Origin of the sequence: Mesorhizobium sp. M0077 (genome assembly GCF_040322955.1) — a bacterium.
In the GTDB taxonomy this organism is placed as follows: Bacteria; Pseudomonadota; Alphaproteobacteria; order Rhizobiales; family Rhizobiaceae; genus Mesorhizobium.
Genome location: NZ_JAMYUL010000022.1, coordinates 1 through 81,675, shown reverse-complemented (window position 1 = coordinate 81,675; position 81,675 = coordinate 1). Strand labels below are relative to the sequence as shown.

General features: G+C 63.5%; 69 protein-coding genes and 1 tRNA gene. 41 read left to right on the top strand and 29 right to left on the bottom strand.

All coding sequences use genetic code 11. The features are described 5' to 3' along the window. Positions 1 to 157 precede the first annotated feature (157 nt). Positions 158 to 1,201 (bottom strand): DNA polymerase III subunit delta, encoded by a 1,044-nt coding sequence (holA, locus tag NKJ57_RS28560; RefSeq protein WP_023750940.1) that lies wholly within the window; start codon positions 1,199 to 1,201, stop codon positions 158 to 160. A 507-nt stretch (positions 1,202 to 1,708) separates the two neighbouring features. Between holA and NKJ57_RS28555 the strand changes: the two genes are divergently transcribed. From NKJ57_RS28555 to NKJ57_RS28535, 5 genes are all read left to right on the top strand, one after another. Continuing rightward, a complete protein-coding gene (locus NKJ57_RS28555) occupies positions 1,709 to 2,941 on the top strand; it encodes a 3-methyl-2-oxobutanoate dehydrogenase (2-methylpropanoyl-transferring) subunit alpha (protein ID WP_023710316.1) in 1,233 nt (410 codons plus the stop codon). 2 nt (positions 2,942 to 2,943) lie between these two features. Further along, complete coding sequence (locus tag NKJ57_RS28550) at positions 2,944 to 3,957, top strand: alpha-ketoacid dehydrogenase subunit beta (protein WP_023745906.1); 1,014 nt, start codon at positions 2,944 to 2,946, stop codon at positions 3,955 to 3,957. Positions 3,958 to 3,959: 2 nt separating this feature from the next. Beyond that, the gene (locus NKJ57_RS28545; protein WP_023702532.1) at positions 3,960 to 5,363 is read left to right on the top strand and encodes a dihydrolipoamide acetyltransferase family protein; all 1,404 of its coding nucleotides are present in this window, start codon (positions 3,960 to 3,962) and stop codon (positions 5,361 to 5,363) included. A gap of 235 nt (positions 5,364 to 5,598) precedes the next feature. Then, on the top strand, positions 5,599 to 6,987 hold the full coding sequence (gene lpdA, locus NKJ57_RS28540; protein ID WP_023710314.1) for a dihydrolipoyl dehydrogenase: 1,389 nt from the start codon (positions 5,599 to 5,601) through the stop codon (positions 6,985 to 6,987). Between the two features lie 205 nt (positions 6,988 to 7,192). Then, positions 7,193 to 8,059: a glycosyltransferase gene (locus NKJ57_RS28535; protein WP_023702534.1), complete on the top strand. Its 867-nt coding sequence runs from the start codon at positions 7,193 to 7,195 to the stop codon at positions 8,057 to 8,059. A gap of 161 nt (positions 8,060 to 8,220) precedes the next feature. On the opposite strand, the gene NKJ57_RS28530 is transcribed toward NKJ57_RS28535, so the two are convergent. Then, positions 8,221 to 9,324: a saccharopine dehydrogenase family protein gene (locus tag NKJ57_RS28530; RefSeq protein ID WP_352513603.1), complete on the bottom strand. Its 1,104-nt coding sequence runs from the start codon at positions 9,322 to 9,324 to the stop codon at positions 8,221 to 8,223. 149 nt (positions 9,325 to 9,473) lie between these two features. Here NKJ57_RS28530 and NKJ57_RS28525 point away from each other — a divergent pair, with 149 nt between their 5' ends. Continuing rightward, entirely contained in the window at positions 9,474 to 9,902 is a 429-nt protein-coding gene (locus tag NKJ57_RS28525; RefSeq protein WP_352513602.1) for an Lrp/AsnC family transcriptional regulator, read from the top strand. 178 nt (positions 9,903 to 10,080) lie between these two features. Here the strand turns inward: NKJ57_RS28525 and NKJ57_RS28520 are convergent, their stop codons facing one another. The 5 genes from NKJ57_RS28520 to NKJ57_RS28500 form a co-directional block, all read right to left on the bottom strand. Further along, positions 10,081 to 12,114 carry an aldo/keto reductase gene (locus NKJ57_RS28520; protein WP_352513601.1) on the bottom strand — a complete coding sequence of 678 codons (2,034 nt, stop codon included), beginning with the start codon at positions 12,112 to 12,114 and terminating at the stop codon, positions 10,081 to 10,083. Positions 12,115 to 12,143: 29 nt separating this feature from the next. Continuing rightward, positions 12,144 to 13,223 (bottom strand): ABC transporter ATP-binding protein, encoded by a 1,080-nt coding sequence (locus tag NKJ57_RS28515; RefSeq protein ID WP_023687606.1) that lies wholly within the window; start codon positions 13,221 to 13,223, stop codon positions 12,144 to 12,146. A gap of 12 nt (positions 13,224 to 13,235) precedes the next feature. Beyond that, positions 13,236 to 14,072, bottom strand: a complete 837-nt coding sequence (locus NKJ57_RS28510) for a carbohydrate ABC transporter permease (RefSeq protein WP_023672164.1) — start codon at positions 14,070 to 14,072, stop codon at positions 13,236 to 13,238. After that, entirely contained in the window at positions 14,069 to 14,929 is an 861-nt protein-coding gene (locus tag NKJ57_RS28505; protein ID WP_352513600.1) for a carbohydrate ABC transporter permease, read from the bottom strand. The genes NKJ57_RS28510 and NKJ57_RS28505 overlap by 4 nt, the downstream gene beginning before the upstream one ends. Positions 14,930 to 15,214: 285 nt before the next feature. Further along, a complete protein-coding gene (locus NKJ57_RS28500; protein WP_352513599.1) occupies positions 15,215 to 16,483 on the bottom strand; it encodes an ABC transporter substrate-binding protein in 1,269 nt (422 codons plus the stop codon). Positions 16,484 to 16,589: 106 nt separating this feature from the next. On the opposite strand from NKJ57_RS28500, the gene NKJ57_RS28495 reads away from it, so the two are divergent. Then, the gene (locus NKJ57_RS28495) at positions 16,590 to 17,459 is read left to right on the top strand and encodes a helix-turn-helix domain-containing protein (protein WP_023706782.1); all 870 of its coding nucleotides are present in this window, start codon (positions 16,590 to 16,592) and stop codon (positions 17,457 to 17,459) included. 189 nt (positions 17,460 to 17,648) lie between these two features. Here the strand turns inward: NKJ57_RS28495 and NKJ57_RS28490 are convergent, their stop codons facing one another. Both NKJ57_RS28490 and NKJ57_RS28485 read right to left on the bottom strand, forming a co-directional pair. Beyond that, on the bottom strand, positions 17,649 to 19,037 hold the full coding sequence (locus NKJ57_RS28490) for a HAMP domain-containing sensor histidine kinase (RefSeq protein WP_023708792.1): 1,389 nt from the start codon (positions 19,035 to 19,037) through the stop codon (positions 17,649 to 17,651). 56 nt (positions 19,038 to 19,093) lie between these two features. Continuing rightward, a complete protein-coding gene (locus NKJ57_RS28485) occupies positions 19,094 to 19,765 on the bottom strand; it encodes a winged helix-turn-helix domain-containing protein (protein WP_023742038.1) in 672 nt (223 codons plus the stop codon). Between the two features lie 224 nt (positions 19,766 to 19,989). Here NKJ57_RS28485 and NKJ57_RS28480 point away from each other — a divergent pair, with 224 nt between their 5' ends. Further along, a complete protein-coding gene (locus NKJ57_RS28480) occupies positions 19,990 to 20,991 on the top strand; it encodes a LacI family DNA-binding transcriptional regulator (protein ID WP_352513598.1) in 1,002 nt (333 codons plus the stop codon). A gap of 6 nt (positions 20,992 to 20,997) precedes the next feature. Here NKJ57_RS28480 and ocd read toward each other — a convergent pair whose 3' ends face one another. Then, on the bottom strand, positions 20,998 to 22,059 hold the full coding sequence (ocd, locus tag NKJ57_RS28475; protein WP_352513597.1) for an ornithine cyclodeaminase: 1,062 nt from the start codon (positions 22,057 to 22,059) through the stop codon (positions 20,998 to 21,000). After that, a complete protein-coding gene (rocF, locus tag NKJ57_RS28470) occupies positions 22,056 to 22,991 on the bottom strand; it encodes an arginase (RefSeq protein WP_023692900.1) in 936 nt (311 codons plus the stop codon). The genes ocd and rocF overlap by 4 nt, the downstream gene beginning before the upstream one ends. 146 nt (positions 22,992 to 23,137) lie before the next feature. On the opposite strand from rocF, the gene NKJ57_RS28465 reads away from it, so the two are divergent. From NKJ57_RS28465 to NKJ57_RS28450, 4 genes are all read left to right on the top strand, one after another. After that, positions 23,138 to 23,578: an Lrp/AsnC family transcriptional regulator gene (locus NKJ57_RS28465; protein WP_023685065.1), complete on the top strand. Its 441-nt coding sequence runs from the start codon at positions 23,138 to 23,140 to the stop codon at positions 23,576 to 23,578. Between the two features lie 590 nt (positions 23,579 to 24,168). Then, entirely contained in the window at positions 24,169 to 25,383 is a 1,215-nt protein-coding gene (locus NKJ57_RS28460) for a glycosyltransferase family protein (protein WP_023672150.1), read from the top strand. A gap of 1 nt (position 25,384) precedes the next feature. Then, the gene (locus NKJ57_RS28455; RefSeq protein ID WP_023692899.1) at positions 25,385 to 26,629 is read left to right on the top strand and encodes a glycosyltransferase; all 1,245 of its coding nucleotides are present in this window, start codon (positions 25,385 to 25,387) and stop codon (positions 26,627 to 26,629) included. Continuing rightward, on the top strand, positions 26,626 to 27,774 hold the full coding sequence (locus NKJ57_RS28450; protein ID WP_023692898.1) for a glycosyltransferase family protein: 1,149 nt from the start codon (positions 26,626 to 26,628) through the stop codon (positions 27,772 to 27,774). Before NKJ57_RS28455 ends, NKJ57_RS28450 begins: the two co-directional genes overlap by 4 nt. Here the strand turns inward: NKJ57_RS28450 and NKJ57_RS28445 are convergent. Then, entirely contained in the window at positions 27,752 to 28,423 is a 672-nt protein-coding gene (locus tag NKJ57_RS28445) for a class I SAM-dependent methyltransferase (protein WP_081725482.1), read from the bottom strand. The two genes, NKJ57_RS28450 and NKJ57_RS28445, sit on opposite strands and share 23 nt — an antisense overlap. Positions 28,424 to 28,685: 262 nt before the next feature. Here NKJ57_RS28445 and NKJ57_RS28440 point away from each other — a divergent pair, with 262 nt between their 5' ends. From NKJ57_RS28440 to NKJ57_RS28430, 3 genes are all read left to right on the top strand, one after another. Beyond that, positions 28,686 to 31,400 carry an ABC transporter transmembrane domain-containing protein gene (locus tag NKJ57_RS28440; protein ID WP_023710306.1) on the top strand — a complete coding sequence of 905 codons (2,715 nt, stop codon included), beginning with the start codon at positions 28,686 to 28,688 and terminating at the stop codon, positions 31,398 to 31,400. A gap of 34 nt (positions 31,401 to 31,434) precedes the next feature. Then, positions 31,435 to 31,902, top strand: coding sequence for a cyclic nucleotide-binding domain-containing protein (locus NKJ57_RS28435; protein WP_023672144.1), 468 nt, complete (start codon positions 31,435 to 31,437; stop codon positions 31,900 to 31,902). A gap of 111 nt (positions 31,903 to 32,013) precedes the next feature. Continuing rightward, positions 32,014 to 32,868 carry an MBL fold metallo-hydrolase gene (locus tag NKJ57_RS28430; RefSeq protein WP_352513596.1) on the top strand — a complete coding sequence of 285 codons (855 nt, stop codon included), beginning with the start codon at positions 32,014 to 32,016 and terminating at the stop codon, positions 32,866 to 32,868. A 1-nt stretch (position 32,869) separates the two neighbouring features. Here NKJ57_RS28430 and NKJ57_RS28425 read toward each other — a convergent pair whose 3' ends face one another. Together NKJ57_RS28425 and NKJ57_RS28420 are read right to left on the bottom strand one after the other, a co-directional pair. Beyond that, entirely contained in the window at positions 32,870 to 33,628 is a 759-nt protein-coding gene (locus NKJ57_RS28425; protein ID WP_352513595.1) for a polysaccharide deacetylase family protein, read from the bottom strand. Then, positions 33,625 to 34,713, bottom strand: coding sequence for a glycosyltransferase family 4 protein (locus NKJ57_RS28420; protein WP_352513594.1), 1,089 nt, complete (start codon positions 34,711 to 34,713; stop codon positions 33,625 to 33,627). Before NKJ57_RS28420 ends, NKJ57_RS28425 begins: the two co-directional genes overlap by 4 nt. Before the next feature lie 74 nt (positions 34,714 to 34,787). Between NKJ57_RS28420 and NKJ57_RS28415 the strand changes: the two genes are divergently transcribed. The 7 genes from NKJ57_RS28415 to NKJ57_RS28385 all read left to right on the top strand — a co-directional run bounded on the left by NKJ57_RS28415 (position 34,788) and on the right by NKJ57_RS28385 (position 44,358). Next, a complete protein-coding gene (locus NKJ57_RS28415; protein WP_502902076.1) occupies positions 34,788 to 35,966 on the top strand; it encodes a DUF3095 domain-containing protein in 1,179 nt (392 codons plus the stop codon). Between the two features lie 303 nt (positions 35,967 to 36,269). Beyond that, positions 36,270 to 37,610 carry an adenylate/guanylate cyclase domain-containing protein gene (locus NKJ57_RS28410; RefSeq protein ID WP_023672139.1) on the top strand — a complete coding sequence of 447 codons (1,341 nt, stop codon included), beginning with the start codon at positions 36,270 to 36,272 and terminating at the stop codon, positions 37,608 to 37,610. Positions 37,611 to 37,761: 151 nt separating this feature from the next. Then, the gene (locus NKJ57_RS28405; protein ID WP_023672138.1) at positions 37,762 to 39,657 is read left to right on the top strand and encodes an ABC transporter ATP-binding protein; all 1,896 of its coding nucleotides are present in this window, start codon (positions 37,762 to 37,764) and stop codon (positions 39,655 to 39,657) included. Then, the gene (locus tag NKJ57_RS28400; protein ID WP_352513593.1) at positions 39,654 to 41,552 is read left to right on the top strand and encodes an ABC transporter substrate-binding protein; all 1,899 of its coding nucleotides are present in this window, start codon (positions 39,654 to 39,656) and stop codon (positions 41,550 to 41,552) included. Before NKJ57_RS28405 ends, NKJ57_RS28400 begins: the two co-directional genes overlap by 4 nt. Positions 41,553 to 41,554: 2 nt before the next feature. Next, entirely contained in the window at positions 41,555 to 42,553 is a 999-nt protein-coding gene (locus NKJ57_RS28395) for an ABC transporter permease (protein WP_023672136.1), read from the top strand. After that, positions 42,550 to 43,731, top strand: coding sequence for an ABC transporter permease (locus NKJ57_RS28390; protein WP_031198639.1), 1,182 nt, complete (start codon positions 42,550 to 42,552; stop codon positions 43,729 to 43,731). Before NKJ57_RS28395 ends, NKJ57_RS28390 begins: the two co-directional genes overlap by 4 nt. Positions 43,732 to 43,878: 147 nt before the next feature. Next, on the top strand, positions 43,879 to 44,358 hold the full coding sequence (locus NKJ57_RS28385; RefSeq protein WP_023672134.1) for a class I SAM-dependent methyltransferase: 480 nt from the start codon (positions 43,879 to 43,881) through the stop codon (positions 44,356 to 44,358). 15 nt (positions 44,359 to 44,373) lie between these two features. On the opposite strand, the gene NKJ57_RS28380 is transcribed toward NKJ57_RS28385, so the two are convergent. After that, positions 44,374 to 45,789, bottom strand: a complete 1,416-nt coding sequence (locus NKJ57_RS28380; RefSeq protein WP_023685078.1) for an adenylate/guanylate cyclase domain-containing protein — start codon at positions 45,787 to 45,789, stop codon at positions 44,374 to 44,376. A gap of 301 nt (positions 45,790 to 46,090) precedes the next feature. Here NKJ57_RS28380 and NKJ57_RS28375 point away from each other — a divergent pair, with 301 nt between their 5' ends. From NKJ57_RS28375 to NKJ57_RS28365, 3 genes are all read left to right on the top strand, one after another. After that, complete coding sequence (locus NKJ57_RS28375) at positions 46,091 to 46,912, top strand: hypothetical protein (RefSeq protein ID WP_352513592.1); 822 nt, start codon at positions 46,091 to 46,093, stop codon at positions 46,910 to 46,912. Positions 46,913 to 47,048: 136 nt separating this feature from the next. Then, positions 47,049 to 47,567 (top strand): GNAT family N-acetyltransferase, encoded by a 519-nt coding sequence (locus tag NKJ57_RS28370; protein WP_352513591.1) that lies wholly within the window; start codon positions 47,049 to 47,051, stop codon positions 47,565 to 47,567. A gap of 29 nt (positions 47,568 to 47,596) precedes the next feature. Continuing rightward, the gene (locus tag NKJ57_RS28365) at positions 47,597 to 48,940 is read left to right on the top strand and encodes a hypothetical protein (protein WP_352513590.1); all 1,344 of its coding nucleotides are present in this window, start codon (positions 47,597 to 47,599) and stop codon (positions 48,938 to 48,940) included. 20 nt (positions 48,941 to 48,960) lie between these two features. Here the strand turns inward: NKJ57_RS28365 and NKJ57_RS28360 are convergent, their stop codons facing one another. Further along, entirely contained in the window at positions 48,961 to 50,724 is a 1,764-nt protein-coding gene (locus tag NKJ57_RS28360; protein WP_352513589.1) for an adenylate/guanylate cyclase domain-containing protein, read from the bottom strand. A 290-nt stretch (positions 50,725 to 51,014) separates the two neighbouring features. On the opposite strand from NKJ57_RS28360, the gene NKJ57_RS28355 reads away from it, so the two are divergent. Together NKJ57_RS28355 and NKJ57_RS28350 are read left to right on the top strand one after the other, a co-directional pair. Further along, entirely contained in the window at positions 51,015 to 54,299 is a 3,285-nt protein-coding gene (locus NKJ57_RS28355) for an adenylate/guanylate cyclase domain-containing protein (protein WP_023672128.1), read from the top strand. Between the two features lie 19 nt (positions 54,300 to 54,318). Next, the gene (locus NKJ57_RS28350; protein ID WP_352513604.1) at positions 54,319 to 54,999 is read left to right on the top strand and encodes a redoxin domain-containing protein; all 681 of its coding nucleotides are present in this window, start codon (positions 54,319 to 54,321) and stop codon (positions 54,997 to 54,999) included. Between the two features lie 20 nt (positions 55,000 to 55,019). On the opposite strand, the gene NKJ57_RS28345 is transcribed toward NKJ57_RS28350, so the two are convergent. Together NKJ57_RS28345 and NKJ57_RS28340 are read right to left on the bottom strand one after the other, a co-directional pair. Then, positions 55,020 to 57,242 (bottom strand): SAM-dependent methyltransferase, encoded by a 2,223-nt coding sequence (locus NKJ57_RS28345; protein ID WP_352513588.1) that lies wholly within the window; start codon positions 57,240 to 57,242, stop codon positions 55,020 to 55,022. Positions 57,243 to 57,370: 128 nt separating this feature from the next. After that, a tRNA-Gly gene (locus NKJ57_RS28340) sits at positions 57,371 to 57,445 on the bottom strand. 218 nt (positions 57,446 to 57,663) lie between these two features. Here NKJ57_RS28340 and NKJ57_RS28335 point away from each other — a divergent pair. The 4 genes from NKJ57_RS28335 to NKJ57_RS28320 all read left to right on the top strand — a co-directional run bounded on the left by NKJ57_RS28335 (position 57,664) and on the right by NKJ57_RS28320 (position 60,305). Further along, the gene (locus NKJ57_RS28335) at positions 57,664 to 58,161 is read left to right on the top strand and encodes a prolyl-tRNA synthetase associated domain-containing protein (protein WP_352513587.1); all 498 of its coding nucleotides are present in this window, start codon (positions 57,664 to 57,666) and stop codon (positions 58,159 to 58,161) included. An 80-nt stretch (positions 58,162 to 58,241) separates the two neighbouring features. Then, positions 58,242 to 59,249, top strand: a complete 1,008-nt coding sequence (trxA, locus tag NKJ57_RS28330) for a thioredoxin (protein WP_352513586.1) — start codon at positions 58,242 to 58,244, stop codon at positions 59,247 to 59,249. 111 nt (positions 59,250 to 59,360) lie between these two features. Next, entirely contained in the window at positions 59,361 to 60,032 is a 672-nt protein-coding gene (locus tag NKJ57_RS28325; protein ID WP_023685086.1) for an LON peptidase substrate-binding domain-containing protein, read from the top strand. A gap of 30 nt (positions 60,033 to 60,062) precedes the next feature. After that, positions 60,063 to 60,305 carry a Trm112 family protein gene (locus tag NKJ57_RS28320; protein ID WP_023672122.1) on the top strand — a complete coding sequence of 81 codons (243 nt, stop codon included), beginning with the start codon at positions 60,063 to 60,065 and terminating at the stop codon, positions 60,303 to 60,305. A gap of 237 nt (positions 60,306 to 60,542) precedes the next feature. Here NKJ57_RS28320 and NKJ57_RS28315 read toward each other — a convergent pair whose 3' ends face one another. The 3 genes from NKJ57_RS28315 to NKJ57_RS28305 are packed head-to-tail and all read right to left on the bottom strand — an operon-like array spanning position 60,543 to position 66,284. Further along, on the bottom strand, positions 60,543 to 63,815 hold the full coding sequence (locus NKJ57_RS28315; protein ID WP_352513585.1) for an error-prone DNA polymerase: 3,273 nt from the start codon (positions 63,813 to 63,815) through the stop codon (positions 60,543 to 60,545). Beyond that, positions 63,812 to 65,290, bottom strand: coding sequence for a DUF6504 family protein (locus tag NKJ57_RS28310; RefSeq protein ID WP_352513584.1), 1,479 nt, complete (start codon positions 65,288 to 65,290; stop codon positions 63,812 to 63,814). The genes NKJ57_RS28315 and NKJ57_RS28310 overlap by 4 nt, the downstream gene beginning before the upstream one ends. Further along, entirely contained in the window at positions 65,232 to 66,284 is a 1,053-nt protein-coding gene (locus tag NKJ57_RS28305) for an ImuA family protein (protein WP_352513583.1), read from the bottom strand. Before NKJ57_RS28305 ends, NKJ57_RS28310 begins: the two co-directional genes overlap by 59 nt. A gap of 228 nt (positions 66,285 to 66,512) precedes the next feature. Here NKJ57_RS28305 and NKJ57_RS28300 point away from each other — a divergent pair, with 228 nt between their 5' ends. After that, entirely contained in the window at positions 66,513 to 66,935 is a 423-nt protein-coding gene (locus NKJ57_RS28300; RefSeq protein ID WP_023699282.1) for a metallopeptidase family protein, read from the top strand. A 275-nt stretch (positions 66,936 to 67,210) separates the two neighbouring features. Here NKJ57_RS28300 and NKJ57_RS28295 read toward each other — a convergent pair whose 3' ends face one another. Next, on the bottom strand, positions 67,211 to 67,417 hold the full coding sequence (locus NKJ57_RS28295) for a DUF1737 domain-containing protein (RefSeq protein WP_023673921.1): 207 nt from the start codon (positions 67,415 to 67,417) through the stop codon (positions 67,211 to 67,213). A gap of 39 nt (positions 67,418 to 67,456) precedes the next feature. After that, the gene (locus tag NKJ57_RS28290; RefSeq protein ID WP_023816096.1) at positions 67,457 to 68,338 is read right to left on the bottom strand and encodes an HpcH/HpaI aldolase/citrate lyase family protein; all 882 of its coding nucleotides are present in this window, start codon (positions 68,336 to 68,338) and stop codon (positions 67,457 to 67,459) included. Positions 68,339 to 68,950: 612 nt separating this feature from the next. On the opposite strand from NKJ57_RS28290, the gene NKJ57_RS28285 reads away from it, so the two are divergent. From NKJ57_RS28285 to NKJ57_RS28270, 4 genes are read left to right on the top strand one after another with little or no spacing between them, the layout of a single operon-like run. Beyond that, the gene (locus NKJ57_RS28285) at positions 68,951 to 70,477 is read left to right on the top strand and encodes a DUF4153 domain-containing protein (protein ID WP_023816095.1); all 1,527 of its coding nucleotides are present in this window, start codon (positions 68,951 to 68,953) and stop codon (positions 70,475 to 70,477) included. A gap of 4 nt (positions 70,478 to 70,481) precedes the next feature. Further along, positions 70,482 to 71,177: a response regulator transcription factor gene (locus tag NKJ57_RS28280; protein ID WP_023683813.1), complete on the top strand. Its 696-nt coding sequence runs from the start codon at positions 70,482 to 70,484 to the stop codon at positions 71,175 to 71,177. After that, entirely contained in the window at positions 71,165 to 72,760 is a 1,596-nt protein-coding gene (locus NKJ57_RS28275) for a sensor histidine kinase (RefSeq protein ID WP_023683814.1), read from the top strand. Before NKJ57_RS28280 ends, NKJ57_RS28275 begins: the two co-directional genes overlap by 13 nt. Positions 72,761 to 72,789: 29 nt before the next feature. Then, positions 72,790 to 73,956 (top strand): NAD(P)/FAD-dependent oxidoreductase, encoded by a 1,167-nt coding sequence (locus tag NKJ57_RS28270; RefSeq protein ID WP_023706810.1) that lies wholly within the window; start codon positions 72,790 to 72,792, stop codon positions 73,954 to 73,956. Positions 73,957 to 74,165: 209 nt separating this feature from the next. Here NKJ57_RS28270 and NKJ57_RS28265 read toward each other — a convergent pair whose 3' ends face one another. Together NKJ57_RS28265 and NKJ57_RS28260 are read right to left on the bottom strand one after the other, a co-directional pair. Beyond that, positions 74,166 to 74,897, bottom strand: coding sequence for a DUF72 domain-containing protein (locus NKJ57_RS28265; RefSeq protein WP_023816094.1), 732 nt, complete (start codon positions 74,895 to 74,897; stop codon positions 74,166 to 74,168). Between the two features lie 144 nt (positions 74,898 to 75,041). Continuing rightward, positions 75,042 to 75,467 carry a GNAT family N-acetyltransferase gene (locus NKJ57_RS28260; protein WP_023687647.1) on the bottom strand — a complete coding sequence of 142 codons (426 nt, stop codon included), beginning with the start codon at positions 75,465 to 75,467 and terminating at the stop codon, positions 75,042 to 75,044. A 167-nt stretch (positions 75,468 to 75,634) separates the two neighbouring features. Here NKJ57_RS28260 and leuD point away from each other — a divergent pair, with 167 nt between their 5' ends. The 5 genes from leuD to leuB all read left to right on the top strand — a co-directional run bounded on the left by leuD (position 75,635) and on the right by leuB (position 79,534). Continuing rightward, complete coding sequence (leuD, locus tag NKJ57_RS28255) at positions 75,635 to 76,240, top strand: 3-isopropylmalate dehydratase small subunit (RefSeq protein ID WP_023694556.1); 606 nt, start codon at positions 75,635 to 75,637, stop codon at positions 76,238 to 76,240. 64 nt (positions 76,241 to 76,304) lie between these two features. Next, the gene (locus tag NKJ57_RS28250; RefSeq protein ID WP_023694555.1) at positions 76,305 to 77,228 is read left to right on the top strand and encodes an Ivy family c-type lysozyme inhibitor; all 924 of its coding nucleotides are present in this window, start codon (positions 76,305 to 76,307) and stop codon (positions 77,226 to 77,228) included. Positions 77,229 to 77,534: 306 nt separating this feature from the next. Beyond that, positions 77,535 to 77,918, top strand: a complete 384-nt coding sequence (locus NKJ57_RS28245; protein WP_023683820.1) for a RidA family protein — start codon at positions 77,535 to 77,537, stop codon at positions 77,916 to 77,918. 13 nt (positions 77,919 to 77,931) lie between these two features. Continuing rightward, entirely contained in the window at positions 77,932 to 78,282 is a 351-nt protein-coding gene (locus NKJ57_RS28240; RefSeq protein WP_023740123.1) for a VOC family protein, read from the top strand. A gap of 148 nt (positions 78,283 to 78,430) precedes the next feature. Beyond that, on the top strand, positions 78,431 to 79,534 hold the full coding sequence (gene leuB / locus NKJ57_RS28235) for a 3-isopropylmalate dehydrogenase (protein ID WP_352513769.1): 1,104 nt from the start codon (positions 78,431 to 78,433) through the stop codon (positions 79,532 to 79,534). Positions 79,535 to 79,542: 8 nt separating this feature from the next. Here the strand turns inward: leuB and NKJ57_RS28230 are convergent, their stop codons facing one another. From NKJ57_RS28230 to NKJ57_RS28215, 4 genes are all read right to left on the bottom strand, one after another. Next, positions 79,543 to 79,941 carry a MarR family winged helix-turn-helix transcriptional regulator gene (locus NKJ57_RS28230; RefSeq protein WP_245259985.1) on the bottom strand — a complete coding sequence of 133 codons (399 nt, stop codon included), beginning with the start codon at positions 79,939 to 79,941 and terminating at the stop codon, positions 79,543 to 79,545. A 49-nt stretch (positions 79,942 to 79,990) separates the two neighbouring features. Then, positions 79,991 to 80,419 carry an SRPBCC family protein gene (locus NKJ57_RS28225; RefSeq protein WP_023694553.1) on the bottom strand — a complete coding sequence of 143 codons (429 nt, stop codon included), beginning with the start codon at positions 80,417 to 80,419 and terminating at the stop codon, positions 79,991 to 79,993. Positions 80,420 to 80,612: 193 nt separating this feature from the next. Continuing rightward, positions 80,613 to 81,335 carry a DUF805 domain-containing protein gene (locus NKJ57_RS28220; protein ID WP_352513768.1) on the bottom strand — a complete coding sequence of 241 codons (723 nt, stop codon included), beginning with the start codon at positions 81,333 to 81,335 and terminating at the stop codon, positions 80,613 to 80,615. Positions 81,336 to 81,417: 82 nt separating this feature from the next. Further along, on the bottom strand, positions 81,418 to 81,675 hold a 258-nt coding region (locus NKJ57_RS28215), incomplete at its 5' end, for a hypothetical protein (RefSeq protein ID WP_352513767.1).

The following is an 81,675-nucleotide window of genomic DNA, read 5'->3' as shown; positions in this document are numbered from 1 at the left end:
TGGTCATGGTGGCGTTCCTTCCAGGGAATCGGTGACGTTGAACATCACCAGCCTGCCATGACCGCCCTCTCTCAGCGAATTTGCAGAACTCTCAGCACACTACCCGCCGCGACCCCCTCTGTCGCCTTTGGCGACATCTCCCCCTCAAGGGGGGAGATCACCGCTGCGCCAGCCTCGCGCTCTCCACCGCAATGCCGAGCAGCGCCTGCCGCGCCAGCGCTTCCGACAAATCCGGCCTGCGCCTGGTCTGCAGCACGGCCGATTGCAGCCGGTTCAGCGCGCGGCTGAGCGCCTCGACGTTCCAGCGCTCCAGCGCCTTCTCCACCAGCTTGCGCCGCGAGAAAAACACCGGCGGACGGGCGCCGGCCACTGCCGAGGCGGCGTTGCGGCCGGCGGTGTCCATCTGGCCGCGCATGACCTGAAGCTGCTGCAGCTGCCGCATCGCCGAGGACAGTACCAGGAAAGGATGGCCGCCGGACAGGCAGTGGCGGGTGAAGGCGGTGTCGAAGTCACCGATCCTGCCCTCCAGCACAGCATCGACCGCGTCGTCGAAGGAGGCGCCGGAGACGTCGCCGGACATCGCCCTTACGTCGTCGAGGCTGATGTCCTTCTGGCCGTGGGCATAAAGCACCAGTTTTTCGATCTCACCGCGTGAGGCCAGCCGGTCGCCGCCGAGATTGCGGCGCAGCGCCTGGCGTGCGTCGAGCGCCATCGACATGCCGGCCTTGCGCAACTCGTCGTCGATGACGCTGTCGATGTCGCGCGCTTCATCGGCATAGCATGGCAGCGCCATGGCGTTGTCGGCCGCCTCGACCACGGCGCGCAGCCCGACGCCTTTTTTCAGGTCGCCGGCCTCGATGAGAATGATCGCGTCGCGCGCGGGCTCCGCGGTCAGCGCCTTGACGTCCTCCGCCAGCGGCTTCTGGCCGCTGGCGTTGCGCACCCACAGAAGCCGCCGGTCGGAGAACATCGGCACGGTCCGGGCTTCGTCCAGCAGCCGGCCCTGGTCGCGATCGACCTCCGCGCCATCGAGCCGGACGACTGAGAACGGATCGTCGAGCGACAGGCCGGTTTTCGCGGCAAAGGCTTTGGCCCGCTCGGCGACCAAGCCGCGGTCGGGTCCGTAAAGCAGGACGATCGATATGCGCGCGTCCGGCTTCGCCAGCCACGAATCGACTTCGTATCCTTTTTTCTGCGCCATTAGCGGTGGTTAGCATGGGGAGAGGGCGGAGTGAACGTTCTCCAGAGAGTTCGAGACCCTATTGCCTTCCTCTCCCTCCGGAGGGGGGAGAGGTGGCTCGGCGAAGCCGAGACGGAGTGGGGGAGCCACGTGGCAATCGCCGCGAACGGACAAAGGAAGGGCACTATTTCAAGCATTGCCTAGCGCCCAAGGGTCGACCCCCACTCCGTCGAGCTTCGCTCGACACCTCTCCCCCGATCACGGGGAGAGGAAAGCGCGAGTTCGCCGACCTTGGTGCTTTATCTCTCCCGGATGCCGTGAAGTGACTATCTACCGGAAATCCTGCAAAACTTTGCGCCTAATTGCGCGCTGCTCCCCAACATCGACAAGAAATTTCGCAGACATATCTGCATCTTGGGGTCGCCTGCCGGCCGTGACGCCGGATGGGTTGCGGCGCCCCATGAATTGGCGCTGTGCCGGGCGCGCGGATGTGCAAATATCGACGCAGCAAATGGGAGGACCATGGTCATGACCGATGCTGGGATGTTGCGGTTTCATGTGCCGGAGCCGGAAGTGCGGCCGGGCGGAACGCCCGACTTCTCCAACGTGCCGATCCCCAAGGCCGGCTCGGTGCCGCGACCGGACATCGATGTCGATCCGCGCACCATCCGCGACATGGCGTTTTCGATCATCCGCGTGCTCAACCGCACCGGTGAGGCGGTCGGGCCGTGGGCCGGGCTGCTCACCGACGAGGAGCTGCTCGAGGGGTTGCGCCACATGATGACGCTGCGCAGCTTCGATGCGCGCATGCAGATGGCGCAGCGCCAGGGCAAGACCTCGTTCTACATGCAGCATCTGGGCGAAGAGGCGGTGAGCTGCGCTTTCCGCAAGGCGCTGGCGCCAGGCGACATGAATTTCCCGACCTATCGGCAAGCCGGCCTGCTCATCGCCGACGGCTATCCGATGGTCACGATGATGAACCAGATTTATTCCAACGAGGCCGATCCGCTCAAAGGGCGGCAATTGCCGATCATGTATTCGTCGAAGGAGCATGGCTTCTTCTCGATCTCCGGCAATCTGGCGACGCAATACATCCAGGCGGTCGGCTGGGCGATGGCTTCCGCTATCAGCAACGATTCGAAAATCGCGGCGGCGTGGATCGGCGACGGCTCGACGGCCGAATCCGATTTCCATTCCGCACTGGTGTTCGCCTCGACGTACAAGGCGCCGGTCATCCTCAACGTCGTCAACAACCAGTGGGCGATCTCGACGTTTCAAGGCATTGCGCGTGGCGGCTCCGGCACCTTTGCCGCGCGCGGCCTCGGCTTCGGCATTCCGGCGCTGCGCGTCGACGGCAATGATTATCTCGCCGTGCATGCCGTGGCCAAATGGGCGGCGGAGCGGGCGCGGCAGAATCTCGGGCCGACGCTGATCGAACATGTCACCTACCGTGCCGGCGCGCATTCGAGCTCGGACGATCCGTCGGCCTATCGGCCGAAGACGGAATCCGACGCCTGGCCGCTCGGCGATCCGGTGATGCGGCTGAAGAACCATCTGATCCAACGCGGCGTCTGGTCGGACGAGCGTCACGCCCAGGCCGAAGCGGAAATCCTCGAGACGGTGATCGCGGCGCAGAAGGAAGCTGAAGGCCACGGCACGCTGCATGCCGGCGGCAAGCCGTCGACGCGCGAGATGTTCGAGGGCGTGTTTGCCGAGATGCCGCCGCATCTCAGGCGCCAGCGCCAGCAGGCGGGAGTCTGACCATGCCGAGACGGACCATGATCGAGGCGATCCGCGACGCCATGGACGTGTCGATGGCGCGCGACGAACGCGTCATCGTCTATGGCGAGGATGTCGGCTTCTTCGGGGGTGTCTTCCGCTGCACGGCAGGCCTGCAAGCGAAGTACGGCAAGAGCCGCTGCTTCGATGCGCCGATCAACGAATCCGGTATTGTCGGCTCGGCCATCGGCATGGCCGCCTACGGGCTGAAGCCATGCGTGGAAATTCAGTTTGCCGACTACATGTACCCGGCGTACGACCAGCTGACGCAGGAAGCAGCACGCCTGCGCTACCGCTCGAACGGCGATTTCACCTGCCCGATCGTTGTCCGCATGCCGACCGGCGGCGGCATCTTTGGCGGCCAGACGCACAGCCAGAGCCCGGAAGCGCTGTTCACCCATGTGTCGGGGCTGAAGACGGTGGTGCCGTCCAATCCGCACGACGCCAAGGGACTGCTGATCGCGGCGATCGAGGATCCCGATCCGGTGATTTTTCTGGAGCCGAAGCGGCTCTATAACGGACCGTTCGATGGCCATCACGACCGACCGGTGACGCCATGGTCGAAGCATGAACTGGGCGAGGTCGCCGACGGCCATTACACGGTGCCGCTCGGCACGGCGGCGATCCGCCGGGCGGGCTCGGCCGTCACCGTGCTCGCCTACGGCACCATGGTCTATGTCGCGCAGGCGGCTGTGGAAGAAACCGGCATCGATGCCGAGATCATCGATTTGCGGACCCTGCTGCCGCTCGATCTCGACGCGATAGTCGCTTCGGTGAAGAAGACCGGACGCTGCGTCGTCGTGCACGAGGCGACACTGACCTCCGGCTTCGGCGCCGAGCTGTCGGCGCTGGTGCAGGAAAATTGTTTCTACCATCTGGAAGCGCCGGTGGCGCGCGTCACCGGTTGGGACACGCCCTACCCGCATGCGCAGGAATGGGACTATTTCCCGGGGCCGGCCCGTGTCGGCCGCGCGCTTCTCGAAACCATGGGAGCCTAGGGATGGGCGAACACATCATCAAGCTGCCGGATGTCGGCGAAGGCGTCGCCGAGGCCGAACTTGTGGAGTGGCACGTCAAGGTCGGCGACCTCGTGCGCGAGGACTCGGTGCTTGCCGCCGTGATGACCGACAAGGCGACGGTGGAAATACCTTCGCCGGTCGATGGCGAGATCCTGTGGCTGGGCGCGGAGATCGGCGACACGGTGGCGATCGGCTCGCCGATCGTGCGGCTGAAAGTGGCGGGGGAGGGCAATGTCGGCGAAGGCTCGAAATTGTCAGAGGTCACGGCGGCACCGACCCCCACCCCTGCCGGGGCGAGCCACGGGTCTCGCCCGTCCTCCGGACCCCCACAAGAGGGAGGCGTTTCGGCCACGAAATCCGACGCCAAGTCGCCACCACCTGCACCAGCAGCCAAAAGCGCACGGGCAGCTGAGACTGAATCCCCCTCCCCCTTGTGGGGAGGGGCCAGGGGTGGGGGTACTGCGCCGACATCTAAAGGTGCGGCACCCACCGGCGCGCCGCGCCCGGAGGGCGAAAAGCCCCTGGCGTCGCCCGCCATCCGGCTCAGGGCGAAGGAGGCGGGGATCGATCTGCGCCAGGTGTCGGGTACCGGCCCTGCCGGCCGCATCAGCCACGAAGATATCGAGGCATTCCTGGCACGCGGACCGCAGGTAGCGAAGGCGTCGGGTCTGGCGCGCAATGACAGCGTCGAGGATATCAAGGTCATCGGACTGCGGCGCAAGATCGCCGAAAAAATGTCGCTGGCGAAGTCACGCATCCCGCACATCACCTATGTCGAGGAGATCGACGTCACAGCACTCGAGGAGTTGCGCGCGGCGCTCAACAAGGAAAAGCGCAAGGGTGTGGAGAGGCCGAAGCTGACGCTGCTGCCGTTCCTGATGCGGGCGATGGTCAAGGCGATTGCCGACCAGCCCAACATCAACGCGCTGTTCGACGACGAGGCCGGCATCATCCATCAGCATGGCGGCGTCCATATCGGCATTGCCGCGCAGACGCCGTCGGGCCTGGTGGTGCCGGTGGTCAAGCACGCCGAGGCGCGCGACCTCTGGGATTGCGCGGCCGAGCTCAACCGCCTGGCCGAAGCGGCGAAGTCCGGCACGGCCAGCCGCGACGAGCTGTCGGGATCGACCATCACCATTACCTCGCTCGGCGCCATGGGCGGCGTGGCGACGACGCCGGTCATCAATCATCCTGAGGTGGCGATCGTCGGCGTCAACAAGATGATGGTGCGGCCGGTCTGGGACGGCACCAAGTTCATCCCGCGCAAGATGATGAACCTGTCGTCGAGCTTCGATCACCGGGTGGTCGACGGCTGGGATGCGGCGGTGTTTGTGCAGCGGATCAAGGCGCTGATTGAGACGCCAGCGCTGATATTTGTGGATTGAGGGGCGGAACGACCGAGATGACGGCGGGACAGCGCCCCCCTCTGCCTTACCAGGCATCTCCCCCACAAGGGGGGAGATTGGACGTCACGCAGGGTTTCGCCAATCTCCATCGTTGCAGGAATGAGCGAAGCGAAGAAGCTGCTGATCTCCCCCCTCGTGGGGGAGATGTCCGGCAGGACAGAGGGGGGCGCGAAGGATCGCGACGGAACATTCCCTCGCATCAAAGGGTCACGCCATGAAAGAAATCTCCTGCAAGCTGCTGGTCATCGGCGCCGGGCCCGGCGGCTACGTCTGCGCTATCCGTGCCGGCCAGCTCGGCATCGATACGGTGATCGTTGAAGCCGGCAAACCGGGCGGCACCTGTCTCAATGTCGGCTGCATCCCGTCCAAGGCGATGATCCATGCGGCGGAAGAGTTCGAGAAGGTCGCGCATATGGCCGGCGGCAGCAGTCCGCTCGGCATCTCGGTAGCAGCGCCCGTGCTCGATCTCGGCAAGACGGTTGCGTGGAAGGACGGCATTGTTAGCCGGCTGACCGGGGGCGTTGCCGGGCTACTGAAGAAGGCCAAGGTCAAGACCGTCTATGGCTGGGCGACGTTCCGCGACGGCAAGACCGTCGCGGTCGAGACCGAGACCGGCACCCAGATCATCCGCGCCGAAACGGTTGTGATCGCCACCGGCTCGGCGACGGTGGAACTGCCGTTCCTGCCGTTCGGCGGCCCGGTGATTTCATCCACAGAAGCGCTGGCTCTCGGCGAGGTGCCGAAAAAGCTCGCCGTGGTCGGCGGCGGCTATATCGGGCTGGAACTCGGCATGGCGTTCGCCAAAATGGGCGCCGCGGTGACCGTGGTCGAGGCGCTGCCGCGCGTGCTGGCGCAGTATGATGCGGAACTGACCCGGCCGGTGGTGAAACGGCTGGCCCAGATCGGCGTCGAGGTGATGCTTGGCGCCAAGGCCAAGGGGGTCAAGGGCGACGCGCTGCTGGTCGAGACCGCGGACGGCAAGAGCACCAAAATCGCGGCAGACAAGATCCTGGTCACGGTCGGCCGCAAGCCGGTGACGGAGGGCTGGGGCCTCGATCAGATCGATCTCGACGTGGCCGGCAAGTTCATCAAGATCGACGACCAGTGCCGCAGCTCGATGCGCGGCATCTATGCCATTGGCGACGTCACCGGCGAGCCGATGCTGGCGCACCGGGCGATGGCGCAAGGCGAAATGGTGGCCGAGATCGTCGCCGGCCACAAGCGCAGCTGGGACAAGCGCTCGATCCCGGCCGTCTGCTTCACCGATCCGGAGCTGGTGACGGCAGGGCTAACGCCGGAGGAGGCGAAGGCTTCAGGCGAAATCAAGATCGGCCAGTTCCCCTTCGCCGCCAACGGCCGGGCGATGACGAAACTCGGCGAGGACGGGTTTGTTCGTGTTGTCGCCCGCGCGGACAACCATCTGGTGCTGGGCATCCAGGCGGTCGGGCAAGGCGTGTCGGAACTGGCGGCGGCGTTCGGCCTGGCGCTGGAAATGGGCGCGCGGCTGGAGGATATCGCCGGGACCATCCATGCGCATCCGACGCAAGGCGAAGGCTTCCAGGAAGCGGCGCTGAAGGCGCTGGGCCACGCGCTGCATATTTGAAGTGCGCTTACCCTCCCCCTTGTGGGGAGGGTCGATCCGCGTAGCGGAGCGGGGTGGGGGTCCTCGCCGACCGTCAGCGCTCACCCCACCCCGTCTCGCCATCTCCGCTTCGCTCCGACCGCGAGCCGACCCTCCCCACAAGGGGGAGGGTGGCCGCCCAGCCGTTGGTTGTCGCAGATCAGCGGAATGTACTAAGTGTCGGTCCATGGACACCGGCCTGAAGAAATACATCGCCATACGCTACAACATCGCCGCTGGCTTCAAGCCAAGCCAGTGGGACGGAAAGGGCCGCGCCAATCTCGACCCGGTCTGGCTGGTCGAGCGCCTGGCGTTGTTCGACACCTATTGCGCGTCGTCGCTCGAAGGCCAGTCGCTGAAGGATTTTACCGTCCTTGTGGCGTTCGATGCCGATACGCACGAGAACTATATTCGCACCGTGTGCAGCTGCGTGGCCGGTGTCGACGTCAGGCCGATCCTTGTCGAGGCCGGCGACGATTACAACAATCGCTTCAATGCTTTCGTCCACGACGACAGCGATGCCGAGTATGTCTCGCTAACGCGGCTCGACAGCGACGACGCGCTGGCGCCGACCTTCATGGAGCGCGTCGACCACTACGCGCGCCGGGAGATCGAAAAGCGTGTGGTGGACCTGCAGCCGCTCTACATTGCCTTTCCGGACGGCCAGAATTTCGAGACGGCAAGCGGACGCTACACGCACCACGACTATGTCACGTCGGCGTTCGGCACGCTGGTCGAAAGGAGATCGCCGGCGATGAGCGGCGTCTACAGCGAGCACCACGCAAAAATGGCGACGCGCTTCAACACCGTCGTGGCGGCATCGAAGGGCGCGCAATGGTGCATCGTCATCCATGACAACAACGCCGCCAACGTGTTGAGGGGGAAGCCGGTCTCGGGGCCCTCCTTCACGGTGGGCCGACCGGGTGTCGAACCCAAGGTGCCAGCGCGAAGGCAAAGCGCGCCACGACAGGCGACGCAGCCCCGCATGGCGCCGCGGACCGCGGGCAACTTCATCCGGTTTCTGCTCGGACGACCGATGGCTCTGCGGAAGTAGCGGGCGCTTTACCCTCCCCCTTGTGGGGAGGGTCGATCGCGGAGCGGAGCAGGGTGGGGGTCCTCGCCAACCGTCGGCGCTCACCCCCCACCCCGTCTCGCCATCTCCGCTTCGCTCCGATTGCGCGCCGACCCTCCCCACAAGGGGGAGGGTGAAGTAGCTCAGCTTGCGAGCCGGCTCACCATCTCGTGCTGCGCATAAGCGCGCCCAAAACGATTGGCGAGAAACGCATCCAGCGCGATGTCTTCCTGCTTGACGAAACCGGTCGCCGGCAAGGTGCCGTCGGCCAGCATGTCGAGCACGGCGCAGATGCCGGACGCGGTGGTGATCTGGATTGCGCTGCGCACCTGGTTGCCGATGCGCTGCGAATAGATCTTGTTGGCGTAGGTTTCCTGCAGCAGGCGGCCATTGCGGCGGCCCGAGACGGTGACGAAGACGATGACCACGTCCTGCAGCGTTGCCGGCAGGGCGCTCTCGAAGATATCCTTCAGCACGTCGCGGCGGTGGCGCAGGCCGAGGTCGTTGAGCAGCGCCTTCATGATCGCCGCGTGGCCGGGATAGCGGATGGTGCGGTAGTTCAGCGTGCGCACCTTGCCCTTCAGCGTCTCGGCCAGCGTGCCGAGACCGCCAGAGGTGTTGAAGGCCTCATAGGTGACGCCGTCGAGCGAGAACTCTTCGCGCTCCTCCAGCGGCGGCACCTCGATCAGCTCGCCCTCGACGATCGCCTCGCAGGGTTCGCAATATTCGTTGATGACGCCGTCGGTGCTCCAGGTCAGATTGTAGTTCAGCGCATTGGACGGGTATTGCGGCAGCGCGCCGACGCGCATGCGAACGCTTTCCAGCGTGTCGAAGCGGCTGGCGAGATCGTTGGCGACGATCGAGATGAAGCCCGGCGCCAGGCCGCATTGCGGAATGAAGGCGCTGTTGCCCGACTTGGCCAGCTCCTTGACGCGGCGGGTCGAGACGACATCCTCGGTCAAATCGAGATAGTGCACGCCGGTGGCGGCGGCCGCTTCGGCGATGCGTGTGGTCAAATGGAAGGGCGCGGCGCTCAGCACGGCGAAGGCGCCGGCAAGGGTGGCCTCGAGTGCGCCGGGAGTAGCGATGTCTAGCTCCAGCCCCTCGACGCCGGCGGGAAGTTCGGCCGCGGCAAACTGCGCCGCCGCGCGGTCGACAACGGTGACGTGGTAGTCGCCGCTGTCGGCGAGCATGCCTGCAATGGTCGAGCCGATCTTGCCGGCGCCGACGACGATGATTTTCTTCATGATCCGATCCCTCGTAAAAGCTCTTTGGCCCAGACCGCTGCAGGGTGGGCACCATGCTTCTGAGAATCGCAGCTTGCCTGGCGAAAGGAAGCGTGGAATTGTACGAAACGTACCCTGTCTTTGGCGATAAGACGACAAGGTTCGTCGAAATGCTTAGTGAACCCGAACAAAAACTGCTTTCCCTGCTGCGCGCCAATGCCCGCGCGTCGACCACTGAGCTGGCGCGCCAGCTCGGCGTGTCGCGCACCACCGTGCAAAGCCGCATCGAGCGGCTGGAACAGCGCGGCATCATCACCGGCTATGGCGTGCGGATGGCGCCGGACTACGAGCAGGGGCTGGTGCGGGCGCATGTGCTGCTCACCGTCACGCCCAAGCTCGCCGACAAGGTGGTGCGGGCGCTGCAGGCGCTGCCGCCGGTGAGGACGCTGCATTCGGTGAGCGGTAATTTCGACATGATCGTCATCGTCGACGCGCCGTCGATCAGGGATCTGGATGCGTTGCTGGACGAGATCGGCGCGATGGACGGGGTCGAGCGGACGTCGTCGTCGATAATTTTGTCGACCCGGATTGATCGGTAGGTGGAACGCATGAGCTGCTAATCTCCCCCCTTGCGGGGGAGATGGCCGGCAGGCCAGAGGGGTCGGTTCGACTGGGCTCGGCCTACCTGCCGCTGCAGAAGGAGGTTAGCGCTCCACGCGAGGCGACCCCCTCTGTCGCCTTCGGCGACATCTCCCCCTCAAGGGGGGAGATTAGCTGCTAAGCCCTGCGCCGTTCCGGCCCGCTATCCAGCCACGCCACATCCTCCGCCGACAGCTTGATATCCAGCGCCTTCAAGCTGTCCTCCAACTCGTCCAGCGTGCGCGGGCCGATCAACGGCACCGACGGAAAAGGCTGCGCCAGCACATAGGCGAGCGCGATGTGGATCGGACTTTTGCCCAGGCGCTGCGCCAGCTCGATGGCGCGGTCGCGGCGGCCGAAGTTCTTCTCGGAATACCAGACCCGCACCAGTTCCTCATTGTCCTGCTTGTCGCGGCCGGCGCGGTCGGTGAAGAAGCCGCGGCCTTGGCTCGACCAGGCGAAGTTCGGCATCTGCCTTTTCGTCAACCAGGATTTCCAGTCGTCGGTGGACGAGGTGATGCAGCCGGCCCAGATCGGTTCCAGCATCTCGGCCAGCGAGAAATTGTTGGAGAGCACGCCGGGCTTCTGCTTGCCGGTGCGCTCGGCATAGGCAATCGCCTCGTCCATGCGCGCCATCGTCCAGTTCGAGCCGCCGAACGGGCCACGGATGCGGCCGGCCTTGACCTCGGCGTCCATCGCATCGACGAATTCGCCGACCGGCACATCCGGGTTGTCGCGGTGCATGAAATAGAGGTCGACATGGTCGGTCTGCAGCCGGTCCAACGACTGGGCGAGCTGCTTGCCGATGACATCGGGATAGCAGAGCGGCGAGTGGGCGCCCTTGGCGATGATCACCGACTGCTCGCGCACGCCGCGATTCCTGAGCCATTGGCCAAGCAGCGTTTCGGTGTAGCCGGCGCCGTAGACATAGCCGGTATCGAACAGATTGCCGCCGGTCTCGAAGAAGGCGTCGAGCAGGATTGCGCCCGACGAGAAGGTGCGGAAATCCTCGAAGCCGAGCGCCACCACGGAGGCCGGCTTCGACAGGCCCGGAATCTTGCGCTTGCCGATGGCGGTGCCGCCGGTGCGCAGCGGCCGGCCCGAAAGGGTGTTGGTTCGCTTAGCCGGCTTTTCGATTTCATATTCGAGCCCTACGGCAGCGCGCCATTTGTCGAGCACACGCAGCGTGCCGAGACTGTCGGCCCAGCCCATGCCCGGCCAGGCGAATTCCTGTTTGCCGGCCAGGATCGCCTCGCCGGCGGCGTCGACCTCAAAGGAATAGAGATGGCGGGTTTCGTTGAGGCTGATGGTCTCGCGCGTGTCGTCGGCGAGAATTACATCGATCCGGCCAGGGCCGCCATCGCGGTTGCCGCCGCCGGCGAACCAGAAATCCGGCACCTCGATGCGGCCCTTGGTGCCGAGGATGCGCAGGACATTGTCCTGTTTGAGCGAGATGCTGCAGGATACCTCGGCAACGATTCCACCGGGAAAATGCAGCAGCGCCGAGGCCCATTCGTCGACGCCGGACTTGCCGAGATGGGCGGTGCCGACAACCTTGTCCGGCTCGGCGAAGGGTTTGCCTGTGGCAGCGCCCGCGATCAGCCGCACCATGGAGACGGGATAGCCGCCGACGTCGAGAATGCCGCCACCGGCGAGATCGTTGGCGTAGAGCCGGTGCTCGGGCATGAAGCCCGGCATGGCGAAGCCGAAGCTCGACTTGATCAGCCTGACATCGCCAATGACGCCCGACTGGATCACCTCGACCAGCTTCGCCGTCTGCGGGTGCAGGCGGTACATGAAGGCTTCGCCGAGGAAGGTGCCGGCCTTGCGCGCGGCATGGATCATGGCGTCGGCCTCGAAGGCGGTCAGCGCCAGCGGCTTTTCGCACAGCACATGCTTGCCGGCTTCCGCCGCCTTGATTCCCCATTCGGCATGGCCGGGATGCGGGATGGCGATATAGACGGCGTCGACCTCGGGGTCGGCGAGCAGCGCGTCGTAACCGTCGAGGATGCGGGCGCCGGGAAACGTCTCGGCCAGGCCTGCCTTGCCGGGATTGCGGGCGCCGAGCGCCACGATCGTGCCGGTGCGCGAGCCTGCCACGCCGCGGGCGAACGCTTTGGCGATGTCGCCGGGCCCAAGTATCCCCCAGCGGAGGGGCGCGGTTGCAGTCATGATCATTCTCCTTGCAAGGCTGGAAGCGCTCAGCGCAGCCGCTGGCCGTCTTCATCGAACAGATAGGATTTGCGGATGGACACGGTGATCTCCTGGGTGTCGGGGACCTTTGCCGCGTCGCGCTGGATCACCAGGTCTTCGCCATGGGCGGTCCTGGCATAGATGAAGCTGGTGCCGCCGAGATGCTCGACCACGTCGATGCCGACGGTGAGGTCGGCTTCGCCTTCGCCGCCATTGCCGAAATGTTCGGGCCGCACGCCGACAATGACCTTGGCTCCTGTTTCTGGCACGGCGCCGGTCAACGGTTGCATAATGCGGGTCTTTTCCTCGCCTACCAGCTCGACGGTGACGCTGCTCGTGTTGCGCCCGACGACGCGGCCCTTGATGAAATTCATCTTCGGCGAGCCTACAAAGCCGGCGACGAACTGGTTGTCGGGATTGTCGTAGAGATCGAGCGGCCGGCCGATCTGCTCGACATGGCCGCCGCGCAGCACGACGATCCGGTCGGCCAGCGTCATCGCTTCGGTCTGGTCGTGGGTGACATAGATCATCGTCGTGCCGAGCTCCTTGTGCAGGCGCGAGATCTCGACCCGCATCTGGACGCGCAGCTCGGCGTCGAGATTGCTCAACGGCTCGTCGAACAGGAAGACTTGCGGTTCGCGCACGATGGCGCGGCCAATGGCGACGCGCTGGCGCTGGCCGCCGGACAATTGCCTGGGCCGCCGCGTCATCAACTCTGTGATGCGCAGGATTTCGGAGGCCCGCTTCACCCGCCGCTCGGTGTCCTCCTTGGGGTTGCCGGTCATCCTGAGGCCAAAGCTCAGATTCTGCTCCACGCTCATGTGCGGGTAGAGCGCGTAGGACTGGAACACCATGGCGATGCCGCGCTCGGCCGGCTCGACATCGTTCATCACCTTGCCGCCAATGGCGATCTCGCCGCCGCTGATATCCTCCAGCCCGGCGATCATCCTGAGCAGCGTCGATTTTCCACAACCCGACGGGCCGACAAAGACGACGAACTCGCCATCGGCGATATCGATGTTGGCGCCATGGATGATCTCATAGACGCCGAAGCGTTTTACGACATTGGTGAGGGTGACTGCCGCCATATCGCTCTAGTCCTACTTGACGGCGCCGGCGGCGATGCCGGCGATGAAATGGCGCTGCAGCAGAACGAAGACGACCAGCATCGGCACGGTCAGCATGACGGCGCCGGCCATGATGCCGCCCCATGAGACCTTGGTCAGGCCGATCAGCGTGCCGAGCGCCACAGGGGCCGTCATCGCGCCGGGCTGGCTGTTGATCAAAAGCGGCCAGAGATAATTGTTCCACGAGGCGAGGAACAGAATGATGGCGAGCGCCGCCAGCATCGGCCGCGCCAGCGGCAAAGCGACGAACAGGAAGATACGCCATTCCTTGACGCCCTCGACACGTGCCGCGTCGAAAAGGTCGGCCGGCATCATCGAGAAAGCCTGGCGCATGAACAGCACGCCCAGCGAATTGAACAAGGGTGGCACGATCAGCGCAATCCAGGTGTTGGCGAGCTGGAAGTCGCGCGCCACCATGATGAATTGCGGGATCAGCACCACCGCATAGGGCAGCGTGATGGTGCCGAGGATGATCGCCACCACCGCGCCCTTGCCGAAGAACTGATAGCGGGCGAGCGCCCAGCCGGCCATCGAGGTCAGCAGCACCGAGAAGAAGGTGTAGGTCACGGCCACCGCCACCGAAATGCCGATAGCGCCGACGAAATTGGTGTCACGCTGCAGATTGTTGAAATTGTCGACGAAATTGCCGTGCGGCAGAAGCTCGATGCCGGGGCTGAAAATGCCGTTGTCGGGCATGGTCGAAAACACCACCATCATCCACAGCGGAAACAGCCAGATCACCGCCAGCGGCGTCAGGACCAGATGCAGCAGGACGCTGCGGCCGAGCCGGCGTTGCGAGAGCGAACTCACTTCGGCTCTCTTGTCAGCCACAGCTGCACCAGAGTGATGGCGATGGCCAGCCCCGCCATCGTGTAGGCGACGGCCGAGGCGTAGCCGAAATTGAGCGAGCGAAAACCCTGGCGGTAGAGCAGCAGGCCAAGCGTCTCGGTGCCGCCGCCGGGGCCGCCGCGCTCCGTGATCAGGAACGGCTCGGTGAACAGCTGCATCGTGCCGATGATCGACAGCACGGCGCAAAACACGATGACCGGCTTGAGCAGCGGCAGCGTTATGTAGAAGAACTGCTTGAGCTTGCTGACGCGGTCGAGCGTCGCTGCTTCATAGACATCCTCGGGGATCGACTGCAGGCCGGCGAGCAGGATGATGGCGTTGTAGCCGGCCCAGCGCCAGGTTACCGCGATCATGATCAGCGCCATCGCCGGGGTGACGTTGGAGAACCAGTCGATCTTGGACAGGCCGACGCCGGCGAGCAATTTGTTGATGATGCCGAAATCGAGATTGAACATCAGCCGGAACACGGCGGAATAGGCGACCTCGCCGACCACCACCGGAGCGAAGAAGGCGAAGCGGTAGAGGCCACGTGCCTTCAGCAGCGGCGAGTTCAGCAGCACCGCCATGATGATCGCTAGCGAGATCATCACCGGCACCTGGATGACGAGGATGAGCAGCGTGTTCTTCAGCGCGTTGAAGAAAGCGGGGTCGCCGATCAGGCGGCCCCAGTTGAACGTCGGCGCAAAGCGCCAGGGCACCGTGCGCGTCGCCTGGAAGGAAATCATGAACGAGGAGATGATCGGCCACACCCAGAAGATGGCGAAGATCAGGAGGTAGGGCGTGAGGAAGCGATAGGCCGTGGCGTTCTGGTAGCGCATGGTTCCTCCTCCTTCCTCTTTCCCGGCTGATATCCGGCGTGTTGTTAGCCGGCGTCAATTATTAAGGCTTGGCGCCGCCCCTCATCCCCCTGCCGGGACCTTCTCCCCGTATAGTGACGGGGAGAAGGGGCTTGTTGGGACGCCGCCGGCGATTGGCGAACTGTTGGGCGAGAGCGTCCCCTCTCCGTCACTATACGGGGAGAGGATGCCGGCAGGCAGATGAGGGGCAGCGCCAACGGTCCGGCAAATTGCCCTATATCTGGCCCGCCAACATCTCCGCCTTCGTCACTTTACCGGCAATCCAGTCGCCGCCGCGATCTGGCTGGCGGCGTCGTCGAGGGCGGCCTTGGCATCGGGATAGCCGCCGCCGAGATATTTGGTCTGCACGGCGCGCATGATGATTTCGGCGTCGCTCTGGAACGGCGTGCCGCGGCTCGGCACCACCTTGGGCAGCGTGGCGAGAATGTCCTTCCACACTGCCTGGCCGCCCCAATAGGGGAGGCCTTGCGAGACATAGGGATCGTCGAGCGCCGAGATCAGTGACGGCACCAGGCCGAAATCCCTGAGCATGGTGATCTGGCCGTCATTGGTCTCGAGCGTGTATTTCAGATAGGCGTAGGCGGCCTCCTTGTTCTTCGAGGCCGAGGTGATGGCGAGCGACGAGCCGCCGAGATTGGCGGCGCGCGGGCCGTCGGCGGTCAGGCTCGGCATCAGATAGACACCCCATTTGCCGTTTTCGCCGGCCGATTCGGTGCGGATGGTGCCCTCATACCAGCCGCCATAGACCTGGGTGGCGACGGTCCCGGCGGTGTTGTTGGTGATCTTGGTGCCCCAGTCGGCCGACGAGATGATGCCGGCGTCCTTCATGTCCTTGATCTTGGCCAGCGTGTCGACGCATTTCGGCTGGTTGACGGTGATCGACTGCCCATCGGCGGCGAAATAGCCGCAGCCCTGTTCGTTGGAAATCATGCGGAAGAATTCGGTGTCGCCGTTGAAATCGGCATTGGTCATGGTGACGCCGGGATTGGCGGCCTGGACCTTCTTGCCGGCGGCGATGAAATCGTCCCAGGTCTTGATCGAGGCCGGATCGACGCCGGCCTTCTCGTAGAAGTCGCGGCGGTAGAAGGCGGCTACCGGGCCGGAATCCCACGGCATGGCATAGGCCTTGTCGCCGACCTCCAGTTCGGTGCGCTTGAAGTCCGGGAATTTCTTCTGGTCGTCCGCGGTGTAGCCCAGCGTGTGCAAATCGACGAAGCAATCGGGGAACTGGCTCCAGTAATTCTCGGCCTCGCCGTTTTCGATCGAGACGATATCGGGCAGGCCGACGCCGCCGGCCGCGCAGCCGGCGATCGACTTGTCATAGGTCGGCTGGTTGCCGAGATCCTGAACGGTGACCTTGACGTCGGGATGCTGTTTGTTGAAGCCGGCCACCGTCGCCTTCAGCGACGAAGCGGCTATATTCCAGCTCCAGATCGTGATTTCGCCGGACTGCGCCAAAGCCGGGGTTGAGCCCAGGCCAAGCGCCAGCGCGGCACAGATCAGTGTCGTGCGCATTGAAATCCTCCCATTTCATTTGCTCTCTCTTCGCGAGCATGGCTAGACTAGGCGGCGCGGAAGGCTTGTCCCTGACAACGGGAATAAAAGATGGGCGGAAAGTAAGATGCCGGAACGGCCGTTTTACCAGCCTGGCGCCAGCAGCGTCGAAGGCCTGCCGATGGCTTTGCAGATGTTTCACAACCATCCGCTGGTGATGCTGAAGCCGCATTGGCATGCCCAGGTCGAGGTCAATTTCATCGTCCGCGGCAGCGTGCACTACCGCATGAACGAGCACGAGATCGCGCTCACGGCGGGCGACATGTGCCTGTTCTGGGGCGGGCTGCCGCACCAGATGGACGATCTCTCCGACGACGCCATCTATGCCGGCGCGCATCTGCCGCTGGTGCATTTCTTCCGCCTGCACCTGCCGACGGATGTCCGCCACCGGCTGATGACCGGCGCCACGCTGGTGACATCGGCGACCGACCAGGCCGACCATCACAATTTCGAACGCTGGAACCGCTATTTCCGCTCGGGCGATCCGGCGATAACCGAGCACGCCGTGAACGAGCTGCTGCTGCGGTTGGAGCGGGTGCGCTTCGAGCCCTACCGGCTGGTGCCGGAAACCGCCATCGGCCAGGAACCCGGCGGCCCGTTCGACCAGCAATCGCTGCGCAATGTCGGGCGCATGTGCGACTTCATCGCCGAGAATTTCCTCTACGACATAGACTGCGTCGACATTGCCGCTGCCGCCGACATCCACCCCAAATACGCCATGAGCATTTTCAAGAAATCGACCGGCATGACGCTCAACGAATATATGAATCTGCTGCGGCTGAGCTACGCGCAGGCGCTGCTGATGCATGAAGACGCCAATGTGCTGCGCGTCGCCATGGATTCAGGCTTTGGCTCGCTCAGCGCCTTCAACAAATCCTTCCGCAAGCTGGCGGGGATGTCGCCCTCGGATTTTCGCCGGGGTGCGGTAGGCCGGTAGGTTCAACGGTCGTCTTGATCAACCCGCAGCCGTTCGGGTGGAAACATGTGCAAGGCTAATCGCGACCACCTTTGTCGACTGCGATCATCAACTTGGAGAATTGTCAGCGACTTCGCGTTTCATGAGCGCCTTCCCCCACTCCGTCGCTGCTTCGCTCGACGGAGTGGGGTCGACCTGGCTCTGGCGTTGTCATTTCAAGCCGGGACCGGTGCCCTCCGCCCGAGGAAACCCGACAATTACCGCCAGCCCAGGCCGGCGATCCTCCAGCGCAATCGTTGCACCATGCAGGTCGGCGATTGCCCGCACCAGGCTGAGGCCAAGGCCGCTGCCGGGCGTGGTGCGGCTGGAGTCGAGCCGGTAGAGCCGCTGGAACACTTTTTCGCGCTCCTGCGCCGGGATGCCGGGGCCATTGTCGGCGACCTCAGCCAGAATGCGGTCGCCTTGCCGCCGCACCGATAGAAGGATCGCCGTGCCATCGGGGCAATGCCGCAGCGCGTTCTCAACCAGATTGGCAAACAATTGCGTCAGCAGGTCGCGGTCGCCGTGGACCAGGCATGGCGTGCCGTGGACGATCGTGGCCGACAGCGACTTGCCGTCATCCTCGGCGACACCGGCGTAGATTTCGGCAATGGCATCGATGACGCCGGTGAGGTCGAGATCGACAAAGCGCGCCTTGCGGGCGCCGGCCTCGATCTGGGCAATACGCAACAGCGCATCGAAAGTATCGTTGATCTGCAGGCTTTCCCCACGTGCCTCCGCCAGCTCATCGGCAACGGCCTCACCCCGCGCGGTCCTGTCGGCCGCAGCTTCCAAAATCATCTGCAGCCGGTTGAGCGGCGTCTTCAGATCATGCGCGATGTCGGCGCTGACCTGGCGCATGCCGTCCACCAGCGCCGCCAGCCGCTCCAGCGCGGCGTTGACCTGGCGCGAGACGCCGTCAATGTCGTCGCCATTGCCGAGCAGTGGAATGCGGGCGTCGAGCCGGCCGTTGGAGACATCGTCCATGGTGGTGGCAATGCCGTCGAGGCGACGCTGCACACGCGACGCCAGCAAGGCGCCGCCAGCCACCGCCAGCCCTGAAATGATCAGGGTGGCCCAGCCGAAGTTCATCAAAACGATGCGTTCCAGCTCCTCGGTTTCGGAAAGCGAAAAGGCAATTGTCAGGCTGTTGGGCCCGACCGAACCGGTCCAGGCGCGGTACATAGTGTCCGGCGCAACGCCTGGCAGGGAAGCGGCAAAATCGGAAAAGCCATCCGGAAGGTCGGCGGCGGTGAAATTCCCGGCCAGATGATTGCCGGCGGGATCGGTGAGCGAGAACAGCTGTTCCTTGCTCGGGCTGAGCGCGGCGTGGCTGTCGACTGCCGAAACCAGATCCTCCCGGTCGTTTCCGGCATAGGTCACCGCCACGACCGAATAGGTCTCCTTGACCGACTGGTCGAGCTGCTCGGCAAGATCCGCGCTCATCAGCTGGTAGACGATGGCGCCTGACAGGATGAAGGCGAGCACGAACAGCAAGGCGAAGGTCAGGGCCAGCCGAAACGGCGTGCTGCGCAGCAGGCGAGAGCCTGTCTCAGTCATAGTGCGTTTCAGTCATTGCAAGCTTCAGTCATGGCAAGTTTCTGTCATGCCGCGCCTCAGTCGTGAACACTGTAGCCAGTGCTGCGCACGGTGTGGATCAACGCGGTTTCGAACGGCCTGTCGATCTTGGCGCGCAGCCGGCTGATATGGGTTTCGACGACGCTGGTCTTGGGGTCGAAGTGAAAATCCCAGACCCGTTCCAGAAGCATGGTGCGGGTGATGACGCGGCCCTCGCCGCGCATCAGCACTTCGAGCAGGCTGAATTCGCGCGGCTGCAGGTCGATCGCCTGGCCCTGCCTGGTGACGCGGCGCTGGATCAGGTCCATTTCGAGGTCGGCGATGCGCAGCGTCGTCTTCAGCTCCTGCACCGCAGGGCGACGGCCGAGCGCGTTGATGCGGGCGAGCAGTTCGGAAAAGGCGAATGGCTTGACGAGATAGTCGTCGCCGCCGGCCTCGAGCCCTTCAACCCTGTCGTCGACGCCGCCGACCGAGGTCAGAAAGATCGCCGGCGTACGCACGCCCGCTGCCCGCACCGCCTTGATCATCGACAGGCCGTCGAGGCCGGGCAGCATGCGGTCGACGACGATCACGTCATAGGCGTCGCGTGTCGCGGCAAACAGCGCGTCGCGGCCATCGCGCCTGAGGTCGCAGATATGGCCTGCCTCGCCAAGGCCCTTGACGACATAGTCGGCGGTGCGTGGGTCGTCCTCGACAAGGAGAAGTCGCATCGTTGTTCCGATCGTTGGCGATTGAGCAGTTCCCGGCTCTCGAACCTTATCCGGTTGCGACAACAGGTCGACCACCAAGCACCCAGCCTTGCGGCTTTTTCTTGGCGGCAGATCGCTCCGCTCAGCAGGTTGCTCAAAGGGACATTGACACTCGAAAGCTGCGCTCTAGCGTGCGACACATCCGGTTACGCAATCATTAGGCTAATCGAGTCAGGGGACAAGAAATGACGACGATTGCCGATGTCGCGCGCCATGCCGGAGTGTCGGTCGCAACCGTCTCGCATGTGATGAACCGCACGCGCCATGTCGAGCCTGAGACGGCCGAGCGCGTGCATTCGGCCATCGCCGCCTTGCGCTACAGCCCGAACACGCTGGCGCGCAGCCTGAGGCGCGGCGAGACCAAGACCATCGGCCTGCTGCTGCCGGACAATTCCAACCCGTTCTTCGCCGGCGTGGCGCGCCAGATCGAGGATGCCGGCTTCCTTGCCGGCTATACTGTGATCCTGTGCAACTCCGACGGCAGCGCCGAGAAGGAGGAGCGCTACCTCCAGGTGCTGATGGCCAAGCAGATCGACGGGCTGATCTTTGCCGGCTCGTCCGATCATGCGCGGGTGTTCTCCAGCCTTCTGCCCGGCGTCCCGGCGGTGCTGATCGACCGCGAGATCCATTCGGTCAATGTCGATTCCGTGCTGGTCGATCACGATTATGGCGGCTATCTCGCCGGCCGCTATCTGGCCGGGCTCGGTCACGAGAAGATCGGCGTCATCGGCGGCCCGCGCGATTCCAGCTCCAGCCCCGCCCGCCTGCGCGGCTTCGCCAGGGCGCTGCAGGAAGCCGGCCTCGACCTGCCGCCGGCCTCGGTGGTGGATTCCGACTACCACTTCGCCGGCGGCCGCATGGCGATGGAGCGGCTGATGGCGCAGGCGCCGGGGATCACGGCGCTGTTTGCCTGTAACGATCTGATGGCCATTGGCGCGCTGACAGTGCTGCGCGGGCGCGGATTGCGGGTCCCCGGCGACATGTCGATGATCGGCTTCGACGACATACCCTATGCCGTCACCACCTGGCCGCCACTGACGACGATCGCACAGCCGGTCGAGAAGATCGGCACGCGGGCGGTCAGCCTGCTGCTCGAGCGGGTTGCCGAGCCGGCGGCGCATTCGCGCCGCGAAGTGCTCACCCCGGTGCTCGTCGAACGGGAGAGCTGCGCGCCGTTGCGCGGCTGAAGCCCCTCAGGCGGCTGCCGGCTGCAGCGCTGCCCTGAGCAGCATGCCGAAGAGGTCGCGCGGCTCGTCGGGATCGGCGAGCAGGTCGAGCTCCTCGTAGAGGCCGGTGGCCTGAAGCTGGTCTCTGATATAGCGCAGTGCGGAAAAATCCTCGGTGGCGAAGCCGACGGAATCGAACAAGGTGATCTGTTCCGCCGTCTTGCGGCCTTCCGCCTTGCCGGTCATCACCTGCCACAACTCGGTCACCGGATGGTCGGCGTGGAGCTGCTGGATTTCGCCCTCGATGCGCGTCTGCGGCGAGAACTCGACGAAGATGTCGGAGCGCAAAAGGATGTCGCGGTGCAGTTCCGTCTTGCCGGGGCAGTCGCCGCCGACCGCGTTGATGTGCACGCCGGAACCGACCATGTTGTCGGTCAGAATGGTGGCGGACAGCTTGTCGGCGGTCACCGTGGTGATGATGTCGACTCCTTCCACAGCATCCTGGCCGGTGGCGCAGATGGTGATGTCAAAGCCTTTGCCGGCGAGGTTGCGGGCGCATTTTTCCGAAGCCGAGCGGTCGATGTCGTAGAGCCGCAGCCGGTCGATGTCGAGCAGCGCTTTGAAGGCGACAGCCTGGAATTCGGACTGGGCGCCATTGCCGATGATGGCCATCGAGCGCGCGCCTTTCGGCGCCAGATATTTGGCCGCGACAGCGGAGGTCGCCGCGGTGCGCAGCGCCGTCAGGATCGTCATTTCGGTGAGCAGCATCGGATAGCCGGAGCCGACATCGGCGAGCACGCCGAAGGCGGTGACGGTCTGGCGCCCCTCGCGCATGTTCTTGGGATGGCCGTTGACATATTTGAAGCCGTATAGCCGGCCGTCGCTGGTCGGCATCAGTTCGATGACGCCGTCATGGCTGTGCGAGGCGATGCGCGGCGTCTTGTCGAACAGCTCCCAGCGGCGAAAATCCTCCTCGATATAGGCGGCGAGTTCGGTGAGGAACCGCTCGACGCCGATGGTCAGCACCAGCTTCATCATGCGGTCGACGCTGACGAAGGGGACGATGGCAAGGCGGGAAGGCTGGGTCATGCAATGCTTCCGGAATGGCTGCGGGTCGGGCGGTCCATGATCCGGCGGCCCATCAGGCTGGCGGCGAGGTCGACCATCAGCGTGGCGGTGCGGCCGCGCTCGTCGAGGAACGGGTTGAGCTCGACCAGATCGAGGCTGGAGACCAGGCCGCTGTCGGACAGCATCTCCATCACCAGATGCGCCTCGCGGAAGGTGGCGCCGCCGGGCACGGTGGTGCCGACGGCCGGCGCGATGGAGGGGTCGAGGAAGTCGACGTCGAGGCTGACATGCAGCAGGCCGTTTTCCTTTTCGACGATGGCCAGGAAGGCGCGCAGCAAAGGTGCAACGCCGTGCTCGTCAATGGTGCGCATGTCGTGCACGGTAACCCCCGCTTCGCTCAGCGCCCGGCGCTCCGCCGGATCGACGCTGCGCAGGCCCATGACGCAGATGTGGGCAGGGTCGACGGCGACAGGCAGGTCCGGGAAATAACCGTTGAAGCCCGGCCGGCCGCTGGCATAGGCGAGCGGCACGCCGTGCAGATTGCCGCTGACGGTGGTATCGAGCGTGTGGAAATCGGGATGTGCGTCGAGCCACAGCACGAAGAGCGGCCGGCCGCGTTCGGCGGCGCGGCGGGCTATGCCCGACACCGTGCCGGCCGATATCGCGTGGTCGCCGCCAAGGAAGATCGGCATGGCGTCTCGCGAAGCCGCATAGGCGGTCTCGGCAATTGCCGCCGTCCAGGCGGAAATCTCCGGCAGGGCTTTCAGCGCGAGATTGCCGTGGACGATTGCGCGCACGGCGGCCGGTTGCACCGCGCCCCAGTCCTCGACCTCGTGGCCGAGTTCCGACAGCACCGAGACAAGCCCGGCCGTGCGCAGCGCGCTCGGCCCCATCTCGCATCCCATCCTGCCGGCGCCGTCCTGCACCGGCGCGCCAACGATCCTGCAGCGCATGGTTTTTGGTGTCCTTGCAAATTGATTGGGCAATTGATGCGTGGAATGAACCATCCTGGACCGGCAGTTTGAACAGGCGAAATTGGCATTTCGAGAAGAATGATTTATCAATTCGATAAGTCAGTTTGGTCAAAGTGGATAGAATCATGGACTTGCTCGACGAAAGGCTGGTCACGCTGCTCAGGCATGATGCCCGGCGCAGCATCTCCGATCTCGCGGTCGATCTCGGGGTGTCGCGCGCCACGGTCAGGGCGCGCATGGAGCGGCTGGAAAAAACGGGCGAGATCATCGGCTACACGGTGGTGCTGCGCGCCGACGCGGTCGACCAGCGGATACGCGGCGTGATGATGATCGAGATCGAGGGCCATGCCGCCGACCGCGTGGTCCGGGCGCTCGGCGGCCTCGCCGAGGTTTCGACCATTCACACCACCAATGGCCGCTGGGACCTGGTGGTCGAACTCGGAACGGCGTCGCTCACCGATTTCGACGCGGTGCTTAGGCGGATACGGCTCATCCCGGGGATAACCGGCAGCGAGACAAGTCTGCTGCTGGCAACGCCGAGGACGACAAGGGCAAGGTTGGCGTAGCCGTCCTTCCGGCCGGCGTGTTCACGCAAAGCTTTGTGACGGATCTGGCGAATGGGTCGCCTGGCTGACGAATCTCATTGGGGCCGCAGCTATCCTCCACATGACGGAGGAAGCCGGCATCACGCGAGATTGCACCAGCTTCAACGGTGCAAGGACCGGACGCTTGCCACAGGCCAAGGCTGATGGCAGGATAAAAGGCCGCAACGTGCGGCCTCTGGCGGCCGTTGTGTTTCGATGGATTATGAAGCATTTTCCCAAGGTGCGGGTTCTCCTCACAATGTGCGGCAGCCTCGTTTCGCCTTGGTCGCCCTTGATTTTTCGCAATGTGCGCTTTGCCTGCCTCAGGCCGCAGGGCATTTAATTCCACGGGGTCAAGCCTCATGACAGAGATTTGTGCTCGGGCCGTCTATCGTCGGCGAAGACAAGGCATGGCGCCACAATCAGCGCCCCTGGCATTCGTGACCTGGTGAAGAATGCCGTTGCGTACCTCTCGCCCCCATGTTTCAAAACAGGTCGATAGACCCGCGAGAATGGTTTCGAAGCCTGCGGGGTTGCCCACGGTCCGGCGAGAATTCTAAAAGACGTTCACAATGACACAGCACGCAAAAGACGCACGAATTCTCATGTACAGCCACGACACGTTCGGGCTCGGCCATTTGCAGCGTTGCCGAACGATCGCGCATTCGCTGGTCGGGGATTTCCGCGGACTTCAGGTGCTAATCATTTCGGGCGCCACCATCGCCGGCGCCTTCGACTACCGCGCCCGCGTCGACTTCGTGAAGATCCCCAGCGTCATCAAGCTGCGAAACGGCGAATACACCTCGCTGGAAAAGGACATCGATCTGCACGAGACGCTAAGGATGCGGCAGTCGATTATCCGCCACACGGCCGAGAGCTTCCGGCCGGATATCTTCATCGTCGACAAGGAACCGCTGGGGCTGCGCGGAGAGATCGAGGATACGCTGTCCTACCTCAAGACGCGGGGCACCACGCTCGTGCTTGGCCTGCGCGAGGTGATGGACGCGCCGCATTTGCTCGAAGCGGAGTGGGCACGCAGGGATGTGATGCGCAAGATCGGCCTGTTCTACGACAAGGTCTGGGTCTATGGCCCGCCGGATTTCTACGATCCGCTGACCGGCCTGGAGGTGCCGCCGGCGGTCAGGGCAAAGATGAAGTTCGTCGGTTTCCTGCAACGGAGCCTGCAGCAGAACCAGTTGCCCGGCCACCGGCCCGAGGGCGACTATATCCTGGTTACCACCGGTGGCGGCGGTGACGGCGCCGACCTGATCCACAACGTCATCGAGGCCTATCAGCAGGATCCGCGATTGCAGCACCGGGCGCTGATCGTGCTTGGGCCCTACATGCCGGCGCGCAAGCGCAACAAGCTGGTCCGGAAGGGGGCCAAGATCCCCTATGTCAAGATCATCGAATTCGACAACCGGATGGAAGAGCTGATTGCCGGCGCCAAGGCGGTGGTGGCGATGGGCGGTTACAACACCTATTGCGAGATACTGTCTTTCGACAAGCCGGCGCTGATCGTGCCGCGCGTCACGCCGCGCGAGGAACAGCTGATCCGGGCACGGCGCGCAGCCGAACTCGGCCTCATCGAGATGCTTTTGCCCGAGGAGGCCGAGGATGCCCAGCGGTTTGCCGATGCGCTGCAGGTTTTGCCGGGCCGGCCGCGCCCATCGCAGAGCAATGCGCATCTGACGCTGGAAGGGCTGCCTCATATTTCCGAAATCGTCGCGGAACTGCTCGACCGGCGGGCCGGCCATCACCTTTCGGTCATTGAAGGCATGAACTGAGTTGCAACACCGCAAGATCGTCGTGGTTCTGAAGGGCTACCCGCGGCTGTCGGAAACCTTCATCGCGCAGGAGCTGCTCGGTCTGGAGCGTGCGGGGTTCGACCTGATACTTTTCGCGCTCAGGCGGCCGACCGACGCAAAACGTCATCCCGTGCATGACGAGATCAAGGCCCCCGTCCATTATCTGCCGGAATATCTGCACAGAGAGCCGCTGCGCGTGGTTCGATCGCTGTTTGCCTGTCTGCCGCGGCCTGGCTTCTGGCGCGCGCTCAGATCGCTCGCTGCCGATATCCGCCGCGACTTTACCCGCAATCGCGCGCGGCGCTTCGGGCAAGCGCTGGTGCTGGCGGCCGAATGGCCGCAAGATGCCGGATGGCTGCATGCCCATTTCGCGCACACGCCGGCATCGGTGACGCGCTATGCCAGCCAGCTTCGTGGCTTGCCCTGGAGCTGCTCAGCCCATGCCAAGGACATCTGGACGTCGGCGGACTGGGATCTGGCCGGCAAGCTTTCCTCGGCGCGCTGGACGGTCACGTGCACGAAAACCGGCTTCGACCATCTGAAAAAACTCGCCAACGGCAGTTCGTCCGTGCATCTGAGCTATCATGGGCTCGACCTTGACCGCTTCGGCAGTTTCGGCGAGGCGCGAAAACAGCGTGACGGCTCGGCGCCGGCCGAACCGGTCATGATCTTGAGTGTCGGACGCGCCGTTGAAAAGAAGGGCTATGATACGTTGCTGGAGGCTCTTGCCCTCTTGCCTGGCGATCTGGCGTGGTGTTTCGAGCATATCGGTGGCGGCGAGGAACTGAAACGGCTGAAGGCGCTGGCGCAAAGGCTCGGACTGGAGGGGCGCGTCTCCTGGAAAGGCGCGCTGGCGCAGGAGGAGGTGCTTGAGCACTACCGCAGCGCCGACATCTTCGCTTTGGCCTGCAGGATCACCGCGGATGGCGACCGGGACGGCCTGCCGAATGTTCTGGTGGAGGCGGCCAGCCAGCGGCTTGCCTGCGTGTCGACCGATATTTCCGGCGTGCCGGAGCTTTTATCGTCGGATGAAACCGGGCTGCTGATTCCCTCGGAAAACCCGACTGCCCTGGCACAGGCGCTGGAGCGCCTGATCCGCGATCCCGTCCTGCGCGTCCGCCTCGGCGACGCCGCGGAGCGGCGCGTGCGAAGCAATTTCGATCATGTGGCAGGCATTGGACAGCTCAAGGAACTGTTCGAGCGGGAGTGGCGGGCCGCCGAATGAAGCGGCTGCGCGCTTTCTTCTATGTTCAGCACCTGCTCGGCATCGGCCATCTCGCGCGCGCCAGCCGCATTGCGGCGGCTCTGGTCGATGACGGGTTCGACGTCATCGTCGTGACCGGCGGAGCGCCGATCGCGGGATTTCCGGGATCGGGTGTAAAATCCGTGACCCTGCCGCCTGTCACCTCCGGTGACGAAGGATTTTCCGGACTTGTCGACCTGCAGGGCAAAGCCATCGACGATGATTTCAAGAGGCGGCGCTCAGAGATGCTGCTGCAGGCTTTCCGGGATTACAGGCCCGACATCGTCATTATCGAGGCGTTTCCCTTTGGACGCCGGCAGATGCGTTTCGAACTCTTGCCACTGATCGAGGCCATCGAAGCGACATCGCCCAGACCGCTGCTGGCGGCGTCCGTCCGCGACATCCTTCAGGAGCGCGTGAAGCCGAGCCGAAACGAAGAAACGGTCGATCTCGTCAACAGGCATTTCGATCTTGTCATGGTCCATGGCGATCCGGCTTTCGCAACCATCGACAAGACATTTCCGCTGGCTGGGGCGATCAGGGCCGAGGTCGCCTACACCGGGCTCGTTGCCGCGCCGCCGGCGCAAGCGGCCTCAGAGCGCTTCGACGTTCTGGTGTCGGTTGGCGGCGGGGCGGCCGGAAAGAGCCTTGTCAGATTCACCGTCGCGGCGGCGCGAAATGCCGACAACGCCTGGACATGGTGTTTGATCACCGGCCCAAACCTGCCGAAGGACGAGTTTGACGCGATCGCACGCGATGCCTCCCCACGCCTGTCCATCTTCCGGTTCCGCGAGGATTTCGCCAGCCTGCTGACCGGCGCCCGCCTGTCGGTCTCGCAGGCGGGTTACAACACGGTCTGCGATGTCATGCGCGCGGGGTGTCGCTCGCTGCTCGTTCCATTTGCAGCCGGCGGGGAAACCGAGCAGACGCGTCGCGCTCTGATGCTCGAAGAGCTCGGTCTTGCAACGGTGCTGACGGAACAGGACCTGACGCCTGAAGGTCTGGCGCATGCGATCGAGCAGGCGCTTGCGGGACCGCCGCCAGCCTCGCATCGTCTCGATCTGGAAGGGGCGCGGCGCTCGGCGCAAATCCTGCGCGAGCGCTTCAAACAGTTCCAATCAGCATGAAGCGTGTATAATTTTTTGTCGGCAATTCGCCGGAGAACCTGATCTGCCGCAGCGCCGCCATTGCTTCGAAGGCTGCAAGTGACGCCACGCAGTTGATGTGCGTCGGCTCGCTGAAATAGTCGTTCGACTGCAGCAGCACGTTCGTACCCCGCGGAAGCAGGGCAAGCCAGGCGCTGAGATCGGCTATGTGTTCGCAGCTCGTATTGACCACCAGGTCGGGTCGGCCGGCGCCATAGTCGAGTGCGTACATATCTGCCGTCAGTGCTTGAAACCGCTCGCCGGCTTGCCGGTTGAGTGTCCGGGCGACCGCGCCGACTTCGGGATCGATGTCGATGCTGTCGATCGCCCCGATGTCGAAGCGGGCGTCGTTGAAAAGCATCGCCGGCAATACGCCGTACCATCCACCCAGAACCCATATGCGTTCGAACCGGCCGCCGTCGCTTTCGAACAGCCTGTCGAGCGCCCACATCTTGCAGGCGACCTGCTTGTGGTTGAAGGCATTAGCGATATCGGCCTGCGGATGCTTGGCGATGACGCGCGCCAGCCCGGCCACGAGAGGGTGGTCGACGTAGGCGGCAATTCCCCGCGTGAGGTCCAGGGCTTGCTCATGCCCACCCATGCCGGCATTGCGTGGTTGCGTGACATCCATCATATTCGTCTTCTATGTTGGGATTTCCGGCGACACAACGCAATCTTGCCTCTTGCCTGTTCGACTTGCGGACGCGACTGTGCCGCAAGCCGTTTCGCCATTGCCCGGAGGAGGCCGATTGAATTTGTCCGGACCATCGGCGCCCATCCGCCTGGCGCGCAGCTGCCGCTTTGAGCTCGTCGTTGGCGGCGAAGACATGGCCGATACACCATTTGCCAGCAGGTGCCTTTACATTCCGCATCCTTCAAACTGACAATCGCATATGGAAACCAGCCTAGCCCGCTATATCTGGACGCACACCAGGAAGCAGCAGCTCTGGATATTGATGATCGTCGTGCTTTCGATGGTCCCGTATTTCATGTCGTTCGACCTGCCGAAGCTGATCGTCAACGGCCCGATCCAGGGCAAGGGGTTCGAGCAACCGGGCGCGACCCTGCCATTCATGCGGTTGCACTATAACCTGCCGTTCATCGGCGAGGTCCAGTTCTTCTCCGGTTTTCAACTGGACCGCACCTCGACCCTGCTTGCGCTCAGCCTTGTGTTCCTCTTGCTGGTCGTCATCAACGGCTTGTTCAAGCTCTACATCAACACTTACAAGGGCCGGCTCGGCGAACGCATGCTGCGGCGTATTCGTTTCGATCTGGTCGATCGTGTGCTGCGGTTTCCGCCGGTTTACTTCAAGCGGGTGAAATCCGCCGAAGTGGCGACCATGGTGAAGGACGAGGTGGAGCCGCTGGGCGGCTTCATTGGCGATGCCTTCCTGCAGCCGGTGCTGCTCGGCGGCCAGGCGCTGACGGCCATGCTGTTCATCATGGTCCAGAACGTCTGGCTCGGAATGATAGCGGTCGTGATCGTGGCGATCCAGATCGTGCTTATCCCGCGAATGCGGCGGCGGCTGCTCGTGCTCGGGCGCCAGCGGCAGTTGACGGCGCGCGCGCTTTCAGGCCGGGTTGGCGAAATCGTCGACGGCATCGGCGCGGTTCACGTCCACGATACGTCGAACTACGAGCGCGCCGACATAGCAGCCCGGCTCGGGCTCATCTTCAAAATCCGCTTCGATCTTTACCAATGGAAATTCATGGTAAAGTTCCTCAACAATTTTCTCGCGCAGCTCACGCCCTTTCTGTTTTACATGATCGGTGGCTATCTGGTCATCCAGGGGCGGTTGGATGTCGGCCAGCTCGTGGCCGTGATCGGCGCTTACAAGGACTTGCCCGGACCGATGAAGGAACTGATCGACTGGGATCAGGACCGGCAGGATGTCCAGGTCAAATATCAGCAGGTCGTCGAACAGTTCACCGTCGAGAATATCATCGCGCCGGAAATCGGAGCACTGACGGTCGACGATCCCGATCCGATGACCAAGCCGCTGTCGGCGGTCAGCCTGTCGATAGCAGACGATGGCGGCGCAATGCTCCTCAATCGCATCTCGCTCGAGGTCAAGCCGGGTGAGACGGTGGCGCTGGTCAGCACCGCAACAGGGGGAGCGGAGGCGCTTGCGGAAGCCTTTGCGCGGCTGACCTGGCCGGACAGCGGAAGGATCGTTTCGGGCTCCGATGACTTGCTCGATCTCCCCGAAGCCGTGACCGGCCGGCGCATGTCCTACGCTTCGTCGGATGTTTTCCTGTTCCAGGCAAGCCTGCGCGACAATTTGCTCTACGGGTTGAAGCATGCGCCGCTGACATCGGTGACATATGACGGCGCCGCGGCGGACCAGCACCGTTGGAATATCGACGAGGCGCGCCGGTCGGGCAATCCGGATCTCGATATCCGCAGCGACTGGATCAACTATGCCTCCGCCGGCGCCACCGGCCCGCACGACCTCTTTGAAGCCGTGCGCCGGGTGCTCGACGCGGTTCTTCTGTCGCGCGACATTCTGGATCTAGGCTTGCGCTCTTCGGCCGACCTCAAGCGCCACACGAAGCTTGCCGGGCGGATCGTCGAATTGCGTGCGGCGCTGCGAACCCGGTTGGAGGAAGAAGGCCTGAGCGCGCTGGTGGTTCCTTTTGAACCGGGCGCCTACAACAAGGAAGCGACGATCGGCCAGAACCTGCTCTTCGGCGCTGCGGCCGGCCCCGAACTGGCTCACAAGGCACTGGCGTCCAATCCCTATTTTGCTTCCGTGCTGAAGCAAGCCGGCCTCGACCGCACGCTCTACGAAATGGGCATGGAGATCGCCGAACAGGCGATCGAGCTGTTTGCCGACCTGCCGCCCGAACACCAGTTCTTCCAGCAGCTCGCCTTCATGAGCGCCGAGGAGATACCCGCCTACGAAACCTTGCTGCAACGGCTCAAGAATCGCCCCTACGATGCGGTTTCGGAGAACGACCGCGCCATGATGGTCACCTTAAGCTTTGCCTATATCGAGCCCCGGCATCGCTTCGGCCTGTTGACCGACGAGCTGATGAGCAAGATCATCGCTGCACGCAACCAGTTCTATGAAAACCTGCCGGCCGAGCTGGAGAAAGCTGTCGAACGGTTTGACCCTGCCAAATACATCGCCGCGGCCACCGTCATGGACAACGTCCTGTTCGGGCGTGTCGGCAACAACCATCCCGACGCGCCGGACCGCATTCGCTCCATCGTCTATGATATTCTTGACGAACTGGGGCTTTATGCCGAGCTTCTGGATGTCGGCCTGGACTTCAACGTCGGCGCCGCCGGCAGGCGGCTGACCGGCGGACAGCGACAGAAGCTCGATGTTGCCCGCGCCTTGCTCAAGCGTCCCGATTTCCTCATTCTCAATCGGCCGCTGTCGGCGCTCGACCAGCGCGTGCAGGACAAGGTGTTGCGGAATGTGCTCGACGAAGCCAGACGCGACGGCCATTCGCCGGCAATTGTGTGGGTGGTGACGAATCCGGCAATGGCGGCGATGTTCGATCGGGTTGTGGTCTTTGACTCAGGCCAATTGGTGGAAGACGGAACACACGAGACACTCTTGGCGGGAAACGGTATCTTCAAGGAACTTGTGTCATAGTCTGGCAAACGCGAATTCAGGAAGGTTTGCGACAATGCTGCTCAAGGATGAAGTTGGAATGCTGCAACGCGTTCCCTTGTTCTCTGGCATCGAGCCGACAAAGCTCAAGCTGCTCGCGTTCACGTCCGATCGCGTGAACTACAGTGCCGGCCAGATTCTTTTCCGGCAGGGCGACGAGGCAGACGCCGCCTATGTCATCCTTTCGGGCAGCGCGGATATTCTGGTCGATTCCGACAATGGGCCGATCAAAGTTGCCGAATTGCTGCCAAATTCGATCGTTGGCGAGATTGCCATATTGTGCAACAGCTCCCGTACTGCCACCGTCAAAGCGGCAAGTGAGCTGGAGGCCTTGAGAATCCGCAAGGACCATTTCCTGAGGCTTATGAAGGAGTTTCCCGAAATGACCATCGAGATATTGCGGGTTCTTGCCGATAGGCTAAGCAGTACGACCGCGGACCTGATCGACGCACGAACGGCCGAGAGCGATTCACAGTTGCACTGAAGCGGCGAGCCGCTCTGTTTCTTTGTTTTGATGCAGTTTCCGGAACCGTGTCACACCTTTCCTGGAACGACTCTGGCAGCAGTTGGTTGGCTACGATGGGCGAAAGGGTGCATGGACGACGATTTCTTCCTTGTCAGGTTTTGGGGCGTGCGCGGCAGCATTGCGGTGTCGGGGCCAGAATTTGCTCGCTATGGCGGCAACACGATCTGCATCGAGATGCAATGCGGCAAGCATACGCTTCTGTTCGACGCGGGCTCCGGCTTGCGGCCTGCCGGCAGGACGCTTCGGGCGGCGGGCGTCACCGATTTCGACCTGTTTTTCACCCATTGCCACTACGACCACGTCATCGGGCTGCCGGCTTTCAAGCCTATTTATGAACGAGGCATCAAAGTTACGCTTTGGTCCGGGCATCTGGCTGGACGCATGACGACGCGGCAGATGGTCGATGAATTCATTCGGCCGCCATGGTTTCCGGTGACACTCGGTGTCTGCAAGGCGAGCCTCGACTGCCGCGATTTCGCATCCGGAGACGTGCTTCGGCCGCGCGAAGGAGTTGTTGTGCGGACCGGTAGTCTTACCCATCCGGGCGGCTGCATCGGCTACCGGGTCGAATGGGGGGGCCGCGTCGTGGCGGTCATCACAGACACCGAGCACGAGCCGGGCAAACTCGATCCGGCGGTGCTCGGCCTGATCGAGAATGCCGACCTCGTCATTTACGATTGCACCTACACCGAGGAGGAAATGGACCGCTACCGCGGCAACGGGCACTCGACATGGCAACAGGGCGTCAAGCTCTGCGAGGCGGCCGGCGCGCGCGGGCTTGCGCTGTTTCACCACGATCCGGCACGCACCGACGATGAGCTGGACGAGATGGAGAAACTGGCCAAGGACAGGTTTGCCGGCGCTTTTGCGGCGCGGGATGGCCAGACGCTCACATTCCCAACTTCAGTGAACAAAAAGCGCTGAGCTATTTTCCGGCGCTGCGTTCGGTCAATGTGCTGATCGGAAGCCATGCGCAGGCTTCGGTCCGCGCGGTGATCGTGAACAGCCGTTCGAGGAAAAGCCAGGCCGATTCGTCATGGACGAGATGGTGGGTGAGCAGGCCGACCGGTTCGCCGCTGTCGGATGCACGCTGCAATTGCGCGACGATTGCCTGAACCAACAGACCATGATCGCGGCAGCCGCGCGTGCCATGCCAATCCATGATGTCGACATTGCTGTTGATGACCGCCAGGGAAGCCGGCCTTGGCGGCCCGAACACCGACAATGCCGCAAATCCTATCGATCCGAGGTCGGGTACCAGGCCGACATCGATCCGGTTCCAGGGCGGCACCAGCATCGGAACCGCACGTGCGCCGTGCAGGCCGGTTACACGCGACAGCCCGCCGGCCAGCTCATCCAGCACCACCTCGCGTGGCCGATGCGCGCCGAGCTCCTGCTTTTTTTGACCCTCGGGCGCATGATTTCGGTGCGCCCAGCCATGAATGGCGACCGTGGCATGCGGCGCCGCGTCAAGCCGGACGACAAGCTTCCCGTCGGTCTGGGCCGGAATGACGGCCAGAGTGACCGGAACCGCGAAGTCACCGGTGAGGTCGAGCAAGCGATCGAGTGCCGGCGTTGGATCCACGGCGTCATCGTCGCGCAGCCAGAACTCTGCCTTGCGGCCCGGCCGTTGCCGGCGCGCCAGCTCGTCCACCAGGGGCTGCCAAGTCGGGTCGGATGTCATGACAACGGGATTATCTTGAGAAGTTCCGCAAGACGGGCCTTTGCAGCACCGAGAGAGCGTTCTTCGAGAACGAAACGTCTGGCCTCTGCAGCCATGATGGTTCTTTCGTCATTATTGGCCAGAAGCCTTGCAATTGCGGAAGCGAACGCCGCCAGATCGCCCGGCGGGGTGAGAAACCCGGTCTGGCCATGCCGCACAACCTCCGGCACGCCGGCAATGTCCTGAGCCACCACCGGAAGGCCGGCGGCCTGTGCTTCAAGATAGGCAATGCCATAGGCCTCGCCGTAACCCGGCCAGACGTAGATTCCCCCGCGATAGAGGACATCCGGCACGGCGACCGGCTCAATCGCGCCAAGCCATTCGATACGCTCGGCGGGCAAGCCGGCGAATTGAGCCTTTACCTCGTCACGGGCAGGTCCGTCCCCGACGACCGACAGCGTCCAGGGGAGGTGGCCGATCAACCCGAGCGCCTGCGCCAGCATGCGATAGCTCAAGACCTTGTCGCCCGGGCGCATCATGGCGACGGTAACGAGGCGCGTCGGATAATCCAGTACCGGCATTTCGTGGAATGCCGATGTGTCGATGAAGGGTGAAAGCATACCGAGAGCGGCGTGGGGAACAGCATCCGCCAGCCCCTGGCGATCCCTTTGCGTGAAGCAGATGTTCAGCGCCGCCTGTTCGATGGCTCGCGCCACCAATGCCTGGCTATCGGCCCACGAACCGGCGTTGCGCCGTTCGGAATAAGAGGCTTCGGCCGTCACATAGGGGACGGCAAAGGCCAACGCCAGCTCGGGCCCGATCAGGTCGGGCGCCTTGTAGTAGGGATGATAGGAGAACCAGAGATCGGGCTTGCCGTCACGGTCCCAAAGCCTCGTCAGTCGCGCGGCTTCGTCCCGCGCCTCGATGACGAGCGCATCGAAACTTTTCGGTTCCGGCTGGCGTAGATAGAAGCGCAACTCCGATGCCAGTTCGACGCTATGCCCGCCATGCTGCAGCGCCTGGACCAGCATCCGTGCCATCTGGCGGTCGCCGGAGACAACGGGATGATTGGGCGACTTCAGCGGGGCGTAGAAGGCAATTCGCATCGCGCGATCCTATCATCGCAAAGCCTGCCCAAGTCAATTTCGAGGCATGATCGACTTCACCTTCAAGCGCTGGAATGTGCTATCTGATGCTTATGGAAACAGCAGTCGCGTCCGACCCGTTCGTCGCTTCTTTGCCGGTCTACGCAAAGTTCGAAAGCGTTGCCGATATCGACAACTATCGGCCTCTCCCCGATGGCTGGGCGCTGGCCACCGCCGACATCGTCGGCTCGACCAAGGCGATCGAAGCCGGGCGCTACAAAACCGTCAATATGGCCGGCGCCAGCGTCATTTCGGCGCTGCTCAATGCACTGGGCCGGCAAGATCTTCCCTTCGTCTTCGGCGGCGACGGCGCGCTCGTGGCGTTTCCCGGCTCGGCGCTGGAGATCGCCCGTAACGCGCTGGCTTCTGTCCAGAGATGGGTGGCGGACGAACTGGACCTGACCTTGCGTGCCGCAATCGTGCCGATAAAGGACATAAGAGCGCAAGGCCTCGACGTTCGCGTGGCGAGGTTCCAGGCCTCCGAAGCAGCCTTCTATGCCATGTTCGCCGGCGGCGGCGGCAGTTGGGCGGAAGCCGAAATGAAAGCCGGGCGCTACCGCGTCGACCCCGCCCCGGCCGGCGCGCGGCCGGATCTGACCGGCCTCTCCTGCCGCTGGAACCCGATCGAAGCCCGGCATGGCGAAATTGTCTCGATCATAGCCGTGCCGGGGGCATCGCGCGACTTGCGTGGTTTCCAGTTTCTGGCTTCCGACATCATCGCCCTTGCCGGCAGGCAGGAGCGCGATGGCCACCCGGTGCCGGTGGACGGTCCGGCCTATAGTCTCTTGCCCGCCGGTCTCGATGTCGAGGCACGGGCCACGGCGCCGCCGGGGCGGCGGTGGCTGGCCAAGCTGTGGGTGATCTTCCTGATGACGCTTACGGCCTTCACCGACAAATTGGGCTGGACGATCGGCGGTTTCGACCCGAAGGTCTACAAACGCCAGGTGGCCAGCAATTCGGATTTCCGCAAGTTCGACGACGGCTTGAAAATGACCATCGACGTCGACGCGGATGTGTTGCAGCGGATCGAGAACCGGCTGAAACAGGCGGAAGAGGCCGGTATCTGCAACTATGGCCTGCACCGCCAGAAGTCGGCCTTGATGACATGCCTCGTCATCTCGCCGCTGCAGCGCGATCATGTTCACTTCATCGATGGCGCCGCCGGCGGCTATGCAATGGCTGCCGCAAGCCTGAAGGCGAAGGCGCCGGTCTGATGACGGCTTGGGGAATCGATTTTCCGCAATGCGCCGCGGCCATGGTTCTTGGGACCCGGCGAGCCCGACGGTGCCTGAGCCGACCAATTATTTGCGCGATGTCAGGATCGGGATTGCACTTCGCCGGCAGCCTCGCCACATAGTGTTGCAGGTGATTTGTGCGGTCGACGTCTGCTTGCTTCCTGCAAGGACAGTCATTCGGGATATTCTTCGCCGGCTTCTGCCCCCGAAGCCGGCTTCATTGACTTCGAGAATTTTGCGGATCAAAGGAGATGGCTCGTCTTCGACGGGTTTCGAGATAGCATGAGCACAGCGCAAGCAGAAATTTCCAACATTCTCATGGATAAGGTTGCCGATTGGCTGACCCAATCGGCGCTGGCGGGCGACGACCTGGAAACATTGGTCAAGGGTTTTTGTGAACGGCTGGCTGCTGCCGGCCTGCCGCTGAAGCGGGTGCATTTGAGCTTTTCGATGCTGCATCCGCTTTATGACGCGCTCGGTTTCACCTGGATTCGCGGCCAAGGCCTGGAAGTGGAAGGCTTCCGGAGTGAGAACGGCGTCCATTCCGACAGATTCCTGACCAGCCCATACTACCATCTGCTCAGCAACAAGCTCGACCATCTGCGGCGCCGGCTCGACCCGTCGGTGCGGTCGGAGTTTCCTGTTTTCGATGAGCTCAGGCTTATGGGCGTCACCGATTACATGGCTTTCGTCCATCCCTTCAACGGCGATACAAGTCAGGGCATGTTGGGGTCCTGGTCCACCGACAGTGCTTCAGGCTTCAGCGACAGCATGATTTCGGCTCTGCTGCGGATCCAGAACCATCTCGCCATAGCAAGCAAGATGGCGGTGCTCACCAAGCTCGCCGACAACATGATGACCACGTATCTCGGCGGTGACGCCGGCAGGCGCGTGCTGGACGGCCAGATCAAGCGCGGCGAGGGCGACACAATCCGGGCCGCGCTGGTGATGGGCGATATGCGCGGGTCGACAAGGCTCGCCGAAACCTCCGGCCGCGAAGTCTATATCGATACGCTGAACCAGTTTTTCGATGCCATCGCAGCACCTTTCAATCGCAAAGGCGGGCAGATCATGAGTTTCCTGGGGGATGGATTCATTGCCGTCTACCCCTGCGAAAGGCACCGCGCGCAGTCAGAGATCGCCTGCCAGGCTGCTCTTGCGGCTGCGCACAAGGCCAGCATGCGCATGATGGAGCTCAATCTGCGCAGAAAAGAGCAAGGACTGGGCGATATAAAATTTGGTATCGGCCTGCATGTCGGCAATGTGATGTTCGGCAATGTCGGGCTTACCGACCGACTCACATTCTCGGTCTTCGGCTCGGCTGTAAACGAGGTCCAGCGTCTCCAGACCCTGACCAAGAAATATCCGCACAGCGTTCTCGCCAGCAAGGACTTCGCCGGTTATTGCGGGGCCAACAGTTGGCTGACGCTCGGCGAGGAGGAACTGGCGGGCAGCAAGCAGAAGCTGACGGTGCTTTCACCCGATCTGTCGGGTGCTCTCGCACTCGATGAAGACGCTGCGCTGCAGCCGTTTCACGATCGGATATCGGACGCCGAGCAGGTCATGCTGCTTCATCGCGATGCCGCGCGGCTGTCGGCGGGCGACCGGAGGAAGCTCCAGTAGTCACCACCATCCGATCTGGACGCCCTGGTATGCTGTCCGGCCGCCGGTCGCCGGGGAATTCGTTTCGAATCCAAGTTGCTCTGCGCTGACAATGCGCTAGTCTTGCTTTTTGGGGCCGGTTGGGAGGCGCCAGATTGGGGCTGGTGTGGGAATGGATGCAGGCGTTGATCTGCTGCGGATCGAGGATGTTGGCATCTCTTTTGCCATTGTCGGGGGACCGTTGCATGCCGTCAGGCGGGCAAATCTTCGCGTCCTGCCCGGCAAGGTCACCGCACTTGTCGGTGAGTCCGGTTCCGGAAAATCGGTTCTCAGCCAGGCCGTGATGGGCATCTTGCCGAACACGGCCCATGTTCGCGGCCGTATCCTGTTTTCCGATCCCAAAAAGCCCGGCACGACGCAGGATATCCTGCAGATGCCGCGCGACGGACCCGAAATCCGGGCGTTGAGAGGGAGCCGCATCGGCAAGATCTTTCAGGAGCCGATGACATCGCTGTCGCCGCTGCACACGATCGGCAACCAGGTCAGCGAATCCCTGCAGATTCATACGCACATGGATCGGACGGAGCGCAAGGCACGGACCGAGGAAATGCTCGGCCTCGTCGGGTTTCCCAATCCCAAGCGCGCCTACGACATGTATCCGTTCGAACTTTCGGGAGGATTGCGGCAACGCGCCATGATCGCCATGGCGCTTATCTGCCGGCCCGCTCTGTTGATCGCCGATGAGCCGACGACGGCGTTGGACGTCACCATCCAGGCGCAAATCCTGCAATTGCTGCGCGGGCTTCAGACCAAGCTCAACATGGCAATGCTGCTGATCACGCACGACCTCGGGGTGGTTGCCAATGTCGCCGACGAGGTGGTGGTCATGTACCATGGCGAGATCATGGAAGCGGGCCCTGTGGAGGCAATATTCCGCCGGCCAGGCCACCCTTACCTGAAGGGCCTCATGGCAGCCGTCCCGCATTTCGACCTGAAGCCTGGCGAAAGGCTGAAGGCGCTCCGCGAGGTGCCGGTGAATGTCGGGACCCTGCTGGGCAAGCAGACGGCGCCGGAAGCGAAGGGGCCGGACGACATTCTGCTGTCGGTCAGGGATCTGAAAAAGGTCTACACCATCCGCAACTCCGGATGGTTCAGCGGGAGCCATCAGACCTCTGTTCGCGCCGTGGACGGCGTCAGCTTCGACATCAGGCGAGGTGAGTGCCTGGGCCTGGTTGGCGAAAGCGGCTGCGGCAAAACCACCGTCAGCAAGATCCTGATGCGGGCCGTCACCCCTACCGGCGGCTCCGTGATCTTCAACGGCCGCGACGGACCGATCGACGTCCTGGAAGCCGAGGGAGACGCCCTGCGCTTGCTGCGGGCGAAACTCCAGATGGTTTTCCAGGATCCGGTCTCGTCGCTTTCGCCTCGCATGACCGTGGAAAACATCTTGAGCGAGCCGCTGGAAATCCATCAACGTGGCAATGCCGCGTCCCGCCTAGCCACAGTCAAGAGCCTGATGCAGGCAATCGGGCTCGATCCGCGCTTCATCCAGCGTTATCCCCACAGCTTCTCCGGCGGGCAGCGTCAGCGTATCGGCATTGCGCGCGCCTTGGCGCTGGGGCCTGAACTGCTGATCTGCGACGAGCCGGTTTCGGCGCTCGATGTCTCCGTGCAGGCGCAGATCCTGAACCTTCTGAAGGACCTGCAGAAGGAACTGGGCCTGACCTACCTGTTCATATCCCACAATCTGGCGGTGGTGGACTACATGGCGGACCGCATCGCGGTGATGTGCGGCGGGCGTATCGTCGAGCTTGCACCGCGCGAAATTCTGCTCAGGAAACCGATCCACCCCTACACGCGCTCGCTGCTCGCCGCAGTCCCCTTCCCCGATCTCGACCGGCCGATGGATTTCAAGACGCTGAAGCTCGGCGGCGCTTCCGACACCAGCGCATGGGGCCCGCAATTCCGCGACGAGGGCGAAGAGGATATGCTGTCGCCGCTCGATCTCGGCGGCGGCCATCTCGTGCTGGCCCGACGTTCGGCCGATGTCAGCGAGTTACGCCATTGATCAGCCGCCGCACTGTCCTTGGTCTCATGGCTTCGGCATTTCTGCCGGGCACGGCGCGCGCCGGCGATCTGGAGCCGGATTTTCTTCAGCCGCAGCTGAAAGCCAGGGCTCTGCCGCCACTCGCGGAGCGCCTGCCCAAAAGCCCGCGCGCGTTGAACCTCGCGGCGATGGGCCGGCAGCCCGGCCAGTATGGCGGCACGCTGCGTACGATCATCGGCAGCCAGAAAGATATCCGGATGATGACGATCTACGGGTATTCCCGGCTGGTCGGCTATGACGAAAAGCTTAACTTTCAGGCCGACATTCTCGAAAGTTTCGACGTAAAGGATGATCGCGTCTTCACGTTCAAGATTCGTGAAGGCCATAAATGGTCAGACGGCAGCCTGCTGACGCCGGAGGATTTTCGTTATTGCTGGGAAGATGTCTGGCTGAACGATGAGCTTTCGCAAGGCGGGCTCGCCCCTGCCCTGCTGGCGGACGGCAAGCCGCCACGTTTCGAGATCGTCGATCCGTTGACGGTCCGCTACAGTTGGGACGCGCCCAATCCCGACTTCCTGCCCAAACTTGCCGCTGCTTCGCCGACACCGCTTGTTTTGCCAGCCGCCTATCTCAAGCAGTTCCACAAGAAATATCAGGATCCATTCCGGCTCGCCGGCCTGATGAAGGAGAACCGGACCGCAAAATGGACGCTGCTGCACATCCGCATGTCGCGGCAGTATCGCCCGGAGAACCCGGATCTGCCGACACTCGACCCCTGGCAGAACCGGACCAAGCCGCCGGCCGAGCAGTTCATCTTCGAGCGCAACCCGTTCTTTCATCGAACAGACGAGAACGGCCGGCAACTGCCCTATGTCGACCGGATCATCATGAATGTCAGCTCGTCGGCGATCATCTCCGCCAAGACCGGTGCGGGCGAGAGCGACCTGCAATGCATGGGAATCGACTTCAGCGATTACTCCTTCCTGAAGGACGCGGAGAAGCGCTACCCGGTGAAGATGCATCTGTGGAAACGCACACAGGGTTCGCGGCTGGCGCTCATGCCCAATCTGAATTGTGCCGACCCGGTGTGGCGCGGCCTTTTGCGTGACGTGCGCGTGCGCCGCGCCCTTTCGCTCGCTGTGGACCGGCGCGAGATCAACATGGCCGTCTTCTACGGATTGGCGCAGGAAAGCGCCGATACGGTCTTGCCGGAGAGCCCGCTCTACCGGCCGGAATTCGCGAAAGCCTGGGTCGCCCACGATCCCGACCAGGCCAATGCACTGCTTGACGAGGTCGGGCTTCAGGCCCGTGACGATGACGGCCTGCGGCTAATTCCCGATGGACGCCCGGCGCAGATCATCGTGGAAACGGCCGGCGAAAGCACGCTGGAAACCGATGCGCTCGAACTCATCACCGATCACTGGCGCAAGATCGGCATCGCTTTGTTCATCCGGACTTCGCAGCGCGACATCTTCCGCAGCCGTGCGCTTGGCGGCCAGATCCTGATGTCGATGTCGTCGGGCATCGACAATGGCGTGCCGACCGCCGACATGAATCCATACCAGCTGGCCCCCACCATCGACGACCAGCTGCAATGGCCGCTCTGGGGCGCTTACTATCTGTCGCATGGCAAGATGGGTGAGGCGCCCGATGTTCCTGAAGTGGTCGAGTTGATGGCTTTGCTCAAGCGCTGGAACGGATCGACCCAATCCAGCGAGCGCGCCGAAATCTGGAACTCGATGCTGTCGATCTACACCGATCAGGTGTTCTCTATCGGTACTGTGAACGAAACACTTCAGCCGATTCTGGTATCCTCGCGGCTGCGCAACCTGCCTGACAAAGCACTCTACGGCTACGACCCGACCTCCTATTTCGGTGTCTACATGCCGGACACATTCTGGCTTGGAGGCTCCTGAGCGTGCTTCGATATCTTGTCTGGCGCATCGCCGTGATGGTTCCTACGCTGCTGGTCATATCGGCGCTTGTGTTCACCATCATCGAACTTCCACCGGGCGACTATTTCGACAGCTATGTCGCCGAGCTTCGGGCCCAGGGCGAAGCGGTAGATTCCGACCGCATCCAGATGATGCGCAAGGAATATGGTTTCGACCAGCCGCCGGTCATTCGCTACTTCTACTGGGTGGGCGGGATGCTGCACGGCGATTTCGGCTATTCCTTCGAATATGAGCTGCCGGTTCGCGACGTCGTCGGCGACCGAATGTGGCTGACCGTGCTGGTTTCCTTCGTCACGATCATCTTCACCTGGCTCATCGCCTTTCCGATAGGCATGTACTCCGCCACGCATCAATACAGCTGGGGCGACTACGGCCTGACTTTCTTCGGCCTTCTCGGCCTTGCCATTCCGAATTTCATGCTGGCGCTGATCCTGATGTATTTCGCCAACATCTGGTTCGGCACGTCCATCGGCCACCTCATGGACCAGCAATATCTCGGCGAGCCGATGAGCTGGGCCAAGGCGAAGTCGATCCTCGCCCATCTCTGGATCCCGGTCCTGATCATCGGCACCGGCGGCACGGCGAGCATGATCCGGCGGCTGCGCGCCAATCTGCTCGACGAACTGCACAAGCAATATGTCGTTACGGCGCGCGCCAAGGGCCTGCATCCGTTCAAGGCGCTGGTCAAATATCCGCTGCGCATGGCGCTCAATTTCTTCATTTCCGACATCGGCTCGATCCTGCCGGCCATCATCTCCGGCGCTGAGATCACGGCTATCGTTTTGTCTTTGGAAACGACCGGGCCGATGCTGATCAAGGCGCTGCAAAGCCAGGATATGTATCTGGCAGGGTCATTCCTGATGTTCCTTGCCTTCCTGACGGTTATCGGCGTGCTGATTTCCGACCTGGCGCTGGCGCTGCTTGATCCACGAATTCGTTTGCAGGGTGGCAGCACCAAATGAAGCAGGACTCGCCGCTGCCCGCTCCGGGTGCTCCACTGCAACACTACATTTCCGGCGCGCCCTTCGACCTGCAGTCGGTCGAGGCGATGACGCCGGAGCAATCGAAGGTCTTTCAGGCATCGCAGTTGCGGCTGATGTGGTGGAAATTCCGCAAACACCGGCTTGCGCTTATATCCGGCATATTCCTGGCAGTGCTGTATTTAGGGATACTGATCTGCGAGTTCCTGGCGCCCTACAATCTGCACTCGCGCAACATGGACTACATCTATGCGCCGCCGCAGCACGTGCACCTGTTCCACAATGGCGAGTTCGTCGGGCCGTTCGTCTATGGCCGCCAGATGACGCTGGATATGGACACGCTCAAGCGGAACTACATCGAGAAGCACGACGATGTTCAGCGGCTCCGTTTCTTCTGCAAGGGCGACACTTATCGGTTCTGGGGCCTGATCGAAGGTGACAGGCATTTTGTCTGTCCTGCCGAAAACGGGCAGCTGTTTCTGGCCGGCACCGACAGGCTGGGGCGCGACGTGCTCTCACGCATGATCTATGGCGCACGCATTTCACTGACTATCGGCCTCGTCGGCATCAGTTTCAGCTTCCTGCTCGGCATCGTCATCGGCGGGCTGGCCGGCTATCACGGCGGTATCTTCGACCTGATCGTCCAACGGATAATCGAAGTCCTGCAATCGATTCCCAGCATTCCGCTATGGCTGGCCCTGGCGGCGATCATGCCGATAACGTGGAGTCCGATCCTGATCTATTTCGGCATCACCGTCATCCTCGGGCTGCTCGACTGGACCGGACTGGCGCGGGCCGTGCGTTCAAAGCTTCTGGCCTTGCGCGAGGAGGATTACGTTCTGGCGGCGCAGTTGATGGGCGCCGGAAGCAGCCGCATCATCAGGCGGCATCTCATTCCCGGCTTCATGTCGCATCTGATCGCGACGGCGACGCTCTCCATCCCTGGCATGATCCTGGGCGAAACGGCGCTGAGCTTCCTCGGGCTCGGCCTGAGGGCGCCGATCACCAGCTGGGGCATCCTGCTCACCGAGGCGCGCAGCGTCAGCGTGATCGCGTTCTATCCATGGCTGCTTTTGCCGATGCTGCCGGTCATCCTCGTTATCATGGCGTTCAACTTCCTCGGCGACGGCTTGCGGGACGCCGCAGACCCCTACAAGTGATATCGCTGTTCCACCGCGCGGCCTGCCGAACACTCCACCCGGTATGACGCTTGTCGGCGGCCGGTTGCGTTATTGCAGGGTTCGTCGTTCGCCTTTATATGCAGCAAGCCTCGATCGGGGCTGCTGGTTCAGGACACACAATCGCATATGAGTCGCCTCGATAATTTCATCAGCAGGATGACCGCGCAGCGCGACATTCTCAATCGAATCTGCCCCGAGGTGGCGAAGATGGAGGGGCTTGTGCTTGAGCTCGGCCTCGGCAATGGCCGGACATTCCACCATCTGCGCGAGCTTCTGCCCGGGCGCCGGATCGTGGTGTTCGACCGCGAAGTTGGCGCGCACACTAGCTCAATTCCCGAAGCTGAAAACCTCGTGCTCGGCGAAATACGCGAGACGGGCCGCAAGTTCATTGGCATCGAAGCCGCCCTTGTTCATGCCGACATTGGCACCGGCTATGACGATCGCGATGCGGTGACCGCTACCTGGCTTCCCGATCTGATTGCGAGCCTGCTTCGCGTCGGCGGCTTCGCGGTCAGTGGCACGCCGCTCGATCACCCGCTGCTGCAACACCTCCCGGCGCCCACTTCGGAGCCCGCCGACCGTTATTTCCTCTGCAAGCGCGTGTGAGCGGTAGAGAACTCTTCAGGGGATCGTATAGACCGCTATCTCCCGCTCGATGCCGCGCAGCGAGACCTCGTGCGGCACGGGCGTCAGCGCGTTCCTGTGCAACAGATCGGCGGTGAGATTGTCGTCAACCACCGCACGCGTGGCGAAGATCGCCTGTGCGTTGGCAAGGTTTTGGACCCGCGAAGCAATGTTGACCGTCTGGCCGAAATAATCCTGCCGCTCGTTCATGGACACGGCTATGCACGGGCCGGCATGAACACCGATCTTGAGCAGAAGGTCCTCGCGCCCGCTTTTGTCATTGAGCGCCCGCATGGCGTCGCGCATCCGCAGCGCCGCGGCAATCGCACGGTCAGGCGTCGCGAAGGTCGCCATCACCGCATCGCCGATCGTCTTCACAACCGCGCCTGCCTCCGCCGCGACGATCTCGTGCAGAACCTGGAAATGCTCGCGCACGAGATCGAAGGCTGAAAGATCGCCCACCCGCTCGTAAAGCTCGGTCGATCCGCGCAGATCGGTGAACAGGAAGGTCAGGCTGGTGATCTTCAGGCGCTGGTTGATATCGAGCGTATCCGTGCGATAGAGATCCCGGAACGTCTGGTTGGTGAGCAGGCGCTTGGCGGTCACGAAGGGCCGGCGCTTGCCCAGGAAATCATGCAATACCGGGCAGGCGATGAAGACCGTCGGCAGCACGCGCGTGTCGGTCCTGTTTTCCAGCGAAATGCGCAATGGGCCGGGTTGCATCTCCAGCGTCTGGCTCTGGACATGGTCGCGGTCGAACGCCAGAGAGAGGTTTCGCCGCTCTTTTGCCGGTTCGCCCTTCGCGTCGATGAACTGGGCCGAATGCGTGACCGGCTCGAAGACGATGATGAATTGGGGCGGAAGCTGGATGTGCAGAACCGCCTTTTCACCGGGCGCAAGCTCGATATCTTCCAGCGAGAACGCTTCCATCTTTTCCGCCAGATCCTCGTCCGGCAGATCGGCCCCGGACGCCCAGTAGATCTGGCGGTAATATTCCACCAACGGCAGTTCGTGTGGATTGTGGGCGGCAATCCTGCGCACGCGGGGACTGACGGTGAATGTCACCTCGACCATCTCGTCGAGGGTCGGCGAATAGCCCTGGGAGCACAGCGCGCAGGTGTATTCGTCCTTCTGCATGGTTTTCAGCGTGGCGTTGGTGTCGAGCACGCCGCCACAGCCGGGGCACAGAACATTCCAGGAAATGTCGAAGATGCCTACCCGCGCCGCATGGAGAAAGGCGCTTATGGTGCGTTCCTCGTCGAGGCCATGCTTGCTGGCGAAGGCCAGCGCATTGATGCGGCAAAGTTCGCGGTCCTTGCCCTCGGCGATGGTTTGCCGGATTGCGTCGATTGCCTGCGGATCGACATCGGTCGATTGCCGCAGAAGCGAGAACAGATCCTGAGCTTCGGTCATCGTGCAGGCTCCGGAAATTGCGCCGCTAGAGCATGATGCCGAAAAGTGTGAAGCGGTTTTCGGACGACATCATGCTCTATTTCCTGATTTAGAGGCGGATTCAGATTTCAGGTCGGACAGACCTGAAATCATCCGGCTCTAGGCGTGTTGGCCGGACCGATCTTCGACCCGAACGCTCCATCATACTGCGAAACGGACCGTACGGCCATTCGAATGGACAAGCCTGGTGACAGGTCAATTTCCATTTGTTGAATTCCAAACTATGATAGCCCATGGGGCATTCATCTCTGGGGTTTTCTCCATGCCGACACGCGACAACCCGCCATTTCCGGCGGCCCTTCGCCTTTTCTCGGCGGGGGTCATCATCGTCCTGATCGTTGGGGCCGGCCTGTTTTTCGCGCCTGCGCTGGTCAAGCCGCGCTGGCCCTGGGCCGTCACGCCGTTCAATGCCCGCTTCCTCGGCGGCTTCTACACCGCCGAAATGGCAGTGATGGCGGCGCTGCTGGTCTGGAATCGCTGGTCGCCCGGCAGGCTCGTGCTGGTCATGGCCTTCATCTTCACCGTCATCGTGTCGGCGGCTTCGTTCATCAATCTCGGCTATTTCAACTTCGAGCGCAAAGCCCCCTGGCTCTGGTTTCTGGTCTATCTTGCGTCAGCCGCGGTATCCGGGCTGTTCCTGTGGCGGGCAAGGGCCCGCCCTGCTGCAAAAGGCGTGATCTTAAACCCCGCATGGCGCGCCTACCTACCGGTGGAAATGACGATCCTCGGGGTCTACGGCGTCGGCCTGTTGCTGTTTCCCCTGACATTCGGTGGCTTCTGGCCATGGCCGATCGATGCTTTTCACGCCCAGGTCTACAGCGCCATCTTCCTCGCGGGTGCAGGCGGCACCTATCTCGTCTGGAGAAGTGCGCCGCGTGAGGAATTGCTGGTGCTCGGCCTGGCGCAGTTTCTGGTTGGCCTGCTTGCCGTCCTTGGCCTCGTCATCACCGACGCCGCCGTGCACCGGATCGACTGGACGGCGGCCGGGACATTGTGCTGGCTCGCCCTTTTCGGCTGGATCGGCATCAGCGGTATCCTCAAACTCTACGCCGCCCCCCGGCATTTTGCCGCGCAATCGGCATAGGTCGCAGAGACGGCTGGATTTTCAGGTGACGTCCGGTGCATCGTGCCGGGCATATTGCCTCTGTCCTTTGTTCTGACGCAATTCCGGACGGAAAACCGCTCACACTTTTCCTGGAATTGCTATAGCCGGAAAAGCCATGACCAGCACGCCACCCCTAGAGAAAATCCAGCCGCAGCTCCGGGCCGTCCGGCCAAGCGATGCCGAGGCGCTGTGCGCTATCTTCAATATGCCGGGGTTCCGCTGGGGCACGCTCAGGATGCCGTTCGAGATGGTGGAGCAGGTGGAGCGGCGCATCGCCAAGTCCGGCCCGGAAACCACCTGGATCGTTGCGGAGCTGGACGGCAAGGTTGTCGGCCATGGCAGCCTGGTCGCGCAGGGTTCGCCGCGCCGCTCGCATATCGGCGAGATCAATATCGGCCTTGACGATGGCTTTGTCGGCAGAGGCATCGGCTCTGCCATCCTTGGCGCGCTGCTTGACGTGGCCGACAACTGGCGCGCCCTGAAGCGGGTCGAGTTGACTGTCTATGCCGACAACGAACCGGCCATCCGTCTCTACACAAGCCACGGCTTCGAGGTCGAGGGACGGCATGTGAAGGCCGGTTTTACCGACGGGCAGTACCACGACCTCCTGAGCATGGCCCGGCTGCGGTTCTGATGACCGCCGTCCCTGCCCCTGCGCCTCCGGTGGACATTTTGGCTGTGCTGTCGCTGCTCTGCCCGGAGGTCGTGCGTGACATCGAGCAGAACTGGAATGCGCCGGTTTCCGATTATGCCCGCCATCTGTGGCGGCCGGTGGCAAGGCCTGCATCGGCCCCGTCGATCGCTGCCCGCTCGATCCTGCGAGACGTCCTGCAGCAGCGCCTCGGTGCGATCGTGCAGCCTGAAGCGATCGGCAGGGCCCTCGACGAATTCGACCACAGACCGGTTATCCAGTCCGGCCTGCACTGCCTGCTTCTGATGGATCGGATCACCTTCGATGCCCTGCTGCTTGCCTGGCTCGGCGCGGTCGAAAACGGGCTGTCGGCTTTTTTCGGCTTCATGGGAACGACAATGACCATGGAGACAACCGGCCGGGAGGGGCCGGGATGGCTCGATGTCGGTGACGACAAGGTCAATTTGTTTGGCATGGGGCGCCACAAACTGTGCCGCAAAAGCGCCTGCGCGGCCGGTCCCGTTACCCTCAACGGGCGCGCGCTCGAAACGGTGGGCAATGAGACGGATGCCAGAAGCTGGCTGGGCACGCTGCTTGCCAGCCAGGACAAGGTGTTTGCAACCGCCGCCGATGCGCTGACAGAACTCAACGAGGATCTGGTCGCCGATTGGGATCGTTCCGGCATGGCTCGGCCGGTTTTCATCGATGATAGGCTGGCCGCGACTGTCGTGTCGCGGCATCTGGAAGATGAAGGCAGCCTTCTTTCCAGGCTGCTCCTCGAGCCCGCAAGGCGCCGGCGTCTCGACCATGCCTTGCAAGAAGCCGCATCGGGCCCATTTGGCAGGTTCCTGCCCAATGCCACGGCCTATTTCTGGGGCATCCGCGAGCAGCGCGTGCGCAAGCTCGTCCTCAAGAACGGGCGGCTGATCGAGCCTGACAGGCCGCATGGTCTTTCCATCCCGTTCGAGCGGCCGCATCTCCAGCAGGCACTGCTGGACGGCATGCTTTTGCCGGACTTGTTCCTGATGTTCCTTGCCCTTGCCATATTGCCGCGCGTGCGGGTTGTGGGCGGCCTGAGACAGATTGGCTATGTCGCGCTTTTCCACTCGATCCTGCTGGCTGCGCTGGATGAAAACGCGCCAGAAGAGCGCGATCTGGCCGCCGAGCTGCAGGTTCGGGAAAATGCCTGGGGCATGCGGGTCATCGATGAAAAGATCTCGGTCCGCGAGCAGCTTGCCGGCCTGCCGGAAGGGGCGCTCTTCCCGGACCTGCTGCGGCAATACCGGTTGCGGACATTTGCCGAGACGACCGATGACCTGAAACCGGTTCGCGAAAACGCCCGATGGCGCAAGATCGGCCGGGCCTCAGGCCTCTGATCCGGCCGGGCTTTAGCCTGTCATTGCACCACGCCGGCCTTGCGGAGCCCCTCGACCATCAGTTCGAAATCGGCAGGGTTCTTGTAAGGCAAGACCTTGCGACGATGTTCCAGCGAATAGGCGGGATTAACGCGAAGCAGGTCCTGCCATGCCGCATGGGCCTCCTCCAAACGGCCCAGATGGCCGTAGCATGCGGCCAGAAGCGCACGCGACACGTCGGTGACAGCGTTGCGAGCCAGCCGTTGCAGCAAGAGGTCGACGGCCTCTTCGTACCTTCCCAGTTGAAACGATGCCAAAGCCTGGAAGTGCAGAAGCACATCCGGGAAGTATGGATTCAAGGTCTTTCCCCGGGCGAAACTCTCTAGCGCCTCCGCGGGTCTACCCGAATAATACAGCGCCTCGCCGCGGGCGACGTGCGCTTCGGCGAAGTTCGGATTGAGAGCTATCGCGCGCTCGACCTCGCCGATGGCTTCATCGTGCCGCCGTGTGTAAAGCTTGGCCGATGCCAGCGCCCAGTGCGCCCAGGGATCGCTGTCATCCAGCGTTACCGCTCGCGTTGCTGCCTCTTCCGCTTGCGCCATCGAGTCCGACGCACCCCACCTGTTGAGGTAATCGAGCCCGTACGTGAGGGCTAGGAAAGCGTGGGCAGAGGCAAATTTCGGGTCCAGTTCGATGGCCCGCTGCAAGAGCTCGCGGGCCGCGACGTTCGTGTCCTTCGTCAGCCGGTGCCACAGCTCCCGGCCCCGCAGGAAACAGTCATACGCCTCCGGGTTGCGCTGGTGTTCGGGCGCCAGCCGCAGACGGTCATCCTCGGTCAGATTGAGCGCCAGCGCACCGACGATGTGCTGCGTCACGTCATCCTGCACGGCGAATATGTCGGTCAGATCGCGATCGAACCGCTCCGCCCAAAGATGGCCGCCTGAGATTGCATCGATGAGCTGCGCGGTGATGCGTACCTTGTTCCCCGACTTGCGTACGCTGCCTTCAAGGACATAGCGCACGCCGAGCTTCGTGCCGACATCCTGCACATGGACGTTCTGGCCCTTGAAGATGAAGGACGAATTGCGAGCGATGACGAAGAGCTGTGACAGTTTGGACAGCGCCGTGATGATGTCTTCGGAGATGCCGTCGGCGAAGTAGTCCTGTTCGGCATCACCGCTCATATTGGCGAACGGCAGCACGGCGATCGACAGTTTCGGCGGCGTTGCCGCAGCCGGAGGGCTCGTCGGGGTTTGCGAGGTCGCGGCCACCTTGGCCCCGGCGCCGACTTGCAGCGAATACACTCGGATCGGCTCGGCGATGTTCTTGAGCTGTGTGCTGCCGAGATCGCTGACCGAGAGGTCAAGCCTGGCCTTGACCTGGCGATAGGCATCCTCGGACAGGCAGATGGCGCCGGGCGCCGCAACGCCCTCCAGACGCGAGGCGATGTTGACGCCGTCACCCATCAGGTCGCCATCGCTCTCTTCGACCACGTCGCCCAGATGGATGCCTATCCTGAACTCGATGCGGCGCTCCTGCGGTACGCCGGCATTGCGCTCAACCATACCGTTTTGAATCTCAACGGCGCAGCGCACGGCATCGACCACACTGCGAAACTCAACCAGTGCCCCATCTCCGGTACGCTTGATAACCCGCCCGTGGTGCACTGCAATGATCGGATCGATCAGGTCGCTGCGCAGTGCCCGCAACCGCGCCAAGGTACGATCTTCGTCCGCGCTCGCGAGCCGGCTGTATCCGACCACATCTGCAGCCAGGATTGCGGCCAGCTTACGGTTCTCGCTCATGGGTCGCCTCCTCATCTCCATCATAGCAGGAAGACGGCGGGACGAGGGAATTTTCGCAAATCACGGCCACGCAGCCGCCCGTATCGGCAGTGCTCCACCGCCGAACCCAGACCGATGCCCATTTGCGCTGCCGCTTGCCGGTTGACGACTATCGGTTCATCCTTGTGAATACCCCGGCCGTGACGAGCGTGGCGAGATCACGCGTCATGGCCCAAGGTCAAAGAGATAGAGCATGATGTCGTCCGAAAACCGCTTCACACTCTTCGGCATCATGCTCTGGTGAGGTGTCCATGAACTGCTCGGGCTGCGGTTTCGAGATCGAGGGCGGTTACGCCTTCTGTCCGAAGTGTGGCCGCCGCCAGCCCGTGCCATGCGCCAGTTGCGGCTACGCCTGCGCACCTGATTTCGAGTTCTGTCCTAAATGTGGGGCAAGCGTCGGTGCGTCCGCAAAAGCTGCCGAACGGCCTGCTCCGACACCAAGCCGCACCATTGCGCAGCCCTCTCGAGCTCCATCGCCGAACATCGAAAGCGAAGAGGGGCCGCATTCCGTCTCCGACGCCGATCGACGAACGGTAACGGTGCTGTTCGCCGATCTCTGCGGCTTCACGACACTCAGCGAGCAGCTCGACCCCGAGGTCATGCAGGCGCTGCAGAACGAACTGTTCAAGGAATTGACGGCGGCCGTGCAAGGCTTTGGTGGTTTCGTCGACAAATTCATCGGCGACGCTCTGCTCGCCTTGTTCGGTGCGCCGGTCGCGCATGAGGACGATCCGGAACGTGCGCTTCGAGCCGCTCTCGACATGATCGCCCGGACGGCGCGGCTCGGTGAAAGCACCCGCCACTCCGGCTCGCCGCTGCTGCTCCACATAGGCATAAACACGGGTCCGGTCGTTACTGGCGGATTGGGCATCGGCACCGCCAAATCCTATTCGGTGACCGGCGACACGGTGAATACGGCGCAACGCCTGCAATCGCTGGCTGCACCGGGTGAGGTGCTGGTGGGCGAACTCACGCACAGGCTGACCCGGCATGCCTTCTCGTACGAGTCGCTGGGCGATGTCGTCTTTCGCGGCAAGGCTGGCAGTGTGCTCGTCCACCGACTGGATGCACCGCTTGCGGCGCCGCGTGCAGCGCGCGGGCTCGAGGCGCTCGGCCTCAGTGCGCCCATAATAGGTCGTGATGCGGAGCTCAACAGAATGCTGGCGAGCCTTGACTTGGCGTGCGGCGGCTCGGCCCAGCTTGTCCGCCTCGTCGGCGAAGCCGGTATCGGGAAGTCGCGGTTGGTGAAGGAGTTCGTCGCCCGCGTCGGCGACGAGGATCGTTTTCGCAACGTCGCCGTGCGGCAGGCCACGTGCTCACCGCTGGGTGAACAATCATTTGGCGCCCTGGGTGCAGTGGTGCGCAGCGCTGCCGGGATGATGCAAAACGACAATGGGGACGAAATGCGGGGCAAGCTCGCAGCCTTGCTTGCCGATCTCGGCCTGCAGGGCGAGGAGGCGAAGCGGCTGATGCCTTTGCTCTACCATGTGCTTGGCCTCGGCGACCCCGATGCCACCTTGCAGCATGTCGAGCCCGAGCAGCTGCGGCGGCAAATTCTCTACGCGGTCCGCACAATCATGGAACGGCGGCTTGCGTTGTCGCCGCTATTGATTGTCGTCGAAGACCTGCACTGGGCCGACTCCGTCTCGCTCGAGGCACTGCGTTTCGTGATGGACAGACTGGAACGCACGCGGCTGATGTTGCTGGTCACGCATCGTCCGGCGTCGGACAACGACCAACTCGACTCAAGTCGGGTCAGCCACACAGCGCTCAGGCTTTCGCCGCTCGACAGCGATGACGGACGCCGCCTGGTGGCGGCGCTTTTCGGCGAGAGCTGGGTAAACGCCGCAGGAGGGCTTCTCGACCAGATCCTCGAGCGCGCGGGCGGCAACCCGCTTTTCTTGGAGGAGATCGTTCGCGGCCTTATCGATCGCGGTGTATTGGTGCGCGAGGGCCAGCAATGGCGGACCGTGGCAGGCGAAGTCGCAACCGGCATCCCCGCCACGATCCAGGCAATGTTGCTTGCTCGCGTCGACCGGCTGCCGCAAGAGGTGCGCCGGTTGGCCCAGGAAGCCGCGGTAATCGGCCCGCGCTTCGATGCCACGCTTCTGAAAGCCGTGGCAGCCGACCCCGGCCGACTGGAAGCGGGCTGCGAACTGCTTTGCGATGCGGAAATCATCGAGGAAGTTGCCGGATCAGGCTCGGTCTCGTCGCAAAGCTACCGCTTTACGCAAACATTGCTGCAGGACGTGATCTACCAGAATCTGCTCCTGCAACGCCGGACCGACATCCACCGCCGGGTAGGTGCCGCCCTGGAGCAACTGTGCGGCGACAAGCCGGAACGGTTCGAGGATCTGGCCGTGCTCGGTCATCATTTCGCTCAGAGCGCCGAGCGGGAGAGGGGCGCGCATTACCTGCAGGCGGCGGGAGATCGCGCTCGCATGATATACGCCAATGACGACGCCCTTCGTTTCTACGAGCGAGCACTGACTGCGTTGGGCGCGATCGGGCAAACACCGCTCAAACTGGCAATTGCAGAGCGCATTGCCGATTTGAGCGGCCCGGCAGGCCGCCGCGAGATTGCACACCGCCACTACGAGGCGGTGCTGCAGGCCTATCGCGAGTCAGCCGATCGTGTCGCGGCGGCGCGCGTTTTGCGCAAGATCGGTCGGCTGTTTTGGGACGTGGGCAAGCGGGACGACGCGGAATCGCGCTACGCTGAAGCGGCAGCGCTCCTCGATGGAGCGGATGCCCCGATCGAGCAGGCGCATCTCTGGCAAGAACGTGGCCGACAGGCGTTCCGCAGCGGAGATCACACTCTCGCGGCAAAATGGGCAGACGCGGCGCTGGATTGCGTACGCTCTCTGACAACGGAACATGTCTCCGATGATGCCACCCTCGTGACCGCCGAGGCACTTAATACCAAGGCTGTTGCGCTGGCTCGCCTTGGGCGAAACCATGAAGCCGTGCGTGAGGTTGAGCGCAGCATTGAATTGGCCGAAGCCGCCGGTCTGCTGGGCGCGGCCTGCCGCGGCTACACCAATCTCGGGGTGCTCTACACGACCATCGATCCGGCGAAGGCGATGGAGGTCTGTCGGCGCGGTCTTGAAGTGGCGCGCCGTATTGGCGATTTGGGTTTCCAGGCGCGCCTCCTCGCCAATCTGGCGGTAGCTTGTTGTACTTTCACGGATCGCTGTCCAACGGAGGGCGTGCCTGCTGCCGAGAAGGCCATCGAGATTGACCGGGCGCTCGACCAGCGCGAGCACCTGCCAGTGCCGTTGATCGTGCTTGGGCAGATCCACCAGTGCAACGGCCATCCGGAACTGGCGATCGGCTTGTTCCACGAAGCACTGGAGGTAGCCCGCGAAACGGGCGAGCCCCAACTGCTGTTTCCGTGCTATGATGGACTCGCAACGCTTAATCTCGACCTCGACAATCTGGCCGAGGCCGAACGCTACTTTTCCCTGGCGCAGGGTATATGCGCCCAGCACGGGCTCGACCCGGAAGCGCTTGTGGTGCTGCCTTTTCTCGACTAGCCGGGATAGGGGGTTGGACATGTCCGCGCCTAGTGGATTGATACCGCTTCAACCGGGCGACCGGGCGCCGAACCTGATACTCGACGCCATTACCCAGGAAGGCAAGATTGCGCTTGACGACTTTCGCGGGCAAAAACCGGTGCTGGTCGGCCTGTTTCGAGGTCTGCATTGTGCGTTTTGCCGGCGCCACATCGCCGCTCAGGCGCGTCTCGATCCGGAGCTGCGCGAAAAGGGCGTGGAGAGCCTGACGGTGGTCAACACGCCGATCGAACGGGCGCGGCTCTATTTCCGCTACCATCCAATGCCGAACCTGCTTGCGGCGTCGGACCCGGAACGCGCTTCACATCGTGCTTTTGGACTGCCCAATCTCGAATTCACCGAGAACGAGACGAACTGGCCGTACAAGGTCGCGATGGCAGCGGCACAGGACATGCGGGTCGACATACCTGGCGAATTGCCCGGTCCCATGGATCCGATGACAGCCGCCGCAATCCTCGACAAGAAGGACAACTACGAACTGACCGAAGCCGACGAGCAGATGATGGCCACGGGACACGGACAACTGGTTGGTCAGTTCCTGCTGGACCGGCAGGGGATCGTCCGCTGGAGCTTCACGGAGGTCCCGGAGGGTGGGCGATACATGTTTGGCGCCCCAAACCCGAAGGAGCTGATGTCAGCCGTGTCGCAAGTCGCCCAATAATGAACTGACAAGTTCACCGTTTATCCGAGCACGGCCTCGACAGTGGCGACAAAGTCATCGAGCGAGCGGTCGCCGCGAATCTCGATACGCGGAAGGTCGATGAGATCGCTATCGAGGTCCGCCGGCCCGTGTTTGCGGCCGAAGCCTATTCGATAGCCGCACTCCCTGGCCAGCCGGCCAAGCCGTCGGTCGGTGACGGAGAAGGGTGCCGCGAACGCCGTGGTTGGCCGACCGGTCCACCGTTCGATGAACAGACGAGAGCGCAGGAGCTCGGCGGCCAGGTCAGCGCTCGACAGACCATCTATGGCGCGATGCGTCGCCATGTGGCTGCCGAAGAAGGCGCCTTCGGCAGCGAGGCGTCGCACCGTCCCGGCGCCCATAAGCGGCGTCGGCGGACCGATGTCGGTGTCCCACTTTGCACTTTCGCCCACCAGGTCCGTCACCAGGAACACTTCCGCAGTCAGGTCGTTGGCGCGCAAGATCGGCCAGGCACGGTCGGCGAAGTTCTGGAAGCCGTCATCGAAGGTGATGAGCACCGGGCGGCCGACGAAAGGCTGACGGTTGGTGATGAACTGCTCCAACTGCTCGGAGCCAATGGCGTGAAAGCCATTGGCGCGCAGCCATGCCATCTGGCTGGCGAATGCGGCGGGCGTGAGCCGAAAGCGAGCGAGCGCGGCCGGACCTTCATCGGCAACGCCGTGATACATGAGGACAGGGATATGCCGGCGCTGCTCGTTACGTGCGACGTCGCGGCGCAAGGCTCGCGCCCCACCCCAGACGATATTTCGCGCGACGCCGATTTCGATGGGCGCGCGGATCGGCACATGATCGATCACCGGGTCCGTCGCCACATCGCCCGACGACAGGCGGCGGAAGCGATCTATGCGGTAGAGCTCGGTCTGGATCGATTGCTCGAGGACGAGGCCTTCGGTCGCCGCCAGCGTCTCGGAGATCGACTGGGCACCGAATGTATTCCAGTCGAAGCCGGTCTTTTCGACATTGTCACGCAGCACGAATGCGTGTGCGCTGATGATGCTGCCGCCAGGCGCCAACGCCTGGGCGAATTTCCTGGCGATGCGCCGTAGCTCGGCGAGGTCATCGAGGTAGTAGAGCACTTCCGAGCAGACGATCAGATCCATCTTACCCGGCAGCGTGTCGGCAGCGAAATCGAGTACCCCGAACTCGACATTCGGCTGATCGGTGCATCGCACGCGGGCCCGCCCGACGGCTATGGCGGAAATGTCGGTTGCGGTCAAATGGCCGACGCGAGGTGCCAGCTGCCGCGTGAAGTGGCCCTCCGCGCAGGCCAACTCGAGCGCCCGCCCGATGGGACCGGGAGGCAGGATTTCGAGCTGGCGCTCGTATTTTTCCTGCTCATAGGACGAACCGTAGTTCCACGGATCCTCGGTCGCGAAATAGCTGTTCCAGAACGCCGTGCGATCCTTGTCGTGCTTGTCCGCGACCCGTGCGCGGCGCGGCGCAACAGGCTCTGACGGTTCAGCGCTCGACCGAACCAGGTCATGCGCCTGTGCGGCCAATTGCGCGAGTTTGCCGAAATGGCTGTCCGGATCGGGCTCGCTTCCCGCCATGGCAAACGATGCCTCGGCTGCAGGCGTGTTTGACGTGGTCGCGCCGGCGCCCTTTTGCGGTGCAGGCGATCCTCCCGCAAGCCGCTCAGCAGGCACTACATCCAGGATCAATTCAATCCAATGATCGCTCGTCACAGTCCCGAGTGCACCGAACTGCACGACAGCCTCGATCCGGCCATCCAGCATCAGATGGGCATAAATCTGATCGATGCCTTCCGGCAGTTCGGTCGCGGTCGGGTTGCGAGCGTCGACGCGAACTCCGAGCGTTCGCGCCAGCCTGCGCGGCGTGGCAAGATCGTCGGGTTCGAGAAGCATTTGCTCAAGCTGGTACTGGACGCGGCGAGCCGCTGCGGGATTGTCCCAGATCTTGCTGAGTTCGATGATCAACGCGGTGGTTGCGCTGCCGAACCTCGCCCATCCGGCAGCCAATTGCGCCGGCACCGACAGGCTTCCTGCCATGAGGCCATCGAAGATTACCTTGGCAATCTCATGCGCCCACTTGCGTCCCGCCGGGAGCGCGCGCAGGGGCTGCGGGTCGACCAAGCGCGAGCCTGAGCCGCATTCGGACGCGGCGTTCCGCAACGCCAGCCAAGCAAGCGCTTCGGATGCGGTGCCGCCGTTCGCCGAACTGGAAACCAAGGGATTATTCGCCACGCCGTACTACCCGCGCCTGGTTTTGAGGGAGAACAAGTGTCCCGCAACGCGCTTACATCGCCGGTCTGGAAAAAGCAAAAGGCGCCCCGAAAGGCGCCTCTTCATCGCTTGATTCCCCTAGAGGAAACTGGAGCGGGTGAAGCGATTCGAACGCTCGACCCCAACCTTGGCAAGGTTGTGCTCTACCCCTGAGCTACACCCGCTCACACGGCCCTCGGGGCCGCAAGCCGGGCCTATATGGCTGAAGAGCGCGGCGATTGCAACAGGGAAATGACGGGCTTTTTAGCCGCGCCAAATTCGCCTGGCCGAACCTTGTCGGCCACGCGGGTGGTTCATCGACTTCCCGCATGACGGTCTTGTCTCGGCGGCACCATTGGCCGTAAACGGCTTTGCCGCGCGCCGATACAGGGGAAGACCACCAATGCCGAAGACCGAAGCCGAGCTTCTCGCCTTTCTTGCCAATCTCGGCATAGACGTGTCGACCGTGCGTCATCCGCCGCTCTATACGGTGGCCGATTCGCAGTCGCTGCGCGGCGAGATACCGGGCGGGCACACGAAAAATCTGTTTCTCAAGGACAAGAAGGACAATTTCTTCCTGGTCAGCGTCGGCGAGGAGGCGGTCGTCGACCTGAAGCAGATCCACACGATCATCGGCGCCGCCGGCCGGGTGTCGTTCGGCAAGCCGGAGATGCTGATGGAGCTGCTCGGTGTCATTCCGGGCGCGGTCACCGTGTTCGGGCTGATCAACGACACCGAAAGACGGGTCAAAGTGGTGCTCGACCAGGATTTGATAGCACATGCGACAGTCAACGCGCATCCGCTGACCAATGAGGCGACGACGTCGATCGCGTCCGCCGACCTCATCAGATTCGTCGAGGCAACCGGACATGATGCTGCTATCTTGAAAGTCTCGGCTTGATCGCCACATGGATGGCGAAAACTGATCTCTAGTTAAGGACGTCGCGCTGCTCCGCGGGGCGCGATCGGAAGGGCGACGACATGAGCGACAACAACAATCCGTTTGGCGGCCAATTCGGCGGCAATTCTGGCCAGTACACCACGTCCGTGCAATATGGCGGCGCCGAGCCGGCCAAGTCGGCACTTGGCTCGACACCCGGCGCAGCACCTGCCGCTGGCGAGCTGATCAAGGACACCACGACCGCCACTTTCGCCGCCGACGTCATCCAGGAATCGCGCAAACAGCCGGTACTGGTCGATTTCTGGGCGCCGTGGTGCGGGCCCTGCAAGCAGCTCACGCCGCTTCTGGAAAAGGCGATCAAGGCCGCCGGCGGCAAGGTCAAGCTGGTCAAGATGAACATTGACGATCATCCCTCGATCGCCGGCCAGCTCGGCATCCAATCGATCCCGGCGGTCATCGCCTTCAAGGACGGCCAGCCTGTCGACGGCTTCATGGGCGCCATCCCCGAGAGCCAGATTGCCGAGTTCATCACCAAGGTCGGCGGCAAGGGCAATGGCGCGCAGCCGGTGGCCGAAGCACTGGCCGCGGCGGCGGAAGCGCATGCGGCGGGCGATGCGCAGACCGCAGCCGACATTTACGACGCCATCCTGGCGCAAGCGCCGGAGACGATCGAGGCGATTGCCGGGCTGGGCGAGCTTCTGTTCGAGGCCGGCGACAGCGACGGCGCCGAGGCGCTGCTGGCAACGGCGCCGGAGGCCAAGAAGAATGCGCCGGCACTTGCCGCGCTGCGTGCCAAGATGACGCTGGCTGCAGAAGCGGCAGCACTTGGCAATCCAGCTGAATTCGAGCAGCGACTGGCCGCCAATCCCGGCGACCACCAGGCGCGTTTCGACCTCGCCATGATCCAGAACGCCAGGGGCGAGCGCCATGCGGCGGCCGACAATCTTCTGGCGATTATAAAAGCCGACCGGACGTGGAACGAGGACGGCGCCAGGGCGCAGCTGCTGAAACTGTTCGAGGCCTGGGGCATGACCGACGAGGCGACGCTGGCGGCACGGCGCAAATTGTCGTCGCTGCTGTTTTCCTGAGCCGTTTGCCGGCCAAATTGCCGGGGCGTGGCTGTCGGGCCTTGCGGTCGGCGGCCGCCGCGCCAGATTAGGCCGATAACATCGCGCCCGAAGCGGGTCGGAGGAGTGAAGGTGCAGGTCGGAAACGCATTTTACCGGGTCGGCAAGGATCTGCCGGCAACCATTCCGGTGTTTCCGCTTGCCGGCGCGCTGCTGCTGCCGGGCGGGCGCATGCCGCTCAACATCTTCGAGCCGCGCTATCTGCAGATGGTGGATGAGGCGATCGCCGGCGCGCGGCTGATCGGCATCGTCCAGCCCAGCCTCAATGGCGCGTTGCGCGCCGACGGGGAGCCGGAACTGTGCAATGTCGGCTGCGCCGGGCGCATCATCTCGATGGCCGAGAGCGGCGACGGCCGCTATCTGGTTTCGCTGCAGGGCGTCTGCCGTTTCCGCATCACCAGCGAATTGCCGGTGAAGACGCCTTTCCGGCAATGCAAGCTGGCGCCGTTCCTCACCGATCTTGCCGAAGACCAGGCGGCAAGCGAGGTCGACCGGCCGGCGCTGTTGAAAGCGTTTCGCGCTTATCTGCAGGCCAACGATCTCGAAGCCGATTGGGAAAGCGTCAGCCGCGCCGAGAACACCATGCTGGTCAATGCGCTGTCGATGATGGCGCCCTACGGACCGGCCGAGAAACAGGCGCTGCTGGAGGCGCCCGACCTGAAAGCCCGCGCGGAGACGCTGATCGCGATCACCGAAATGGCGCTGGCGCGCGAGAATGAGGACTTTGGTTCCAGCCTGCAATAGGGGCTGAGCCGATGGCTGAAGGGGGATCCAATGGCTGCGGATGGGCGTGACGGCAAGTCGGTCAATGTCGATCCAAAATTGCTGGAGCTGCTGGCCTGCCCGCTGACCAAGGGGCCGCTGGCCTGGGACCCGGTGCGCGGCGAGTTGATCTCGCGGCTTGCCAAGCTCGCTTATCCCGTGCGCGACGGCATCCCGATCATGCTGCCCTCGGAGGCGCGGACTATTTCGGCGGAAGACGTGCTGTCGCCGCCGCGATTGGGTGGGCCGGGCTGAATCAGAGCGTCGCTGAAGTTTGCTGAAGGCTGGCGGGACAGCGCCCTGAAGTCCTGCCGGACATCTCCCCCACAAGGAGGGAGATTGCTTGTCGCTCCCGCTTCGCCAGTCTTTATTGTTGAAAAATTGGCTGGATGGCGAAGCCGCCGATCTCCCCCAAGTGTGGGGAGATGCCCGGCAGGGCAGAGCAGGGCGCGAAGGATCATCGTCGCTTCGCATTCGATGAATAAGCTGCGCCTACTGAAAATTCCGCCCCTTGGGCATGACCCTTTCAGCTTTGTCCGAGAGGGTGGCAATGTCGGGCCGGGCAGCCGGCGTCATCTCTTCCAGCAGCACCGTCAGCCACGGCGTCAAATCCTCGATCTTTTCGGCGACGATGTGGATGACGTCGGATTCCGACTGCAGCTTGCCGGTGACCTTGACGAAGCGCGCGCCCATGACGATGGGCCGGAAACGGGTAAAGGTCCGCTCCCAGAAAATGACGTTGGCGACGGCCTTGTCGTCTTCCAGCGTCAGGAAGATCGCATTGCCCTTGCCGGGCCGCTGCCGCACCAGCACCAGGCCGGCGACCGAGACCCGCCTGCCGTCGCGCACCGAGCCGAGATTGGCATTGGGAATGACGCCGGCGCGGTCGAGCCGCTCGCGCAGGAAGGCGACCGGATGCGCCTTCAGCGACAGGCCGAGCGCGCGGTAGTCGTGGATGACGTGCTCGCCGAGCGGCATTGTCGGCAGTTTTGTCTCGGGCTCGAGTTCGCGCAGCCGGATCGCCGGCTGGTCGAACAGCGGCAGACGTTCGGCGGCGCTCTTGCCATCCAGCGCGCGCACCGCCCACAAGGCTTCACGACGATCGAGGCCGAGCGAGCGGAAGGCGTCAGCCTGCGCCAGTCTTTCGATTTCGCCGACATTGAGGCCCGAGCGCAGCCACACATCCCTGACGCTTGTATAGCCGGCGCCGCGCCGCGCGGTGAAAGCTTCCATACGCTTCTCGGCCAAGCCCTTGATCTGACGGAAGCCAAGCCGGACGGCGTACCGGGTCTTGATGACACCGCGCATTTCGGCATGGCGCCCCAGGATGCGGCCTGGATCGAATTGGGCTTTCTCCAGGGTGCAGTCCCAGTCGGAAAAATTGACGTCGACGTCGCGGATATCGACGCCATGGTCGCGCGCGTCGCGCACCAGCTGGGCCGGCTGGTAAAACCCCATCGGCTGCGAATTCAGGATCGCGGCGCAGAACACGTCGGGATAAAAGGTCTTGAACCAGCAGGAGGCATAGACGAGCAAAGCGAAGGAGGCGGCGTGGCTTTCGGGAAAGCCGTATTCGCCGAAGCCTTCGATCTGCTTGAAGCAGCGCTCGGCGAAGTCCTTGGTGTATCCCTTGCCGACCATGCCGTCGATCATGCGCTGGCGGTAATTGCCGATGGTGCCGGTGCGCTTGAAGGTGGCCATGGCGCGGCGTAGTTCGTCGGCTTCGCCGGGTTTGAAACCACCGGCGACGATTGCAATATTCATCGCCTGTTCCTGAAACAGCGGCACGCCGAGTGTCTTCTTGAGAATAGCCTCCAGCTCTGGCTTTTGATATTCAGCCGCTTCCTTGCCCTGCCGACGGCGCAGATAGGGGTGCACCATGTCGCCCTGGATCGGGCCGGGCCGCACGATCGCCACCTCGATGACCAGGTCGTAGAATTCGCGCGGGCGTAGACGCGGCAGCATCGACATCTGCGCGCGCGATTCGATCTGGAAGACGCCGAGTGTGTCGGCGCGGCAGATCATGTCGTACAAGTCGTTCTCTTCCGGCGGCAGGGTGGCCAGCACATAGGGTCGGCCGTAATCATCCCGGGCCTTCGGATAATGGTCGGTGAGCAAGGTGAAGGCGCGCTTCAGGCAGGTCAGCATGCCGAGCGCCAGAATATCGACCTTCAGGATCTTCACCGCGTCGAGATCGTCCTTATCCCACTCGACCATCTTGCGCTCGTCCATTGCCGTCTTGACGATGGGGACGATCTCGTCGAGCCGGTCGCGGGTAATGACGAAGCCGCCGACATGCTGCGACAGATGCCGGGGAAAGCCCATGATCTCGTTGGCGTGGGCGATCACGTGACGGGTCGAGGTCTCGTTGCGGTCGAGGCCGCCGGCATGCGCCTCCTTCTCGCCGAGCTCCGAGGTCGACCAGCCCCAGATCGAACTGGAGAGCGCAATGCGGACATCGTCCGACAGGCCCATGGCCTTGGCCACCTCGCGCAGCGCCGAGCGGCCGCGATAGCTGATGACGGCGGCAGCCAGCGCGGTGCGCTTGGCGCTGTATTTGGAGTAGATGTACTGGATCACCTCCTCACGCCGCTCATGCTCGAAATCGACGTCGATGTCGGGCGGCTCGTTGCGCTCCTCGGAAATGAAGCGCTCGAACAACGTGTCGATGCGCTCGGGGCCGACCTCGGTGATGCCGATGCAGTAGCAGACGATCGAGTTGGCGGCCGAGCCTCTGCCCTGGCACAGAATGCCCTCATTGCGGGCGAACTGGACGATGTCGTAAACGGTCAGGAAATAGCGCGCATAATTCAGACGCTCGATCAGAGCGAGCTCCTCACTGATGCGCTGCAAGACGGAAGCGGGGACGCCCGCCGGATAGCGCGTGGCGGCCCCCTCCCTGGCCAGACGCTCTAGCTCGGCCTGCGGCCCAAGCCCTGATTGCGTCGGCTCGTCGGGATAATTGTACTGGAGGTCGCTGAGCGAGAAGGTCAGTTCGCCGGCAAAGCGCAGCGTCTCGGCCAGCGCCCGTGGATGGCGGCGGAAGAGACGGGCCATTTCCAGCGGCGGCTTCAGATGGCGCTCGGCGTTGGCCGTCAATTCCAGCCCGACCTCAGCGACCGGCAAATTGAGGCGGATGGCGGTGAGCACATCTTGCAGCGAGCGGCGCTCGGCGCTGTGATAAAGCACGTCGTTGGTCGCCATCAGCGGCACGCCGGCGATGTCCGCCATGCCCGCCGCCTGCTCGATGCGGAAACGGTCATTGCCGCGATAATCCGGCGCCATGCCTAGCCGCAAATTAGCGCCGAAACGGTCTTTCAGTTGACGGACCAATGCCAGGGGATCGTCGGCATTCGCCGAGAGATCCGGCAGCACCGCCAGCGACAGCAGGTCGCCCCATTCGAGCAGGTCGCTGCGCTGGAGAAGGGTCGCGCCCTTCTCGTTTTCATCGCGCAAATTGGCTTGCGTCAGCATGCGGCAGAGATGGCCCCAGCCCTTGCGGTTCTGCGGATAGGCGAGAATGTCCGGCGTGCCGTCGCCGAACACCAGGCGGCAACCGGGGTGATAGGCGAGCTTCTCGACCTTGGCCTGCTGCCAGGCGCGCACGACGCCGGCCACCGTGTTGCGGTCTGCCAGTCCGATCGAGGAAAAGCCGAGGAATTTGGCCGCCACCACCAGCTCCTCCGGCTTGGAGGCGCCGCGCAGGAAGGAGAAGTTCGACTGGATGCCGAATTCCGCATAGGGGATGACGGTCAGCGCGTTCATGCGAAGACCCCATGCATGAACCAGCGCGGCGGCACCTGCGGGTTGCCATAGAGGCCTTGCCGGTAGAGCCAGTAGCGGCGGCCGTCGGCATCCTCGATCCGGAAATAGTCACGCGTCGATGTGAGCGGATCGCTTGACGTTTCACGCCACCATTCCGGCGCGATGCGTTCCGGCCCCTCGGCGCGCGCGACCCGGTAGAGCGCGCGGCGCCAGCGGAAATTCATCGGCGGACCCTCAGGCATTTCGGTGGCCGGCACCTCGATCGGCTCGGGCGAACGGAACAGCCGGATCGGCCGTTCCGGCGGGAAGATGGTTGCGCGCGGCGCGTCTTTCGAGCCCGGCTTCCTGAGCGGTGTTTTGCGTTGTGGCGCTTCCGAGAACGGGATGGTGGCAATGGCGCGCTCCGGCAGATGGCTCTCGAGGGCGACCGGTTTCAGCACCGCACTGTCGCCGAGCCTGGCGCGGATGCGGTCGGCAAAGAGTGCCATGTCGGCGCCGTAATCCTCGGTCTCGCCGGTCAAATCGGCCTGCTGCATGTCGAAGCCGGCGGCCGCCAGCACCGAAAGCCGCACCAGGTCGAAGCCGTAGCCGGCATCGATGTCCTGTTCGAGCGCGGCCAGCCGCTCATGGAACAGGCGCTGGATAAGCTTGGGTTCGCGCAACGGTCGCGAGGTACCGACAGCGATGCGGCTGACGGCGCCGTCGACGCGAAACAAAAGCAGCGCCAGCATCCTTGCGCCCTCGCCGCGGCGTTCGAGATCGGCCTTCAGCGTCACCGCCAGCAAGAGCACCAGCCGTTCGATCTCGGCGGTCAGCACGACCGGCTCGGCCAGGTGGCGTTCGACCGAAAGCGGGGCCACGGGCAGGCGCGGCGATACCGCCTCGTCGAGGCGGCCGAGCGCCTGGTCGAGCCGCAACAGCAAGGTCGCGCCGAAGCGACGGGCGAGCGGCGCGCGCGGCGTTGCCATGACCGCGCCGGCGGTCCGCAGGCCGACGCTTTCCAAGCTGGCGCGGATATCGGCCTCGATGCGCAGTGCCGCCAGCGGCAAGGGGGCGAGCAGCGCTTCCTCCTCGCCGGAGACAACGATGCGGTTGCCGCAGAAGCGCGCCGCCGCCCAGGCTGCACCCGGCGTCGCGGCCAACCCGGCGCGGACATCGAAACCCTGCTGGAAAAACCGCGCAAGGATGTCGTCCAGCATGGCGCGCTCGCCGCCGAACAGATGCGTGCAGCCGGTGACGTCGAGATAAAGGCCATCAGTACCGTCGAGCGCCACCAGCGGCGTATAGCGATCGCACCAGTCGGCGAGGCCTTCGAGCAGCCGGCGATCGGCGTCCGGATCGGCCTCGACGACGTCGATCGAGGGATGCATGGCGCGCGCATCGGCAATGCCCATGCCAGGCTTCAGATGCAGCGCCTCAGCCCGCTCGTCGAGGGCCGATATGCGCTGGGCGTTGCGGTCGCGATGGCTGATCACGAGCGGTGGGTGAGATGGCGGCAGATGATCCGAAGGCCGGGAACGCCACGACCGTCCCAGGCGCTGGCGCAGGATCCGTTCTGCCGCCAGATGCGGGAACCACAGCGACAGAATTCTCTGCCCGTTTTTCGCGGGGCTTTCTTTCTTCGAATGCGTGTTCATCGGGGTTCCACTCCAGTGTGAATTGTCCAGGCAGAGCGGTGCGGCTCTTGCCGATGCTGACGGTGAAGGCAGGCCGGCCGATCGAGCCGGCGAGCGACCCGGCGATCGTCCGGCGGCTCGCCGCTGGTGCAGCCGACACGATGAGGCGCACCGGGGCGGCGGTCGGCTCGGCTTCGCCGGCCTGGCGCAGCAGGAACACCGGCCGGCCGGCGTTTTGGGCGCGCGCGTGCAGCCGGCGCGTCGCGGTGAGGTCGAGCCGCTGCGGGCTGCCACGGATTTCGAGGATGATTGCGGCGAGCGCCGTCATCTTCGCGGCCTCCTCGGCTACCCACAGCGCATCGGTGAGTTTCGGCGCCTCGGAAAACAGCAATTGCTCCGGGGCGATACCGAACATGCCCTGCAATCCCCTGGCATAGGGAAAGCCGGCCTCGCGAAAAATCTCCGATGTGCCGATCCACAGCACGGGCAAGGGCTGGCCCCTGAGGATCAGGCTGACCAGCGACAGCACAAAGCCGGCGACGGCCCCGGCATTGCGGGTCTCAAGGCCATGGATTTCGTTCAAGGCGGCTTTCGGCAGGCCGCCGCTCAGCGCCGCATCGAGGCGCTCGACGCCGGTGGCCAGGAAAGCATCCGGCGAAGCCACGGCAAGCCCGCGGCGGATGATGGTGACATCGGCATTAGGTTCGGGCGCACCGCCGATAGCGCTGTCAGGGCACGCACGAGGTCGCTCGCCGGCCGGCACGGCCAGGCGCTCGGGCAGCGTTCCCTCGATCTTCGCGATCTGGCGGCGCAGGGCAAAAACAGTCTCCCGCGCCACGGCTGATGTCGCCATGACGGTCAATTTCTCTCATAATTGTTCCTGTTATGTTCCTATAGATTCCAGAGGGTGCCGAAAGAGTCAAGCGGAGTCAGAAGGAATTTATTCCTTGATCAAAGGTAGCGAGCCAACCTTAGGCTTTGGTCGCAGTCATTCGGTGCAAAGAAACAGTCATTGGCCAGGGACCCGTCCATTTGCCGAGTCCGGAGGGAAAGCCTATATGCCGGGATCAAAGGACAAAGCATGGCCCGCATCTACAAGACCCGCACCTGGCACGACGAACTCTCGCCCTCGATCGAGGAGATGGAGTTTCTGGCGCTGGAGGCTTACGCGCATCTGCCCGACGATTTCCGCAAGCTGACCGGCGAGATCGTCATCATGATCGCCGAATTCCCGACCGACGAGATCATGGACGATCTGTCGCTGGAGACGCCGTTCGACCTGCTTGGCCTGTTCGAGGGCCGCGGCATCGCCGAGCGCTGGAACCCGCAGACCGGCGAGGGCCCGAACCGCATCACCCTCTACCGCCGCGCCATCCTCGACTACTGGGCCGAGAACGAAGAGACGCTGGGCGACATCGTCACCCATGTGCTGATCCACGAGATCGGTCACCATTTCGGCCTGTCGGACGATGATATGGAAAAGCTCGAAGAGGCGGCGGAATAGCCCCCGCCTTTGTCATCCCAGGGCGAAGCAGGAGCGAAGCTCCGTCGCGAAGACCCTGGGATCCATGCCGTGACGGCGGTGCAGGTGCCGCGGTGCAGGAAAGCAAGCGGTTCTGCGAACAGCACAGATCCGCAGTAACGAGCGCCGGCACAAGCGTCATCTGATCCGCTGCACTCTAGGGCAAACGGCACGGCATGGATCCTAGGGTCTGCGTCGCGTCGCTTCGCTCCTTGCTTCGCCCTAGGATGACGAAGACGCGGAGGTTGACGCCTTCCCTACCAATCACTCAGCTTCGTATCCGGCCCGTATTCCTGGCCGTCGATATCCTTCACCACCGCCTGGCCGCAGCGCATCGATTTGGTCTTCTTGTCGTAGGCGTAGGTCGGCGAGCCGTACAGGTGCCAGCCCTTGTTCAGCGCCGCGGTCACCTTGTGGCAGAAGGTTGAATCGTCGGGGGCGGACAAAAAGCGGTAAAGTCTCATGGGTCAGGTCCTGTCGTGAGTTCGTCTTTTCGGGGCGGATCATGCGCCGATGGCGGCGGCCTTCGCCAGCAGTTTCTCGGCTTGCACCAGGTGCAGCCGTTCGACCATCCTGCCATCCAGCGCAATCACGCCCTTGCCGGCATTTTCGGGCAAGGCGAAAGCCTCTTTCACCGCGTGCGCCTCGGCCAAGGCTTCGGGCGCGGGCGCAAAGGCGCGGTTGGCGATTTCGATCTGGGCGGGGTGGATCAGCGTCTTGCCGTCGAAGCCCATGGCGGCGGCTTCCGTGCATTCGCGCGCAAACGCGTCGAGGTCGCGAAAATCGTTGGAGACGCCGTCGAGCATGTCGATGCCGCCGGCTCGCGCCGCCAGCACCATCTGCATCAGCCAAGGCACGAGGTAGCGCCGATCAGGCGTCGCCAGAATGCCGGTTTCCTTGACCAGATCGTTCGTTCCGGCAACGAAACAATTTAGCCGCGAAGCGCGATCGCGGCCGAGTTCGGCAATGGCGCCGATATTGAGCATGGCTTTGGGCGTCTCGATCATCGCCCAGAGCTTGACGCTGTCGGGGGCAAAATTATCGTCGAGCACGTCGCCGACTTCGAGGATGTCACGCGGCGTGGCGACCTTGGACAACAGGATGCCGTCGGGCTCGAATTTCGCCGCGGCCAGCAAATCGTCGTTGCCCCATTCGCTGGACAGCGCGTTGACGCGCACGATCATCTCGCAGCGGCGTTTCGGTCGGCTGGCGAAAATGCCGGCCAGTTTGTCCCGCGCGGCGATCTTGTCTGAGGGCGCGACGGCGTCTTCGAGGTCGATGATCACGGCATCGCAGGCCAGCGTCGCGATCCTGGCCAGCGCCTTGTCGTTGGAGGCGGGGACGTAAAGCACCGAGCGGCGCGGGCGGTAAGGTTCGCTTGTCATGGCCGATCTATGCCGCGTGGGGGCGGGTGAGGCAAGCGTCCGACCGGTACCTGATGACGAGCCAACTGCGAAAGCTTGCGCTGCCCGCCCGTCCCGCAGCAGTTGCGGAAGGGGGGCCTTTCCTCTCCCCCGTCGATCGGGGGAGAGGTGTCGAGCGAAGCTCGACGGAGTGGGGGTCGACCCATGCGCTCAGTGCCCTTCCGATGTCCGTTCGCGGCGATTGCCAGGTGGTTCCCCCACTCCGTCTCGGCTTCGCCGAGCCACCTCTCCCCCCTCCGGAGGGAGAGGAAAGGAGCCTGGCTGGGACAGCGCCAACGTCCGGAAAGATGGGGGGGAGCGCCCCGGCCGTAAGCACAGGTCCTGCACGAAAACTGCACATCCCTGCGGAAAACCTCCTCCGCTCCGCCCCGCCGTTTCCATGCGAGCCCGCGACAACAGCGGCATGCAACAGCGAAACGCTCACCTTTGGTCCTTGCCCTATCGCCTGCGCAGCGAAAGCTGGTGGTTGGTCGATCCGCCCCGGGCGGCGGCCCGCCCTTACCTGGAAGCGAGCCTGCTCCCTTTTATCCGCCCACCGGCCGAGCGGACCCAGCCCATCAGGAAAATCCGCGCATGACATCGTTTGCAAGCTTTTCCAGCCGCTTCGGCATCGCCGTCCTGCTCGTGGCGCTGGCGGATTTTTTCTTTTACGGCCAGCCCGCCGGGATCACGGTGCTGCTGTTTGCCATCCTGATCGCCGGCGCGGTGGTCGCTGTGCATCCTGCCGCGCTGAATTCCACCCGACCCTGGCTCAAGCCGGCCGCTTTGTTCGTCGCGCTGCTGCCGCTGGCCGAGAACGTCAGCCCGCTGTCGGTGGCGATAGCTGTCGTGGCGCTGGTGGTGTTTGCGCTGTCCCTGTCCGGGCGGCTACGGCACGGCATCGCCCGCATTGCCGGCCAGGTGGCGCTGTTCCTGCTGGCGGCGCCGCTGCGCCTTATCCGTGACTTTTTCCAATGGCGCCGCACGGTGCGCCGGCTTGGCGGCCGCCGCATCCGCCTGGCGTCCATCATCGTCTGGGTCATGCCGGTGACGCTGGGCGCGGTGTTCCTGTTCTTGTTCGGCGCCGCCAATCCGGTCATCGAATACTGGCTGTCGCTGATCGACCTGATGAAGCTGCTCGATCTCATCCAGCTGGCGCGGATCGTCTTCTGGCTGTTCGTGATCGCCGGCGTCTGGGCTTTCCTGCGGCCTCGCCTGCCGCGTTTCCCGCGCCGCCTTCCACCTTTGACGCCGCCTGCAGCCGTGGCCGCACCGGCCGCGACTAAACCAGCGACAACGATCGAGGCCGTCGTCTTCGGCAAGGCCGCGATCCTGCGCGCGCTGATCGTCTTCAACGCCTTGTTTGCGCTGCAGACCGGGCTCGACGCAGCCTATCTCTGGGGTGGGGTCGCCCTGCCGGACGGGTTGAGCTATGCCGCCTATGCGCATCGCGGCGCCTATCCACTGATCGCCACCGCGCTGCTGGCCGCCGGCTTCGTGCTGGCGGCGCTGCGGCCGGGCAGCGAAACCTCAGGCGATCCGCTGATCCGCCGGCTGGTCTATGCCTGGGTGGCGCAGAACATCGTGCTGGTCATCTCGTCGATTCTCAGGCTCGATCTCTATATCGGCGTCTATGCACTGACCTACTGGCGCATCGCCGCCTTCGTCTGGATGGGGTTGGTGGCGTCAGGGCTTGCACTGATCATTGCCCGCATCGCGGTTGGAAAATCCAACGAATGGCTGCTCTCCGCCAATCTTGCGACGCTATCGGCGACGCTTTATGTCTGCTGCTTCATCAACTTCGCCGCAACGATCGCCAATTTCAATGTCGACCATTCCCTTGAAATGACCGGTGACGGCACGCCTATCGATACCGAATATCTGCGCTCGCTCGGCGCTGCCGCCATGCCGGCGCTGGACCGCCTCTACATGCACCAATTCGGAAACCAAACCACCTATCTGGCCGAGCAAATGATGATCGACGACACTATCGCCGAGCAGAAGCAGTGGCGCGCCTGGAGCTTTCGCGGCTGGAGGCTCGTGCAGGTTCTCGACAAGAGAGGTCCGCTCGTGCTTCCTCCCCCTACCCAGCCCTCGCAACCTTCAGTGCCGGACCGTTAGATCCATGCCGCATCAGATCCTGGTCGCCGACGACGATCCGCACATACGCGAGGTCATCTGCTTTGCGCTGGAAAAGGCCGGGATGAAGACGCAAGCGGTGGCCGACGGCGCGGCCGCCTTGCAGGCGATCGAGCGCCGCGAGCCCGACCTCGTCGTGCTCGACATAGGCATGCCGGAGATGGACGGGCTGGAGGTCTGCCGGCGGCTCAGACAACGCTCCGATGTGCCGGTGTTGTTCCTGTCGGCGCGTGACGAAGAAATCGACCGTATCCTTGGACTGGAGATGGGCGGCGACGACTATGTGACGAAACCGTTCAGCCCGCGTGAACTGGTGGCGCGCGTCAATGTCATCCTGCGTCGCGCCCGCCCGCTGGCGCCGGATCCGGCCGATGACAGGGCCTTTGCGCATGGCAAGCTCAGCCTGGTGCCGGCCAGCCACGGCGCCAGTTTCGACGGCAAGGCGCTGGCGCTGACGGCGATCGAATTCTCGATCCTGAAGGGATTTCTGGCGCGGCCGGCGCATGTGCTGGGGCGCGACCTGGTGGTCGCCAGCGCCTATGCCGCCAACATCCATGTCGCCGACCGTACCGTCGACAGCCACATCCGCAACATCCGCGCCAAGCTGGCGGCGGCGGGCTGTCTCGACGCCATCGAGACCGTGCATGGCGTCGGTTTCCGGCTCGGCCGATGCGGCGCCTGAGCGACGCCAAATGGATCGGCACCAAATGGCGGCCAAGGCTGGCCACGGTGGTTCTCGCCATCCTCATCATGGTGCTGGCGCTGCCGCTGGTCGGCTTGTTCTTCTTCCGGCTCTACGAAAACCAGCTGATCCGCCAGACCGAGGGCGAGCTGATCGCGCAAGGCGCCGTCATCGCCGCCATCTATGCGCAGAATATCAGTGACGCCGCCATTGCCCCGGAGAAGCTTGGGGTGCCGATGCAGGCTGACAGCGGCGAAGCCAGCCGCGGCGACGACACGCCTTACCAGCCGATCGAGCCTACCCTCGATCTCGCCTCCGACTATTTGCTGCCGACCCGGCCCGCCGGCATTGCCGCCGCCACCGATCCAGCCTTCACGGCCATCGGCGCGCGACTGTCCGGCATTCTCGACACGACGCAAAAAACCACGCTGGCCGGCTTCCGGCTGCTCGATCCCAAGGGCGTCGTCATTGCCGGGCGCGACGAGGTCGGACTATCCCTGGCCAATGTCGAGGAGGTGCGCGAGGCCCTTGCCGGCCGCTATGCCAGCGCATTGAGGCAACGAATCCCCGATCAGCCGCCGCCGCCGCTCTATTCGGTCAGCCGCGGCACGAAAGTTCGTGTCTTCGTCGCCATGCCGATTGCGGTCGCTGGCCACGTCGCCGGCGTGATCTATCTCTCCCGGACGCCGAACAACATCGTCAAACATCTCTATGGCGAACGCGGCAAGGTGACGCTGGCGGCCATTGCCATGCTGTTCGGCACGCTGCTGATCGCGCTGGTCTTCCTGCGCACCGTCAGCCGGCCGATCTACGCGCTGATGGAGCGCACCAGGCGCATCGCCGCCGGCGACCGCGACGCGATCCGGCCGCTCGACCATCACGGCACGCGCGAAATGGCGGAGCTGTCCGCCGCCTTTCTCGACATGGCCGAAAAGCTGCAAGCGCGCTCCGACAGCATCCAGACTTTTGCCACCCATGTCTCGCACGAGCTCAAATCGCCGCTGACGGCGATCCAGGGCGCGGCCGAGCTGCTGCGCGATTCCGGCGAGGCGATGGATGCCGCCGAGCGCAAGCGGTTCTCCGGCAACATCGTCAATGACGCCGGCCGGCTCAATCTGCTGGTGCGTCGCCTGCTCGACCTGGCGCGCGCCGAAAATCTGGCGCCGAGCGGCGAAAGCACATCGCTCGATGCAGCGCTGGCGCTGCTTCCGGTCGATGGCCGGCTGGCGGTCAACATTGAGGCGGGTGGCGAAATCGGCCTGCGGATATCAGCCGAGAATGCGGCGATCGTGCTTGCCAATCTGATCGACAATTCGGCCAGGCACGGAGCCACCCAGGTTCTTCTCTCTGCGGCCACCGCCGACGGCAAGGCGACCGTTGCGGTCAGCGATGACGGCGCCGGTATTTCGCCGAGCAACAGGGCCCGCATTTTCGAGCCGTTCTTCACCACGCGCCGTGAGTCCGGCGGCACCGGCATGGGCCTCGGCATCGTGCTGGCCCTCCTGAAAGCGCATGATGGCACGATCGCGCTGGTTGACTCCGGACGCGGCACGCGCTTCGAGATCATTGTGCCGGCGGCGTGAAGCATACCGGCGGCCGGATCGGAGAAAACGTGCGCTACGACATTGTCATCATCGGCGGGGCCATCGTCGGCTCCTCTGTCGCCTATTATCTGCGCGAGGAAGGCTTTACCGGCTCGATTGCGCTGATCGAACGCGATCCGCAATTCGCCCATGCGGCAACGACGCTGTCCATGGCCTCGATCCGTCAGCAATTCTCGATCCCGGAAAACATCCGGCTGTCGCAGTTCACGCTAAACCTGTTCCGGCGGCTGAAGGAGACCTTCGGCGCCGATGCCGATATCGGCTTTCGCGAGGGCGGCTATCTCATCCTGGCCGGCGAGGCCGGGTTGCCGATCCTGAAAGCCAACCACGAGGCGCAGGTCGCCGAGGGCGCCAACATTCTGCTCGAGGATGCCGACCAGCTGGCAAAGCGCTTTTCGTGGCTGTCGACGGAAGGCATCAGCGCCGGCGCCTTCGGCCGCAGCGGCGAGGGCTGGTTCGACGCTCATGCGATGCTGACGCTGTTCCGCAAGGCGCTGCGCGACAGACAAATCGATTTCATCGCCGCCGACGTCACCGGCATCGAGAGGCAGGGCAACCGCGTCACCGGCGTGGACCTCGACAATGGCGAAAGACTGCAAGCCGGCATCGTCGTCAATGCCGCCGGGCCGAATGCCGGCAGGGTGGCCGGCATGGCGGGACTCGTGCTGCCCGTCGAGCCGCGCAAGCGCAACGTTTTCGTCTTCGAGGCGCGGGAAAAATACGCCGACATGCCGCTGCTGGTCGACCCATCCGGCATCTATGTCCGGCCGGAAGGCTCGGTCTATCTCACCGGCGGCGCCGAGCCGGAGGAGGGCGATGGCCCCGCCGACCCCCGGGATTTCGGCGTCGACTGGCCGCTGTTCGAAGAGGTGATCTGGCCGGTGCTGGCAACCCGCATTCCGGCTTTCGAAGCAATCAAGCCGACCCGCGCCTGGGCCGGCCATTACGACTACAACACGCTCGACCAGAACGCGGTCATCGGACCGCATCCCGAGGTCGAGAATTTCATCTTCGCCAACGGTTTTTCCGGCCACGGCCTGCAGCAGGCGCCGGCCGTCGGCAAGGCGCTGGCGGAGTTGTTGGTGCATGGCGGGTATCGGACGGTGGATTGCTCGGCGTTTGGGTACGAACGGGTGGCCGAAGGTCGGGCGTTTCGGGAATTGAACGTGATTTGAGGCGGGCGGAATAGGATCGCTCTGTCGAGTTCCCGCCCACCCCCCTCTGCCCTGCCGGGCATCTCCCCCGCAAGGGGGGAGATGGCAGCTTCGGCGAAGGCGCCATTCTTGCAACGTCGGAGATTGGCGAAAACGGTCGCGGCATCTGATCTCCCCCCTTGCGGGGGAGATGGCCGGCAGGCCAGAGGGGGGTGCTGTCCCGCGAGAGTCTAAGCAACCATCGCACTGACAGCCATCGCGTTGCCCAGCGCATGCCCGGCGGCCGTGTTGTCGAAAATGCCCCAGACCTCTGCGCCGGAAACTGCCGCTGCTTCCACTTGCCGCGCAAACCGGTCGAGCGTTTCGGCATCGTAACCCGAATAGTAGATCCGCGGCGCGCCGTGCCAGCGGAAATAGGCAAGGCCGGGCCAGCCACCTGGCCCTGCTGCCTCCGGAACCGAAGCCGGGTCGGCGGCGACCCGTGCGACCTGGTGACCGGCCAGCAGTGCGTCCGCCTCGGCACTGAACCAGGTGGGATGGCGCGGCTCGCATGCCAGCCTTGCCCGGATACGCCTGCCCAACATGTCGAAGAAGCCGCCGGCGACCTCCGGCTCGAAGGGCAAGCTCGGCGGCAGCTGCACCAGAAGCACGCTCAGCTTTTCGCCGAGACCTTCGACCTGCCCGAGAAAGTCCTCCGTCAGCCCCTCGCAATCGGCGAGGCGATGATCATGGGTCATGTTCTTCGGTGCCTTGACCGCGAAGCGGAAGTGCTCCGGCACGGCGTGCGCCCAGCGCTCATAGGTCTCGCGGCGGTGCGGCTTGTAGAACGTGGTGTCGATCTCGACGGCCGGAAAGCGTTTTCCGTAACGTTCGAGATGCGAACCGGATTGCGGAAAGTCAGCCTTGTATCGAGACGGAATTCCCCAGCCGGCGGTGCCTATCAGAGATCGGCGATTTCCCATCCTGCGGATTTGGACCGGATGAAGCGCGGGTCAAGGGCGACAAAGGAGGCGTTGCTCCGCGGTGTCCTGAACACCGTTCCGCATTGCCGAGAACCTTGCCCGCCTTGACTGCCCAACCCGATCGGCAATTGCGCTCGACGCTCGTTAGCCCTCGCGGGAGAACCAGAACGCGTCGGCCATTCGCGTCATGCCGATACGCTCATAGAAGCCGACGGCGTCGGGCATCGAGATCAGGCTGATGGCGACCGAAGGCCCAAGCTGCCGGCGGGCCGCGTCCATCAGGCCCTTGCCGATGCCGAGGCCTTGCGCAGATTGGGATACGGCGAGCTCTGAGACATAGCACACCCAGGAAAAGTCGGTGATGGCCCTGATAACGCCTATCAGCGGCCTGCCTTCGATGTCGAGCCGCGCCGTCAGCACCAGGTTCGCGGCCGAAAGCATCGCCTGCAGCCGGGCGTCGTCATCGACGGGGCGTGTTTCGCCGAGCGTGGATTCGACCAGCACGCGGCGGAATTCGGCGACGTCGAGCTCAGGCTCCCGGGCATAGATAATCTTCGATTGTGCGGTCATGGGCGTAAGGTGCACCAACGGCAGCTGGTTTTAAAGACAGTGCCGCGCCGATCTTTCGATCGGGGCCGCGCACCAACAGTTGCCTTTTATTTGCCGGCGGCTTTGTGTAAACCGGGCGCCAGCAAACCCTGACGCAACGAATTATCGATCAAGAACGGGCAAAAGCCATGGAAAAATTCACCAAGCTCACCGGCGTCGCCGCACCGATGCCGATCGTCAATGTCGACACCGACATGATCATCCCCAAGGATTATCTCAAGACGATCAAGCGCACCGGGCTCGGCAGCGGCCTGTTCGCCGAAATGCGCTACAAGGACGATGGCTCGGAAAACCCCGACTTCGTGCTCAACAAGCCAGCCTACCGCAAGGCGCAGATCCTGGTCGCCGGCGACAATTTCGGCTGCGGTTCGAGCCGCGAACACGCGCCGTGGGCGCTGCTCGATTTCGGCATTCGCTGCGTCATCTCGACGTCGTTCGCCGACATTTTCTACAACAACTGCTTCAAGAACGGCATCCTGCCGATCACCGTCAGCCCCGAAGACCTGGAGAAGCTGATGGACGACGCCTCGCGCGGCTCCAATGCGACGGTGTCGGTCGACCTCGAGGCCAAGGAAATCCGCGGCCCCGACGGCGGCGTGGTCACCTTCGACCTCGACGACTTCAAGCGCCACTGCCTGCTGAACGGTCTCGACGATATCGGCCTGACCATGGAGAAGGCCGGCGCCATCGCCTCGTTCGAGAAGAAGAACGCTGCCGAGCGTCCTTGGGCCTGAGTGGTACGAGATGGCCCGGCCGCCACAAAGCCGGGTTCGTGGCGGCTGAACGGAGGGGACAGTCATGACACGTTTTCTTCTTGCCGGCGCCTGCGCGCTGGCGTGGATGCTGATGCCGGTGGCCGGCGCGCAAGCACAGACCGACACGGTCCTCGTGCCGGCAGAAGATCCGTCCGCCGCCGATCCGGGCGCGTCGAGCAATGCGGCCCTGGCGGACGATGACAGCCAGGGGCCGGTCCCGTTCGAGGGCGGGCAGCTGACCATCACCCAGCCGGAGCAGGATGGCGAAAAGGTGCTGGCCTATGACGGCAAGCAGCTGGCCAGCAATTACGACGTGTTCTTCGACAGAACAGTCAAGGTCGGCGGCGTCGACGTGGCGCTGGTCGATGTCGGCGACGGCGGCAACCAGTGCGGCCCGGCCAAGGTCATCGTCTGGAAGCCGGAAGGCGGCGAGATACAAAGCCTCAAGGTCGAACAGGACGAATGCGGCGCGCCGCCGGCGGCGGTGGCCGACAACGCCATCTTTTTCGTGCCGTATCTGTTGCCGGGCGATACGAAGCAAGCGCTGCAATGGTCGCCCAGCGACGGGCTGACGATCTCGGGCGACCTGACCTACGCGCCGGAGCCGGGTACGGACTGGAAGGACGTCGATCCGGCCAAATACCAGAACATCATCGACGCCTTCCACAATGAGGCCGTCTACAAGGCGGCGCAGACGCTACTCGGCGACACCATGCCCGACATGGCGACCAGCCTGCTGGTCGGCGGCGGCACCGAAAAGACGGCGTCGGGCGCCTTCTACGCCACCGGCTGCGTGCCGCACGCATGCGGCAGCAATGACGGTTTCATGGCGGTCGACCCGGCCAAGCACACGCTCTACTTCGCCCGGCGCGGCGACAATGGCGAGCCGCAGGCGTGGCCTGACGTGAAGACCTGGCCTGCGGATGTGAAGGAAGCAATGGACAAGGCGCAGGAGTCGGGGAACTAGAGTTCGCGGCAGCGCGGCGAACAATCGGTGTTCATGCTTGTTCCGTCGCGATCCGTCACACCCCCCTCTGCCCTGCCGGGCATCTCCCGCTCAAGGGGGGAGATCAGACGTCACTCTGGCTTTCGCCAATCGCAAATGTGGAAAGCGAGAAAGGCGTCCGAACTGCTAATCTCCCCCCTTGAGGGGGAGATGGCCGGCAGGCCAGAGGGGGGTGCTGTCCCGCCGACGACCAAGATTTGCACCTGACTTGGCCCATGGCCTGGCCGGTCCTTTCCTGCAAAGTGTCCGAAACCACAGCGAGGCTCCATGCGCACACTCATCTCCACCGGTTCGCCCTTCGAAAAAACCGCCGGCTATTCGCGCGCGGTGGTGCAGGGCGACTGGTGCTTCGTGTCGGGAACGACCGGCTACGACTATGCGACGATGACCATGCCGGAAACGGTGGAGGCGCAGACGCGCAATTGCCTGGCGACCATCGCGGAGGCGCTGAGGGATGGCGGCTTCGACATGGCCGATGTGGTGCGGGCGCATTACTACATCACAGACCGGGCCATCGTGGACGTCGTCTTCCCCATCCTCGGCGAGGCTTTCGGCGAGATCAGGCCGGCGGCGACGATGATCGTGTGCCAGCTCAACAAGCCGGAAATGAAGATCGAGATCGAAGTCACGGCGCTGCGGCGCACGGCTTGAGGAGGCCAAAGCCATGACGGTCCGGCGCATCGTAGCCAATATCGGGACGCAGGACGCGGCGGCGGCGAAACGCTTCTATCAGGACGTGCTTGGCCTCGATGTGCTGATGGATCAGGGCTGGATCGTCACCTACGGGTCCGACGAACGGATGCAGGTGCAGATCAGCTTCATGGCCCAGGGCGGCTCCGGCACGCCGGTGCCGGACCTCTCCATCGAGGTCGACGATGTCGATGCGGCGCTGCAAGGCATGAGGGCCGCCGGCTTTGCCGTCGAATACGGTCCGGCCGACGAGCCGTGGGGCGTACGGCGGTTTTATGTGCGCGATCCGTTCGGCCGGTTGGTGAATATTTTGTCGCACAAGTGATTTGTTCCTCTCCCCCGCCTCTGGCCACGGCGAGGAACCCAGGTCTTGAGAGGCGGGCGCCGTCGTAGCGTTCTTCATCCCCTTGCGCCGCAAGCTCTTGGCGTTTAGCAAGGCCGCGGTTTCTCCAAACAGCATCGGACGGTTCTCCATGGCTTCGAAAAATCTTCTCCTGCTCGCCGGCGACGGCATCGGCCCCGAGGCGATGGCCGAGGTGAAGAAGCTGATCGCGGCCATGAACGCAAAGCTCGGCAGCGGTTTTGCCACTGATGAAGGCTTGGTCGGCGGCTGTGCCTACGACGCGCATGGCGCGGCGATTTCGGATGGCGACATGGCAAAGGCGATGGCTGCGGACGCCGTGCTGTTCGGCGCCGTCGGCGGGCCGAAATGGGACAAGGTGCCTTACGAGGTGCGTCCCGAGGCCGGGTTGCTACGGCTGCGCAAGGATATGGAGCTGTTCGCCAATCTCCGGCCCGCCATCTGCTATCCGGCGCTGGCCGCGTCGTCCTCGCTGAAGCAGGAAGTCGTCGAGGGCCTCGACATAATGATCGTGCGCGAGCTTACCGGCGGAGTCTATTTCGGCGAGCCGAAGCAGATCATCGATCTCGGCAACGGCCAGAAGCGCGGCATCGACACGCAGGTCTACGACACGTTCGAGATCGAGCGCATTTCCGGCGTCGCTTTTGAGCTGGCGCGCACGCGCAAGAACCACGTGACATCGATGGAAAAGCGCAACGTGATGAAATCCGGGGTGCTGTGGAACGAGGTCGTCACCCAGACCCACGCAGCCAGATATGCTGACGTCAAGCTCGACCACATGCTGGCCGATGCCGGCGGCATGCAGCTGGTGCGCTGGCCAAAGCAGTTCGACGTCATCGTCACCGACAATCTGTTCGGCGACATGCTGTCCGACATCGCCGCCATGCTGACCGGATCGATCGGCATGCTGCCGTCGGCCTCGCTCGGCGCGCCCGATGTGAAGACCAGGAAGCGCAAGGCGCTGTACGAGCCGGTGCATGGCTCGGCGCCCGACATTGCGGGACAGGGCATCGCCAACCCGATCGCCATGATCGCGTCGTTTGCCATGTGCCTGCGCTACTCCTTCGGCATGGTCGATGAGGCCGACAAGCTCGAAGGCGCCATAGCCGCCGTGCTCGACGACGGGCTGCGGACGAAGGATATTATGTCCGAGGGCATGACCGAAGTCGGCACTGTCGCAATGGGCGATGCCATCATCGCCAAGTTCCTGGCTTAGCGGCCGACTCAGCGGATCTCGCCGGCCAGCCGTTTCAGCAGGCCGACGAGTTGCGCCTCATCCACGGCTGAGAAAAAAGCAGCGTCGGCGGCTTCGACGGCGACGATAGCGCGCTGGACTGCGGCCGTCCCCGTCGTGGAGACGCGGATCACCTTGGCGCGGGAATCCCGCGGGTTGGTGTCCCGCACAATCAGTCCCTTTGCCTCGAGCCGGGCGACGACGTCCGATGTCATCTTCACCTCGGTGCCGGCCTGGGCGGCGAGCTGCACCTGGTTGGGCGGCTCGCCATAGCGGCCGAGCCACATCGCCGAAGCCAGCAGCACGAACTGGACATGGGTAAGGTCAAGCGGGGCCAGCGCCGCCGTCATGACGCGCTGCCAGCGCATGGTGGTTCGCCAGAGCAGCAAGCCGGGGCTCTCGGATGGTCCGCTGAAGCGCGTGTTCAGATCCCCCCGATCAGCCACCGTTCGCCAACACCCTTGCCTGCTCGAACAGTTTGGCCATCGAAGTGTCGAAATCGCCGCTGATCTGCGGCCCGAGCTCTGGTCCGACCTCGGCGGCCGATGGGCCGGAAATCTCGAGGCGATGAGTCACTTGAGTGCCACCCTCGACCGGCGTCAGCGTATGCCTGAACAGCAGTTTCGTGTCGCCGAACGAGGTCTCGTCGGCATACGTCACAGTGTCGACAAGATCGACGATCGTCGATTCGAAGGTGTCCTGCCCGACGGGCGTTACAGAGACGCGGGTGCCCTTGGCGAACGGGCCGTGCAGCACGAAGGTATCGGACCCTTCGTAGGTGAGGCGGCCTTCGTGCAGCGCCTTGAGCGCGTTCCAGATGGCCTGCGCCGAAAGGGGGGAAATTGCGGTGTACTCGTTGGTCCACATTTGTCTTGGCTCCATTATCCGTTTTCGATCGTCGATTTGATGATTGCACAGATTATCTGTGCACAGACTAAATGGCAAGAGAAATATTTCGTTCGTTCGGTCAAAACAGCAGCTGCCTTCCCGGCTGCCACCTAAGCCATTGTTATAGCACGGCTGTCCGCAAACAGCCGGCTGCTCATTTCTTGGTGCGGGTCTAGGCTCCGCCTCCTCCAGGCACCGGCCCCCACTGGTTTTCGTGGGCCTGGGTCGGGATCAATCCGAGGATCAGCGCGAGGATCAGCGTAGCCGGAGCGAACATGAAGGTGATTGCGAAGTAAGGTATTGCCAGCCAGCCGGTCAGGCCGATGTCGTGCAAGCGGCGCACGACGAGCCCGACCCAGGGCAGGAACGTCGCTAGCCAAAACAGCCCCCAGACGCCGATCATCACAATCGGCCAGTTGCCGGCATCGAAATTGCCGACGGCCTGGTCGGCGAGGGCGCCGGCAATTCCGACCAGGATGAAGCTGACGGTCCAGAACAGGCAGTAGCCCCAGAATTCCTTGCGGCGGGCGCGTTCGGCGAAGTTGATGTAGTTGCGCGTCACGCCTCGCCAGAAATAACCCGGCAGTCCGCTATCACGAGCCGCGCCGTCTTCCGCCAGGCGGCCGAAATGCTGTGGCGCGGCTGAAGCGGCAGCCGCCTTGGGCGGCGCGGCGCTTGCCGCTGGCGCAGCGGTGGCGGGACTGGCGGGCTGGGCGCGGATTGAAAAAACGTCGCGCGCCTGACCGCTTGCCGGCAGAAACTCGACCACGGCGCCGTTCGCGATCACGGTATCACGGCGCAGATCCTCGCGCGCGAAGGTGTAGCGGTTGCCGTCCGCCCCGGCGATGAAGCCGAAACCCTGGGCCTCGTCATAGTGAAGAACTTCGCCGCGCATTTAGCCTTGCCCCCGTGCAGGCACAGACTGTTCAAAGTTGCGGCGGACTGCAAGGGGTTGGACGAAATGGAGGGTAAACGGTTCAGGCATGAGTTGCTTCATTTTCCCGTCCGTTGGCGCTGCCCCTCACCTGCCTGCCGGCATCCTCTCCCGTATAGTGGCGGGGAGAGGGGTCGCTGTTATCGACGATTCCGCCAATCGCCAACGTTGCAAGAAGAGCGCCAAGGCTGCGGTCAGTGTCCAGCCGATAGATGGGTAACACTTTGAACCGGATACATAGGTGACACTTCTCTCCCCCTATGCGTCCGCCGCAGCGCCAAGCGGATTGGTTGGCGCGGCG

Bases quoted from the DNA above. Each gene is read 5' to 3' on its own strand.
- holA (WP_023750940.1), bottom strand. From the start codon at position 1,201: ATGGCGCAGAAAAAAGGATACGAAGTCGATTCGTGGCTGGCGAAGCCG.
- NKJ57_RS28555 (WP_023710316.1), top strand. From the start codon at position 1,709: ATGACCGATGCTGGGATGTTGCGGTTTCATGTGCCGGAGCCGGAAGTG.
- NKJ57_RS28550 (WP_023745906.1), top strand. From the start codon at position 2,944: ATGCCGAGACGGACCATGATCGAGGCGATCCGCGACGCCATGGACGTG.
- NKJ57_RS28545 (WP_023702532.1), top strand. From the start codon at position 3,960: ATGGGCGAACACATCATCAAGCTGCCGGATGTCGGCGAAGGCGTCGCC.
- lpdA (WP_023710314.1), top strand. From the start codon at position 5,599: ATGAAAGAAATCTCCTGCAAGCTGCTGGTCATCGGCGCCGGGCCCGGC.
- NKJ57_RS28535 (WP_023702534.1), top strand. From the start codon at position 7,193: ATGGACACCGGCCTGAAGAAATACATCGCCATACGCTACAACATCGCC.
- NKJ57_RS28530 (WP_352513603.1), bottom strand. From the start codon at position 9,324: ATGAAGAAAATCATCGTCGTCGGCGCCGGCAAGATCGGCTCGACCATT.
- NKJ57_RS28525 (WP_352513602.1), top strand. From the start codon at position 9,474: ATGCTTAGTGAACCCGAACAAAAACTGCTTTCCCTGCTGCGCGCCAAT.
- NKJ57_RS28520 (WP_352513601.1), bottom strand. From the start codon at position 12,114: ATGACTGCAACCGCGCCCCTCCGCTGGGGGATACTTGGGCCCGGCGAC.
- NKJ57_RS28515 (WP_023687606.1), bottom strand. From the start codon at position 13,223: ATGGCGGCAGTCACCCTCACCAATGTCGTAAAACGCTTCGGCGTCTAT.
- NKJ57_RS28505 (WP_352513600.1), bottom strand. From the start codon at position 14,929: ATGCGCTACCAGAACGCCACGGCCTATCGCTTCCTCACGCCCTACCTC.
- NKJ57_RS28500 (WP_352513599.1), bottom strand. From the start codon at position 16,483: ATGCGCACGACACTGATCTGTGCCGCGCTGGCGCTTGGCCTGGGCTCA.
- NKJ57_RS28495 (WP_023706782.1), top strand. From the start codon at position 16,590: ATGCCGGAACGGCCGTTTTACCAGCCTGGCGCCAGCAGCGTCGAAGGC.
- NKJ57_RS28490 (WP_023708792.1), bottom strand. From the start codon at position 19,037: ATGACTGAGACAGGCTCTCGCCTGCTGCGCAGCACGCCGTTTCGGCTG.
- NKJ57_RS28485 (WP_023742038.1), bottom strand. From the start codon at position 19,765: ATGCGACTTCTCCTTGTCGAGGACGACCCACGCACCGCCGACTATGTC.
- NKJ57_RS28480 (WP_352513598.1), top strand. From the start codon at position 19,990: ATGACGACGATTGCCGATGTCGCGCGCCATGCCGGAGTGTCGGTCGCA.
- ocd (WP_352513597.1), bottom strand. From the start codon at position 22,059: ATGACCCAGCCTTCCCGCCTTGCCATCGTCCCCTTCGTCAGCGTCGAC.
- rocF (WP_023692900.1), bottom strand. From the start codon at position 22,991: ATGCGCTGCAGGATCGTTGGCGCGCCGGTGCAGGACGGCGCCGGCAGG.
- NKJ57_RS28465 (WP_023685065.1), top strand. From the start codon at position 23,138: ATGGACTTGCTCGACGAAAGGCTGGTCACGCTGCTCAGGCATGATGCC.
- NKJ57_RS28460 (WP_023672150.1), top strand. From the start codon at position 24,169: ATGACACAGCACGCAAAAGACGCACGAATTCTCATGTACAGCCACGAC.
- NKJ57_RS28450 (WP_023692898.1), top strand. From the start codon at position 26,626: ATGAAGCGGCTGCGCGCTTTCTTCTATGTTCAGCACCTGCTCGGCATC.
- NKJ57_RS28445 (WP_081725482.1), bottom strand. From the start codon at position 28,423: ATGGATGTCACGCAACCACGCAATGCCGGCATGGGTGGGCATGAGCAA.
- NKJ57_RS28440 (WP_023710306.1), top strand. From the start codon at position 28,686: ATGGAAACCAGCCTAGCCCGCTATATCTGGACGCACACCAGGAAGCAG.
- NKJ57_RS28435 (WP_023672144.1), top strand. From the start codon at position 31,435: ATGCTGCTCAAGGATGAAGTTGGAATGCTGCAACGCGTTCCCTTGTTC.
- NKJ57_RS28430 (WP_352513596.1), top strand. From the start codon at position 32,014: ATGGACGACGATTTCTTCCTTGTCAGGTTTTGGGGCGTGCGCGGCAGC.
- NKJ57_RS28425 (WP_352513595.1), bottom strand. From the start codon at position 33,628: ATGACATCCGACCCGACTTGGCAGCCCCTGGTGGACGAGCTGGCGCGC.
- NKJ57_RS28420 (WP_352513594.1), bottom strand. From the start codon at position 34,713: ATGCGAATTGCCTTCTACGCCCCGCTGAAGTCGCCCAATCATCCCGTT.
- NKJ57_RS28415 (WP_502902076.1), top strand. From the start codon at position 34,788: ATGTGCTATCTGATGCTTATGGAAACAGCAGTCGCGTCCGACCCGTTC.
- NKJ57_RS28410 (WP_023672139.1), top strand. From the start codon at position 36,270: ATGAGCACAGCGCAAGCAGAAATTTCCAACATTCTCATGGATAAGGTT.
- NKJ57_RS28405 (WP_023672138.1), top strand. From the start codon at position 37,762: ATGGATGCAGGCGTTGATCTGCTGCGGATCGAGGATGTTGGCATCTCT.
- NKJ57_RS28390 (WP_031198639.1), top strand. From the start codon at position 42,550: ATGAAGCAGGACTCGCCGCTGCCCGCTCCGGGTGCTCCACTGCAACAC.
- NKJ57_RS28385 (WP_023672134.1), top strand. From the start codon at position 43,879: ATGAGTCGCCTCGATAATTTCATCAGCAGGATGACCGCGCAGCGCGAC.
- NKJ57_RS28380 (WP_023685078.1), bottom strand. From the start codon at position 45,789: ATGACCGAAGCTCAGGATCTGTTCTCGCTTCTGCGGCAATCGACCGAT.
- NKJ57_RS28375 (WP_352513592.1), top strand. From the start codon at position 46,091: ATGCCGACACGCGACAACCCGCCATTTCCGGCGGCCCTTCGCCTTTTC.
- NKJ57_RS28370 (WP_352513591.1), top strand. From the start codon at position 47,049: ATGACCAGCACGCCACCCCTAGAGAAAATCCAGCCGCAGCTCCGGGCC.
- NKJ57_RS28360 (WP_352513589.1), bottom strand. From the start codon at position 50,724: ATGAGCGAGAACCGTAAGCTGGCCGCAATCCTGGCTGCAGATGTGGTC.
- NKJ57_RS28355 (WP_023672128.1), top strand. From the start codon at position 51,015: ATGAACTGCTCGGGCTGCGGTTTCGAGATCGAGGGCGGTTACGCCTTC.
- NKJ57_RS28350 (WP_352513604.1), top strand. From the start codon at position 54,319: ATGTCCGCGCCTAGTGGATTGATACCGCTTCAACCGGGCGACCGGGCG.
- NKJ57_RS28335 (WP_352513587.1), top strand. From the start codon at position 57,664: ATGCCGAAGACCGAAGCCGAGCTTCTCGCCTTTCTTGCCAATCTCGGC.
- trxA (WP_352513586.1), top strand. From the start codon at position 58,242: ATGAGCGACAACAACAATCCGTTTGGCGGCCAATTCGGCGGCAATTCT.
- NKJ57_RS28320 (WP_023672122.1), top strand. From the start codon at position 60,063: ATGGCTGCGGATGGGCGTGACGGCAAGTCGGTCAATGTCGATCCAAAA.
- NKJ57_RS28315 (WP_352513585.1), bottom strand. From the start codon at position 63,815: ATGAACGCGCTGACCGTCATCCCCTATGCGGAATTCGGCATCCAGTCG.
- NKJ57_RS28305 (WP_352513583.1), bottom strand. From the start codon at position 66,284: ATGGCGACATCAGCCGTGGCGCGGGAGACTGTTTTTGCCCTGCGCCGC.
- NKJ57_RS28300 (WP_023699282.1), top strand. From the start codon at position 66,513: ATGGCCCGCATCTACAAGACCCGCACCTGGCACGACGAACTCTCGCCC.
- NKJ57_RS28295 (WP_023673921.1), bottom strand. From the start codon at position 67,417: ATGAGACTTTACCGCTTTTTGTCCGCCCCCGACGATTCAACCTTCTGC.
- NKJ57_RS28290 (WP_023816096.1), bottom strand. From the start codon at position 68,338: ATGACAAGCGAACCTTACCGCCCGCGCCGCTCGGTGCTTTACGTCCCC.
- NKJ57_RS28285 (WP_023816095.1), top strand. From the start codon at position 68,951: ATGACATCGTTTGCAAGCTTTTCCAGCCGCTTCGGCATCGCCGTCCTG.
- NKJ57_RS28280 (WP_023683813.1), top strand. From the start codon at position 70,482: ATGCCGCATCAGATCCTGGTCGCCGACGACGATCCGCACATACGCGAG.
- NKJ57_RS28275 (WP_023683814.1), top strand. From the start codon at position 71,165: ATGCGGCGCCTGAGCGACGCCAAATGGATCGGCACCAAATGGCGGCCA.
- NKJ57_RS28265 (WP_023816094.1), bottom strand. From the start codon at position 74,897: ATGGGAAATCGCCGATCTCTGATAGGCACCGCCGGCTGGGGAATTCCG.
- NKJ57_RS28260 (WP_023687647.1), bottom strand. From the start codon at position 75,467: ATGACCGCACAATCGAAGATTATCTATGCCCGGGAGCCTGAGCTCGAC.
- leuD (WP_023694556.1), top strand. From the start codon at position 75,635: ATGGAAAAATTCACCAAGCTCACCGGCGTCGCCGCACCGATGCCGATC.
- NKJ57_RS28250 (WP_023694555.1), top strand. From the start codon at position 76,305: ATGACACGTTTTCTTCTTGCCGGCGCCTGCGCGCTGGCGTGGATGCTG.
- NKJ57_RS28245 (WP_023683820.1), top strand. From the start codon at position 77,535: ATGCGCACACTCATCTCCACCGGTTCGCCCTTCGAAAAAACCGCCGGC.
- NKJ57_RS28240 (WP_023740123.1), top strand. From the start codon at position 77,932: ATGACGGTCCGGCGCATCGTAGCCAATATCGGGACGCAGGACGCGGCG.
- leuB (WP_352513769.1), top strand. From the start codon at position 78,431: ATGGCTTCGAAAAATCTTCTCCTGCTCGCCGGCGACGGCATCGGCCCC.
- NKJ57_RS28225 (WP_023694553.1), bottom strand. From the start codon at position 80,419: ATGTGGACCAACGAGTACACCGCAATTTCCCCCCTTTCGGCGCAGGCC.
- NKJ57_RS28220 (WP_352513768.1), bottom strand. From the start codon at position 81,335: ATGCGCGGCGAAGTTCTTCACTATGACGAGGCCCAGGGTTTCGGCTTC.